This window comes from Sporosarcina koreensis, from assembly GCF_042655825.1.
Taxonomy (GTDB): Bacteria; Bacillota; Bacilli; order Bacillales_A; family Planococcaceae; genus Sporosarcina; species Sporosarcina koreensis.
Map to the genome: position 1 here is coordinate 114,469 of NZ_JBHSNP010000009.1, position 115,343 is coordinate 229,811.

General features: G+C 40.9%; 105 protein-coding genes, 2 pseudogenes and 2 riboswitches (2 of these 109 only partly in view). Of the genes and pseudogenes, 77 read left to right on the top strand and 30 right to left on the bottom strand.

The genetic code is table 11. The features are described 5' to 3' along the window. Both ACFPTP_RS04465 and ACFPTP_RS04470 read left to right on the top strand, forming a co-directional pair. On the top strand, positions 1-414 hold the 3' end of the coding sequence (locus ACFPTP_RS04465) for an aromatic ring-hydroxylating oxygenase subunit alpha (RefSeq protein ID WP_381442562.1). It extends 669 nt beyond the left edge of the window; only the last 414 of its 1,083 coding nucleotides appear in the window; the start codon falls outside the window, past its left edge; the stop codon is at positions 412-414. A 61-nt stretch (positions 415-475) separates the two neighbouring features. Next, a complete protein-coding gene (locus ACFPTP_RS04470) occupies positions 476-1,870 on the top strand; it encodes an amino acid permease (protein ID WP_381442726.1) in 1,395 nt (464 codons plus the stop codon). A 132-nt stretch (positions 1,871-2,002) separates the two neighbouring features. Here ACFPTP_RS04470 and ACFPTP_RS04475 read toward each other — a convergent pair whose 3' ends face one another. Continuing rightward, positions 2,003-3,757, bottom strand: a complete 1,755-nt coding sequence (locus tag ACFPTP_RS04475) for a PhoX family protein (RefSeq protein WP_381442563.1) — start codon at positions 3,755-3,757, stop codon at positions 2,003-2,005. Positions 3,758-4,273: 516 nt separating this feature from the next. On the opposite strand from ACFPTP_RS04475, the gene ltaS reads away from it, so the two are divergent. Further along, positions 4,274-6,229, top strand: coding sequence for a lipoteichoic acid synthase (ltaS, locus tag ACFPTP_RS04480; RefSeq protein ID WP_381442565.1), 1,956 nt, complete (start codon positions 4,274-4,276; stop codon positions 6,227-6,229). An 86-nt stretch (positions 6,230-6,315) separates the two neighbouring features. Here the strand turns inward: ltaS and ACFPTP_RS04485 are convergent, their stop codons facing one another. Further along, on the bottom strand, positions 6,316-6,879 hold the full coding sequence (locus ACFPTP_RS04485; RefSeq protein ID WP_381442566.1) for a GNAT family N-acetyltransferase: 564 nt from the start codon (positions 6,877-6,879) through the stop codon (positions 6,316-6,318). Positions 6,880-7,038: 159 nt separating this feature from the next. Next, complete coding sequence (locus tag ACFPTP_RS04490) at positions 7,039-8,496, bottom strand: amino acid permease (RefSeq protein ID WP_381442568.1); 1,458 nt, start codon at positions 8,494-8,496, stop codon at positions 7,039-7,041. A gap of 77 nt (positions 8,497-8,573) precedes the next feature. Further along, a riboswitch (Lysine riboswitch) is annotated at positions 8,574-8,751 on the bottom strand. A 149-nt stretch (positions 8,752-8,900) separates the two neighbouring features. On the opposite strand from ACFPTP_RS04490, the gene ACFPTP_RS04495 reads away from it, so the two are divergent. Further along, positions 8,901-9,149 carry a VOC family protein gene (locus tag ACFPTP_RS04495; RefSeq protein ID WP_381442569.1) on the top strand — a complete coding sequence of 83 codons (249 nt, stop codon included), beginning with the start codon at positions 8,901-8,903 and terminating at the stop codon, positions 9,147-9,149. 222 nt (positions 9,150-9,371) lie between these two features. Here ACFPTP_RS04495 and ACFPTP_RS04500 read toward each other — a convergent pair whose 3' ends face one another. Together ACFPTP_RS04500 and ACFPTP_RS04505 are read right to left on the bottom strand one after the other, a co-directional pair. After that, on the bottom strand, positions 9,372-10,388 hold the full coding sequence (locus ACFPTP_RS04500) for a uroporphyrinogen decarboxylase family protein (RefSeq protein WP_381442570.1): 1,017 nt from the start codon (positions 10,386-10,388) through the stop codon (positions 9,372-9,374). Between the two features lie 76 nt (positions 10,389-10,464). Next, complete coding sequence (locus tag ACFPTP_RS04505) at positions 10,465-11,685, bottom strand: trans-sulfuration enzyme family protein (protein WP_381442571.1); 1,221 nt, start codon at positions 11,683-11,685, stop codon at positions 10,465-10,467. 343 nt (positions 11,686-12,028) lie between these two features. Here ACFPTP_RS04505 and ACFPTP_RS04510 point away from each other — a divergent pair, with 343 nt between their 5' ends. The 11 genes from ACFPTP_RS04510 to ACFPTP_RS04560 all read left to right on the top strand — a co-directional run bounded on the left by ACFPTP_RS04510 (position 12,029) and on the right by ACFPTP_RS04560 (position 24,992). Beyond that, a complete protein-coding gene (locus ACFPTP_RS04510; RefSeq protein WP_381442727.1) occupies positions 12,029-13,234 on the top strand; it encodes an amidohydrolase in 1,206 nt (401 codons plus the stop codon). Beyond that, positions 13,227-14,300 (top strand): M24 family metallopeptidase, encoded by a 1,074-nt coding sequence (locus ACFPTP_RS04515; RefSeq protein ID WP_381442572.1) that lies wholly within the window; start codon positions 13,227-13,229, stop codon positions 14,298-14,300. Before ACFPTP_RS04510 ends, ACFPTP_RS04515 begins: the two co-directional genes overlap by 8 nt. A gap of 85 nt (positions 14,301-14,385) precedes the next feature. Further along, positions 14,386-15,933, top strand: a complete 1,548-nt coding sequence (locus ACFPTP_RS04520) for an ABC transporter substrate-binding protein (protein WP_381442573.1) — start codon at positions 14,386-14,388, stop codon at positions 15,931-15,933. A 203-nt stretch (positions 15,934-16,136) separates the two neighbouring features. Next, positions 16,137-17,054: an ABC transporter permease gene (locus tag ACFPTP_RS04525; RefSeq protein WP_381442574.1), complete on the top strand. Its 918-nt coding sequence runs from the start codon at positions 16,137-16,139 to the stop codon at positions 17,052-17,054. Between the two features lie 13 nt (positions 17,055-17,067). Then, positions 17,068-17,979, top strand: a complete 912-nt coding sequence (locus tag ACFPTP_RS04530; protein WP_381442575.1) for an ABC transporter permease — start codon at positions 17,068-17,070, stop codon at positions 17,977-17,979. 14 nt (positions 17,980-17,993) lie between these two features. Then, the gene (locus ACFPTP_RS04535; RefSeq protein WP_381442576.1) at positions 17,994-19,010 is read left to right on the top strand and encodes an ABC transporter ATP-binding protein; all 1,017 of its coding nucleotides are present in this window, start codon (positions 17,994-17,996) and stop codon (positions 19,008-19,010) included. After that, positions 19,003-19,968, top strand: a complete 966-nt coding sequence (locus ACFPTP_RS04540) for an ABC transporter ATP-binding protein (protein WP_381442577.1) — start codon at positions 19,003-19,005, stop codon at positions 19,966-19,968. The genes ACFPTP_RS04535 and ACFPTP_RS04540 overlap by 8 nt, the downstream gene beginning before the upstream one ends. Before the next feature lie 112 nt (positions 19,969-20,080). Next, positions 20,081-20,785 (top strand): GntR family transcriptional regulator, encoded by a 705-nt coding sequence (locus ACFPTP_RS04545; RefSeq protein ID WP_381442578.1) that lies wholly within the window; start codon positions 20,081-20,083, stop codon positions 20,783-20,785. Positions 20,786-20,808: 23 nt separating this feature from the next. Beyond that, the gene (locus tag ACFPTP_RS04550) at positions 20,809-22,194 is read left to right on the top strand and encodes a hypothetical protein (RefSeq protein ID WP_381442579.1); all 1,386 of its coding nucleotides are present in this window, start codon (positions 20,809-20,811) and stop codon (positions 22,192-22,194) included. 521 nt (positions 22,195-22,715) lie between these two features. Continuing rightward, complete coding sequence (locus tag ACFPTP_RS04555; protein WP_381442580.1) at positions 22,716-23,756, top strand: threonine aldolase family protein; 1,041 nt, start codon at positions 22,716-22,718, stop codon at positions 23,754-23,756. 147 nt (positions 23,757-23,903) lie between these two features. Beyond that, positions 23,904-24,992 carry a serine hydrolase domain-containing protein gene (locus ACFPTP_RS04560; RefSeq protein ID WP_381442582.1) on the top strand — a complete coding sequence of 363 codons (1,089 nt, stop codon included), beginning with the start codon at positions 23,904-23,906 and terminating at the stop codon, positions 24,990-24,992. Between the two features lie 136 nt (positions 24,993-25,128). On the opposite strand, the gene arr is transcribed toward ACFPTP_RS04560, so the two are convergent. Beyond that, positions 25,129-25,545 (bottom strand): NAD(+)--rifampin ADP-ribosyltransferase, encoded by a 417-nt coding sequence (gene arr / locus ACFPTP_RS04565; RefSeq protein ID WP_381442583.1) that lies wholly within the window; start codon positions 25,543-25,545, stop codon positions 25,129-25,131. A 325-nt stretch (positions 25,546-25,870) separates the two neighbouring features. Here arr and ACFPTP_RS04570 point away from each other — a divergent pair, with 325 nt between their 5' ends. From ACFPTP_RS04570 to arsC, 8 genes and pseudogenes are all read left to right on the top strand, one after another. After that, positions 25,871-26,095 (top strand): hypothetical protein, encoded by a 225-nt coding sequence (locus ACFPTP_RS04570; protein WP_381442584.1) that lies wholly within the window; start codon positions 25,871-25,873, stop codon positions 26,093-26,095. A gap of 184 nt (positions 26,096-26,279) precedes the next feature. After that, positions 26,280-26,720: an NUDIX domain-containing protein gene (locus ACFPTP_RS04575; protein WP_381442585.1), complete on the top strand. Its 441-nt coding sequence runs from the start codon at positions 26,280-26,282 to the stop codon at positions 26,718-26,720. Between the two features lie 575 nt (positions 26,721-27,295). Then, positions 27,296-28,543: an MFS transporter gene (locus tag ACFPTP_RS04580; protein ID WP_381442586.1), complete on the top strand. Its 1,248-nt coding sequence runs from the start codon at positions 27,296-27,298 to the stop codon at positions 28,541-28,543. A 68-nt stretch (positions 28,544-28,611) separates the two neighbouring features. Then, positions 28,612-29,058 (top strand): MarR family winged helix-turn-helix transcriptional regulator, encoded by a 447-nt coding sequence (locus tag ACFPTP_RS04585; RefSeq protein ID WP_381442587.1) that lies wholly within the window; start codon positions 28,612-28,614, stop codon positions 29,056-29,058. A 66-nt stretch (positions 29,059-29,124) separates the two neighbouring features. After that, positions 29,125-30,426 (top strand): annotated as a pseudogene (locus ACFPTP_RS04590) (NAD(P)-binding domain-containing protein). A gap of 365 nt (positions 30,427-30,791) precedes the next feature. Beyond that, positions 30,792-31,139 carry an ArsR/SmtB family transcription factor gene (locus ACFPTP_RS04595; protein WP_381442588.1) on the top strand — a complete coding sequence of 116 codons (348 nt, stop codon included), beginning with the start codon at positions 30,792-30,794 and terminating at the stop codon, positions 31,137-31,139. 15 nt (positions 31,140-31,154) lie between these two features. Further along, the gene (locus ACFPTP_RS04600; RefSeq protein WP_381442590.1) at positions 31,155-32,453 is read left to right on the top strand and encodes an arsenic transporter; all 1,299 of its coding nucleotides are present in this window, start codon (positions 31,155-31,157) and stop codon (positions 32,451-32,453) included. A 23-nt stretch (positions 32,454-32,476) separates the two neighbouring features. Continuing rightward, complete coding sequence (gene arsC, locus ACFPTP_RS04605) at positions 32,477-32,896, top strand: arsenate reductase (thioredoxin) (protein WP_381442591.1); 420 nt, start codon at positions 32,477-32,479, stop codon at positions 32,894-32,896. Between the two features lie 165 nt (positions 32,897-33,061). Here the strand turns inward: arsC and ACFPTP_RS04610 are convergent, their stop codons facing one another. Further along, positions 33,062-33,328: a YqhV family protein gene (locus ACFPTP_RS04610; RefSeq protein WP_381442593.1), complete on the bottom strand. Its 267-nt coding sequence runs from the start codon at positions 33,326-33,328 to the stop codon at positions 33,062-33,064. Positions 33,329-33,524: 196 nt separating this feature from the next. Here ACFPTP_RS04610 and ACFPTP_RS04615 point away from each other — a divergent pair, with 196 nt between their 5' ends. Continuing rightward, complete coding sequence (locus ACFPTP_RS04615) at positions 33,525-35,303, top strand: M14 family zinc carboxypeptidase (RefSeq protein ID WP_381442594.1); 1,779 nt, start codon at positions 33,525-33,527, stop codon at positions 35,301-35,303. A gap of 97 nt (positions 35,304-35,400) precedes the next feature. Here the strand turns inward: ACFPTP_RS04615 and ACFPTP_RS04620 are convergent, their stop codons facing one another. From ACFPTP_RS04620 to ACFPTP_RS04635, 4 genes are all read right to left on the bottom strand, one after another. Next, positions 35,401-35,715 (bottom strand): DUF2628 domain-containing protein, encoded by a 315-nt coding sequence (locus ACFPTP_RS04620; protein WP_381442595.1) that lies wholly within the window; start codon positions 35,713-35,715, stop codon positions 35,401-35,403. A 306-nt stretch (positions 35,716-36,021) separates the two neighbouring features. Further along, positions 36,022-37,332 carry a transglutaminase domain-containing protein gene (locus ACFPTP_RS04625; protein ID WP_381442596.1) on the bottom strand — a complete coding sequence of 437 codons (1,311 nt, stop codon included), beginning with the start codon at positions 37,330-37,332 and terminating at the stop codon, positions 36,022-36,024. Between the two features lie 133 nt (positions 37,333-37,465). Further along, positions 37,466-37,801 carry a hypothetical protein gene (locus ACFPTP_RS04630; protein ID WP_381442598.1) on the bottom strand — a complete coding sequence of 112 codons (336 nt, stop codon included), beginning with the start codon at positions 37,799-37,801 and terminating at the stop codon, positions 37,466-37,468. A 188-nt stretch (positions 37,802-37,989) separates the two neighbouring features. Beyond that, positions 37,990-38,628, bottom strand: coding sequence for a 2OG-Fe(II) oxygenase (locus ACFPTP_RS04635; protein ID WP_381442599.1), 639 nt, complete (start codon positions 38,626-38,628; stop codon positions 37,990-37,992). A 310-nt stretch (positions 38,629-38,938) separates the two neighbouring features. Here ACFPTP_RS04635 and sstT point away from each other — a divergent pair, with 310 nt between their 5' ends. The 3 genes from sstT to ACFPTP_RS04650 all read left to right on the top strand — a co-directional run bounded on the left by sstT (position 38,939) and on the right by ACFPTP_RS04650 (position 44,497). Further along, positions 38,939-40,192, top strand: a complete 1,254-nt coding sequence (sstT, locus tag ACFPTP_RS04640; protein ID WP_381442600.1) for a serine/threonine transporter SstT — start codon at positions 38,939-38,941, stop codon at positions 40,190-40,192. A gap of 199 nt (positions 40,193-40,391) precedes the next feature. After that, entirely contained in the window at positions 40,392-42,614 is a 2,223-nt protein-coding gene (locus ACFPTP_RS04645; protein ID WP_381442602.1) for an ABC transporter ATP-binding protein, read from the top strand. Next, positions 42,611-44,497 (top strand): ABC transporter ATP-binding protein, encoded by a 1,887-nt coding sequence (locus tag ACFPTP_RS04650; protein ID WP_381442603.1) that lies wholly within the window; start codon positions 42,611-42,613, stop codon positions 44,495-44,497. The genes ACFPTP_RS04645 and ACFPTP_RS04650 overlap by 4 nt, the downstream gene beginning before the upstream one ends. A gap of 79 nt (positions 44,498-44,576) precedes the next feature. On the opposite strand, the gene ACFPTP_RS04655 is transcribed toward ACFPTP_RS04650, so the two are convergent. After that, complete coding sequence (locus ACFPTP_RS04655; protein WP_381442605.1) at positions 44,577-45,554, bottom strand: tRNA dihydrouridine synthase; 978 nt, start codon at positions 45,552-45,554, stop codon at positions 44,577-44,579. Between the two features lie 256 nt (positions 45,555-45,810). After that, positions 45,811-46,575 (bottom strand): NRDE family protein, encoded by a 765-nt coding sequence (locus tag ACFPTP_RS04660; protein ID WP_381442606.1) that lies wholly within the window; start codon positions 46,573-46,575, stop codon positions 45,811-45,813. 233 nt (positions 46,576-46,808) lie between these two features. On the opposite strand from ACFPTP_RS04660, the gene ACFPTP_RS04665 reads away from it, so the two are divergent. Further along, positions 46,809-47,819: a hypothetical protein gene (locus tag ACFPTP_RS04665; protein WP_381442607.1), complete on the top strand. Its 1,011-nt coding sequence runs from the start codon at positions 46,809-46,811 to the stop codon at positions 47,817-47,819. Between the two features lie 73 nt (positions 47,820-47,892). Further along, positions 47,893-48,756 carry an aminoglycoside phosphotransferase family protein gene (locus ACFPTP_RS04670; protein ID WP_381442608.1) on the top strand — a complete coding sequence of 288 codons (864 nt, stop codon included), beginning with the start codon at positions 47,893-47,895 and terminating at the stop codon, positions 48,754-48,756. Positions 48,757-48,838: 82 nt separating this feature from the next. On the opposite strand, the gene ACFPTP_RS04675 is transcribed toward ACFPTP_RS04670, so the two are convergent. Next, a complete protein-coding gene (locus ACFPTP_RS04675; RefSeq protein WP_381442609.1) occupies positions 48,839-49,174 on the bottom strand; it encodes a DMT family transporter in 336 nt (111 codons plus the stop codon). 205 nt (positions 49,175-49,379) lie between these two features. On the opposite strand from ACFPTP_RS04675, the gene ACFPTP_RS04680 reads away from it, so the two are divergent. The 6 genes from ACFPTP_RS04680 (at position 49,380) to ACFPTP_RS04705 (ending at position 52,630) form a co-directional block, all read left to right on the top strand. Then, positions 49,380-50,279 carry a DMT family transporter gene (locus ACFPTP_RS04680; RefSeq protein ID WP_381442611.1) on the top strand — a complete coding sequence of 300 codons (900 nt, stop codon included), beginning with the start codon at positions 49,380-49,382 and terminating at the stop codon, positions 50,277-50,279. Then, the gene (locus ACFPTP_RS04685) at positions 50,276-50,578 is read left to right on the top strand and encodes a hypothetical protein (protein WP_381442612.1); all 303 of its coding nucleotides are present in this window, start codon (positions 50,276-50,278) and stop codon (positions 50,576-50,578) included. The genes ACFPTP_RS04680 and ACFPTP_RS04685 overlap by 4 nt, the downstream gene beginning before the upstream one ends. A 5-nt stretch (positions 50,579-50,583) precedes the next feature. Then, positions 50,584-51,030: a hypothetical protein gene (locus ACFPTP_RS04690; protein WP_381442613.1), complete on the top strand. Its 447-nt coding sequence runs from the start codon at positions 50,584-50,586 to the stop codon at positions 51,028-51,030. Between the two features lie 45 nt (positions 51,031-51,075). Next, complete coding sequence (locus ACFPTP_RS04695) at positions 51,076-51,684, top strand: hypothetical protein (protein ID WP_381442615.1); 609 nt, start codon at positions 51,076-51,078, stop codon at positions 51,682-51,684. Positions 51,685-51,756: 72 nt separating this feature from the next. Continuing rightward, complete coding sequence (locus ACFPTP_RS04700) at positions 51,757-52,176, top strand: NUDIX hydrolase (RefSeq protein ID WP_381442616.1); 420 nt, start codon at positions 51,757-51,759, stop codon at positions 52,174-52,176. 19 nt (positions 52,177-52,195) lie between these two features. Continuing rightward, positions 52,196-52,630 (top strand): GNAT family N-acetyltransferase, encoded by a 435-nt coding sequence (locus ACFPTP_RS04705; RefSeq protein ID WP_381442618.1) that lies wholly within the window; start codon positions 52,196-52,198, stop codon positions 52,628-52,630. Positions 52,631-52,718: 88 nt separating this feature from the next. Here the strand turns inward: ACFPTP_RS04705 and ACFPTP_RS04710 are convergent, their stop codons facing one another. From ACFPTP_RS04710 to ACFPTP_RS04720, 3 genes are all read right to left on the bottom strand, one after another. Next, positions 52,719-52,907, bottom strand: a complete 189-nt coding sequence (locus ACFPTP_RS04710; protein ID WP_381442619.1) for a hypothetical protein — start codon at positions 52,905-52,907, stop codon at positions 52,719-52,721. A 146-nt stretch (positions 52,908-53,053) separates the two neighbouring features. After that, complete coding sequence (locus ACFPTP_RS04715) at positions 53,054-53,476, bottom strand: ferritin-like domain-containing protein (protein ID WP_381442621.1); 423 nt, start codon at positions 53,474-53,476, stop codon at positions 53,054-53,056. Between the two features lie 166 nt (positions 53,477-53,642). Next, on the bottom strand, positions 53,643-54,068 hold the full coding sequence (locus ACFPTP_RS04720; RefSeq protein WP_381442622.1) for an exosporium protein C: 426 nt from the start codon (positions 54,066-54,068) through the stop codon (positions 53,643-53,645). Between the two features lie 259 nt (positions 54,069-54,327). On the opposite strand from ACFPTP_RS04720, the gene ACFPTP_RS04725 reads away from it, so the two are divergent. Next, positions 54,328-55,626, top strand: coding sequence for an NCS2 family permease (locus tag ACFPTP_RS04725; protein WP_381442624.1), 1,299 nt, complete (start codon positions 54,328-54,330; stop codon positions 55,624-55,626). 60 nt (positions 55,627-55,686) lie between these two features. Here the strand turns inward: ACFPTP_RS04725 and ACFPTP_RS04730 are convergent, their stop codons facing one another. Further along, positions 55,687-56,586, bottom strand: a complete 900-nt coding sequence (locus ACFPTP_RS04730; protein ID WP_381442625.1) for a TIGR01777 family oxidoreductase — start codon at positions 56,584-56,586, stop codon at positions 55,687-55,689. 163 nt (positions 56,587-56,749) lie between these two features. Here ACFPTP_RS04730 and hpaB point away from each other — a divergent pair, with 163 nt between their 5' ends. From hpaB to ACFPTP_RS04745, 3 genes are all read left to right on the top strand, one after another. Further along, complete coding sequence (hpaB, locus tag ACFPTP_RS04735) at positions 56,750-58,201, top strand: 4-hydroxyphenylacetate 3-monooxygenase, oxygenase component (RefSeq protein ID WP_381442627.1); 1,452 nt, start codon at positions 56,750-56,752, stop codon at positions 58,199-58,201. Between the two features lie 81 nt (positions 58,202-58,282). Beyond that, complete coding sequence (locus tag ACFPTP_RS04740; protein ID WP_381442628.1) at positions 58,283-59,539, top strand: GNAT family N-acetyltransferase; 1,257 nt, start codon at positions 58,283-58,285, stop codon at positions 59,537-59,539. A gap of 26 nt (positions 59,540-59,565) precedes the next feature. Further along, positions 59,566-60,432 (top strand): GNAT family N-acetyltransferase, encoded by an 867-nt coding sequence (locus tag ACFPTP_RS04745; protein WP_381442630.1) that lies wholly within the window; start codon positions 59,566-59,568, stop codon positions 60,430-60,432. Positions 60,433-60,512: 80 nt separating this feature from the next. Here ACFPTP_RS04745 and ACFPTP_RS04750 read toward each other — a convergent pair whose 3' ends face one another. The 8 genes from ACFPTP_RS04750 to ACFPTP_RS04785 form a co-directional block, all read right to left on the bottom strand. Continuing rightward, positions 60,513-61,217 (bottom strand): DUF421 domain-containing protein, encoded by a 705-nt coding sequence (locus ACFPTP_RS04750; RefSeq protein ID WP_381442631.1) that lies wholly within the window; start codon positions 61,215-61,217, stop codon positions 60,513-60,515. A gap of 141 nt (positions 61,218-61,358) precedes the next feature. Beyond that, positions 61,359-61,808, bottom strand: coding sequence for a DUF5661 family protein (locus tag ACFPTP_RS04755; protein WP_381442632.1), 450 nt, complete (start codon positions 61,806-61,808; stop codon positions 61,359-61,361). A 111-nt stretch (positions 61,809-61,919) separates the two neighbouring features. Further along, positions 61,920-63,770, bottom strand: a complete 1,851-nt coding sequence (shc, locus tag ACFPTP_RS04760) for a squalene--hopene cyclase (protein WP_381442728.1) — start codon at positions 63,768-63,770, stop codon at positions 61,920-61,922. A gap of 269 nt (positions 63,771-64,039) precedes the next feature. Continuing rightward, complete coding sequence (locus ACFPTP_RS04765; RefSeq protein ID WP_381442633.1) at positions 64,040-65,299, bottom strand: Nramp family divalent metal transporter; 1,260 nt, start codon at positions 65,297-65,299, stop codon at positions 64,040-64,042. 102 nt (positions 65,300-65,401) lie between these two features. Beyond that, positions 65,402-66,046, bottom strand: coding sequence for a helix-turn-helix transcriptional regulator (locus ACFPTP_RS04770; RefSeq protein ID WP_381442635.1), 645 nt, complete (start codon positions 66,044-66,046; stop codon positions 65,402-65,404). Between the two features lie 95 nt (positions 66,047-66,141). After that, the gene (locus ACFPTP_RS04775) at positions 66,142-67,116 is read right to left on the bottom strand and encodes an agmatinase family protein (protein ID WP_381442636.1); all 975 of its coding nucleotides are present in this window, start codon (positions 67,114-67,116) and stop codon (positions 66,142-66,144) included. 431 nt (positions 67,117-67,547) lie between these two features. After that, the gene (locus ACFPTP_RS04780; RefSeq protein ID WP_381442729.1) at positions 67,548-68,237 is read right to left on the bottom strand and encodes a YjjG family noncanonical pyrimidine nucleotidase; all 690 of its coding nucleotides are present in this window, start codon (positions 68,235-68,237) and stop codon (positions 67,548-67,550) included. Between the two features lie 27 nt (positions 68,238-68,264). Beyond that, the gene (locus tag ACFPTP_RS04785) at positions 68,265-68,906 is read right to left on the bottom strand and encodes a hypothetical protein (RefSeq protein WP_381442638.1); all 642 of its coding nucleotides are present in this window, start codon (positions 68,904-68,906) and stop codon (positions 68,265-68,267) included. 165 nt (positions 68,907-69,071) lie between these two features. On the opposite strand from ACFPTP_RS04785, the gene ACFPTP_RS04790 reads away from it, so the two are divergent. The 20 genes and pseudogenes from ACFPTP_RS04790 to hutH all read left to right on the top strand — a co-directional run bounded on the left by ACFPTP_RS04790 (position 69,072) and on the right by hutH (position 92,486). Beyond that, complete coding sequence (locus ACFPTP_RS04790; protein ID WP_381442639.1) at positions 69,072-69,890, top strand: ZIP family metal transporter; 819 nt, start codon at positions 69,072-69,074, stop codon at positions 69,888-69,890. Between the two features lie 154 nt (positions 69,891-70,044). After that, complete coding sequence (locus ACFPTP_RS04795; protein ID WP_381442641.1) at positions 70,045-70,638, top strand: hypothetical protein; 594 nt, start codon at positions 70,045-70,047, stop codon at positions 70,636-70,638. A 39-nt stretch (positions 70,639-70,677) separates the two neighbouring features. Continuing rightward, positions 70,678-71,004 (top strand): four-helix bundle copper-binding protein, encoded by a 327-nt coding sequence (locus ACFPTP_RS04800; RefSeq protein WP_381442642.1) that lies wholly within the window; start codon positions 70,678-70,680, stop codon positions 71,002-71,004. A 223-nt stretch (positions 71,005-71,227) separates the two neighbouring features. Then, positions 71,228-71,968 carry a YveK family protein gene (locus tag ACFPTP_RS04805; RefSeq protein ID WP_381442643.1) on the top strand — a complete coding sequence of 247 codons (741 nt, stop codon included), beginning with the start codon at positions 71,228-71,230 and terminating at the stop codon, positions 71,966-71,968. Beyond that, positions 71,961-72,665, top strand: a complete 705-nt coding sequence (locus ACFPTP_RS04810; protein WP_381442644.1) for a CpsD/CapB family tyrosine-protein kinase — start codon at positions 71,961-71,963, stop codon at positions 72,663-72,665. Before ACFPTP_RS04805 ends, ACFPTP_RS04810 begins: the two co-directional genes overlap by 8 nt. 47 nt (positions 72,666-72,712) lie before the next feature. Next, complete coding sequence (locus ACFPTP_RS04815; RefSeq protein WP_381442645.1) at positions 72,713-73,465, top strand: tyrosine-protein phosphatase; 753 nt, start codon at positions 72,713-72,715, stop codon at positions 73,463-73,465. A gap of 143 nt (positions 73,466-73,608) precedes the next feature. Continuing rightward, positions 73,609-75,417 (top strand): polysaccharide biosynthesis protein, encoded by a 1,809-nt coding sequence (locus ACFPTP_RS04820; protein WP_381442646.1) that lies wholly within the window; start codon positions 73,609-73,611, stop codon positions 75,415-75,417. 41 nt (positions 75,418-75,458) lie between these two features. Then, positions 75,459-76,655: an O-antigen ligase family protein gene (locus tag ACFPTP_RS04825; protein WP_381442647.1), complete on the top strand. Its 1,197-nt coding sequence runs from the start codon at positions 75,459-75,461 to the stop codon at positions 76,653-76,655. 40 nt (positions 76,656-76,695) lie between these two features. Beyond that, on the top strand, positions 76,696-78,513 hold the full coding sequence (gene asnB, locus ACFPTP_RS04830) for an asparagine synthase (glutamine-hydrolyzing) (protein WP_381442648.1): 1,818 nt from the start codon (positions 76,696-76,698) through the stop codon (positions 78,511-78,513). Next, a complete protein-coding gene (locus ACFPTP_RS04835; protein WP_381442649.1) occupies positions 78,510-79,523 on the top strand; it encodes an NAD-dependent epimerase in 1,014 nt (337 codons plus the stop codon). The genes asnB and ACFPTP_RS04835 overlap by 4 nt, the downstream gene beginning before the upstream one ends. Before the next feature lie 11 nt (positions 79,524-79,534). Next, positions 79,535-80,815: a nucleotide sugar dehydrogenase gene (locus tag ACFPTP_RS04840; RefSeq protein WP_381442650.1), complete on the top strand. Its 1,281-nt coding sequence runs from the start codon at positions 79,535-79,537 to the stop codon at positions 80,813-80,815. Then, positions 80,815-81,984, top strand: coding sequence for a glycosyltransferase family 4 protein (locus tag ACFPTP_RS04845; RefSeq protein ID WP_381442651.1), 1,170 nt, complete (start codon positions 80,815-80,817; stop codon positions 81,982-81,984). The genes ACFPTP_RS04840 and ACFPTP_RS04845 overlap by 1 nt, the downstream gene beginning before the upstream one ends. 3 nt (positions 81,985-81,987) lie before the next feature. After that, positions 81,988-82,575 (top strand): annotated as a pseudogene (locus tag ACFPTP_RS04850) (sugar transferase); the annotation flags it as partial. Between the two features lie 72 nt (positions 82,576-82,647). Further along, a complete protein-coding gene (locus tag ACFPTP_RS04855) occupies positions 82,648-83,754 on the top strand; it encodes an aminotransferase class I/II-fold pyridoxal phosphate-dependent enzyme (protein ID WP_381442730.1) in 1,107 nt (368 codons plus the stop codon). A gap of 75 nt (positions 83,755-83,829) precedes the next feature. Further along, positions 83,830-85,293, top strand: coding sequence for a lipopolysaccharide biosynthesis protein (locus ACFPTP_RS04860; protein ID WP_381442732.1), 1,464 nt, complete (start codon positions 83,830-83,832; stop codon positions 85,291-85,293). 68 nt (positions 85,294-85,361) lie between these two features. Further along, complete coding sequence (locus ACFPTP_RS04865) at positions 85,362-87,035, top strand: GNAT family N-acetyltransferase (RefSeq protein WP_381442652.1); 1,674 nt, start codon at positions 85,362-85,364, stop codon at positions 87,033-87,035. A 41-nt stretch (positions 87,036-87,076) separates the two neighbouring features. Continuing rightward, positions 87,077-88,765 carry a GNAT family N-acetyltransferase gene (locus tag ACFPTP_RS04870; protein WP_381442654.1) on the top strand — a complete coding sequence of 563 codons (1,689 nt, stop codon included), beginning with the start codon at positions 87,077-87,079 and terminating at the stop codon, positions 88,763-88,765. Between the two features lie 171 nt (positions 88,766-88,936). Continuing rightward, complete coding sequence (locus ACFPTP_RS04875) at positions 88,937-89,800, top strand: polysaccharide deacetylase family protein (protein WP_408020208.1); 864 nt, start codon at positions 88,937-88,939, stop codon at positions 89,798-89,800. 358 nt (positions 89,801-90,158) lie between these two features. Continuing rightward, positions 90,159-90,833: a histone H1-like repetitive region-containing protein gene (locus ACFPTP_RS04880; RefSeq protein ID WP_381442735.1), complete on the top strand. Its 675-nt coding sequence runs from the start codon at positions 90,159-90,161 to the stop codon at positions 90,831-90,833. A 174-nt stretch (positions 90,834-91,007) separates the two neighbouring features. Continuing rightward, positions 91,008-92,486 (top strand): histidine ammonia-lyase, encoded by a 1,479-nt coding sequence (gene hutH / locus ACFPTP_RS04885; RefSeq protein ID WP_381442655.1) that lies wholly within the window; start codon positions 91,008-91,010, stop codon positions 92,484-92,486. Positions 92,487-92,697: 211 nt separating this feature from the next. On the opposite strand, the gene ACFPTP_RS04890 is transcribed toward hutH, so the two are convergent. Next, positions 92,698-93,930, bottom strand: coding sequence for an NAD(P)/FAD-dependent oxidoreductase (locus tag ACFPTP_RS04890; protein WP_381442656.1), 1,233 nt, complete (start codon positions 93,928-93,930; stop codon positions 92,698-92,700). Positions 93,931-94,010: 80 nt separating this feature from the next. Here ACFPTP_RS04890 and ACFPTP_RS04895 point away from each other — a divergent pair, with 80 nt between their 5' ends. Then, complete coding sequence (locus ACFPTP_RS04895; RefSeq protein WP_381442657.1) at positions 94,011-94,907, top strand: 5'-3' exonuclease; 897 nt, start codon at positions 94,011-94,013, stop codon at positions 94,905-94,907. Between the two features lie 14 nt (positions 94,908-94,921). Here ACFPTP_RS04895 and ACFPTP_RS04900 read toward each other — a convergent pair whose 3' ends face one another. From ACFPTP_RS04900 to ACFPTP_RS04910, 3 genes are all read right to left on the bottom strand, one after another. After that, on the bottom strand, positions 94,922-95,440 hold the full coding sequence (locus ACFPTP_RS04900; RefSeq protein ID WP_381442659.1) for a C39 family peptidase: 519 nt from the start codon (positions 95,438-95,440) through the stop codon (positions 94,922-94,924). 24 nt (positions 95,441-95,464) lie between these two features. After that, positions 95,465-95,920: an STAS domain-containing protein gene (locus ACFPTP_RS04905; protein ID WP_381442660.1), complete on the bottom strand. Its 456-nt coding sequence runs from the start codon at positions 95,918-95,920 to the stop codon at positions 95,465-95,467. 118 nt (positions 95,921-96,038) lie between these two features. Continuing rightward, entirely contained in the window at positions 96,039-96,356 is a 318-nt protein-coding gene (locus tag ACFPTP_RS04910) for a thioredoxin family protein (protein ID WP_381442661.1), read from the bottom strand. Positions 96,357-96,566: 210 nt separating this feature from the next. Between ACFPTP_RS04910 and ACFPTP_RS04915 the strand changes: the two genes are divergently transcribed. From ACFPTP_RS04915 to ACFPTP_RS04995, 17 genes are all read left to right on the top strand, one after another. Next, a complete protein-coding gene (locus tag ACFPTP_RS04915; protein ID WP_381442663.1) occupies positions 96,567-98,951 on the top strand; it encodes a 3-hydroxyacyl-CoA dehydrogenase/enoyl-CoA hydratase family protein in 2,385 nt (794 codons plus the stop codon). A gap of 31 nt (positions 98,952-98,982) precedes the next feature. Beyond that, positions 98,983-100,158 (top strand): acetyl-CoA C-acetyltransferase, encoded by a 1,176-nt coding sequence (locus ACFPTP_RS04920; RefSeq protein WP_381442664.1) that lies wholly within the window; start codon positions 98,983-98,985, stop codon positions 100,156-100,158. Positions 100,159-100,403: 245 nt separating this feature from the next. Further along, positions 100,404-102,191 (top strand): acyl-CoA dehydrogenase family protein, encoded by a 1,788-nt coding sequence (locus ACFPTP_RS04925; RefSeq protein ID WP_381442666.1) that lies wholly within the window; start codon positions 100,404-100,406, stop codon positions 102,189-102,191. Positions 102,192-102,265: 74 nt separating this feature from the next. Next, entirely contained in the window at positions 102,266-102,625 is a 360-nt protein-coding gene (locus ACFPTP_RS04930) for an arsenate reductase family protein (RefSeq protein ID WP_381442667.1), read from the top strand. 80 nt (positions 102,626-102,705) lie between these two features. Beyond that, positions 102,706-103,089, top strand: a complete 384-nt coding sequence (gene gcvH, locus ACFPTP_RS04935) for a glycine cleavage system protein GcvH (protein ID WP_381442669.1) — start codon at positions 102,706-102,708, stop codon at positions 103,087-103,089. Positions 103,090-103,328: 239 nt separating this feature from the next. Next, a complete protein-coding gene (locus ACFPTP_RS04940) occupies positions 103,329-103,670 on the top strand; it encodes a toprim domain-containing protein (protein ID WP_381442670.1) in 342 nt (113 codons plus the stop codon). A gap of 12 nt (positions 103,671-103,682) precedes the next feature. Beyond that, positions 103,683-103,991: a thioredoxin family protein gene (locus tag ACFPTP_RS04945; RefSeq protein ID WP_381442672.1), complete on the top strand. Its 309-nt coding sequence runs from the start codon at positions 103,683-103,685 to the stop codon at positions 103,989-103,991. A 56-nt stretch (positions 103,992-104,047) separates the two neighbouring features. Beyond that, positions 104,048-104,152: riboswitch (SAM riboswitch) on the top strand. Positions 104,153-104,248: 96 nt separating this feature from the next. Next, positions 104,249-105,262, top strand: a complete 1,014-nt coding sequence (locus ACFPTP_RS04950) for a methionine ABC transporter ATP-binding protein (protein WP_381442673.1) — start codon at positions 104,249-104,251, stop codon at positions 105,260-105,262. Further along, positions 105,255-105,923 carry a methionine ABC transporter permease gene (locus ACFPTP_RS04955; protein ID WP_381442675.1) on the top strand — a complete coding sequence of 223 codons (669 nt, stop codon included), beginning with the start codon at positions 105,255-105,257 and terminating at the stop codon, positions 105,921-105,923. Before ACFPTP_RS04950 ends, ACFPTP_RS04955 begins: the two co-directional genes overlap by 8 nt. A gap of 54 nt (positions 105,924-105,977) precedes the next feature. Next, positions 105,978-106,823, top strand: coding sequence for a MetQ/NlpA family ABC transporter substrate-binding protein (locus ACFPTP_RS04960; RefSeq protein WP_381442676.1), 846 nt, complete (start codon positions 105,978-105,980; stop codon positions 106,821-106,823). Between the two features lie 152 nt (positions 106,824-106,975). Continuing rightward, positions 106,976-108,175 carry a dicarboxylate/amino acid:cation symporter gene (locus ACFPTP_RS04965; RefSeq protein WP_381442678.1) on the top strand — a complete coding sequence of 400 codons (1,200 nt, stop codon included), beginning with the start codon at positions 106,976-106,978 and terminating at the stop codon, positions 108,173-108,175. Between the two features lie 275 nt (positions 108,176-108,450). Then, complete coding sequence (sufC, locus tag ACFPTP_RS04970; protein WP_381442679.1) at positions 108,451-109,230, top strand: Fe-S cluster assembly ATPase SufC; 780 nt, start codon at positions 108,451-108,453, stop codon at positions 109,228-109,230. A gap of 18 nt (positions 109,231-109,248) precedes the next feature. Next, positions 109,249-110,553, top strand: coding sequence for a Fe-S cluster assembly protein SufD (gene sufD / locus ACFPTP_RS04975; RefSeq protein ID WP_381442680.1), 1,305 nt, complete (start codon positions 109,249-109,251; stop codon positions 110,551-110,553). Further along, a complete protein-coding gene (locus ACFPTP_RS04980; RefSeq protein ID WP_381442681.1) occupies positions 110,553-111,773 on the top strand; it encodes a cysteine desulfurase in 1,221 nt (406 codons plus the stop codon). The genes sufD and ACFPTP_RS04980 overlap by 1 nt, the downstream gene beginning before the upstream one ends. Next, positions 111,773-112,219, top strand: coding sequence for a Fe-S cluster assembly sulfur transfer protein SufU (sufU, locus tag ACFPTP_RS04985; protein ID WP_381442683.1), 447 nt, complete (start codon positions 111,773-111,775; stop codon positions 112,217-112,219). Before ACFPTP_RS04980 ends, sufU begins: the two co-directional genes overlap by 1 nt. A gap of 74 nt (positions 112,220-112,293) precedes the next feature. Further along, positions 112,294-113,691 (top strand): Fe-S cluster assembly protein SufB, encoded by a 1,398-nt coding sequence (gene sufB / locus ACFPTP_RS04990; RefSeq protein WP_381442685.1) that lies wholly within the window; start codon positions 112,294-112,296, stop codon positions 113,689-113,691. A gap of 214 nt (positions 113,692-113,905) precedes the next feature. After that, positions 113,906-115,343, top strand: partial view of a retron Eco8 family effector endonuclease gene (locus ACFPTP_RS04995; RefSeq protein ID WP_381442687.1) — the 5' portion only. 452 nt of this gene lie beyond the right edge of the window; 1,438 of the gene's 1,890 nt are visible here — the first part of the coding sequence; it begins with the start codon at positions 113,906-113,908; its stop codon lies beyond the right edge, outside the window.

Sequence of the window (115,343 nt, forward strand, 5' to 3'; positions counted from 1 at the left end):
GAAAATTACGTTTATCAAGCGACTCCTCTAAAAGGACAAACCGCTGATTTCGAAATGGGACAAGGCGGGAGATACTACTGGCTTTATCCGAATATGTGGTTTTCGTTCGACCCCGGTCCACCTAACGTATCCATTCACCAGTCGATTCCGATTGATCATAAAACGACGAAGTACGTCTATACGACGTTTTTCATGAACGATACGATCACGGAAGAGGAAGAAGAGCTGATGGCCGTCGATCAAGACGTGCGCCGGGAAGACAAGGAGATCTGTGAGGTTGTTCAAAAGGGGATCGAAACGGGTGTGTACAACCAAGGCAGGTTTTCGCTGACCGAGAACTGTGTCCACCATTTTCATCTGCTCATGCAAAAAAGATTAGAACCGCTTTTGCCATTAACGAAAGTTGAAATCTGAATTTTTGTAAACGCTTTCAATTGTGGATGATCAAAGTCAATGAGGAGGATGGTGAGTGGAGATGAAGACGACGCAAGAGAACCCGCAAAAGCTTAGGCGGGAGATGAAGAGCAGACACCTATTCATGATTTCGCTCGGGGGCGTCATTGGAACCGGCCTGTTTATCGGTTCAGGGTATGCCATCGGGGAGGCCGGGCCGATCGGTACAATTTTAGCCTATTTAGTAGGTGGGCTCCTCATGTATCTTGCCATGGTATGTCTAGGGGAGTTATCCGTCATCATGCCGGTTTCAGGTTCTTTTCAGGCGCATGCGACGAAGTTTATCGGACCTGCATCAGGATTCGTCATCGGTTGGGTGTATTGGCTGAGTTGGGCACTTTACGTCGGTCTTGAATTTATCGCGGCGGGCTTGTTGATGGGCAGGTGGTTTCCGGATGTCCCCATATGGATCTGGTGTGCAGTATTCGTCGTTCTCCTATTCGGCATCAATTCACTTAGTACGAAAAGCTTTGCCGAAACGGAATATTGGTTCGCTGGCATAAAAGTATTGGCGGTCATTCTGTTCATCGGAATCGGCTTATGTGCGATGTTCGGTTTGATTGCGATGGACGGGACGCCGGCTCCCTATCTATCGAATATTGTTGGAGATGGTGTTTTCCCTACAGGGCTGACCGGGGTCTTCATCGTCATGATGACTGTCATTTATGCATTCCAAGGCTCTGAAATCATGGGTGTGGCAGCGGGGGAAACGGAGGAACCGGAGAAGAACATTCCGAAGGCTATCCGCAACATCGTTGTGCGTATCCTGGTGTTCTACGTATTAGCGATTTTTGTCCTGTCGGCAATCGTCCCATGGAAGCAAGCGAGCGTTCTCGAAAGTCCTTTCGTCACGGTCTTTGATATCGTCGGGATTCCTTACGCCGCGGATATCATGAACTTCGTCATCTTGACGGCCATCCTTTCCGTCGGGAACACGGGACTATTCGCTTGTACGCGGATTCTTTATTCATTGTCCAATGACGGGATGGCGCATCCGGTGTTCGGGAAGTTGAACAAACGGGGCGTTCCGATGAATGCGCTACTTGTGACTCTCGGATTTGCGCTGCTTTCCTTGCTGACCAGTGTTATTGCGGAGACTACACTCTTTGTCCTCCTTCTATCGGTCAGTGGAATCGGGGGGACGTTCACGTGGATGGCCATCGGGTTCTCCCAATATCGTTTCCGGATGCAGTATGTGAGAGATGGAGGAAAGCCGGAAGATCTGAAATTCCGGGTCCGTCTGTTTCCATTCGTCCCGATCCTTTGTATCGTGATTTGTGCATCGTTATTCGTTTTCGCCGGATTCGATCCGACGCAGCGGGTGTCACTTGCTTTAGGGTTCGGTTTTATCGGGTTGTGTTATTTGTATTATTATTTGAGGTATACGCGAAAGAGGAAAACAGTTCTTTCTCAGTAAGAAATACAAAAAACAGCCGAATGGAGAGGGGGGGAACCTCTCTCATCCGGCTGTTTTACATATCATCAATTATTTCCAAAACACAATCCTCAATGGTAATCTATGATGTACCTGTCTTTTCACTTATTCAGCTTATTTTTTATCAACTAAAGGTAACTGGATATAACCGATGTTCCCTGGATTTTGAGAACTAACCATTAAGTAAGAGAACCCATTTAAATCATCAATGGCTTGTATTCCAGTGACTTCACCGCCATCTGGTGCAGAAACGATACGAGAAAGTTCTTTTGAATCAACATTATAAGCCCAGCCAACATTATTTATATGATTTCCGGAGTCTTCAGCAATAAACAAAGTTCTCATGTTTTCAGAGTAGACAATATTGTCCGGATTAGCGATTTTATCAAGATGGGCTTTGTTGCCTTCAGCATCTTTTGGAATGTCTTCACCTACTAAAATAGCTTCCATTTTAGTTGCTACATAATCACTTTTAATAGGGTTACCTTCACGATCGGTTTGTCTTTTAGTTAGACTCAGTTCATAAATCCCACCGGCATTGATTTTTGGTAATCGAATATCATCTACAGGATCATTTGGATTTTCTTCCATACCATTCGCAATCGTGGACATCGTCATGTAGACTTTGTTATCGGCTTTGTTGAATGTGAGTGTTTCCATTTTATTGAATTCAGAAGTTGCTCCAAGCATAGCACCATAGCGGCGGGATTCAAGGAAAGCAGCTGCTTTTTCCATACCTGGTTTGACTTTCAAATATTCTTCACCAGCTGAAGTCTTAATATGGCTGAATCCATTGGCTTTTGCATAAGAAGCATCATTAGTTGTTTCAAAAATATCGCTAAATGTAAGGTTTTCAGCTAATTCCTTTATTTCTTGGTCAGTTGCATGTCCTAGTCTAATCCATTTTAAATTCCCGGCACCACCGTTTTCGGCACTCGTTTGCTCAAATTTTGCTGCATAAAGTGTCCCAGCGGATAAATCTTTTTCTTTGTCTGCAATGTACATGAAGGACATCACATAGCCGCCGTCATCTCCGTAATAAACAGTACGGTTATCGGGTGCTACTGTAACATTTTCAAAAGACAACCGGCCCATGCTGTGGTGTTTCACCGCTTTTGCTTCACCATTCGGATGAACGGATACTTCTGTTGTATATCCATATAAGTAAGGATTTCCAATTGCTGTGGAATCTTGATAATAATTTCTTGCAAATTGTGTAACAGAAGATTTTTCAGGGTTTGCTTCATGGGCACGTGCATTTGGTTCATATTCTTCACTACCTAAATGAGTGTTCCAAGGAGATAAGATGCCAGCGCATGGAGTCCAAACACCGCCATACTCTGAAAAATCGATAGGTTCAATATCAGTAATTTTGAGTTCGCCTGATTTCTTATCTTGTTGGACAGTATTTAAATATAACGCTCTTGGCACTGTCCCAATTTCATTATTTGGCATACTTTCAAAATGATTGATCATATATAACTTGCCGCTTTTTCCATTTACACTAAGGAGTGTGTTTGCATCCGGTGAAGGGGAAACTAAAGGCTCACCCTTTTTATTTGTTATGAGATTGCCGTTGATGTCGACTGCAGCTCCGACAATTTTGCCGTTAATGACATCACCAGGCTCTGCTAACGAAGTATAATCTAACTCTACTGTTTTTTTAGTACCGTCTTTTAATGTCACCTTTACTTTGGCATTACTATACATTGTTGATTTTTCCTCAGCAGTTGCAGGTACAGGCATACCTACAAATTCAACAGATTTTACGCCTTCTATTTGTTTATGCGGTTGAGCAAATACATTGACCGCAGTTGGAAATAGAAGTGCTGCACTTAGTAGTGGGATAATTACCTTTTTTTTGTTCATACGATTAGACCTCCAATGGTTTATTAAAATATACTTCATAACCATCATAATCGTAGAATGTTAAGGAAGTGTTGTATAAATATTATGAAATTGTAAACTCTAGTATTAATACAAAAATAATGCTATTTAGCTATAAGTGAAACATGGCTAAATAATTAGGCATATGTTTAAAAGAGGATGATAATTATGAAGAAAGCTATACTTGTTCATCTTCCAGAGCAGGATGAATGGGGCGAAAAGTATCTTGGTGAAGAATGGCAAGTTTTCATTGCGGGAATTGAGTGAAATGCATACCTGTAAAAACAGCTGGGTGGAGAGGTGAATCTCTCTCATTCAGCTGTTTTTTATTTCGTATTGGAGTCTTCGACGTGTGTTCGATTCTATTTGGAAATTTTATTAACTTGACGAAAAAGCCAAAGAGGAGTATTATGTTTTACCTGTAGAAAAAAGTAACTTTAAAATAACATTTTCCATAGATCAGAAGTAAAATAAAAAAATTAAAAGGTTGGTGTTTGCATGAGAAATCAATGGAATGTGAAAGATTTTCTTCTACACAACTTTTTAGGAATATATGCAATAGCTGTATTGATGTTATGGATGAAAACATATATCGCTCAATCCACACAATTTGAATTAGGGGTAGAAGGACCTCTTCAGCAATTCCTTTTACTGCTTAATCCGCTTGGTTCAGCTTTGCTATTTCTAGGAATTTCTTTTTTGTTTAAAGGAAAGAAAAAATATACAGTGCTCGTCGTCATCTACACGCTCATGTCGATTCTATTATATGCGAATGTCGTCTATTACCGGTTTTTCAGTGATTTCATTACACTGCCTACCCTTTTCCAAACGCAGAATTTCGGGGATTTGGGCGGAAGTGTTCTGTCCTTGCTAAAACCTTATGATATTTTGTTCTTTGTGGACGTATTTGTCATGATGTACCTTCGATTTTCACGTAAGGTACAAAAAGAGACAAATCGGATGGGATCTAAAAAAGCGGCAGCCATTATTGCTGGCGCATTAGTAATTTCCATTATCAATCTTGGACTCGCTGAAGCTAGTCGGCCGCAACTGTTGACTCGCGGTTTTGATCGAAACTATATTGTGAAATATCTAGGCATGTATAATTACACGATTTATGACTCGGTGGAAACGGCGGCAGCGTCATCGCAAAGAGCGTTGGCGGATAGCAGTGATCTTACAGATGTTGTCAACTATACACAATCTGCTTACGCCGAACCGAATCCAGCCTATTTTGGGGCAGCCAAAGGAATGAACGTCATCTATTTGCATTTAGAATCATTCCAAAACTTTCTGATTAACTACAAATTGAACGGGGAAGAAGTTACACCGTTTTTAAATTCATTAACGAAAGATAAGAATACAGCGTATTTCGATAACTTCTTCCACCAAACGGGCCAAGGCAAAACGTCCGATGCGGAATTCATGTTGGAGAACTCCCTATTTGGATTGCCGCAAGGATCTGCTTTTATAACGAAAGCACAAAATACGTACCAAGCCGCTCCAAGTATTTTAAAGGATTATGGGTATACATCCGCTGTCTTCCACGGTAATAACGGCAGCTTCTGGAATCGGAACACCATCTATAAAGCATTTGGATTCGACCATTTCTTCGATGCGGGTTATTATGATACGAGTGACCCAATCGACATGGCGGAATACGGATTGTTGGATAAACCGTTCTATGAGCAATCTGAAAGTCTGTTGAGTTCACTGCCACAGCCTTTCTATGCGAAATTCATTACGGTTGGGAACCACTATCCCTATGCGATGAATCAAGACTTGGTGACAATCGATAAAGCCAATACTGGGGACGTCAGTGTGGACGATTATTTCCAAACTGCGCGGTATACAGATGAAGCGATTGAAAAAGTCTTCACTCGATTAAAGGAAATGGGCTTATATGATAACTCGGTCATTGTTCTATATGGTGACCATTATGGTATTTCCGAGAATCATAAAAGAGCGATGGCACAAATCATGGGGAAAGAAATTACCCCTTATGAAAGTGCGAACTTGCAGCGCGTACCTTTATTCATACATGTTCCAGGAATGAAAGGCGGCGTCAACCACACGTATGGCGGCCAAACAGACCTTCTTCCGACGTTGTTGCATTTGCTTGGAATTGATACGAAAAACTTTGTTCAACTCGGTTCCGATTTATTCTCGAAAGAGCATAATGAAGTTGTCCCGTTTAGAAATGGCGATTTTGTCAGCCCAACGATCGATTCAATTAATGAAAAGTTTTATGATAATCAAACAGGCTTACCGCTCGACGAACGTCAAATGGAGCGTGCCAATACTTTGAAAAAAGAAGTGGATTATAGATTGGAACTTTCGGATAAAGTCGTGAATGGCGACTTATTGCGATTCTATACGCCAAACGGGTATACGCCTGTCGATCCATCTCAGTATAACTACACTAAAGATGCAGATGTACAATCAAACGAATGACATGTCGCAGCAGAAGAAGCATGTTCTCTCCGAATGGAGAGGGCATGCTTCTTTTTTGCATCGACTATCGATTAGACTACGATTCTCTATTCATCAGAGTCAAAGTCAGACTTTAACAAGGAAAACATATATAAATCATCAAATTTCCCGTCAAAATATTCATAGCTTCTTAGTACCCCTTCCTTTGAAAAACCAAGTCTTTCAACTAATTTTTGTGATGGAACATTAGATGGTTCAATTACTGCTTCGATCCTGTTAATGTTCAAATACTCGAATCCATATTTGATTACAGCTTTTAATGCTTCTTGAGCAATTCCTCGCCCCCAGAAATCTTTACTTAACACAAAACTAATATCAGTTCTGAAATGTTCAGAAACCATATTATGAAAAGCACAGCTGCCAATAACCTTATTATCTTCCTTGATTGTAATTCCCCATCTGACCCCTCTATTTTCATTGAACAATGATTCATACTTTGAAATTGCTTTTATCGCTTCATCGACTGTTTGAAATGGTTTCGTACCATAATGCTTCATTACTTCAATATCGGATAGGTACGTAAAAATATCATGGGCATCGTCTTTCTCAATCCGTCTTAATAGTAACCGATTCGTTTCTAATACTGGAAATATATCTGATTGATAGTTCATGCAACATTGTCTCCTTCTCTAATAATGTGTAAGGCCTTTATTGCTTTCGCTTATTTTAAAATATACAGATAGATTTTGAAATAGAAACAATGATTAGGAAACAAACTCACCATAAAAAAAACACTGATTTCTATAATAAGAAACCAGTATTTTATATCATCACTTATTTTCCAAGTCACATTCCTTCAAAGGTATCAACTTTGTTTTGTACTTCACTTTATAAATCAGCCAAACAATCAAGAAGAGGGGGAGACCGATATAGGAAACGAGTGCGCCGTTCCAATCGATTTCACCGCCCGTAAAGGCTTGGAAGTTTTGGCCGGCAATGATGAAGATACATAGGACAAGGGCCAGCAAAGGACCGAATGGGAACCATTTTGCGCGATAAGGAAGATCTGACACATTACCGCCCTGCGCAATATAGGCCCTTCTGAAGCGGTAGTGACTGATTGCAATCCCTAGCCAAGTAACAAATCCAGCCATCCCCGATGCGTTCAACAACCAGACGTAAACCGTACCGTCCCCGAAGAAAGTCGATAGGAAGGCAAGGGAGCCGACTAATGTCGTGGCGATCAACGCATTGACCGGTACGCCTCTCTTATCCAATTTCCCTAAGAACTTCGGTGCATTCCCACTACGTGCCAAATCCCAAAGCATCCTCGTTGAAGCGTACATCCCCGAATTACCTGCAGATAATACAGCAGTCAAGATGATGGCGTTCATAACGGAAGCAGCAAAAGCAAATCCAGCCCGTTCAAAAACGAGTGTGAATGGGCTGACAGAAACCGACTCACTCAATAATCGTGCATCGGTATACGGAATAATCATCCCGATGACGAAAATCGCAAAGACGTAGAAAAGAAGGATGCGCCAAAATACGGAGTTCACCGCTTTTGGTATCGTCTTTTCGGGGTTTTCACTTTCACCGGCAGCGACTCCAAGCAATTCCGTACCTTGGAATGAAAACCCAGCTGCCATGAAAATGCCTAGGATGGCAAAGAATCCACCGTTGAACGGTGCATCGCCAATCGTGAAGTTTGAAAAGCCGATCGCTTCGCCGCCCATGATGCCAAAAATCATCAGAAACCCGGTAATGATGAAGATAATGACCGTCACAACTTTAATAAGTGAAAACCAAAATTCCGCTTCGCCAAAACCTTTAACGGACATATAGTTGAAGCCGAACATGATCAGAAGGGCAAGCCCGCTCCATATGAACGAAGGGCTTTCAGGAAACCAGAATTTCATGATCAAGACAACCGCTGCCAGTTCCGCGGCGATTGTGATCGCCCAGTTATACCAATAGTTCCAGCCGATCGCAAACCCGAATGCCGGATCGACGAATCGGGTGGCATATTCTTTAAATGATCCCGCCACAGGCATATAAGCCGCCATCTCCGCAAGGCTCGTCATCAGGAAGTAAACCATGATCCCGACAGCTGCATACGCCACCAATGCCCCTCCCGGCCCTGCAGTATGGATTGCCCCTCCACTTGCCAAGAAAATCCCAGTTCCAATCGAACCTCCAAGGGAAATCATCATCAGATGGCGGGCTTTTAATGTTCTTTTTAATTGGGGTGTATTCGTTGATGTTAAATTATTCTCCAAGTTGTCCACTCCTTTTTGTCAGGGAAGGTACATAAAAAACAGCCATCGAAGAAAATCGACGGCTGTTGGATATGTGCGTTAATCCTTCCGAAGATAGTTCTCCACGTTGAAAACGTGACAATGATGTTCCTATTCGAAAACATCACCAGCATGGATATCCAATGATCTACCCACACTTCGGCAACTTATCCTTTCACACGGAGTCAACAATCTCAGAGAATCTCGTCCGTCCTACTCTTATAAGCAGCAGCCTCTATCCCATCGGTGAATGGGAGTATTAAATTAATGTTTAAATTATAGGCGGATATTATTCATATTGCAATGGTAAGTATTACACATTCCTCTTCTTCAGGAGTGCGGGAATGTGTTAGAATATTTATAATTCACCATGCGATGAAAGGAGTAAGAGCTCTATGAAATATATAATATCGGAAAACATCGGATTTCAAGTGCAAAATGTTGAGGAAGCAAAATTATTCTACGAAAATGTTTTTGGATTTAAACAGCCTGAAAAGAGCTTTGTCAATGAGGTAGGATTCCGAACGGACAACAATAACATTTTCTTATTCGAAGGCGATACCAACCTCGGACCCGTAATGGAAGTTTTCGTAGAGGAACTTGAAAAAGCGAAGCAGCATTTGGTTGAAAATGGATGCGCCTGAATCGCAAGCTACATGCGTAGTCGCTGAAGTATAAGAGCCTTGGAAGAGGTTCATATTAAATAATCATTTAATGTGTAGGTTAAAAATAAACGAGAACACAGCTAGTTTAAGATTAGCTGTGTTCTCGTTTTATTATTTCTTTTTGTAAAAGAAGCTCCCCTTAATTTTATGTGAATTATTTCTAAAGTGGGGGATTTGTTGATGTTATATTGTTTAAGCTAGTTAATTTACTTCTAATTTCTCTACAATTTTTCTTGCAAGAATCAATTTTTCTTCTGGAATACTTAAAGGGACAACACAGCCTGGACCGAAGATGATTTTATTATCGCCTACTTGGTCTAAAGCATCTTTAAAGTGGGCAGATAAATCTGCATCCGTACCATTTGCAAGTACACCATTCTCATCAATGCCACCAATTAGAATCTTATCTGTTAATGCTCTTGCATCTTTTAAAGAAATATTTGAAGTTCGATCATGCCAGTTAATTGCGTGGACTGGATAGTCTTTTAGTTCATTAAACATAGGACTTAATCCATGAATGTGCAAGATGTTAAACCATGTTTTATTGTTTATTTCATTCAAGATTATTAAGTCGTACCTTTTCCCGAAGCTTTCGTAGCGTTCCCAACTTGTTTTGTCAAAGTCTGCAAGTTGTGATGCGAAGAAGAAGCCATCTACTCCGATTTTTATTAGTTCTTTTGCGAAATTAGTTGTCGTGTTTGTAATAATGGCTAACACTCTATGCAAATCATCGCTATTTGCTTTTAAGTGTTCTAATAGTTCAACACCACAAAGCTTCCAAGCGATCGTTAATGGGCTAAAGATTGTTGCAATTACAGGAACTTTCCCTTGGTACTTAGCTACAATTTCTTTAGTATAATCAAGTTCTCTTTTTAAAGCTCCAATATCTAAAGGTAAAGTGTTTAGAGTGTTCCAATCCTTTACGGATTTAATGGGATAATCGACAACCTTGGCAACATTAAATGCATCTGTTGGCCATTCAATAGCGGTTCCCCAGTCCTCAACACCATATAAACCGTTATAACTGAGTTTAATGAAGTCAAGGTTTAGTTGCTCTTGAAACTCAATTGTTCGCTCGACAAATGCGCTATGTGATCGATCCTGTAAAGGAAAGTGCTTCCATAGACTAATGAGCGAGTTATCAATCTTTTCTCCTCTTAGAACTGCTTGCAATCTCTCTGTTGCTGTTAAAGAAGTAAAAGTAGTTGATTCAGACATAATAAAACTTCCTTCCCAATTTATATTTTTTTTTAGAAAATGAATTTAGGAATCACATGCCGACCTCCATTTATAATTAGACTAGCTGTGATTCTATTTCTTCGGCTTCTGAAAGAGTTATTTGGTCTAAAGATTGTTTCAAATCTGCAATAATATCATCTGAATCTTCTAGTCCAGCAGATAATCTAATTAGACCATCAGTAATACCATAAGCCATACGATCTTCGGCAGGTATTGAAGAGTGGGTCATCGATGCTGGATGCTGTACCAGAGTTTCTGGATCCCCAAGACTAAACGAAATTAGGCAAAGTTTAAGATTATCTATAAACTGTTGACCGTTTGTGAGATCACCTTTTAATTCAAACGAGACAATTCCCCCCATATCTTTCATTTGTGTTTGTGCTAATTCGTATTGCGGGTGGGATGGGAGACCTGGGTAAGATACCTTATTAACCGCTGGGTGTTGTTCTAGAAACTTTGCAATAGCCAATGCATTTTCACAATGTCTTTTAATCCGAACAGGCAATGTTTTTAGGCCTCTCATTATTAAAAAAGATTCCCAAGAGTTAAGGTTTTGACCTAAATCACCCATAATTTTTTTCCTCATCATACTTACTTCTGTTTTCTTTCCAATGATAAATCCTGCAATAACATCTCCATGTCCATTTAAATACTTTGTGCCACTATGTATGACAACATCGGCACCTATATCTAATGGTTTTTGAAGATAAGGCGTCATAAAAGTATTATCAATGATTAGTTTTAGATTGTTATTTTTAGCTATCTTGGATAGTCCTTTAATATCCAGTATTGTTAGTCCCGGATTTGAAGGAGTTTCTATATACAATACTTTTGTATTTTCTTTAATTGAATCTTGAACAAGCTCATGATTGGTGCAATCAACATAGTCATAGTCAATCCCGAAACGTGGTGCAAGGTTTTTAAGAAAACTAAATGTTCCACCGTAAACATCCTTAGTAACAAGCACGTGGTCTCCATTTTGAAGATAAGCAAGTAAAGAAATAGAAATAGCAGCCATTCCACTACTTACTCCTAATGCAGCTTCCCCATTTTCTAGCTTTGCAATTTGACGTTCAAGTTCAGTTGTAGTTGGATTCCCATACCTACCATAATAAGTTCCTTCTATTTCACCTAAAACAACCGCTGCAGCATTTTCCGCATTAGGGAATGAATATGCAACAGCAGGCGTGATAGATTGAGAGACTACACCTGTGTGACGTTGAGTTTGATCTAAATTGTGAATGATACTAGTATCCGTGCTCCATAACTTTTTCATAATTTCCTCCTGTCAATATAGTTGAATTTGGATGTAAATAATGTTGTTACTAAATAAAGTTATAATATTATTTACTGCTACCATCATTCACCAAATTTAATATTCTGTCAATACCTTATGTTGAAAATATTTGAAAGCTTTAGTATTAATAACGAATTTAAATACCGAAAAACAGCAATAAGGATTGAATTGACGCGGTTCGTGACAGTTGAAATTTTTATCCCAATTCCAAAGATTCTAAGATTTATAAAAATACATTGACATGAAGGCTGAATTGAACGATAATTGTCGTTATAAGAAAACTTATAATATTATTTATGTTGTTTGGGAAGGGAGTGGAAAGATGTTAGTGGATAGTAGACATCTTGTAGAGGATGTTAATGAGAAATTAATTTATTGGAGAAGGCATCTTCATGAAAATCCAGAACTTTCTTTTGAAGAAGTGGAAACTTCAAACTTTATCCATTCCGAATTAGAATCTTTTGGTGATTTGTTAATAACTCGTCCAACTAGGACAAGCGTAGTAGCAAGATTAATAGGATCAGAACCAGGTAAGGTTATTGCAATACGGGCCGACATGGATGCCCTTCCTATTAATGAAGATAACGACTTGGAATTTAAATCAAAAAAACCTGGAATTATGCATGCTTGTGGACATGATGCTCATACAGCTATGTTGCTTGGAACAGTTAAAGTATTAGTAGGCTTAAAGGACAGTATAAAAGGCGAAGTTCGTTTTATATTTCAACATGCTGAAGAGCTATTTCCGGGCGGTGCTCAACAACTAGTCGACGCAGGAGTTATGGATGGTGTAAATGAAATAATATGTGGGCATGTACGCTCTAATATGGTTACAGGAAAATTCGGAGTTTTATCTGGTCCTGTCTTGTCCTCTCCGGATAGTTTTTCTATAAAGGTAATTGGAAGTGGCGGTCACGCTGCAAAACCTCATCAAAATATAGACAGTGTAATCATTGCAGCTCAAGTTATTACTAATTTGCAGCAAATTGTTTCAAGGTATATTGATCCCATTGATGATGTTGTTTTATCCGTTACACAAGTTCATGGGGGAACTGCAGATAATGTAACACCAGAATTTGTAGAAATAGGTGGAACGGTTCGAAGTTTTGATAAGGAGATAAGAAAAAAAATCCCTGTTGAGATGGAAAGAATCATTAAAGGAATAACGGAAGCTCATCGTGGCACATATGAGTTTGAATATAAGAATGGATATAGACCGGTGATTAACGATGTTGAGGTTACAGAAGTCGTAAAAAACACAGTGATAGACCTGTATGGTGTAGGGGCATTGGATGATATACGTAGAGGAATGGGCGGAGAAGATTTTTCAGCTTATTTACAGAAAGCGCCGGGTTGTTTTTTCTATATTGGAGCAGGAGAAGCAGACATGGAAAGAAACTATCCACATCATCATCCGAAATTTCAAATCAATGAAGAAGCAATGTCGTATGGTGTAAGCGTTTACTCAAATGTAATTCAAAAATTACTTGCCAAATCAGGTGTTGGCCATGAAGTCAAGTATGAGTAGAATAGAAAAGTTTATTGAATATATGGAAGTAAATGAGATTGATATTGCTTTCATAACATTACCAAATAGCATTTATTATTTTACTGGATTTAACTCAAATCCTCATGAACGATTTTTTAGTTTACTAATTTCATTGGATAAAAATCCAGTACTTATTCTACCGGAACTTGATTTAGACGGGGCGACTAGTAAGTCTAGTATTCAAAATTTTCTTTCATACAAAGATGATGAAGATCCTATGGAAATTGTAAAAGGTTTTGTAAAGCGCAAGAAGAAGTGTGGTCTTGAGAAGTCGCATCTCACCATGTCTAGATTTGAAGGAATTTCTAGTGCTATTAATGCTATGACATATGTCGATATAGATGAAGCGATTCAAAAAATGAAAGTAATTAAATCTCAAGATGAAGTGGAAAAAATAAAAAAAGCAATTCATATTTCAGATGCAGCATTATTGGAAGCATTAAAAAAGGTTAAACCTGGAGTTTCAGAATATGAAATTGCAGCGGAAATTCAATACCAAAGATTAAAACTTGGAGCTGATGGTGGCGGATTAATGGTTGTATCTGGTGAAAAGTCTGCATTACCGCACGGTCGTACAGGTGATAGAAAACTGAAAGAAGGTGATTTCCTATTAATTGACGGTGGGGTTCTGAAAGATGGGTATGTTTCTGATATTACACGAACGTTTGGAGTGGGTGAAGTTACTAATCAACAAAAAGAGATGTATGAAACAGTTTTGGCTGCGAACTTGGCAGCGATAGGAGCAGTGGAGCCAGGGGTATCTTTTAGTACTTTAGATATGATCGCACGAGACATTATTACAAGGGATGGATATGGTGAGTACTTTACACATCGTTTAGGTCACGGTATGGGAATGAATAATCATGAATATCCTTCGATTCACGGCTTGAATACTGATGCCGCTCAAGTTGGTATGGTGTTTACAATCGAACCTGGTATTTATGTGCCCGATGTTGGTGGGGTTAGAATCGAAGATGATGTCTTAGTAAAAGTCGATGGTGTTGAAGTACTGTCTCAATTCAGCAAAGAGCTAATGATATTGTGATTTGCCGGAGATATGACTTTGTTTCTTGCAATATGAATAGAGGAGTAAGAGTAATTCACGGACAATACTTAGGGGGAATATAATAATGAAAAAGTTCAACAAACTGACGGTACTATTATCACTAGTTCTAGTTTTAATCCTATCTGCTTGTACACAAGGTACTTCAGGAGAAGCTAGTGATGAAATAGGAAAAGAAAGCACTAGAACAGATTTAAACATCGGAATTGAATCTAGCCCAACTACGCTAATTCCAAATACAGATCCAAACTTTGTTAAAGATTTGCATCTAAAAAGCATTTTCGAGCCGCTTATTGGAAGAAATCCAGACGGTACAATGACACCACTTTTAGCGACAGAATGGGAAAACACTGATGACTTAACATGGAAGTTTAAGTTAAGGGAAGGTGTTAAGTTTCATAATGGAGAAATTCTAACACCAGAGGCCGTGAAGTATTCAGTAGATTATATTATGGATGAAAAAAATAAATCCGGTTATAGAGGTCATTTTGCACCAATTAAAGAAGTACGCATTATTGATGAATTGAACTTTGAGATTATTACAAGTGAACCAATGCCGACTTTGCTTGTGAAATTGGCTGACAACATGCTGATAATGGAACCTAAGCATATGGAAGAAGTAGGAGACGGAGCAGCAGAAGATCCAATTGGAACAGGGCCATATAAATTTGTTGAAATGGTTCGTGATCAGAGTTTTAAAATGGAAGCTTTCGATGATTATTGGGGCGGAGAGCTTGCTATAAAAGAAGTTAACTTTAGAGTCATTCCGGAATTCAGTTCAAGGCTTTCGGCATTCTTAGCTGGTGAAATAGATTTGCTTAACAACCTACCAGTGGACTCTATTGCTAAAGTAAAAGAAAGTAATCTAGGAACAATAGAATCAGTGAGTTCTGCTAGAGTTATTTACCTTGGGTTAAATGACAAAGAGGGGAGCCCATTTACTGATAAAAGGGTTCGACAAGCAGCGAACTATGCAATTAATACAGACGAATTATTAGAGTTCGTACTTAATGGACAAGGTACGAAAATGACAGGTCCTCTTTCTAAAGTTAACGATGGATATACCGAGACAAAAGAATATAAATATGATCCTGAAAAAGCGAAAGAGTTATTGAAAGAAGCTGGATATGCACCTGGTGAACTGAAAATCACATTAGAAACTACTAATGGTAGGTATCCAATGGATGCACAAGTCGCTCAGGCCATCTCTACACAATTAAACGAGGTAGGTTTTAATTCTACTGTCCAAGTAAATGACTATTCAACTCATGTTAGTAGAATTGCGGAAAATGAAGTTGGGGAAATGTATGTAAGTAGTATGGGAACACAGTTTGATGCTATTGGTTCATTTAATAATCTATTTATTCCTGGTAGTACATTCTTGCTTCATACTCCATCTAAAGAAATTCAACAAAGTATTATAGATGGATCTTCGATTATGGATGTTGAGAAACGTAAAGCTCATTTTGATAAATTGCAAAATTGGGCCGCTGATGAAGCAGTAATGGTTCCACTTTGGCAACAAGGGGATGTCTATGCTATAAACCAAAACCTGGAATTTCATCCGCGGGTTGACCAGAGATATATCTTAACAGATGTGAAATGGAAAAAGTAAAAGCATTAGTTGTATTTGGATATTTACTCTAATTTCCTTGCGCTACTGGATAGTCAATGGTGAGCTACTATTAAGTTTAAATACTTATAGTGGCTTTCCATCCAATCCATATAAATTATGAATTTGAATGTCACATCACATTTGAGCGGATTGAGCTACCATTAATTCAGTCCAACACTAAGCTCAAAGAAAAGGAGTTTCCTATGTTAGGTTATATATTAAAACGTGGAGTGCAAACGTTAGTAGTTCTGTTCCTAACAATTACTTTGGTCTTTTTTCTTATACGTTTATCCGGAGATCCAACATATTTATATATGCCAGATGATGCAGATGAAGAAATGGTTGAACAGTTCCGGGAACAATTAGGTTTCAATAGACCTCTAATTGTACAGTATGGTAGTTTTTTGAATGATGTCGTTCAAGGTAATTTTGGGGAATCTTTAATGTATCGAAAAGATGCATTGGGCATGGTTCTTGCAAAAGTGCCAGCAACATTTCAATTAGCCTTTGCAGCCCTGTTTGTAGCTATAGCAGTGGCTATCCCGTTAGGTGTAATTTCTGCTTACAAACAAAATACTATCTACGACAGAATTGGGACTGGGATTACAGTATTTGGACAAGCTATTCCCGGATTCTGGTTAGGTCTGTTATTAATACTTGTATTTTCCGTAGTATTTAAAGTCCTGCCTTCTGGCGGGGGAGGATCTGGACTCCATTTGATTTTGCCTGCAGTTACACTTGCGGCACACAGTGCCGCTAGATTTGCCCGTTTTACTCGATCTACCATGCTAGATGTGTTGAGAAAAGATTATATAAGAACAGTAAAATCAACAGGAGCATCAACATTTTCGATTTTATACAAATATGCTTTGAAGAATACATTAATTCCTATTATTACGATTGCAGCTCTAGATTTAGGTGTGTTATTAGGTGGAGCTGTAATTATTGAGTCTGTGTTTTCATGGCCAGGTTTAGGTCAATTGCTTATAAAAGCATTAATGGGAAGGGACTTTCCAGTGGTCATAGCAGGAGTATTCTTCATTGCATTAAGCATATCTATAATTAACTTTTTTGCTGATATATTATACGGTCTTGTAAATCCACAAGTTCGAGTGAAGTAAGGAGTGAACAAAAATGGTCGAAAAAGCAACAAATGTAGGGTTGGAAAAAATCGATAAACCAGTAGCAGTTAAAGCGAAGAAAAAATCTAGGTTAAGTTACTTATGGAAAGAATTAATAAAAAGTCCGACGGGTTTTCTTGGGTTTTCAATTCTGGTTATTGTGATTTTTTTAGGGGTTTTTGGTGATTTTATAACACCCCATGACCCAATGGCTTCCGTTTTATCTCAAAAGCTTTTACCGCCATTGTCGGAAGGACATCTTCTTGGAACTGATCAATTAGGTCGTGACCTGCTATCTAGAATAATATCTGGAACAAAAGTATCTTTAATTATTGGTGCTGTTACTGTTGTATGTGCAGGTTTAATTGGTACCATTATTGGTATTTTGTCAGGCTATTTCCGAGGATGGATAGACGCAGTTATAATGCGAATTGTAGACGTTTCACTTAGCGTGCCATTTATATTATTGGTGCTCGTAATTAGTACAGTACTTGGCGCAGGTATGAAAAACATTATTATTTCGTTAGTTATTGCTGGATGGGTCGCTTACGCGCGGATTGTGAGAAGTGAAGTACTTGCTTTAAGAGAAAAAGAATTTGTTATTGCAAGTATAGCTACAGGTGTTCCCAGGTGGGAAATTATATTTAAACATATCATCCCAAACTTATATACTCCAATTATTGTTTTGTCCTCGCTTCAAGCCGCTAACTATATTATTGCGGAAGCTGGAGTTAGTTTTTTAGGATTTGGAATACAGCCGCCATATCCGGCCTGGGGAAATATGTTAAGTGAAGGAAGGGATTTTATCTTCAGTTCATGGTGGTTAATAACATTCCCGGGTATTGCAATTTTGTTGACAGCACTTGGAATTAACTTATTAGGTGATTGGCTACGAGATGTCTTAGATCCAGAATACAACAAGTAAGGAGGGGTTATGTTTTGAAAGAAAATAACGTTGTGTTAAATGTAAGAAATTTAAAAACTCATTTCCATACAAGCCATGGAATAGTTAAAGCAGTTGATGGAATTGATTTTAAAGTTGAAAGAGGTAAGACGATTGGACTCGTCGGAGAATCAGGTTGTGGAAAAAGTGTAACCTCTCTTTCTATTATGGGACTCTTACCTAAGTCACTTGCACGTATAGCAGATGGTGAAATTAATTTTGATGGTGTAGATATAACGAAAATGAACGAGAAGTCTTTAAGAAAAATACGTGGAAATGATATATCTATGATTTTTCAGGAGCCAATGACTTCCTTAAATCCTGTGTTTACAATAGGACAACAGTTATCTGAACCACTTAAGCAACATACAAAATTGAAAAAGGCTGAAATGAAAAAAAGAATTATTGAAATGTTGACTTTGGTGGGAATACCTAGACCAGAAAGTATCTATGATGAATACCCACATCAGCTGTCTGGTGGAATGAGACAAAGGGTCATGATCAGTCTTGCCATGCTTTGTAACCCGAAACTACTAATTGCGGATGAACCAACAACCGCACTGGATGTAACTATACAAGCTCAAATTTTAGAGTTAATTAAAGAAATTAGAGATAAACAAAATATGTCAATTATTTTAATTACACATGACTTGGGTGTAGTGGCAGAAATGTGCGATGAAGTTGTTATTATGTATGCTGGCTTAATAGTAGAACAAGCAGATATAAGAACTATATTTGACAACCCGAAACACCCCTATACACAAGGATTATTAAATTCCCGCCCTGGAACAAGTACAAGTGAAAGAAAACAAAATCTAGCATCTATCCCTGGAAGTGTACCTAGACCAGATGAGTTACCAAAAGGTTGTACATTTGCGCCACGTTGTCCATTTGCAATGGAAAAATGTCTAACTGCAAAGCCTCCTTTATATAATTTTGATAATCAGCAATCTCGTTGTTGGCTGCATGAAGAAGAGTTTAAGGGAAAGGAGAGGGAATTATCCTATGGCTGAAAGTATATTAACGGTTAGGAACTTAAAACAACATTATAAAATTGACCAAGGTTGGTTAAAAGTAGACTCCGTTGTTAAGGCAGTGGATGGTATCAATTTTGAAGTTTTTAGAGGAGAAACATTTAGCATTGTTGGTGAAAGTGGATGCGGTAAATCTACAACAGGAAGAACAATACTCAGACTTAATGAGCCAACAGATGGAGAAGTGATTTTTGAAGGACAAGATATCTCTAGGCTATCTTATGAACAAATGAGGAAGCTTCGTAGAAAAATGCAAATGATTTTCCAAGACCCATTTGCCTCATTAAATCCTAAAAAGACAGTTCGACAAATCTTACTTGAACCTTTACGTGTCCATAAACTATATACACCTAAAGAAAGACTGAAGAAGGTTATTAAGATTTTGGAAATTGTTGGTTTGTCGGAATACCATATCGATCGCTACCCTCATGAATTTTCAGGTGGTCAAAGACAAAGGATTGGGATAGCAAAAGCAGCAGTATTGAATCCTGAACTAATTATTGCAGATGAACCAGTTTCAGCATTAGACGTATCGATCCAATCACAGGTTATTAATCTACTTTTGAATCTACAAAAAGAATTAGGTCTTACCTACATTTTTATATCCCATGATCTCGGCGTAGTTCGTCATATCTCTGACCGCGTTGCTGTTATGTATCTCGGGAAGATTGTTGAAATTTCAAAAACCGAGGACTTATATAATAATCCTTTACATCCATATACACAGGCACTTTTATCTGCAGTTCCAATTGACCATCCAAATGAAGTCAAAGAGAGGATTATTCTTACTGGGGATGTACCTAATGCTGTAAATCCACCATCTGGGTGTTCATTCCATCCAAGGTGCCCATTTGCAATGGATATTTGCTCAAAAGTACAACCTAATCCTTCTGTTCATGATGGTGGTCATACTGTTTCATGTCATCTTTATGAATAAAAAGGAATTGTAATTTTCCGCGACATAATATTATAACATTTCATAAAAATAATATTGTTATGTTATACTTAATATACTTTGTGGGAATTGCCAAAAATAAGGGGGATGCATTATGAGTTCATTGCAACCAAGAAGGATGTCAAAGGACTATGCTTATTATGAATTGAAAAACAAGATTTTGAATGGCATGATTCAACCTGATTCAGATTTAGTGGAAGGTAAGCTTGCAGAGGAGTTAGATATAAGTAAAACTCCTCTACGTGAAGCGTTGCAAAAATTGGAAGTTGAAGAACTGGTGTTAAGACAACCTAATGGAAGACTGAAGACTGCTTCTATTACGGTAAAAGAAGCAGAAGAATTATTTCTAGTTAGAAGTTACTTGGAAGGAATTATAGCAAACAAGGCAACAAAGAATGCCACCGCTGAGGATATTGAAATACTATCCTCTTATTGTCATAGGATTAGGCAGGCAACAAGATATAAAGATGGAGAAGAGATTTTATATTACGGGAAAAAGTTCCATAATCAATTATATGAAATGAGTGATAATCTAACGGTTGTGAAAATCCTAAACCAGTTAAATGATCATACGACAAGATATCGTCGACTAATTACGATGAATACGGGTGATTTACTAATTGGGAACAATGGACTGAATGGTGAAGTGGAAGATCATACCATTATTTTACAACATATTATTAATAAAGAACGACTGGAAGCAGAAAATGCGATGAGAATTCACATTATTAGTAGTATGAGTACTGCTATTGAAGCGATTAAAAGGTATGAAAAAGAAATAACAACTGCGGATAAATAATAGGCTATGGGAAAGGAAAATAAGTGTCTAAATCAAATTCACTAGCTAAAATACAGGGTTTTTTTATTTTCATTATCGCTATTGCAATCTTATTACATCAATTATTTAATAGGAATAATTCAATTCCCGATATTATCCTTTATGGTTGTATTGTAATGGTACTATTTCTTTTTCCTACAATTAAACGATCCACCTTCCTTATATCATTAATAATGCTAGTAGCAGGTCATATTCTACTTTTTTATTATGATATGAACATGGATATTTGGAAGTCTGCTCTTTCAATAAATTTGGGCTTAGTTAGTTTATTCGCTTTTGTACCGATGTTAATTATCCCCATTAGTGTCGGAGGGTATCTATATAGTATTGAAATGGAATTGAAGCGACTACATTCAAAACCAAATTCAGTTTATATTCTTTTGTCTTTCTTAACATTTCTACTTGGTTCAGTTGTGAATCTGGCAGTTATCCGTGTTCTGTATCCTTTATTTAAGCAATCAAGACTTTCAGTAAAACGTTTGGGCAAAGCAATGTATATTGGCTTCATATCTACTAATATATGGTCGCCTTATTTTGCATCTGTGGCTATCATACTTCATTTTTTGGATTTACCATATACAAAGCTTGGCCCTTTTTTACTTACTTTAGCAATTACGCATTTTGTTTTTGGAAATATAGTTATTCTCTTCATAGCAAAGAAGAATAATATTGAAGAGTTGTTTTCTGTGGAATTAGTTGACGATGTAATTGGACTAAAAGGTAACAACGGTAATAGGAAAAAAATGATCCAATTGATTGTAATAATGAGTATAATATTTGCTTTGCTTTTTATTATTGAAAAAATAACAGGTCAGAAAATGACAGTTCTTGTTTCTGTTATAGGGATTGTAGGATCGGTTGTTTGGCTGTACTCATTAGGTGAGAAGAAAGTAATAGAGAATCATATGTTAAAATACATTATTTACTCCCTTCCGAAAATATCAAACGAGTTAAGCTTGTTTATATGTGCAGGTTTCTTTGGAATAGTAGTAATGAATACACCATTTAATTTAATTATAAATAATTTTGTTAACGAAGTTGCTTACAAAGGATCACTTATATTATTAATTGGTATCATTATACTTTTACCGGTAAGTTTAGCATTCATAGGGGTGCATCAAATAGTAACTGTTACACTATTAGCTACATCGATATCGCCAGAAACAATTGGTTTATCAAGTATTGCATATGGTGTTTTATTAGCGGCCGCTTGGTGTCATGCTTCAGGCGCATCACCCTTCTCACCTCTTAATATGACGCTTGGAAGTGTCTTAAATAAAAATTCCTTCAAAGTTGGAATAGGAAGTAATTATCTGTTTTTAATAGGCTCAATTTTAATTACGATAAGTTTTGTTAATATGATTAAATAATTCACTTCACTTCACTTCACTTCGAATATATACGGATGAGTATGGAAGTCAATTTATACTGTGAAAACAATAAAACCTGCTCTAATCATAAAAGCAAGATGATTGGAGCCGTTTTTTTCCTTTAACCCGGGGTAGAAGTATTGCATCAATAGACAATATTACGTTATTAAAATGCCATGATATCCCTATAAATAAGTTTACTATGTATAGATTCCCCCGAGGCACTGGCCAAACTTGAAACGCAATCCCTCTCCACTCCATATCTTTTCTAACAACGATCGATTATCATGGACAGTCTTTCCTGAATGATTTTTTAAATAATCTATTGAGAATTCAATAAATTTTATGATATATTAAAGCTAACAATATAACACGGTGCTGTTTTTATCCCCGGTTAAAGAAGCATTGAATCTCATTCCTATTAGGGCCTATTTTTAGGAGGGGTGAGAATCAATGCTTTTTCTTTATTAAAACAATTTTTTATTGATTCTGAATAAATTATAAGTCTGAGGAGGATATGAATGATACGTTTTGAAAGTGATTATGCAGAAGGTGCTCATAAACAAATTCTTGAACGACTACTGGAAACCAATGAAGAACAGACGCCGGGATATGGTATGGATGAATATTGTGAACGGGCCAGGGGTTATATTAGAAAAGCGTGTGATGCAGAGAATGCAGATGTACACTTCTTAGTTGGAGGCACACAGGCAAATACTACGATCATCTCTTCCATATTGCGCCCGCATCAAGGAGCGGTTTCTGCAATTACGGGTCATATCGCAGGACATGAAACGGGAGCAATTGAAGCCACTGGGCATAAAGTGCTTACGTTGCCGAGTGATGACGGGAAAATAAATGCAAAACAAGTAAAAGAATTGTACGACGCCCATTGGAATGATGCCACCCATGAACATATGGTTCAGCCAGGTTTGGTTTACATTTCCCATCCTTCTGAGAATGGAACGACTTACAGTAAATCCGAATTGGAGGAATTAAGCAAGGTTTGCCGTGAATGTGGTTTGCCATTATTTATGGATGGGGCGAGATTAGGATATGGTCTTGCTTCAAAGGACAACGATTTATCCTTAGCAGATATCGCCTCACTTTGTGATGTTTTCTATATTGGGGGAACGAAACTAGGAGCATTATTTGGTGAAGCAGTAGTCATCTTAAATGATAATATAAAAAAAGATTTCCGGTATATGATCAAGCAAAAGGGAGGGTTACTAGCTAAAGGAAGATTATTGGGCATCCAGTTTGAAACCTTGTTTGAAGATGGCTTGTATTATGAGATTTCCAAGCATGCTGTGGACTTGGCGATGATGATTCGAGAAGCGTTTGTTGAAAAAGGCTTTTCATTAAGATATGATTCCAAAACAAATCAACAGTTTCCCATTTTACCGAATAATGTGTTGAATAAATTGAGCAGGAATTATTCTTTTTCCTATTGGGAAAAAGTCGATGACACTCACAATGTTGTTCGATTTTGTACAAGTTGGGCTACAAAAAAGGAAAACGTTGAATTGCTAATTGAAGATATTATGAAATTAGAATCGTGATACGATGGGACAGGCATCTGCGAATTGGATGCCTGTCTTTTTTAATTTATTGACTGCTTGGTTGTCTGCCGAGTAATTAATAGGATCATGCGTCAATATAATAATGCGATGGCCTGCAAGATACTAAGAAGAGACGAGGTTTATCTTATGAGAAGGCTCTTTAAAATTGCCTTGATTGCCGTTCTAACGCTTGTGGTTTTAGGTGGTGCTTCATTGTTATTGTTCGGTCGAGACAGCCACGGAAATTTATCCGGAAGTATTTCCGAACAAATAGATCAGTACCTATTAAATCAAGAATTTCAGGGAACAGTATTGATTTCAAAGGACGGAGAAGTCTTATTTGAAAAAGGATATGGGAAGGCTGCCCCTAACTTGCAAAATAGCACGGATACTTTATATCAGATCGCTTCGTTATCAAAGTCGTTTACAGCTGTTGCAATTATGCAACTTGCGGAGAAGCAATTGCTTACTGTAGATGACTCCCTTGCGAAGTATTTTCCCGACTTTCCAAATGCCGATACGATCACAATCGGACATCTGCTTAGTCATAGCTCAGGAATTCCGGATTACCTAAAACCGGACTATCAATTTGATTACAGTAAAGAATGGGAACCTACTGAAATTATCGAGGTTGTTCGCAATGAACCGTTGGAATTTACCCCAGGAGAGAGTTTCAGCTATAGTAATTCTGGTTACGTTCTCCTCGGACTCATTATTGAACAAGTAAGCGGACAGGCATATTCAGACTATATAGAAGAACATATATTCAAACCAAGTGGTATGCATAATTCCATGTTCGAAACGAAAGAAGGATTACCGATAGCAGAGGGGCATGTGGAAGGGAAATCGGGTCCGCGCATGGATGACTCCGCAGCATATGCTGCTGGGGATATTATTTCCACCGCCGAAGACTTGGCGCTCTTTGATGAGGCATTACGCCAAAACTTGTTAGTATCCGAGGAAACTTCAAAACTGATGGGAACAACTCATGCTTCAAAGTTTCCATATAAATATGGGTACGGGTGGTATACACAAGATGTTTTGGGGCATAAAGCAGTAGGCCATTCTGGTGGATACCCAAGCGGCTTCCGACACTATGTTGCACGTCTCCAGGATGAGGAACTTACGGTTATTGTGCTAAGTAATGAAATGACCGTGAACTCAAAGAGTATTAACCGCAACCTTACTTCTATTGTTTTACAAAAACCTATATGGATTTGGGAAGAGTTTTTTTGAGTGAAATTAATATAGACCAACCGTCTCCAATCATTAAAGCAAAATGATTGAAGACGGCTTTTTTAGAATCGGGTGTAGAAACGAGTAGTTGCTAAATCTTTTCTTCGAATAGAGCTGTTATTGAATGATAGGAGAATTAATCGTATATCACATTTTTCCCTTGTTCACTTAACTTTTTTAAAGATGTAATCATATGATTAATTTCATCATCAGAATGTCTTTCCCACGAACCTAATTCAGCTATTATTTTCAAGGGAGATTTGGACCTATAGGAACGTGTAGGGTTTCCGGGAAATCTCTTGTCAGTTAAGTTCGGATCATTTTCAAAATCACCTAATGGTTCTACGATATAAATCCTCTCTTTTGAATTGGATTTTGCTAATTCAGCACCCCATTTAGCAGCGTCTAATGTTGCAGTAAAATAGATATGGTTAGATTTTTTATCCTGATAATTGGAGGCATGCAAAGGTTCAAGCAAATCTCCTATTTCCAGTTTTGCTTTTGTACCATGAAAGAACGGACCAGGATCTAAAATATTTTTGTTGTCATCCATGTAAATGCACCCCTTATACTTTTTGACTTGTGTATTACAGTATAAGGTATGGGATGGGTGGAAAAGTAGTCTATAAATAATTAGTGGATGATGTTATAATATAAGTAGAGAGTAAGATATGATTTGTTTTAAACTATTAGCATAAGAATGAGAAGAGTAGCAATACTATGTTGCTCCGGACAGACTCTATTTAAACAATGGGACAGGTATCTATGAATTGGATGCCTGTCTTTTTTTTCATTCATTTAATTGGTTGTCGAAATAAATGAATTATTTTAACAATGGTAGGGATTTTATGTTAAATTAGAATGAAGGGGGTATAAAAATGAAAACACGTCCAAATTCCGAGTGGAGATTAAGTATCATTACCCTAACGGGACTTCTCGGGGCTTTTATTGCAATCAGTGTCATGAATCGTGAACTTAACCTAATATTTGCGCTCGGGTATCTGTCCGTTTTTGCATTAGTGGTCGCCGGTAATGCGATTTACGTGTTCTATAAAAGAAAGAAAAACAAATGGACGGGAAGCAACCATCAAAAATACGACTAAATCATTACAGCCATTGGAATGCACCACTGCTGCCATCTTTATTACCGCCAAGTGACAAAGATTGTACCAGTGCGTGACAAAACCTTTACCACTTCATATGATTTTGATATACAAACTTGGCTAAATTTCAACATAATCAAGTCTTCCGTAATCTGGCCATTTTCTAAAAGAAAGGAGTTTTGATTTGAAAAAAATTGATGAATTAAAAGCTGGAGTTGCTGTAATTATTTTGAACCAAGAGAATGAAGTTCTATTGCAAAAAAGAGCCGATGTGGGCTTGTGGGGAATCCCTTCAGGACATGTGGAAATTGGTGAAACAGTGTCTGAGGCAGTCATGAGAGAAGTAAAAGAAGAGACTAATTTAGATATAAGAATTGAAAAGCTGATTGGTGTTTATTCCGATCCTGATTCACAAGTGTTCAATTATCCAAATGGCAAGGTAGTGCATTTCATAACGACTTGTTTTCTTGCTGAAATTACAGGTGGGGAACTTACATGTAATTCAGATGAATCCCTTGAAGTTAAATTTTTTAGTCAGGACAACTTACCGGAAGATTTGTTAACAATGCACCCTCAATGGTTAGAGGATGCACTTTCAGAAAGGGAAGCGGCATTTATTCGCTGACCAATATTCTAGAATCGGGTGCGTTTGTGGATAATCATAAGCCTAATTCCTCGTTTAAGATCCGTTGGAGTTAGGCTTTTTTATGTTTCAAAACTCTTGGCGTTACCCCCATTGGTAAACTCATTGACAACGAGTGGTAAGACTTGCGGCAATCGCTGGAAAAAAGATGGCGTAAGTGGTACATTCCTGTGGCTGTAATCACTAAACCATAACGGATTATCCCCCCATCAACCGAACCCGTTGCCCTTTGTTTATTGCCGCATTATTTCTTGATCCCTTCTTCTAACTACGTTGTACGTTATAAGAACTATCACTATAAATAGGATTACTATGCACAATTCCCCCTTTGTCCTATATATAGAGGGGAGGGGTCAAAAAGGATACTGTGCATAGCGGAAAAATGAATATATTTGTAAACACCTGTATCTTATTAAGCCAATAAAACGGTCTGTGGCAGGGCATCTAGGGAGTTCTAAAAAAATTCACCGATTTTAGTTGCATTATGCAAGTAAAGAGCATATCTTTACTAAGTAAGATCTAAAGATAATCCGATGCATAGGTAGGAGTGATAGGCATTGTCCAAGTCAAGTAAAGCGGAAAGTAAATCCCCTGTAACTATCATTGTTGCCTTGGTTACCGCTATAAGTCTATTAGGGGATTCGATGTTATATATTGCTTTGCCTTTATATTGGAAAGAAGCAGGTCTTGACTCCATTTGGCAAGTTGGTGTGCTTTTATCCATAAACCGTTTTATCCGTTTACCTTTTAACCCACTTGTTGGATGGCTTTATAATAAAATTTCACTGAAAACCGGATTAGTGATCGCAATCATATTAGGCAGCATTACGACGTTAGGCTATGGATTGTTGAGAGGGTTTATTGCCTGGATTATTTTACGGAGTCTATGGGGGATTGCTTGGTCGTTTTTCAGAATCGGAGGTTTATCCATTTTGGCCTTTGATACGGATAAAGACAATCGGGGTAAATCAATTGGTCTTTACAATGGATTATATCGATTAGGCAGCTTATTTGGTATGTTAGTAGGTGGATTGCTCGTGCCGATTATAGGGTTAAGCAACGTTTCGATAATTTTTGGTTGTCTTACTCTGTTCGGGCTGCCTTTGATATTATTGTATGTGAATACAACTCCCTCGATGGCTAATGAGCAGGATAACAAGGCTGTCATTGTTAAAGAACGATTTATTATCAGACTTAAACAGGGTAGAGGAATGATTATTTTTACTGGCTTCTGGATCACTCTGCTCATTCAAGGGGTATTCATCTCAACTCTAAGCTCATTAATTGAACATAACCATGGGGAGAATGTCGTCTTATTTGGATCTGTAATGAGTGTTACTTTCCTGACGGGAATTATTTTATCGGCACGATGGATATGGGAACCGTTTTTAGGTGCACGTTTCGGGATTTGGTCAGATGGAGTCAAAGGAAGAGTACCTTTGCTTGTCCTATCATTAATTTTTGCAGGTTTGACGTTTGGAAGCGTTTCTTATGAACTTCCACTCGGTGTTATGATTTTCATTACGTTCTTAGTGATGATAGCAGCTACCTCGCTTACAACCATTGTTGATGCAATTGCCTTGGACATTTCAACAAACACAAATGTAGTTTCATTCCTTACCACGTATACAATAGCCCAAGATCTTGGTGCATCTCTAGGTCCATTTATTAGTTTCATGATTTTTGGTTTAGCAAACGGATTCACCTATGTATACTGGGGCGGAGCAAGTGTATTTTTGTTATTAGCAATCCTCTGGTCATCCAGCTACAGAAGAGAAAGGAGAATGAACTCATCAATGTCATAATAAATAGTTGAATAAATTAGTTGCATTTTGCAAGTAAATGGAATATAACTAATACTAGAGGTGAAAACATGGAGAACAAACGAGAACTATTTCATGTATTAACTCGCAGATTTGGGTTATTGGATCGGAATTGCTGTTCTGTAGGAGGCATTGATATATCGCTTGTGCAAAGCCATATTCTCTATGAAATCGACAATCAGCATTCTCCATCGATGCAACAAATAGCAGAGACACTCGCGATGGATATTACAACCTTTAGTAGGCAGATCCAGACGCTGGTAAAGATGGGTTTAGTCAAAAAAACTCCATGGTCTGAGGACAAAAGGGTTTCAATATTGTCGCTAACCGTTGAAGGGAAATTTGCAGCAACTACAATTGATAAATCAGTGAATGTTTACCTTGAGGAGGTTTTCTCCCATATGAACGACTTTGAACGGGAAACGGTATTACGCTCTTTGGAGATCCTGAATGATGCCATGTCTAAATCAAGTGTTTGCTGTACACCTGTTTATTAAGCAAGTTAAAACTTGCTTTGATATATACTTGCAAATTGCAAGTAATTATTAGTAGGAGGAATGATGATGAATAGTAATAATTCATTGCCAGTTGTAATAATAGGTGCAGGCCCAATCGGATTAGCAGCTGCTGCTCACTTGGCGGAGAAAGACGTAAACTTTGTCTTATTGGAGGCAGGTAAAAGTGTTGGGAACAGTATTTTAAGGTGGGGGCATGTGCGCCTTTTTTCACCATGGGAGTTCAATATTGATAAAGCGGCAGAAAGACTATTGAAGAAACAGAATTGGATTGCGCCATCCCTAACTGAATTGCCGACTGGGAAGGAGCTAGTTGAAAGATATCTAAAACCACTATCACTTTTGCCTGATATTGCTTCAAATATCAAGTTAGATACAAAGGTAATAGCAGTCAGTAAAAAGAATGTGGATAAAATGAAGTCTGCAAAACGTGAAGAGGCAAACTTCATTGTGTATGTTGAAAAGGATGGGGAGACCGAAAGAATTCCAGCCAAGGCGATTATCGATGCATCAGGTACTTGGTTAACGCCAAATCCAATTAATGCAGATGGCATATGGAGTAACAGAGAACGGAATTTACAGGGAAATATCTTCTATGGAATCCCTGATACTAAAGGAATTCATCGAGAACGTTACGCGAATAAAAAAGTGGCAGTGGTAGGGGGAGGACATTCGGCAATTAACACACTTCTGGAACTGTCTGATCTGAACGAGGATACCGAAATCTACTGGATCATGAGAAAAAAATCGGTTCAAGATGCATATGGCGGAGAAGAAAAAGATGCTCTACAAGCTCGTGGAGAACTTGGCAGCAGAATCCACAGGCTAGTGGATGAAGGCAGAGTTAAGGTAATTACTGCGTTTCAAATCTATGAACTTCGGAAATCAGAGAATGGGATTACCCTTTTCGGTGAGTTGAACGGTTGAGGATCAATGATAGAGGGAATTGATGAAATCATTGCGAACACAGGCAATAGACCTGATTTTACATTCCTACGAGAAATTCGTTTGAGCATTGACCATGCAACTGAAAGTATTGGTGCTCTCGCTCCGCTGATTGATCCGAACGTTCACAGTTGCGGTACAGTTAGGCCCCATGGTGAAGAAGTTCTACGACAGCCGGAAAAGAACTTCTATATTGTAGGAATGAAAAGCTATGGTCGCGCTCCTACCTTTCTAATGGCGACAGGGTATGAACAAGTGCGCTCAGTTGTGGCCTATTTGACGGGTGATCTCGAATCCGCAAAGAAAGTCGAACTAGACTTACCAGAGACAGGGGTGTGCAGTATAAACCTAGCGCCAACTAAGAAGTTTGAGTCTTGCTGTAACATGAAAGTCAGCAGCTGTTAAAGGGGTGAACCATTGATGGTCGTAAACAGTGGGGGTAACTTGTCGGAAGATTACTTTCGCGCTTATTTATCCTTGGTCATGAATGCAAGAAGCTGTTCCTTGGAGGATGCAAAAGAGATTATGTTAAAAACATTTTTCCGAGGAAACTTGGCTTCATTTGGACCCATAAGTTATTCAAGTTATATAAATGCAGTGACTTCTTTGAGCAGAGAATTATGCTGCTATAACAATCCGGAGTGAAATAAAAAAGACTGCACATTTGCAGTCTTTTTAAATTTTAATTGGTAGTTCTCTTGCTCGCAAAAAAATGCACTTGCTTATATAAGTATATGATTATATGATGTTGAAGAACTGGAGGGATGGTCATGAAAAAAGATGAAAAGACAGAAATACAAAGGGCGTCACCATTATTAAAATTGCTTGGTGATCCGACACGATTAACGATGATGAAGCTACTCAAGTCACATGAATGCTGTGTATGTGAGTTTGTAGAAATTTTTAAGATGAGTCAGCCGGCGATTAGCCAGCACTTGCGAAAACTTAGAGATATTGGGTTAGTTAAAGAAGAACGCAGGGGGCAATGGGTCTTCTTCTCGATTAATGAAAGTCATGAAGATTTTCCGTTTATTAAGAGCATCCTTGAACATCTTCCAGAGCAGAATGAATCAATTGCTGAGCTTGAGGCACAAGGACTTCGTGTTTGTTGTCAATAGGGAGGAGAAGGTACGTTGGGTTCGGTTATGATCGCATCAATGATTTTTATCATCACACTTATTTTTGTTATTTGGCAGCCTAGGAATTTATCGATTGGTTGGTCTGCTTGTATTGGAGCAATTATTGCTCTATTAGTAGGAGTAGTTGATTTTCAAGATGTTATGGATGTAACGGGAATTGTTTGGAATGCTACGCTTGCTTTTGTCGCCATCATTATTATCTCTTTAATCCTGGACGAAATCGGTTTCTTCGAGTGGGCTGCGCTGCATATGGCACGATTGGCAAAAGGCAGTGGACTTCGCATGTTTGTTTATGTCAGTATCCTTGGGGCGATTGTTGCAGCCTTGTTTGCAAACGATGGAGCAGCACTTATTTTAACTCCAATTGTGCTTGCGATGGTTCGAAATTTGAATTTCAATGAAAAGATGGTTTTTCCATTCATCATTGCAAGTGGTTTTATTGCAGATACGACGTCATTGCCATTAGTTGTCAGCAACTTGGTGAATATTGTTTCAGCAGACTTTTTCGGCATCGGATTTGTGGAATATGCAACCCGGATGATTGTTCCGAATTTATTTTCGTTAGTGGCGAGTATTTTAGTGCTGTTTTTATTCTTCCGTAAAAGTATCCCGAAAGACTATAAAGTAGCAGAGTTAAAAGAACCGAAGGCTGCCATTAAAGATGGAAAGATGTTTCGGCTTTCCTGGGTAGTATTAGGCATTTTGCTTATCGGGTATTTCTCGAGTGGAGTTACGGGGCTTCCTGTTTCAATCGTTGTGGGAATCATGGCGATCTTCTTTATGATGATGGCACAAAGAAGTCCTGCCGTTGCAACGAGGCAAGTTCTAAAAGGTGCACCTTGGGCGATTGTGTTCTTTTCGATCGGGATGTATGTGGTCGTCTATGGATTACGGAATGCTGGTCTGACAAGTGTGCTCGGTGACCTTATTCAAATGGCAGCAGATCAAGGCTTGTTCATAGGTACGATTTCAATGGGCTTCATAGCTGCGATTTTGTCGTCTATCATGAATAATATGCCAACTGTAATGATCAACGCCTTAGCCATTTCGGATACAAGTACTGCCGGGTCGATTCGTGAAGCTTTGATCTATGCAAATGTCATCGGTTCAGATTTAGGTCCAAAAATTACACCGATCGGTTCATTGGCAACATTATTGTGGCTGCATGTGTTATCACAAAAAGGTGTGAAAATATCATGGGGTACATATTTTAAAACCGGTATTATCTTAACAGTGCCTACCCTCCTCATTACCCTTATAGGGCTGTATTTATGGCTTTCGATTTTACATTAAAATTCAAAAAGGGGAATTTCAAAATGACGAAAAAAACACTTTATTTTTTATGCACTGGTAATTCATGCCGTAGCCAAATGGCTGAGGGATGGGGGAAAAAGCATCTTGGTGAAGAATGGGAGGTTTTCAGTGCAGGGATTGAAGCTCACGGAGTCAATCCCAATGCCGTCAAAGCTATGAATGAGGCTGGCGTTGATATCTCGAATCAAACTTCGGATATTATCAATCCGCAAATCCTGAATAATGCAGATTTCGTCGTAACACTTTGTGGAGATGCTGCTGATAAGTGTCCGATGACACCTCCGCATGTCAAACGTGCTCATTGGGGTTTTGATGACCCTGCAAAGGCAGTTGGAACGGATGAGGAAAAATGGGCGTTTTTCCAGCGGGTGCGTGATGAAATCGGTGACAGGGTAGTACAATTCGCGAAAACGGGTGAATAATCGGTGCAAGTGGGAAGGAATACAAAAAAGCCAATCATTTGATTGGCTTCTTTCTTTTTGCTGATTATACGTTCACCTCACTACTACTTGACCAATACCTGCCAATTCCACCACTCAACCCACAAGCCTATTGCAGCTCCATTTTTGAATGCATTTCTTTGGTGCCTAGTCAGCTTTCAAACTAATAAGAATCAGCGAAATTCCAGCAAATAGACAAATCATTCGTGTGAGGGAAATCTTTTCAGCGAGACCGATCAGCGCGAACGCAGTAGTGATGATCAACACACATGGTCCTACAAGGGCCAGTAGCGTGTTGATGTAAAAAGCTTTTTCCAAGTCATTGAACTTGTACATTAACAAGGCGGCAGTGATGTCCACACTGCCGGAAAAAATCCGTAATACGATCATCATTAACAATGCTCTTTCAATCACTTACGTTGCCTCTTTTCGTTCAATGTCTATCCATTCGTTTATTGTGTTTTCCAACAGGACTTTTTCTACTATATGTACGTCAGCTCCTAATATTCTAGCAACATTGCAAATAGTGGCCATTTCTATTACTTTCTTTCTCTGATACTATTATACTAGTGATAAGGTGGCTAACTGACTATTCAGGGGGAGATGCATCATGTTGAAAAAGATAATGGCAAGTATCATGGTTCTTTCTATATTTCTAATTCATTTCAGTAGTACCACAATGGCACAATCAACGTATTACATCACTACGCCGAAACAGGAATATACATATGAGAAAATGACAAAGGATATCCAGCAGTTAGCAAAGGATTACCCGGAGTTGGTGGAATATAAATCGCTTGGCAAGACCGCATATGGCAGAGATATTTGGGCGATGAAAGTTGGAAAAGGTGATGCTACACTTTTAGTGACGAGTTCTCACCATGCCAGAGAATGGATGTCCACCATTTTAACGATGCATATGGCTTACAAATACGCTGCGTCCTATCAAAGCAACCAATCCATACAAGGATACAATGTCAAGGAAGTACTTGATCATACGACAATCTGGTTTATTCCGATGGTGAATCCTGACGGTGTGACATTGCAGCAAAAAGGATTGGGCGCTTTTCCGAAAGAAGTCCATAATCAATTAATTAAAATGAATAATGGCAGCAAGGATTTCAAGCGCTGGAAGGCAAATGCCCAAGGGATCGATCCCAACAGGAACTATGATGTCGATTGGAGTAAGATACAAAACAATTCTGCAAATCCATCTTGGCGAAATCATAAAGGCTCAAAACCTGGCCAAATCGCAGAAGTGAAGGCTGTCATGAAATTGGTTAATGAGGTAAATCCGGAGATGCTGTTGGACTACCATTCTGCAGGCGAAGTTTTATATTGGGATTATAAGATTGAATACAAAACGAAGCAACGTGATCGCATCATTGCTAATAAAATAGCAGGCATGACAGGATACAAATTGATGTTTGCTCAAAATAAAGAAACGGGCGCATCAACAGATTGGTTTATCGCTAAATTTGGAAAGCCTGCATTAACACCGGAAATCGGTAAGTTTGCAGGAGAGACGAGCGTTCCTTTAAGTGCATTTGATCGAATTTGGAAGCAAAATGAGGCTGTACCTTTGTACGCCGCAACAGAAAGTTATCAACTTTGGTTAGATAGGCAAAAGCTTGTTTATTTGACGGATGTACGAGTTGATTTATTGAATAAAACAACGTTATACTCCAAACCGTTCAAATCAGCTAATCAGTCATTGAATCCGCAAAGAGTTTCCGTAGTTGGGGAAAAGGCTGACTGGTACCTCATTAAAACCGATAAGGGCAATATGTGGATTAAGAAAGATAATACGAAGGAATATACTGTACGAGGCTTTGTTGATTACAAAGAGGGGGAATACTGGTCAGAACCTATTTTATGGTCTGTAGATAAAGGATTAATTTCCGGCAGCGTTGTCAACAATCGAAGATATTTGAAACCGATGGACAATTTAACGGAAGCGCATTTCTTGGCAATATTATTCCGTTATGCAAAACCTGATGAACTAGCAACGACTGCTCCACAATCAAATTATTGGGCTTCTGTTCCGTATCAATTGGCGACTAAATATGAACTGCCTGTAGAAGGAAGCCTTGGAAATATGGAAAAGGCGAATCAACCGATCACCAGAGGCAAAATGGCACGGATTCTATCATCTTTGCATTTTGGCAATTCGAATATTAGCCTGGAAGAGTCCGTGCAATTCATGTACGACGCAAATATTTCCAATGGATATGATGCTTCTAATAAGACGTTCGAAAACTTTGGCGTGGATGAAATTTTGAAGCGTGGTCATATTTCAACATTCTTCATGAAGTATGATGATTTTTTACAAAATGAAGCTATGAACGATATATCTAATACTAATGCAGAAGATTCGGGTGATGAATAAAAAGTAACTTAAAGCGCGAGGATACGGAAGAGGTAGTTGCATTCACATATAATAAAAACCTTATTCTGTAAATAGAATAAGGTTTTTATAGTTGTTTTTACGCTACCACAGACAGTATTTGATTTTGTTCCAATACTCTTCTTGCATTTTCGTCTGCAGGTTTGTACCCTTTTTCTATTAACTCTTTAATATAAATTTTGTTATAGATAAAGGAAAATACAATGCCTGTTACCCCAGAACCGATACCGAATGTAAATGAGCCTGCAGCTAGTGAAATAATGAACATGATGGCAGCCCATTTCAAATCGCCGCGGAATAAAGCAGGGAAAAAGCCGAAGAAGAAAGTAGTCCAACTAAAGCCAACTTTTACATGCTTCGTCAATCCTGCATCATTCATAAGTGTGATATTCATAGATGAATCTCCTTGCTATGTATTTGTTGAAGTAACGGGAATAGTGAATGTAAGAATATAAATGCAGAAAAAGTATCTCTATTCGTTTCACTTCTTACCTATGATACTACAAACTAAAGCGAATTGTAACATTTTATTACAAAAAAATAGGTACTTATGCGAAAAAAACTTTTCGACCGATTTACTACCATTGTTCCAAACAACAACAGGGGGAGCCAAACAAAGGACTTTGATCGGCTCCCAACGATATGAAGGTTGATTAATTTTCCAATTCGTCTATATTGTCTTCGTTTTCTTTGATGAAGCTTAATAGACGACTCCTTCTCTGACATGACTGCTGAATACTTCTTCCGTAGGATCAAAATAATCCTCTGTATACTCAGGCTCAAAACGGCCGTAGTCGACATAACCAGAACCCCATGTCGGGTCCATCGTGAGCCATTCGCCATCCACTTTCACTTCCACCCAAGCGTGGCCCGCGCGATCATCTTCAAATCCAGCAGTTCCTACGATATACCTTGCTTCCATGCCGGCTGCGCGAAGCAGGGCAATGGCTAGATAGGAATAATCAACGCAAATTCCGGTTTTGAATTTTAATGTTTTTAACGCGCTGTCATCCCATTGATTGCCGATAAAGTATAGTTTCCCTGTATTATAAGAAATGGTTTTCGCTGTATATTCATAAACCGCTTTTGCTTTTTCACGATCCGACATTGTATCGTTCATCAGCTCATTTGCCAGGGCGACAATTTCAGGTGCATCGGATTGGATTCCTTTAGATGGCAATAAATCACGTTGATCTTCAGCACCAACGTTGTCCACTAGGAATTGTGCAACTTGCGAATATATGAAAGGCTCGCGATTCGTTTTCTCTATATGGGGCACACTCACTGTCACGAAATACTTTCCCGGACCGAAGCGCAAATAGAATTGATCATCGAATGTATTATCCTTAACGGGAATAACATACTCTGCATAATCTTCTTCCTTACTAGTCGTTATTAATAAATGATTCGTCTCTTTTGCAAAAGGAGCGTCCTTGTCAATGGAACCTATGATCCTAGACGTCAGGTTGGCTACCTCAACGTCAGCGGGCAATTCAAGATGGATACCGCGCTCCTCATAAGCCGGGCTGTATCGGATGCCGCCCCAGTAATCGGAGTCATTATAGATCGTAAGGGTTGTTCCGAGTTGAAAATAGTTGTCATACTCTTTGTCAGGGACATAGACGAGCAATTCATGGATTCCTTTCCCGAAAAATAAAGGGATCTCATGCGTAAATTTGCCGTTTTCAACTTGTAGAAGATCCGACCAAAAGTAGCCATCCTTTTTGAGCTCTATTAAAATATCTTGTTGCTTAATGTTAGCAGAATCGACTTTCCCTTTAAGTGTGAATGTGTGACTTCCTTTTACCGAATCACTGCTCGGGGCAAGAATTGTTAACCCGGCCTCCTGACCTTCGGGGCTATAAGTGAAATCACCTTCCTCTACAGCCTCATCTGATGCAATTGGTTGTTTTACTGCTTCTATCTGTTGATGTACGCTGGTTGGCTGTTCATCCGAGCAAGCTGCCAGCAAGAGTAAAACGATGAATAGATAGGCTTTTTTTAGAGACATGACTTTCCCCCTTGGTAAGGACATAGGACCTTGAATGAAGCATCGGAATTTTTGATTAGTTTAATTCTTTACGTGGCATAGGTTAAATTAGTTCCAGAATCTCCATTACTGCTTTTCTGCAAATAACTATTCCTTATTTAGCGATCAAAGTTAATTGGTCCGTTTGAGAGATCAAATCAATTCTATGTCCCTCTTTTTCATAATAAGTTGAAGCACCTTCTCTGCCTGCTTTGCTCCATCCTTTTGACTTGATGATTATCTCATACATAAAAGGAATCCCATCTTCTTCAGAGGCTTTTGACCAATTATAAATGGCAACGTCAGCTTTATTATTGAGTAATTCCGCGTTTTTGGGTATCGGAAAGTTAAAGAACTTATTGTTTTCTTCATACGCAAAATATGTGGTGAAAAAGAGGATGCCACCAATTAATAGTGTGAAAATCATCGCTATGCTTATTTTATTCTTCATGCTATCTCTCCATCCCTTTACATTTTCTCGATACGATAATATGCAGTAATAGCATTCCAGAAGTATTTGCCTTACAACCTAACTTTAGCAAACGATGCTATGTTGTGAAATTGCGAAAATTATATATGACTTTGGGTAAATATAGAGAGAGGACCATCCCCATATACATTTAGGGAGGTCCTCTTTTTTTACCTAACTTTTTGCTTTCTCATCCATTGCGTCGCGACCCACTTTTCACCAGTGATAACCGGCGCTCCGCCATGCAAAGTCAAATCGTTTAAAGCTTGATCATTATAGAAGTACTCGAAGTAGACTGCCATCCCTTTTTTGGGCGATACTGAAAAATTCAGTTGTGGGAAATAGGTTTCTCCTCCTTCTTCTACATCATTTAAATACATAACGAGCGTACTAATTCTATTATTGTTTACTACTTTCGTTGATGATGAAAAGAAATCATAATGGGCTTTATACTGTTGGCCGGGAGTATACCGAAGGATTTGAAGCCCTTCTCCGTGCTCAATGGATATACTCATAATCGTTGAGATCCTATTTTCAACTCGAGCAACAATTTCGTTTTCACTTTCTTCGAAAAACATACCGCTGCTTGTTCTTAACTCATTTTCTTCGCGTGTCGTTCCGATTTTTGAACGTTTCATTTTGTCTTTTGACAATCTGATCAGTTCATCACACTCTTCGTTGCTTAATACATTCCCTAAAACAACGATTAAAGGCTCTTCTAATCGAGCGACGATGTCAATCTCTCTATCTGTAAGTATTTTACTTCCAACATGATTAAATATGGTTTGCTCTTTATTTGCCGTTATCAATTTCAAGCACCTCTTAAACTGTTTAATTTTCAAAACAAAATGCGTTTGTGATGGGTAAACGTGCTTTAACGGTCTTCTTGTAAGGTTCACACTTCCTTTTGGAATTAAATTCAATTTATTTTATCACGAAGTTTTATATTTCGTAAAATTTTAACGTTGATATTTCTCGAAAAATCCAAAATCCGTTAATTAGAAAAATGCGCTTCACAATTCTAAAAAGATTGTGATAAAATAAAGCGGCAGTCTACTCTAACGGGGAGAATTGATTGTGTATGTTTAATAATTTGGGAGATATTTGGGGGGTAGACGAATGAAAAAATTGGTTAATAAATGGAATCAAATAAGCCTAGTGAAAAGGATCGTTGTCGGTATTATTGCCGGTCTTATCTTAGCTTTGACGGTTCCTAAAGCCGCAAGTGGGGTTTCCATTTTTGGTTCATTATTTGTCGGTGCATTAAAAGCGGTTGCACCTATATTGGTCCTATTCTTGGTAATGCATGCGATTGCTGTGCATAAGAGCGGTACGAAAACGAATATGAAATCGATTCTTGGATTGTATGCCATTGGTACATTCCTAGCTGGAGCTGTTGCCGTGGCAGCAAGCTTTATATTCCCAGTGACACTGACATTGACGACAGGTGCTGAAGATGTTTCACCTCCAGAAGGTATCGTGGAAGTGTTGAAAACATTATTATTTAACTTAGTTTCTAATCCGATTGATGCATTAGTGAATGCGAATTATCTAGGTATCTTAATGTGGGCAGTCGTTTTAGGGATTGCACTAAAACAGGCAAATCAACATACAAAAGATATGTTAGGCAGTTTTTCGGATGCGATCACGAAAGTCGTTCAATGGGTGATTAACCTGGCACCACTTGGTATTATGGGACTTGTTTTCGATGCAATTGTTACAACGGGACTTTCCGCTTTGCTTGTATATGGACGATTGATTTTAATTTTAGTGGGATGTATGTTATTCATCGCCCTAGTTGTTAATCCGTTAATTGTCTATGTCTATACACGGAAAAATCCTTATCCACTTGTGTTGATGGTGTTAAGAGAAAGCGGTATCACTGCATTCTTTACACGCAGTTCCGCTGCAAATATACCTGTAAACATGAAACTGGCTGAAAAGCTCGATTTGGATGAAGATACGTATGCAGTGTCAATCCCACTCGGTGCAACGATCAATATGGCGGGGGCGGCTGTTACGATTGCTGTGCTTACGCTTGCAACTGTACACACGCTTGGAATTGAAGTTGACTTTCTGACTTCGATCATGCTTTCCGTTGTTGCGGCTATCTCTGCGGCAGGTGCATCCGGTGTGGCAGGCGGCTCACTTTTATTGATTCCGCTGGCATGTAGTTTATTTGGAGTTCCGAATGATATTGCGATGCAAGTCGTTGGTGTCGGCTTTATCATCGGAGTTATCCAGGATTCTTGTGAAACGGCATTGAATTCATCTTCAGACGTCCTGTTCACAGCTACAGCTGAATATGCGAAAGAACGTAAAGAAGGTAAAGAGAGTTCGATGCAATCTTCTTGGAAGTTCCAGAAGATGTAATGAGCGAAGACAGATCAAAGAGGCTGAAAAATGATATCATTTTTCAGCCTCTTTTTTGTCTTGGAGGAAGTTTTTACTAATACATTGAAAAGAGATAAGATTTCTGTTAAAAAGAGGATTAGTTAAGGAAGAGAAGGAATAGAAGAGTACTGATGAGTTCTCTTATAACAGTATAAGAGTTTGGGAGGAGAGGATTGACTTGAGAAAATTGGCGAAACATCTAAAGCCGTTTGCGACGGGCATTTTATTAGCGGTCCTGCTCTTGTTTGTGCAAGCGATCAGTGATTTGAATTTACCGAACTACATGTCGAATATCGTCAACGTGGGGATACAGCAAGGTGGCATTGAGCATGCATCACCGGATGCGATCAGCCAAGATGGTATGAAGCTGATCACTTCTTTCATGACAGAACAGGAAAGACAGATCATTGAATCAGCCTATCTGTTGGTCTCACCTTCAGAAGAGAATTCGAAAGGTAAGCCTTACAGCAAATTATATCCCGAAGCAAAGCAGCAGTTGTATGTTAAAAGGGAGTTAAGTAAAACCGAGACGGAAAATGTAGATACTGCATTCGGCACAGCCTCTTCGACTTTCATTAATGTGTTACGTGAACTATCGCCGCCATCTGATGAAAATGCTAAAGAAGATGCCTCTACCTCTATTCATATGAAAGAGATTTATGGAATGCAAGCTGTCCTGGAATCGTTGCCGGAAGCAGCGATTCAATCAGCGCATGCCGAAGCTGTAAAAAATGACGTCATGCAAAAACAAAGCGGCATCATGCTTTCAAAAGGTTTCTATGATGAACTTGGCGTCGATTTGGGTGCGAAACAAACGGGTTATATAATGAAAATTGGGTTCTATATGTTAGTCATTGCACTCGTCGGAGGAGTCGCTACCGTTTTGGTCGGTTTGCTTTCTTCCCGAATTGCGACGGGTGTTGCCCGGAATCTACGGAAGCAAGTGTTTACGAAGGTGGAGAGCTTTTCGAAGAAAGAGTTGGATACATTTTCGACTGCATCTTTAATCACACGCTGTACGAATGATATTCAACAAGTCCAGCAGCTAATCATGATGGGTGTCCGCATGATTTGCTATGCTCCGATTCTAGGGATCGGCGGCATCATTATGGCGGTCAATAAGTCGGCTCATATGAGCTGGATTATTGCACTTGCTGTCGTCGTTCTTATTGGATTGATTCTAATCGTCATGGCGATTGCGGTGCCGAAGTTCAAGATGATTCAGAAGCTGATCGATAAATTGAATTTGATTTCAAGGGAAAACTTAAGCGGTTTAATGGTTGTGCGTTCATTCGGTACGCAGGAATATGAAAAAGAGAGGTTTGACGTTGCGAATAGTGATTTGACGAAAACGAATCTTTTTGTGAATCGCGTGATGGTGTTCATGATGCCGATGATGATGCTCATTATGAATGGCGTCACTATACTCATCGTTTGGGTCGGTGCCCATCAAATTGCTGTTTCGTCGATGCAAGTCGGGGATATGATGGCTTTTATGCAGTACGTCATGCAAATATTGATGTCCTTTATGATGCTATCGATGATGTTCATCATGATTCCTCGTGCAGCAGTGTCCGCCGGTCGTATTGCTGAAGTGCTGGAAACCGAAGTGTCGATTGCCGATCCGGAAGAGCCGAATTCATTTAATGAAAAGAGCAAAGGCCTTCTTGAATTTAAAAATGTAAGCTTCCGATATGAAGGGGCTAATGAAGATGCATTGCATGATGTTTCATTCACGGCGAAACCTGGTCAGACGACTGCCATCATTGGCCCGACAGGCTCCGGCAAAACGACAATTGCCAGCTTGACTTTACGTTTTTATGATGTAAGTGAGGGCGAGATTTTAGTAGACGGTGTTGATATAAGAGATGTGAAACAAGCGGAATTGCGGTCGAAAATTGGATATGTCCCACAGAAGGGCATTTTGTTATCAGGTACAATTGAGTCCAATCTGAAATACGGCAGAAAAGAAGCTTCTGATGAAGAGATGAAGGAAGTGGCAAAAGTTGCCCAGGCGCTTGACTTCATTGAAGAAAGGCCAGAGCAATTTGAGTCAACGATTTCGCAAGGCGGTGCGAATGTATCTGGTGGTCAAAAACAGCGCCTAACGATTGCACGTGCACTGATGAAAAAACCGGAAATTCTCATTTTTGACGATAGCTTCTCAGCATTGGATTTTAAAACAGACTCCGTTTTACGCAAAGCGTTAAAGGAACACACGTCAAATGCAACTGTCATCCTAGTCGCCCAAAGAGTCAGCACGATCATGAATGCGGAACAAATTCTCGTGTTAGATAAGGGCCGCATTGTCGGGCGGGGCACACATCGCGAGCTATTGGAAACATGCCCTGAATACTATGAAATTGCCTCATCACAGCTGTCGAAGGAGGAATTAGCATGAGCGAAAAAAGAGATAGAAAAAATGCTCAGCCAGGCTTCGGTATGAGAGGTGGGCCACATATGATGATGATGAAAGGGAGTAAAGCGAAAGATTTTAAAGGAACAATGAAACAACTTGTCGGCTATTTAGGCGCGTACAAATGGACCATAATCATCGTATGGATCCTAGCTATTTTGTCGACGGTGTTCACGATTTTATCGCCGAAGATTTTAGGAAAAGCGACTGATGAACTTTTTTCTGGTGTGATGAGCCAAATTGCTGGAACCGGTTCTATTAACTTCGGCACAATTGGTGAAATTCTTTTATTGCTCGTCGGCTTGTACTTGATTAGTGCGTTGTTTTCCTACTTACAAGGTTTTGTCATGGCAGGTGTTAGTATGAAGGTGACAAAGCGGCTTCGCACGGATATTAATGAAAAGATTCATAAACTACCGTTCAATTATTTCGATAAAACAACCCACGGAGAAGTTCTTTCGAGAATTACCAACGATGTTGATACAATTAGCCAAACGTTGAATCAAAGTTTAACGCAGATTATCACATCCATTACCTCACTGATTGGAATTACAATCATGATGCTTACAATCAGCTGGCAAATGACATTGGCTGCGATCTGTATTCTCCCACTTACGATGATTTCGATTGTCGGGATTATTAAAAAATCGCAAGTCCATTTTAAAAATCAGCAGAAATATTTGGGGCATGTGAACGGTCATGTGGAGGAAATGTTTAGCAGCCATGAAATCGTGAAAGCTTTTAACGGGGAAAAGGATTCTGAAAAGACATTTGACGAGTACAATGAAACATTGTATAAATCGGCATGGAAAGCGAACTTTCTTTCAGGGCTCATGATGCCGATTGCGATGTTCATCGGGAATATCATCTATGTTGTCATCTGTATTCTTGGAGGATATCTTACCGTTACTGGTAAAATGACGGTCGGTGGCATTCAGGCCTTCATTCAATACGTGCGGAGCTTTACACAGCCGGTCTCGCAAATCGCGAATATCTCGAATGTACTTCAACAGACTGCCGCCGCAGCGGAACGAGTATTTGAATTTCTGGCGGAAGATGAAGAAAAACCGGAGCAGGAAAATGCTCTAACGGTTAGTAAAAACGGGGTAGTAAACGAAAGGGCTGTAACGATTGAAGGCAATGTAGAGTTTGACCATGTTTCCTTTGGTTACGAGCCTGAAAAACCTGTTATTCGTAACTTTACTGCGACAATCAAGCCTGGTCAGAAAGTGGCCATTGTCGGACCGACGGGTGCAGGTAAATCGACGATTATGAAACTGCTCATGCGCTTTTACGATATCGAAACCGGTTCAATTAAGATTGATGGCCATAACATTCAATCATTCAATCGAAATGAGCTTCGATCCCTGTTTGGTATCGTGTTACAAGATACTTGGCTGTTTAACGGTACGATAGCGGACAATATCCGGTACGGCAAGCTCGATGCAACTGATGATGAGGTGAGGGAAGCGGCCATCGCTGCACAGGTTGACCACTTTGTCAGAACACTACCGGATGGATACGAGATGGTGCTAAACGAAGAAGCGGATAATATATCACAAGGTCAAAAGCAACTTCTGACGATTGCAAGGGCAATCTTAGCAGATCCGAAAATCCTTATTCTTGATGAGGCGACGAGCAAAATTGATACACGGACAGAAGTCCTTATTCAAAAAGCGATGGATAATCTCATGAAAGACCGAACAAGTTTCGTCATCGCCCATAGACTGTCAACGATCCGAAATGCCGATTTGATCGTAGTGATGGATGAAGGGGATATTGTCGAACAAGGCACACATGGCGAGTTGCTTGCTCAGGACGGATTTTATGCTAATTTGTACAAAAGTCAGTTCGATACAGCTAGTTAACGGTTTACGTAAAAAGACCGCCTCATGTTATCCACATGAGGCGGTCTTTTTTTCGTGTATATCAATTGCCATAGGTGATTTAGTCCAATTCCTTCTCCATAACTTCCTTCACCAAACGCCGTACTTCATCCGTCGATTTCGTATCCATCAATTCGTTTCTCAATTCAGCAGCGCCTCTAAATCCACGGATATAGATTTTGAAAAAGCGGAGAAGCGGTTTGAATGGACGCGGTTCTTCTTCAGTAGAATATTTATCATGAAGATCCAGTTGCAAAAGCAGTAAATCGAGATATTCTTTTACGCTATGTTCTCTCGGTTCTTTTTCGAAAGCGAATGGATTCGTGAAAACGCCTCGGCCGATCATGACGCCATCGATGCCGTATTGTTCCACCAATTTTAGTCCTGTTGCACGGTCAGGGATATCGCCGTTGATCGTTAGCAATGTATTCGGAGCCACTTCATCCCGCAATTTTTTTATTTCAGGAATCAGTTCCCAGTGTGCATCCACCTTGCTCATTTCTTTTCTAGTGCGAAGGTGAATGGAGAGGTTTGCAATATCCTGTTCCAAGACATGTCGTAACCAATCATGCCACTCGTCGATTTCGACGTAGCCTAGTCTTGTTTTAACACTGACTGGCAATCCACCTGCTTTTGCGGCTTGAATGATTTCCGCCGCAACTTCCGGACGTCGTATTAATCCCGCGCCTTTTCCGTTCGCTGCCACGTTTTGCACCGGACAGCCCATGTTGAGATCAATGCCTTTAAATCCGAGTTTTTTCATGTCGATGCTCATCTGTTTAAAATACTCAGGCTTATCACCCCAAATATGGGCGACAATCGGTTGTTCATCCTCCGTGAACATCAAACGTCCACGGACACTTTCTCTTCCGTTCGGATGGCAATAGCTTTCCGTATTTGTGAATTCTGTGAAATAGACGTCAGGTGGCGCTGCTTCGGCGATGACATGACGGAACACGACATCTGTCACATCTTCCATCGGCGCTAATATGAAAAACGGCTTCGGGAGATCAAGCCAAAAATTATCTTCGTTGCTCATTTTGTATCCTCCTGTTGCATGCAAAATCCTTTGCTCATCAAATAGTACCACTTTTTATAGCCTAATGCACTGATACATTCCTGAAATAGTTACTTCGTATAGAAACAGGTCCATTCTTTCTTACAAGGGCTCAATTAATCGCAAGGGCTCCATTATTTAGTCAAGGGCTCAATTAATCACACAAGGGCTCCATTCTTATAAAGGTCCATTCTTTCCAACAAGGGTCCATTCTTTCACCGCCGGGGTCCATTCTTTTCTACGAGGACAAAAAATTGAACGTACGGTCTCCCACAAACTCTCCATCGCGATAAGTCCGTTCCACGAAAGTAATATTATTCTCGTGATTAATAAGCAAGACTGTCGATGAGCGGGTGCCATACCCTTCCGATTTAATGAATAGGGAAGAGAGTACCCGTTCCAACTGTTGACCGACTCCCGTAACGGGAAGTTGCTCATCTGGAAACGGTTCAGCATCCAGCATGATATCGAACAGTTCGCCGGGCTGGATAACACGGTTTTGTTCAACAAGCTTTCGGAGATCCGTTTTCCCTTTGACAACTTTCGGCCATGGCGTGTCCAGGAAATGGTTGCAAAGCCCATGTGTCCCGGGGGAAATCTTTTTCACTTCATTTTCGATATTCGAGTAATAGAACAATTCATCCGCAGTGCCGACGATCACATTGAATCCCGCATACTCCGCCCGCTTTTGCTGCAATGATTTCAAAAACTCATCTGCAGGCATGTCGGAATCAAGGAAATCCGTCACAATCTCACCACGCGACTTGACGTTCTTTTTCTGTTCAGAAGGGTCCCTGTAATTCGTCAGTGCGGCAAATCGACCACTCTTCGTAATCCCAAGCCATGTCCCGCCTTGGGATAAATCCCTGCCTGCCAACAGATAGGGCTTATCCTTCCAAAAATGCGCCGGGGCAGTCGGGCGCTCATAAAACTCGTCCCGGTTCGCCGCCACGATCAATCTGTATATTGGATGGTCCAGAAAATGAAAATTGATTAAACACATGAGAAAATCACTTCTCCTTTCCCAAAGTATACATTGTTATTTATGCAATGTGGATGAGTAATGATAGGCTTAGCATATTATAATTCTCCTAATCACTTAAATAAATTAAATAAACCGCAGCCCATGTCATTTTGGGCTGCGGTTTATTGCCTTTTCACTGAAGTAACTAGATGTGAAATAGTTGTAACATTTCCCAACTAATTACGTCTATTCAAATGAGGTGAATTAATGTTATGAAAAGAATTACTATTCTTTTTACAATAGCTGGACTTTTATTAGCTGGGTGTAGTTTGGATGCAAAAAGTGGAAGCATTAATAATGATTCGACGAAGCAACGGGTTTATAGCAATTCGTGGGATGGTAACACCGTAATTGTTGAACAAAGAAACCATGACGAAGAGTATGAAACAGTAAATGAAATCATTGATACTGCTGAAGTTGAGGAACTTATTAAGGCACTTGGAAATGCCGACTGGCAAGAAAATATAAAAGTGGATATAATGCCGCCAGACTATCGTTTCATTTGGAATTCATTCAAACATAATGTTTGGGTAAACCAAAATGGTAACAGGTTAGAACTTATAATTGAAGGACAATCGAATTATGGATCATTGACTGAAAATTCTTCTGAAGTTGTATTTGAAATTTTAACAGGTAAAAAACGTATTACAGAAACTATGCCCCGTACGGAAGAAAATGTATTAAAAAATCCCCCGAAATATATAGCAAAGAATAAAGGGGAACTATCCGTTCAGGATTCTGATACGGCTTATGAAATGTGTGTGAGCGCGCTGAATGACTATTATAGAGCAATCTGGAACGGATCGGATATTGACTTGGGTTCATATATCGACAACGAAAATCTTAAACAATACACACAAGGGAAAGTTCGATCTCAATATGATTTGTATGGCAATCTTGATAGTCAGGTGAAAAACATTACGATTGACGACGCTTGGGAAGCGGAATTCACGGATGACGCGGATGGGGGATTTCTCTACTTAATTATTCCTGTGCACATTCATAAGTTTACGGGTGGTTATGGTGAAGGCGTTGAATTTCTTGTACGTAATACAAATGGCAAGTTAGTTATTGTTGATTGGTATGCGGGTGGAAAAGATAGTTATGATTTCATGGTGCGTGGAGAAAATCAAACAATTGACGACCCAAATATTTGGAATAATAGCGAGTGGGTAGAGAAGTTACATAGTAAGCAGAATGAGTTTTCAGGCTCAACTCGGTAGTTATTAGAAAATCATTTTATATAGGGGGATAGGGAATGGCAGCATAACACTTTAATAAAAAAGGAGGGGTTGGATGTTAAAACAAGTCATACAACAATTCAATATGAATGTGCTATCAATTAATGAAGTTGAAGATTCACATAGTTCAACAGTGTATAAATGCAATTTGTTAAATGGGGAAAATGTCTTTTTGAAAATACCTTATACAAAATTGAAGTGTCAGCGGGAAATGGTAGCCTATGAAATCTTAAGAGATAGAGTTTCCATTCCTAAAATGTTGGATTATTGGCCAGGTGATAAGGAGTGCCCCGGTGCGTTCTTATTATCTGAATTAAAAGGACAACCGCTATCAAAAAAGGATTCATCCACGGTAGCGTTTCAGGTTGGGATTCTTCATGCCTCTATGCATCAAATACAGCCGCCTACTACGATACAGCTAACTGGCATACAAGATGAATTTCCGGACTGGTCTAATTTTGTGGAACGCCAATTTTATAGTTTTGCCGAGGATGTAAAGCAGGTTTTGGATGAAGGTTTATACAGACAGGCGATTGAAAAGTTCGAAAATATGAAACGACAGCTTCCTCCTTCAGATGGCCCGAGCTTTATACATATGGATTTTCGTCCAGCAAATATCATTGTTGACGGAGATAAGGTGTCAGGCGTGATCGATTTTGAAAGTGTACGATTCGGCTCAACAGAAATCGATTTCACAAAACTATATCGTGATTTTTTAAGCTCGAATTTTTCTTTGTATCAGTCCTATAAAGAAGGTTATAACAGCATAAGACCATTAATTGATTTAGAGGTTGTGTTGCCTTTTTATCAATTTACAGATGCCTTTAATAGTATTGGATGGTGTAAACGCCGTGGAATTGAAAAGAATGCTTCATTTCTGAAGGAAAATCTTTTAATCCTTAAAAAAGCTTTACTATAAGCCATAATCGGGCGTGGTAGCTGAAATTTGAATAAACCGCAGTTCATTTTGAAGTGCTGCGGTTTATTTTTCTTTACATTACTCATTCAAAGTTCTTTTGCCCCGGTCCAAATAAATTCAAGATTAGTACCCCAACAAGTATAAGTGTTATTCCCACAATGCTAGCCAAATTGATTTTTTCCTTCCAAATGCTAACTGAAATAATCACAGTCGCAACAATCCCGATGCCTGACCAAATGGCATATGCGGTATTCAAAGGAATCGTTTTCAGGGACAACGATAAAAAGAAAAAGCAGCTAATGAAAGCGATGATGACTCCGATTGTAGGGAACAGTTTTGAAAATCCCTCTGATGCTTTTAATAGTGAAGTGCCAATAAGCTCCAAAGATATAGAAAGTGCTAAATATAGATAGGACATCGTTATTTTTCCTCCTGAAACTTATCAAGTCATTGATAGTAACCCCATTGTACAGTCCAGATGGTTTTTCAACAATTTCTTAAGTTCTAAGCCTTGCAGTAAGTGTCAGATTATACCGCTATATCCTCCTTTTACGTGTTATACTCGTTTTAAGAAACTTGTTAATTTTCAATAACGAGAAGTGTTTTCAAAGGAGACTACCATTATGAACAAGTGGCTATTTGCATGTTTAGTCGTATTGACAACATCATTAATGGGGTCTGCATTTACGATCGGAAAGATCGGATTGGCCTTCGCTACGCCGATCATGTTGGTTGCATTACGCTTCCTCATAGCAGGGGTCATCATGGCGGTGATTGTAAAATGTTTAAAAATCGCTCATCCGAAACAGGCGTCTATTTGGATAAGAATCGCACTCATCGGTTTCTTTCAAACGGCAGCCGTTATGGGATGCATCTTCGTCAGTTTGCGAACAATCACGGCGGGGCAGTCGTCTATCTTAACATTTACGAATCCACTTTTGGTTGTACTATTTGGAACGCTTTTTATGAAAATGACGTATAGCTGGCGGCAATGGCTTGGTGTTATTTTGGGTTTTGTCGGCGTGATGATTACGTTAGGAGCACAGGTGGACTTACGAATTGGAACACTTTACGGTTTTCTTTCAGCCATCTCCTGGGCTGTCGGAACATTGCTGATTAAAAAGTGGGGCGCTCAAATCAATACATGGGTTCTAACGGCTTATCAGATGTTGTTCGGTGGGATGATTCTTTTCGTTGGTAGTTTTCTATTGGAAAAGCCGTCGTTTCAAATTACTCCTCTATCAATTTCTATTTTATTATGGCTAGCATTAATGGCTTCCATTGTACAATTTGCAGTCTGGTTTTACCTTTTACAGAAAGGCGACCCCGGCAAGACCAGCGCGTTCTTGTTTCTAGCCCCATTTTTCGGCGTTCTTACGGGCTGGTTTTTACTGGATGAAACGATTGCGTGGAACGTAATACTTGGTGGAGGTTGTATATTTATTGGTATCTTCATGGTGAATTGGACAGCTAGGGCTAAGATAGTGAAAGAAAATCTATTAAAAGGGGATTATAGATTATGAAAATAACTATATCTAATGCTATCGTAGCCGTCGGCGTAATCATCGGGCTCATACTTGCAACGGTTTTCGGCATCTATGCTCAAGGAATCTCTTATTATTTGAACGAACGTTACCCAATAATTTCGTTATCGACCGCAATAACAATCATCACTTTCCTTAGTATTGGATTGTACGTTATGATTCCACTGCTATTATTGATTTTCAAAAAACTCATTCCGATATATCTAGCAGCGTTTGTACTAATAGGTTTGACGACTTCATTGTGGTCATTTTTTGTCTGGGCGATGTGGATGGGGTGAAAAGAGTGAGAGGCTTAGAGGGAAGGAAAGAGAGGCAATTCGATATGACATTTAACTATAAGGAGACATTTGATCGTTTTTCATTCTATTTTTTAACGATTTTCATTTCTCCCATACTCTTTGGGGTTTTCATGGCGCTTTATTCAATGATCGCTTTTCAAGACTCTTGGAGTTTTGGTCCAACCGTCTTGGTAGTTGGGATTTATTCGTGGCCGTTCTTTGCGTTTGGTGCATTTCCTGTTTCAATATACATTGATTTTTCTGCTCGAACTAGAGATTATCCACATTGGAAAAAGGCAGTTTTGTATGCAGGTTTCGGCGGCTTAGCTGGGCTTCTTGGAAGTGTGATTTTATATAATCTTTATTCTATGATCTTCATGCTCACATTCGGCTTGTTTGGGGGACTCATTCATTTTTTCGTGTTGGCATTAATAAAAAGATTTTTCAAGTAATGGCCGTAGGTATTCGCAAATTGCAATTTGATTGGGGGAAGAAAAATGCAAAGCTTTAAACGGTATTGCTTGTTTGTAATTCTTGCCTTGTTGTTACCAGGGTGTGCAAACGAGAAAAAAGAATCAAGTACGAAAATCACCTTTGAACCATATACCATGAGTGAACAAGAAAGCCTGCTGATCAGTAAAACAGGAGTGGGGTATATTGAATTTTTTAAGCTGAATGGCACCTTAGGTAAAGATGATGATCTGGAATTCTCAGTGGAAGTGTATGAAAACGGTAAGTTTAAAGAAGAGTTGCTGAAGACTTGGGGCGCGGTCGATGAAAAATATAAAGACAGCATCATTTCTTTTGGGATGAGTGACTATCAGGGAGAAGATGATTCTTCAAAATCCTTCAAACTGATATCTGGGATACCTTCCGGGCTAGCGACAACGTCCTATCCAAATGACGTGACAGCTTATTCATTTAGTAAATTAGTTGGTGAAAAGATTACTTTGAAGAAAAACGAACCTGTTTATTTAGCAGCGTGGGTAGGCACGACTAAAAACTCACTGCGTTCTATTGGAAGTGAGAATGGAGAATTGCCTGCCGGAATTGATGAGTATGAGAATGCATTATTATATAAGGTTTTATGGACTGATAAAAAATAAGAATAAGAAATAGTATTAGCGGGGCAATCGGAATTGTATGATAGTGCTACTTACATAGGGGGGATTAGGGGAATGAAAAGCTGGTCGGGTTCAGCAGGTATTTGTATTAATGAACGACAGGAAATATTAATGGTTAAAAGTTTCGGTTCAGAGGGATGGGCGGTACCTTCTGGTGGTATCGAAGAAGGGGAAAGCCCGGAGGAATGTTGCGTTAGAGAGGTTAAAGAAGAAACGGGATATGACGTGAAAGTCATCGAACAATTAAGAGTCAAAGAAATAACCATAAAAGGTATTCAGGTAAAAACATATTATTTTAGGGTGGAAAAGATTGGTGATAGCAGCGGAATAAATGATCCGGATGAAATTATTGCTGAAGCTGATTGGAAGTCCTTATCTGAAATAAAAACGATTAGCCACGTCTATCCCGAAGATCTGGATTTTTTACTTGAGCAGCTAGAACAGGCAAGTTGCAATTTGGTGCATAAACTGTGAAGTTAAAAAGGAGATCAAAATGGACACATTAACAATTAAAGAACTCCACTCCGAAAAGGAAATTCTTGAAGCCTTCCCGGTAATGAATCAACTAAGAACTCATCTTGATGAAAAAGCGTATCTTGACCTGGTGTTGGAGGCGAAGGAAAAGGATATGTACCGATTATTTGCCTTGTATAATCAAGAAGAAATAGTTGCTGTGACAGGATTTAAACCGATGATCACCCTTTACTATGGACGTTTTGTTTGGGTGTGCGACTTGGTCACTGATAATAGCAAACGGTCAAACGGATATGGTGAAAAGCTGCTTTCTTATGTACATGAATGGGCCAAAGATTATGGATATAACAGTGTAGCGTTATCATCTGGATTACAGCGAACGGAAGCTCATCGATTTTATGAAGAGAAGATGGACTATGATAAAGTGAGCTATGTATTTAAAAAACAATTGTAAAACAAAACAGAGTCGACTTCCCAAATGCAAATGGAGTTAACTCTGTTTTATTTTGGCGTTTTGTTTCAGGTTGATAAACACTAGCTATTTAGTATTTTCCTAGCAGTCCTTTCAACCCTTTATAGATGAGGAACAGGGAGAAAATTAATATAGCTACGATACCTATTATGTCAGTGATTGGCTCCAAACCTGCTAAAAAGGTACCTGATAAGGGAACCTTAACTAATGCAAATCCAGCTAAAATACTAGCCAATATCAATAGAATTAATCGATCCATTCAGCGAACCCTCCCTTCATTACAGTATATGAACACGATTCAAACGGAGCAGGGTTCACTGGGAGTGTATGAAGTGAGAGCTAGTCATTATAAAAAAATATTTAAGCAGCAATAGCCGACATCATCGTCGGCTAGCTACTTCAAGGTTATTGATGCATGAAATATAAAAACCAAACGGCATGATTTTGTTCATCAGCCGAGGCACGTGTAAAAGCGTCTCTAATGACGGGGTTATCGGTACTTCTGGCTATATCGTGATAGAAGTCAACTGTTTCCTGTTCATCAATGAACGAAGCGCGTATTCCATCTTTATAATTAGTAGGACATTGTTTTGTCATCTTAGGAGTTGGCTGCTTTCCTGTTAAAGAAATATAAAGGTACCAAAAGGTTTCGTAGTGTCTAATTTCATCATTTCTGATTTCAAGAATGCGTTTTTTTATCTCGTCATTTGGAGCTTGGTTCGCCAGTAGCTCATAGCATGAGATTGCAGTGTACTCACCATCAATTGCTTTCAACATATCATTTAATACTTCTGTACTTGTCGAAGTCTGCATGGGATTTTGAACCACTCATTTTTCACCTCCAGTCTTAATGTATGAGTAAACCTGAAGTTATGGACCTTGTCTTATAACGATTTTTTTTGCGTTGTGCTATGTATTTTTATTAAAATAAGTGCGTAAAAGTAAGGAGTGCTTGGCCTACTTTTTAGATCAAGCACTCCTTAGCAATTACTTATTATGATTGAGAAATTGCTAAGCCACTAAAGGAAACAGGGCCTACAACAGCAGCTTCTGTCCCACGAGTCAAATTTTGAGCAGTTACTTGATAAACATGGGTACCTTGTCCAACATTAAAATCTATTGCTTGGAATGTTTCTACATAGTTTACTTCTGATGTAGGATCAGATTCTACTCCTACTTGGGTATTGAAGATTTCTCTTCCGTCACGGAAGATTCTAAATAATATTTGGGATGTGCCTGTCACCCCATGCACGCCTACTGTCGCAACTAATTCTACACGATTTCTAGTTGCACCACTAGGAATCGTGAGTCGAATATTTGCTAATGCAACCCTTAATGGCGAACGTGGAATCGTAATGGGTCTACTTGGAGTAAACCTACGAATGGGTTGTTCTGCTTGGTAATCAATGACCTGAACCACTATTATCACCTCCTTAACTTAATACCTTTAAAGTATGCAGTTTGGAAGGAGGAGCTTGGACAATTGAATTATTTTTAATAGATTCTATTGAAAAAAGGCTAAATCGGCTATGGTGGATTTTCGGTATGATTGGCCCTATTTAACAGCTTTTCCGCAGACATATTTCTGACGTCTGAAAAAATAACACTTGTAAATCCCTATAAAAACGAATAATATATGTAAGGGATAAAATATTGTTCGTGTTTTGGAGGGTTTCTTTGTGTTTAAATTAAGAGAAAATAATACAACTGTAAGAACGGAAGTCCTTGCAGGGTTCACGACCTTTTTTACGATGGTCTATATAGTGATTGTCAATCCGATCATCTTGAAGGATGCAGGCGTGCCTTTCGATCAAGTGTTTACGGCTACGATTATTGCGACGGTCATCGGAACGTTATGGATGGCGCTAGCAGCTAATTATCCGATAGCGATTGCACCGGGGATGGGGATGAATGCGTATTTTGCCTATTCGGTCGTTGGAACAAACGGCATTACGTATGAAACAGCGTTCTCGGCTGTTTTCGTTGCTGGACTCATTTTTGTTATTCTGTCTTTGACTTCTTTCCGGAAAGTGTTGATTGAGGCAATTCCAGATAACTTGAAGCATGGAATTACAGCGGGGATCGGCTTGTTTATCGCCTTTATCGGAATGAGACAAGCTGGGATGATCGTTTCTCATCCTTCAAATCTTGTGGCACTCGGGGATCTTCATTCACCAACTGTGCTTTTTGCATTGCTTGGTTTGACTGTCACGCTAATTCTCATGGCATTGAGAGTGCATGGGGCATTGTTCCTTGGCATGATTGTGACAGCAGTCGTTGCCTTTTTCACGGGGCATCTATCTTTTGAACAAGGCTTCGTTCAAATGCCGTCGCTACCTGAAGGGTTCATCATTTCCAATCCGTTCACTGCCTTTACGGACGTATGGCAGCACATGCTATTCCCGGTCGTCTTCTCATTCCTTATGGTGACGATTTTTGACACGACGGGTACAATGATCGGCGTGGCGCAGCAAGCCGGGTTAATGAAAGACAATAAAATGCCCCGCGCGCGCCAAGCCCTGCTTGCAGATTCTGTTGCAGCTACGGCTGGTTCCATGTTTGGAACAACCCCAACGAGCGCTTATATCGAGTCATCAGCAGGTGTAGCGGCAGGTGGCCGGACCGGTTTGACTACAGTAACTGTTGCCATCCTATTTATTGTTGCAGCGTTTTTCGGACCGCTTGTCAGTGCGGTTTCGGGTTTAACTTCGATTACAGCACCTGCATTGATCATCGTCGGCAGTTTAATGATGGGGGCTATTGCGAAGATCAAATGGGATGAAATTGACGAAGCGTTTCCCGCTTTCCTCATCATCTTAAGCATGCCGCTCACGTCGAGCATCGCGACAGGGATTGCATTAGGCTTCATTTCGTATCCGATCTTGAAGGTCGTTTCGGGGAAATGGCGTGCAGTCCATCCACTTGTGTATGTGTTCGCGGTTCTGTTCTTCTATCAATTGGCATTTCTACCGCATTAATCAGTGAAAAGAGCAACTCCCTATTTTATGGGTGGTTGCTCTTTTTTTGATTAAGACACTTCATCTCAACAAATCCCTCAAAGCTGACTCCAGCTCCGGAAATTCAAACGTAAACCCGTTTTCCAGTAACACTTCCGGCAATACTTTTTGGCCTTCCAGAACCAATTTGCTCTTTTGCCCCAATGCCAATTTCATAGCTAGTGCTGGGGTGGGAAACCAATGCGGTCGTTTTAAGACAGTGCCGATCGTTTTGCCGAATTCCTTCATTCTCAGAGGGGAGGGGGCTGTTACATTTACAGGTCCTTCCACAGATCTGTGTTCAATTGCGAATAAAATGGCTCGGATGACGTCGGTGACATGGATCCACGACACCCACTGTTTACCCGATCCGACCGTTCCGCCTGCAAATAATTTATACGGAAGTGTCATGAGTGGAAGTGCGCCCCCGTCGTTGCCTAGCACGACGCCGAATCTCATGAAGACTGTGCGTGCTCCGTATCTGCTTGCCTGCTTCGCTTTCTCCTCCCAGTCATGAACCGTCTTGCCTAAAAAGTCATCCGGTGTGGAAATGGAATCTTCCGTATACACTTCAGTCAGGGAGACAGGATAAATGCCGATTGCGCTTGCATTGATAAAGACAGAAGGCTTTTGAGGCATTTCTGAAATGATCCTCAGCAGCTCGTCCGTCGCAATCATCCTACTGTCATAGATTTGCTTTTGATGTTTCGCTGTCCATCTTCCGTCGTTTATCGAAACGCCAGCCAAGTTAATGACTGCGTCAGCGGTTTCGATTTCCTTTTCTGGAATCGCATCCTCTTTCAGCCACTCTACATATGACAAATTGTTCGATGAAGATCTATTCCTCCTCGTTAGCACAACTACCTCATGGCCGTTCTGTAATAAAAGATCAATCAATTTCTTTCCGATAAAACCGGTGCCACCCGCGACAATGATTTTCATTATGTCACCTCCCAAAATAGCAAGCTCATTTCGTATTTTCAGTTTACCATGAAGCCGATCGTATAATGGTGGAAGGAATATTAGCATACTCTATTCACATAGATTAATGAACGACTATAATCGAATACTTTTACTGAATAGCGAAAAAATTGGGGAGTGGAACATGGGCGCTATTAATGGAAGAGATTATATTAACCGGATAGACCAGCTACATAATGAAATTTGGTATGACGGCGAAAAGATTGTAGGGCCGCTCTCTGAACATCCAGCCTTCAGGGGACTTATTCAGTCGAAAGCGGCTCTTTATGATTTGCAGCATGATCCAAACATAAAAGATGAGATGACGTTTGTTTCACCTGTATCAGGAGAAGCGATTGGGCTTTCTTTTTTGCAGCCTAAAACGAAAGAGGACTTACGGAGAAGAAGGAAGATGACTGAACATTGGGCGAGGTATTCAGGGGGCATCATGGGAAGAAGCCCAGATTATTTGAATACGGTTTTGATGAGCTTTGCTTCTTCAGCAAACTTTTTAACGACTAAAGAGAATTGCTTTCCAAAGAATCTACAGGCGTTTTTCGAATTGGCCAGGGAAAATGACTTGTCGTTTACACATACCTTTATTTCTCCGCAAGTGAATCGTTCTCCTATTTACATTGAAAACAGCGATGAACCAATCGCCGCCAAAGTTGTCGATAAAAATGAAGATGGAATTATTGTCAAAGGTGCCCGTCTTCTTGCTACGCAAGGTGGCCTAACTGATGAAGTTTTAGTATTTAGCGTTGGGAAGTTCCTATTTAATGAAGATCAAGCTTTCGCTTTTTCGATACCGTCTAACACGAAAGGAATCAAGTTCATTTGCAGGGATACTTTCATCGGGGGGCAATCTTCTTTTGATCATCCATTAAGCTCGCGGTTCGATGAAATGGATTCGATTATTGTCTTTGACAACGTATTAGTTCCTTGGGATCGAGTGTTTTATTACAACAACACGGAAGTGGCCGAAGAATTCCCATTCCATAGCCCATTCCATCACTATGCTAAGCACCAAGTATTGACGAGACAAATTGTGAAAACAGAGTTCGTCTTAGGGATTGCTGAACTTCTGATCGAAACGATTAAGATCGGCGGCTATCAACATGTCCAAGATAAGATGTCAGAAATCATCATTGGTCTAGAAACGATGAAAGCCTTATTGGAGAAATCGGAGAATAACGCGGAAGTAGATGAATGGGGATATATGCGGCCAGAAATCTTCCCGCTTCAAGTTGCCGGTAACATCTTTCCTAAAATCTACCCTCGTTTCACTGAGATCATCCAGCTGATCGGGGCAAGTGGAATGATTATCTTGCCAACCGAAAAAGCTTTCCATTCTTCTATACAAAAGGACTTGGATTCTTATCTTAGAGGAGCAACGAAGACCGCAGAGGAACGAGTAAAGATATTTCGTCTAGCGTGGGATCTAACAATGAGTTCATTTGGAACCAGACAAACCCAATATGAACGATACTTTTTTGGCGATCCAATTCGAATGGCAAGCGATTTATATGGTAAGTACCCAAAAATTGAATATGTACAGGTGGTCAGTAATTTCTTGAATCTGAATAGAGAAGAGTAACGCCCAAGATCATGGGCTGTTACTCTTTTTAGGTTTACTTGGATAATTCGCACAACTATAATTTGGTAAGGGGGGATTTCCATGATTCGTTTATTAACTAAAGGTGATTTAGAACAAGCTGCTACCTTAGCGGCGATGGCTTATCCAGGGATGCAAATATCAGGAAAGGAAGCCCAAAAAACATTTATCGAGCGACTTACGGCCGAAATTGAATCTGAGAATAACTTGAGCTATTACGGGCTATTTACGGAACAAGATGCGTTAGTAGGTATGTACAAACTTCATGATCTTAAAGGGAATATAAATGGAAAGATGATTCGGATTTGGGGAATAGGCACGGTAGCCGTTCACTTTTTCTACAAGAAAGAAGGTGTTGCGAAGCGGTTGCTCCAACATTTTCACGAGCTTGCTAGAGAAGAAAATGTCGGGATCGTCTCGTTATATCCTTTTAATACGTCTTTCTATCAAAAGATGGGATATGGTTATGGGCCAACTCGCTACCAATATAAGCTGAAGCCTGCAAGCTTTCCAAGCAGTGGGGATCGAAAGAAAGTGGTCCCTTTGTCTCCTGCCAATGAGGAAGAAATTGTTGCCGTCTATAATAAATTTGCTTCCATGCATCATGGCATGGTGGAACGGACTTGGCATGAACGAAACTTAATTAAGAAAAAGGTTTCGTATTATGCCGGAGTGTATTGGGAAGATGAGTTAGTTGGTGCACTTGCTTATACGTTACAACCTGTAAAGGATAGTCATTTTCTTCATCATGAGATGAATATTCTTGAATGGGTATGGACGAAGCCAAGCGCATTTATGGATATGTGTACGTGGATTCATTCCCAACAGGATCAAGTCGATCGTGTATACGTTCGAACGCATGATGAATCGATCATCTATCAATTTGAAGACCCTCGAAACGATAGCAATCGTTTGATCCCGAGTGTTTACCATGAAATTGGAATGGTCGGTACAGGGGTCATGTATAGAATTAGCTCCATCGAGTCATTTGTGGAACAAACGAATTTCAACTCATTAGATCGGCCGGATAGCCCTGTAACGATCAAGTTATTTGTTGAGGACTCGTTTATTCAGGAGCAGAACGGAAGTTACCGTTTAACCTTTAGCGAAGGTTGTTGGAGCATAGCAAAATCGTCCCTTTCTAGGGAGGAAGTTGATGTATGCATTGCGGTTTCAGATTTGAGTTCTTGGTGGATGGGCTGTGTCAGCATGGAGCAGCTGGTCCAATACGGAAAAGTGGAAGTGAACAATTGGCCAGCAAAACAGTTAGATCGATGGCTTATGCCTAATGCGAAACCGATATGCTTAACTCCGTTTTAATAATAAATGTCGAGTGAGGGGAACGTATGAACATTTCGTATAAATTGATGTCTTCAGTAAGCTTTGAAGACGCCCATGTCCTGTTTAATCGTGGGTTTGAAGGTTATCTACTACCGATGAATTTACCTTTTGATACATTCATCGGGCGTTTTGGCAATGATGGATTATCTCCGGCGTTATCTGTCGTTGCCTATGATGGTGTGACCCCAATCGGCTTTGTGCTTCAAGGAATAAGAGAAGTGGATGGCAAAAAGATTTCCTGGAATGGTGGAACGGGTATTATACCGGAATACAGGGGAAGGAAGTTGGGGGTTGCCTTGATGGAGGAGGCGGAAAAACTGTTAAAGGAAAATCATGTTTCTATAGCCACATTAGAGGCGCTTTCTGAAAACAGGGCGGCGATTTCATTATATGAAAAGTGCGGTTACAAGATTGAGGACGATTTGCTCTTTTTGCGTGCAAGCGGAGTTTTAGAAAAGCAGTTACCAGATCTCACAGGTTATGAAATCATCAGAATGCCAGCTACCCAGACGGTTGGCTCAGATTTATTCCCAAGTATCATTCCTTGGCAAACGGATGCCAGTAACACGCCAAAATTAGGCGGGGAAGCTGTGCTGATGACAAAGAATGGGGAAGTGCTGGGAGCTTGTCTGATTCGGAAAAAATGTGTGTTTGGCGATGAGACAGAAAACATTACGTTATTTCAAGTGAGGGAAAATGGGAACGAAGACGCCCTAGACAAACTCCTTGCTCACGTTTTGGAATATCACCAACCGATCAATCGCACAACTTATAACTTCCTAAAGGGAGATGGTCGTGTAGTTTCATCTTTACTGGCAAGTGGTTTTGAACATACACCAGTATCACAAGTTTTTATGACGAAATATTTCTAATAGTACCAGTCAAGAACCATACGAAAAAGGAATGAAGTATCCACCGCTTGAGTGAATGCTTCATTCCTTCTTATGCTTACTCATCTTTCATATAGATAAATCGTTACCTTATCGCTATCGTCAACTGTAGCCAATAAAATGTCTGAAGTTTGCACATTATTAATTGTGAATTTAGTTTGCAGCCACTCCACATCTTTGCCCATACTCGTTAATGACCCGAAATCGACTTTCCCTTCTTTGACGATTACCATTGGAAATGAAAATGGGTTTGTAGGGAGTTGCAAATCTTGAGGCGTTAACGCCTGGTGTTGAGGGGAGAGGAAAAAGGAAATGGTCCCGTCCGGTTCCCATAATGCCAATGCTACTTTCTGAATATCTTCAATTTTTTCCTTGCGCAGCTCTGATAATAAATGATCGATTGTAATTCTCGCTTTTTTTAGGTTCGGATAAATTAATTCCCCATTCTTAATGAGTGGGTAGGGGGACGGTTCCATCATTTTGCGTAAATTTCCCCATTTTAACGTTGCATATACGGAAGAGATATAAAGAAAGATTAATACAGCTGTCGAAATCAACGACCCTTTCATTCCTAGTTTTTCATCGGATAAGGGATGAGCTAAAATGTTTCCGATAATCAGGGCAATGGTAAAGTCGATCAACCGTAACTGGGAAATAGAACGTTCGCCCATCAACTTCATAGCAAATAATAAAAAGAAAAAGCCTATAATCGCACGCAACGCCCATTGGATTGCTGTCAATGTTTCTTGTCCATAGAAAAAAGCCATTATTGCTCACGCCCTATGTGTATCGTTGGTATTTCTCCGTAGTATGTGATTGGAAATGGTTATGATACTACATAGATGCGGATGTTTTTCCCAAGGAAAGAGCCTAAGCGGCATAGAACAAACTATGCTGCGTAGGCACGTTTATTTGTTCCAATAGGCTTTTGCTTGTTCTTCAAGTACTTTTAATCTTTTGTAGTAATCAGGAAATTCATTTAGGTGGGCCAGTGCGATTTTCCCAGTAATAAGAGGGTTATCATCAGTGACATTTGTTTGGATGGACCGTTTTCCGTGTTCAAGCTCAGTGTTTACTCCCATCCAAAACTCATTTAAGTCAAACTTACTCTTACTGAAATCAATGCCTAAAAGTAAAGCGATTGCAGCTGCTTCTTCTTTTGAAAAAGCGGATTTTACAACGTTTGGATTATTTGCTGGATTTGCATGTATTTGATTGCTTTGTGCAATGCTGTTTTCATGATGACAGGGGCGGAAAAAACCTAATGTGTTTGTATGGTTGACTCCGGTAGGGTGGTAGGTATACATTGGTAAGCTGGGCGAATTGGGATTATGTTGCATTAGTGGAGCATAATACATTCATTTCAATCCTTTCTCAACTTGTAAATTATCATATGTGTTAGGTAAAGGGAATGTTCGATACAAACGAGATGAAGCTCAATGAGAGGTTTTTACGTTTTTATTTGTCTTTCATATGATAAATTTCCTTTTATAATGCGCAATAGCAAGTAAAGGAAAGATATACTGATAGCTATGGTAGTGGATATAAAATCCACCTCCCATTCCTTGGCCGACGGGATACGAATTCGTCCAATCATTTTGGTTGGAAGCTTTGAGTAAATAGGCGATTCCGTTATTAATTTCTGGTGTTGGTTGATCCGAGGCTGCAATGAGTGCATCAAGTGCCCAAGCTGATTGGGTACGATTGCTTGAACCGAGTGGGACATACGTATTCGCAAGGTCGCTTTTGCATGATTCTCCCCATCCACCGTCTGCATTTTGTATCGAATGTAGCCAGTTCACCGCTTTCTGAATGGATGGATGTTGGGCGCTTACACCTGAAGCAGCAAGTCCGGTAATCGCAGCCCACGTTCCATAAATGTAGCAAATTCCCCAACGACCATACCATGATCCATCCTTTTCTTGATGATGCAAAAGCCAGTCGACCCCTCGTTTGATTGTCTGATGATGTTTCGGTAAGTTCGTGTAATTCCCTAAAAACTCTAGCGTCCTGCCTGTTAAATCGGCACTGCTCGAATCCGTTATAAAAAATCTTCCTCCTTCAATCGGAAGTATGTGCACGAGTGCATCGTTTACGTTTTTTTCGAAAGAAGCCCACCCGCCATCGCTATTTTGCATGGACAATATCCATTGAACGCCTTTGTTCCAAGCTTGATGGAAATGTGGGTCTGTGCCGACAAGCTGCGAAATGGCCCGCAGTGAGGCAGTTGTGTCATCGATGTCCGGGATGAATGTATCGATATCCGAAAATCCCCATCCACCTGGAATCACACCAGGGTTATGAAGCGCCCAATCCCCGTACGTAGTTTGTTGACGCTTCGCTAAGTAGTGATTTGCTTTTTGAACTATGGCATCTGTCGATGGGACACCGGCTTGTTGAAGAGCAAAACTGATTAAGTTCGTATTCCAAACTGTTGCGGTTGTATATTGCATATGGATATGGCCTTGAATCGTGCATTTCATCGATTGTAATCCACGGATTGCCTTTATAATTAGCGGGTCCCTGTTGGAATGGCCAAGAGCGAGCAATGCGAAAATCATAAGGAATGTGGAACTAAAATAACTGCAGAGGGTTCCATCTGGCTCGAGGCGAGTGAGCATATATTGTTTTGCCCGATTCATTGCTAACTCATGGATGTAATGGGGGAGGCCTGGTACACTTTTAAAACCGTGCTCAATTAAAGAAATCAATTGTTGAATGTCATGTACGTTAAAGAATTCATCTGTTTCTGTGGCTGCGTAAAGATCAGACAAGGTTGGACTTCGTCTCGTCTTCTTAACGAATTTTTTATCTGCCACAATCATGATGGGGGCGAGATTTGATCTTCCGAAAACAGATATATCATAAAAGCTGATCGGGAGCTCGGGAGGTAGGAGAATCATTTCTACAGGCAGCGGGAAATAGGGAGGCCATTCAACCTGTCCAGTAAGCGCAAGCATAATCTTCGTGAACAGAAGTGACTTCTCGATGCCGCCATTCGCTAGAATGAACTTTTTTGCAGCCTGCATTGTAGAGTCCTCTTTGCTGACATAGCCAGAATATAGAAGGGAATAATAGGCCGCCACTGTAGAGCTTAAGTTCCCGTTCTCTTCATCATGAAAAAGTTTCCACGCTCCATTCGCTTCCTGCCTGCTCAAAATTCTTGAAGTTAATTCCCGAATTAATTCTTCTTCATCCATTTCCAAAGTCCGTAATAATATAATCATGTACGCATCGGTAGAAATACCAGTTTCAAACGGGTACTCCCATGAACCATTATGCGTCTGATCCTTTTTTAACTGAAGTATTAGCCGATTCATTTCCTGTTCTACTCGTAATTTCAACGATTTGTCATCTCCTTGTTTCAGGTCATTCATATATGTATACAGCTTTTCATAATCCTATATGAAGAAATTTGTCCTGATTTCCCGCTATAGAGAGAGGAATATACAAGAACACCTTGGAGACGACGTTTACAAATCATGCCAGCGAGCAATGAAAAGAAATAATAGAATCATAAAACTAGCACAGACCAAGTACATGGTTTGTGCTAGTTTTATTTACATTATTTGCCTGTATTGCGCAACATTTATGCACCAATAAAAGCTTTAATTGCATCGATTAAACTATATAACCCAAGGAACGAACAAACTACAGCTACGATTCCACCGATAACATTTGCCTTAACAGAGTTCCCAAATTTTCCAAGACGCTTTTTGTTATTCATAATAATAAGAAGTGTAATCACGATCACAGGTAGTAAAATACCATTCAACGCTTGTGCGAACAATAAGACGTCGAGTGGATTAAAACCTAGACCTGAACAAACGATACCGATCATCATAACGGTTGCGAAGACAGTTTTAAAACGCTTATCCTTCATCCCTTTTTCCCATTTCAAAACACTGCTGACAGTCATAGCCGCGCCGAGTGGGGAAGCGAGTGCGGAAGAAAATCCAGCCGCAAACAGTCCTAGACTCATAAATGTTTTTGCCCAGTGGCCTAAGATGGGTTCCAGTTGAAGCGATAGGTCTGCAGCGCTTGAAACTTCGAGGCCTTGAATCATCGCGCCAGCGGTAATTAAAACCGCCGCCGTAATCAGTCCACCGATACTGATGGAGACAATCGTATCAATGCGAGCTTCTTTCAAGTCAGTCGATGTCTTCCAACGTTCCTGTACCATTGAGGAATGTAGAAATAAATTATATGGAACAACAGTCGTCCCGATCAACGCAATGATCATAATGATGGAGCCACTTGGGATTGTTGGAATGAGTGCCCCTTGGAACAGTTCGCTCACGTTCGGCTTTGCGACAAACATCGTCGTGATGAAAGTCAAACTCATGATGGCAATTAATGCGACCATGACCCGTTCTATCAATTTATAACTTCCGCTTAGTCCGATGAACAAAATAACAATGCCAACAATTGGACCAAGCACATTTGGCGAAATACCCGTCAGCGTTGAAATGCCAAGCGATGTCCCGAGCAAATCACCGGCCATATAAGCCGCACACCCGATGCTGATTGCGATCATTACAAGCCACATGGAACCGTACTTCAATATGGGATTGGAAAATTGTTCTCTAATGGCTTCACCCAAACCTTGCCGCGTAATAATGCCGAGACGTGCTGTCATTTCTTGCAATACGATTGTCGCAATGATCGAAAAGACGACCGCCCAAAGTATCGCAAAGCCATACGAAGCACCTGCGCGAGTGGCAGTTGTGACGGTCCCAGGACCAATAAAAGAAGCAGTAATGATGGCGCCAGGACCGATCACTTTTAGTCTTTCTATTAATGATTTTTTCTCCGCAACTTGGATGTTCTCTAGATTTATATTCGTCATTGTGAGCACCTCTCGTTTCCTTGTTTAGAATATTACGACTATTTTAGGTGGATGAAACCGATTATGATTTCATCATGTGGATAGCTTTATTTTCTAGCTGAATTATTCTAGATAGTTATAAATTGTTTGTTTAGAAACGCCTAGCACTTTGGCGATACGGTCAGCGGAGCCTTGAATCAGGAAAGCACCTTTCTCTTCTAATTTCTGAACAAAACGTACACGCTCATTTCGAGACATCTCAGCAATAGGAACGCCGATCTCAAGCACTACCGTAGTGATTAAATGATGAAAGACTTCATCAATATTCTTCGCATAAGATTCTTCCACGTGACTTCCATTTTCCTCTTCATCATAGACAGTAGTGAATTCTTTGATCACTTGGTTAACCATCGAAAAAGCAGTAATGTCGAAGTTGATGCCCAAATAACCAATGACTTCGCCTTCATCGTTTCGGATGAAAGAGAGGGAGGTTTTCACCATTTTCCCGTCTGTCGTTTTTGTTGTAAAACCAAGCTTGTCTTTTACTTCATTGCCCTGTTGGCGTAATTGTTTTAAAATCACTTCGGTTGTAGGGGCACCTAATGCTCTCCCTGTCACGTTTCCTTGAATATACACAAGGGAAGATTGAACGTTGCTTAAATCATGAATGACAACTTCACAATTACTGCCAAAAGTGGCATGGATCATATCAGCAATCGGTTCATAACGCTTCAAAATAATGTTGTTTTCTTCGTTTATACCATTCATAACTATCACCAATTTCTTTAGTTTCTTATGAAAGCGCTTTTATAGCACTTTGTATAGAAGTCTTCAACCCAAGTAAAGGGTTGAAGACTCATTAATTAAACACGGGAAAGATGAGCTCCTGTTACAAGTTTTTGTTGTTTGTGGGCAATTTCACCAGCAAGCGCATATAACACAATTGTTGAAGCGAAGTGCGCTGAGTTTTGGTTCGGATCTTGTTGTGGGTAAATTTCCACGAAATCCATCCCGATTACACCTTGTTTACAAATTTCGTAGACAAGCGTTAGTAGTTCATATGAAGTGAGACCGTTGCCGTCAACTGGACCACCAGGGTTAAACGCAAAGTCCAGCACGTCACTGCAAATGCTCAAGTATACACAGTCTACATCTTTACTTGCCATTGCATAGAGTTCTACTGCAAGTTGCTTTAAGTCTTTCGCATTTCGAATATCATTAATCGTTACTGTAACCGCACCGGCTTCCTTCGCATTCCGTCCAGCTTCCGGCATATTCCTAGGTCCGTGAATCCCTGTATGAATAATGCTTTCATTGCGCACGCCTTCTTGCTCATATAGACGGGCAAACGGGCTGCACCGTGCATACTGATCACCGTTATGAGAAGGGAGATTATCGTAATGCGCATCGAGGTGAATGATTCCAACTTTTTTCCCCGTTTCAGCAAGCGCTTTCACAATCGGGAAAGTGACACCATGATCGCCGCCTAAGCCAATAAGGAATTTTCCGCTTTTCCACAGTTCGCTCGAAAATTTTGTAATGCGGCGCATTGTTTCATCTACATCAGCCGGAACGACATCGATGTCACCGATGTCTCCGAGCTTCATATGTTCGAACACATCAATATGATCAAGTTCCGGTAAATAACCGCTATAACGGGCGGATGTTAAGCGCATCACTTTCGGACCAAGCTCACACCCTGTGTAATCACCCCATGTAACGGCCCCTTCCCAAGGAATTCCGTATACGACGGCATCTATATCTTCAAAAGATTTAGTAGCAGAGATGTTTTTTGCTCCTAAAAAGCATGGTGTATTTCCGTAAAGAGTTTCAGTCATTGAAATCAATTCCTTTCGATGTGATTTTGAAAATTTATAAACTTCTTGATTGAATAGTACTGGTTATTTTAAATAAAGTCAAATACTTTTTAAAAAAATTAAAAGTCTACGCTGACATGTATGTATCGGTGCCAATGTTTAGGTGCCTGTGTAAGGTGCAATTATGACAATACAATGAAGCTTATAAAAATACACTAAGAAGCCCACCAAATATTGATATGGTGGGCTTCTTGATTTTTTGTATGCAATTGTAGTGTATTGACTGAATAGTATCGGTGACTGTGCATGACACATTTATGACAATTCATAATAAGTTATAAAAATACAGTAGGAAGCCAACCGATTATTGGTATGGAGGGCTTCCTAAAATTAATATATGCAATTGTAGTGTATTAACTGAATAGTGTCGTGCACAGGCACCTATTAAGCAATTAAACGCCCACGCTGCCGAAGCTGAATTCTTTCCAATTATGGATTTCGTAGGTTGGCTTTGCTGCACTTTTATTTTCTTTGCGTTGCGGGTTGTACCAACACGTGTCAATGCCAAAGTTGTTGCCGCCGAGAATATCTGATGATAGCGAATCGCCGATCATCAGAACCCGGGATTTGTCCGTTACGCCAAGCTTCTTAAATACATACTCGAAAATGTCGGGATGGGGCTTTTGCGAGCCGGCTTCTTCTGAAGTGATGATTGCTTCAAATGAATTTTTCAGAGGTGATCCATTAATTCTCGCATCCTGCACTTCCTTAAAGCCATTCGTTAAGATGGCGAGCCTGGAATCGCCTAGGCTCTCAAGCATTTCCTCCACACCGTCGATGACATGAATTTCCTTGCCTAAATAATCAAGGTATGTCTGCCCAAATACCTCTGCGTCGATGTCAAGACTATGCAGCTCGAACAATCGCTTGAATCGCTCTGTTTTCAACTCGCCCAATGTGATGCGTCCATGTTCCAAGTCATCCCAAAGTACATTGCTGACCGCGCGATAACTTTCCCTGAAATCACTCAATCCATTCGGGTACCCATTTGATTCGAAAGAAAGTGAGAAGGCGTTTTTTTCACAAGCGCTGAAATCCATCAACGTATCGTCTAAATCGAATAAAAACAAATCATATTTCAACATGCGTCCACTTCCTTTGCTTTTTCATTACAATGCAGGAAAAGTAATGACCATTTCTCCATTACTATTAATAACTTCGATAATCGCATTATCAAATAAATAAGGGGTGTCATTTTCATCTTGTGGTTTGATTTTCTCATACATATTTCTTACGGATAAAACCGGGAATGTCACAGGTATAAAGCGTCCCTTATGCAACGCTTTCATATTGCCCATTAAAAACAATTCTTTGCTGGAGGCTGCGAAACTCAAATGGCCCACTTCTTTTTTGCCGTTCGCTGATACTAATTTTACGTCCTGCAATAGCGAAATAATACACAAGATGAAATCATTGATCACTTCGGGAGGAAGCTTTTCCAAGCCTTGGTCAATGAATAAGGCATTAAAGCCGTTCCGGATTTCTTTAAAAGAGAACATATTCTCGATCTTTTGCTTCTTTCCTTTTCCGAGATTATCAATAATTTGCTTGCACTCCTCGAAAAACGCTTTCACATGCCCCGTGCAATTTTCCCTCTGCACAAGGAAGTCTCCGAGCTCTTTCATCACTTTATTGTCATGTGCTTCTTTTCTAATAAATAAAAGAAAGCTTAACACATCTTTCTCATCAAAATTCCTATTTGCAAACTTATTGTAATAGGTATCAAAAAGCTGTCGTTCTTTTTTATCCATCGTTCTTCACTCCTTACATTCATTTTTTTATCATACCACGGAACGTTTTAGGAAAATAACATTTCAATTAATAAATTCAACTAGAAATTTAAATGTTGCACGAAGGAAACTAGGCGCATATAATAGCGATAATCTATTGAATCACTAGGTAAGAGGAGAATATATATGATGGATACTTTTATAGGGCTGAGCCCGGTCCAACAGGCATTGATCGCCACGTTGTTCACATGGGGGATGACCGCTGTCGGGGCCGCCTTGGTCTTTACGACGAAGAAGGTCAACCAGAAATTGATGGATGGCATGCTTGGGTTTGCGGGGGGCGTCATGATTGCGGCAAGTTTCTGGTCGCTGCTTGCACCCTCCATTGAAATGGCCGAGCAAAACAGTTCGTTTCCATCCTGGTTTCCTGCAGCAGTCGGCTTTTTATTAGGAGGTTTTTTTCTGTGGGTGGCGGATAAAATCATCCCACACTTGCATCCTAGCTCTTCGATGAAAGACGCGGAGGGCATCAATCCCGCCAGCAAGCGACGCAGTACGTTGCTTGTCTTTGCGATTACGTTGCACAATATTCCGGAAGGGCTTGCGATTGGGGTCGCTTTCGGTGCAGTGGCCGCGGGGATGCCATCCGCAACAATGGCAGCCGCCATTGCTTTAGCCATCGGAATTGGAATCCAGAACTTCCCTGAAGGAACCGCAGTTTCCATGCCGCTCAGACGAGAGGGAATGTCCCGCCGAAAAAGCTTCTTTTACGGGCAGTTATCCGCAGCGGTTGAACCGATTTCTGCTGTCATCGGGGTTATTGCGGTTACAACAATGCAGCCCATGCTTCCATTTGCATTAAGCTTTGCCGCGGGTGCGATGATTTTCGTAGTTGTAGAAGAGGTCATCCCCGGCTCACAGGAAAATGGCAATAAAGACCTGGCATCGATGTGCTTAATGATCGGATTTGCAGTCATGATGATATTGGATGTCGCCTTTGGATAAGGGAATGAAGCAAAAAAATACTAAAGCATGGACGGATTACGACCACCGTCCATGCTTTTTTCATTGTGGGGAAATCAATCATTTAGAACATAGATGGGACATACCCTTATAACGGATAGTTACTGGATTTCATTAGCCGGAGAGGTGGGGGATGATGGGGGGATTTCATGTATTTATAGTAGGCTCAATCGTTTTGTTAACTTTTATCGTCGTAGCGATGATGGCACTCAATAGAAAGACATTCGCACCGATGCAAGGAATGATTATTTCGATGTTTTTTGGAATGAATGTCGGATTGACTGCTGGTGTTTTATTTGGTGCAACCTTTCAAGGCAATCTATTTCTTTCGACACTCTTCGCAATGACGACTGGTGTATTTGCGGGTTCATTATGCGGTCTATGCTTTGGAATCCTCCCAATAATAGAAGGATTGATGGCAGGATTGATGGGCGGCATGATGGGGGCTATGGTGGGCGAGATGCTGCGGGTTGAACAGTCCATCACTTTCGTGCAGATTTTCTTCTTTTTGTCCATTTGTACAACCTTTCTGATCGTGATGTTAAGCACTCCTAAAAAAGCAAAAGTGCATAATAAAAAGTGGCTATTAAAACCTTTGGCACTGTTGATTTTTGCGGTTGTCCTTATGGTAGGGGGCAATTCCATCGCAGAGAAACAGGAAATTCAAAAAGAATCTGATGACATGGAAAAACACCACACGGGGAGTTCAGTTTTAACTGTTAACGTATAGGGAAAAAAACACTGAATGCACTTATCAGGAGGTGAGTCCATGAATACAAAATACGAAGAGTGTCTCAAAATGCTACAAGAGTGTTTAGAGGCGTGCAATACCTGTTTTGATGCATGCTTGAAAGAAGAAAACGTGAAAATGATGGCGGAATGCATTCGATTGGACCGTGAATGTGCGGATGTTTGTGCATTTGCAGTTCAAGTGATAACGCGCAATAGCCCTTTCACAAATCAGATTATAGACCTTTGTGCTGATATTTGCGAACGTTGCGCGCAAGAGTGCACTAAACACGAACACGAACATTGCAAGCGATGTGCGGAAGCTTGCCGAAAATGTGCAGAGGCATGTCGTGAAGTGGCGGCTTAACAGATAATCATTCACTAGCAATAACCTACTAAAGCATGGACGGATTGTCACCACCGTCCGTGCTTTTTTCGTTATTGGGAAAATAACGACCTCTTTAGTGCCTCGTTAATTTCGAATGAAATTAAGTCCGATTGCATAGGATTGAGTAGCACAAAAGAGCGAATGGTAGGGTGTGAATTCCTAAGAGCTGTGACAATCCGCTATAAAGGGGACTATTATGCCTATGGAACAAACAGTCAGTTTACATGATTTGTTCAGTGTACTAAGAAAGCGTTTTATATTCATCATTAGTACGGCCCTATTTGTAGTGGCAATAACTGGAGTTATCAGCTATCTTTTCTTGACGCCTATTTACAAAGCATCCACTCAAATACTTATTAATCAAAAGCAGACAGAACAATTCCAAGTTAGCTCACAGGACATTCAGACAAATATTCAACTCATTAATACATATATTGTCATTATCAAAAGCCCGGCTATTCTTACGAAGGTCATTGAAATTCTGGACTTGGATACAACACCTGATTTACTTGAAAAAAAGATAAAAGTAGAGACTACACAAGACTCGCAAGTTATTAAAATCAGTGTAAAGGATCCGGAACATTACAAATCCGTAGATATTGCAAACACAATTGTAGAAGTTCTCCAAGAAGAAATCCAAATGTTAATGAACGTTAATAACGTTTATATCCTTTCGCCAGCTGTCTATCTCGAAAATCCATTGCCTGCTACACCAAATCCAGTGCTTAATATGTCAATCGCGGCTGTCTGTGGATTGATGATAGGAGTCGGACTGGCATTCCTCATCAATTATTTAGATATGACCATAAAAACAGAGCAGGACATTGAAGAACTGTTAGGATTTCCGGTTATTGGGATTGTGAGTCCGATTTCAGAAGGGGATGGCAATAATATCAAAGGGTTATTAGGTCGTTTTTGGAGAAGGGGACAGCAGGATGTTTAAGAAAAAGAAAAAGGACAGCCGAACAGCGGCACGTAAACTTGTTACGAAAGATGCGCCTAAGTCGATCGCTTTGGAACAATTCAGAATGATCCGGGAGAATATTAATTTTTTGAGACCGGACAAGAAGTTAAAGACCCTCCTTTTCACTTCTTCTTCTTCTGGGGAAGGGAAGTCGACATTGGCAGCAAACGTAGCCATTGTCTTCGCACAAGCTGGGAAGAGAGTCCTTCTAGTTGATGCGGATATGAGAAAACCTACGACACAGTATACGTTTAGAACGACCACTTCGCCTGGTCTATCCCATTTATTAAATAGACAAAGGGGATTGGATGAGGTGATTAAACGAACACAAACCAAAGGGCTAGATTTGATTACTTGTGGGAGGATACCTGTCAACCCTGCCGAACTCCTTGGTTTAAAAGCAATGGATGATCTCCTCAATGAAATGAAATCGAGGTATGACATTATCATTATCGATGCTCCTCCAGTTCTATTAGTTGCAGATGCTCAAATTCTTTCAAATAAATGTGATGGGACAATTTTAATCGTCAGTTCTGGAAAAACCGAGAAAAACAATGCTAAAAGGGCGAAGGGGTTGCTGGAAACTTCCAAGGCGAATGTATTAGGAGTAATTTTGAACAATTATAAGCTTGAAAAAGGCCATTACTATTATAATTACAATGCTGCTAAAGACTAATAGGACGCACCATTCTTTACTCTACTACTGCTTGGAAGGGGAGACAGATGATTGACATCCATTGCCACATCTTATTTAGTGTAGACGATGGACCGAAAACAATAGAGGACACTATACGTATTGTAGAAAAGGCAGCGAAGGAAGGAATCACGGACATGATTGCTACACCCCATGCTTTCAGTCCTCATTACCATGTACCGAAAGAAGAAATAGAAGGTCAAATTCGACTTCTGACAGATACCTTGCGGATAGGAGGCTATCCAATCAATCTTCACACCGGACAGGAGGTGCGGCTTCAAGAAAATATTATAGATAAAATTAAATCTCGAGAAGCTATTACGCTTGCAGGATCACGCTATCTACTTCTTGAGCTGCCTTCACAATCGATTCCTCTTTATACAGTAAACGTCATTCAAACCATGCTTGAAAATGATGTTATCCCAATTATTGCACACCCAGAACGCAACAGAGCCATTGCTGAGAAACCCGCGAGGCTCGAACGGTTAATTCGACATGGTGCATTTGCGCAGGTAAATGCAGGAAGCCTGTCTGGCCAATTCGGGAAAAAAGTTCAACGACTATCAGTTCAACTTGTCACCGCAAATCTAATTCATACATATGGATCGGACGTTCATGATACAAAAGCGAGACCATTATTGTTCAATGAAGGACTCCGCTATCTGCAAAAAAAGAAAAAAAACGATAGTATTAACATCCTGCTAGAGAACAACAAACGAATTTTAAACGATGAGCCGTTCATTATTCTAGACCCTGAAATTCCAGTGACAAAAAAATGGTAAACATAAATGAGCTAAGACCCGGTTACTTTCAAGTCCATTGAGTATTCTGAAATAGAGCCGATATTCAAGGATGCCATTTGAGGGCATCGATAACTATTTACTTAGTTAAGGCAAAAGGTGGGTTTGGAAGGAGTGGGGCCTTTGTGTTAATCAGAATGCGAACAAGTATACTAGCAATTGTCGATTCGCTTATTGTCCTATTTTCAATCTATGTCGGGTATTTCATCTTATATCCGTACATCAATGTATTCACAAGCAAAATGCTCTTCATAAGTGTCATTACAATTCAAATTGCACATCATTATTTTGCATGGAAGTATGGGCTATATAGGAAAGCATGGTCCTATGCGTCGACTGGAGAACTGAATTCGATCTTTAGGGCAGTAACAATGACCATTACAGTTGTCATGGTCGTCCAATTTGTCCTTATGCATAAAGTATCCTTTAGAGCACTCATTCTCACATGGATGCTCCATCTTCTTTTAATTGGGGGATCGAGATTATCTTCTCGACTCATGCGTGACAGGGGCATTCGGCAAAAGAGCACCGCGACAACTCGCATAATGATTGTCGGAGCTGGTGAGGCAGGGACAATGATAGCCCGGCACGTCATTCAGAATCCACAATCAGGTATGAAACCCGTCCTCTTCGTTGACGATAATCGTTCCAAAAACGGATTAGAGATATATGGATTGAAAGTCGTAAGTGGAACAAAGGATATCCCGAAATTAGTAAAAGAGTATGAGGTTGAGAAGATTGTCATAGCTATTCCATCTCTATCGAAACAGGATATGGTAAATCTAACGAAAATCTGTATTGAAACTGGCGTGAAGACTCAAATAATCCCACGAATCGAAGACCTGATGATGGGGAAGGTTTCCGTCAACGACATGCGCGACGTTAAAATAGAAGATCTCCTCGGTCGAGAAGAAGTTGAGCTCGACTTGAAAGCAATCGAAGAAAAACTCACAAATAAAACAATTCTAGTCACAGGCGCAGGCGGTTCAATAGGATCGGAAATTTGCCGGCAAGTGAGTAGATACAAGCCTACAAGCATCATACTTTTAGGCCATGGTGAAAACTCAATCTACAACATAGATATGGAATTACGAAAGAGTATAGGAGATTATACGAAAATTTTCCCGGTTATTGCTGATATCAAAGACCGTCCAAGGATCTTCGAAGTAGTAAGTAAATTCAAGCCCGATGTCATCTATCATGCGGCAGCATATAAACATGTCCCATTAATGGAATCGAATCCAGTAGAAGCCGTGAAAAACAATATATTCGGTACGAAAAACATCGCCGAAGCGGCAGACGCATTTGACGTATCGTATTTTGTCATGGTCTCGACCGATAAAGCGGTTAACCCTCCGAATATCATGGGGGCCACGAAACGATTTGCTGAGATGTTTGTACAGAACCTTGCGAAGGAAAGTAAAACAAAATTTGCGGCAGTGCGCTTTGGTAATGTGTTAGGATCTCGCGGTAGTGTCGTTCCATTGTTTAAAGAGCAAATTAAGCAAGGCGGCCCAATTACTGTCACAGACCCTCAAATGACAAGATATTTTATGACAATACCCGAAGCTTCTCGGCTTGTCATTCAGGCTGGCACGCTTGCTGCGGAGGGGGAGGTTTTTGTACTCGATATGGGCGAACCTGTGAAAATAGTTGAACTGGCGAAAAACTTAATTAAACTGTCGGGATATACGGAAGATGAAATCGGAATCGTGTTCACTGGAATCCGTCCTGGCGAAAAACTCTTTGAGGAGCTATTGAATGATGACGAAATTCAAAGTGATCAAATTTCGCCTAAAATTTATGTAGGAAAGTCAATGCCGATTAGCAAGAAGGAAATGAATGGCGTGCTTGAAAGACTCTTGGATATGCCGGTAGATGAAATGAAAATGACGTTAATTGATTTGGCTAACCGTAAAACGTTTAAACCATAAAGTTTAGATTATTATCATTCGACTATACGAGGGAGATAATAATGGATTCAAACAAAATGATTCCCATCCTTCTCGGTATCGCTTTAAGCTCTACATCTTTTACGAAAATAAGGTTTATTGGACCCATTGGAATAGGAGAACTGTTATTAACACTAACGGCAATATTCCTGATCATTCAACTGGCGAACAACCAAAAAATATATGTAAGTGAAAAAAGTATAAAACTTGTTTCTCTATTAACTACATTTATACTATTGGCTTTCATATCCAATTTGTTCGGTGCATTCAAAGGAACAATTGAAATAATAGACTTTAGGGATACAATTGCATTTTTACTTCCTATAGTTTTAATTATTCTAGTCGTACATTTACCTGATTATCAAGAGATATTAACAAAAGCCGCTCTGTTTTTTTATATATTTTCGCAAATATATATTTATTGTTGCTTATTGTATATATTGATCATTCGTAACTTCCTCTATATAGATTTCCTTTATTATTACTCGACAAGATTTAGTGGACTTTCACTTAACCCCAATCAATTAGCAATGTTGACTCTTACCCTTCCAATTATCTCAATATATTTAATGAGCAGAGGAAAAATACCGAAGTATCTAGGCACTCTAAATATAGTTGCAGTTGTCTGGGTCGGTTTGAAAATAGAAAGTGATGCACTGATTTTAACTTGGATCTTATCACTTCTTATATATAGTTACGTACTATTCTTCAAAACGATAAAAATTAAAAAAAATTTAAAAGTAATCGTAAATATTTTCGTCCTTTCATTTCTTATAAGTCTGCTGAAAATTGCATTAGATATTTTTAAAAGTGTTTCAAATTTGTTTGATGAAGCCAGCAGTCAATCGTCCATTAGATATGTATTATGGGAAAACGGAATAAAAGCATTCTTTACTTCACCTTTAATCGGAAATGGAACTAAATCACAATCTGGACTCTTTGCTCCATTTGAAGGAGATGAAGCGCATAATACGTTAATTGATTTGGTTTCAATGTTAGGTCTCTTTGGATTAGTAGTTATTCTATTACTATTCTTATGGGCAATTCTTAGTTCCAGAAAGAATTTATATTACCTCATTTTATTACTACAAGTATTCATTTTTTCTAATTTTCATAATGTGTTGAGGCAACCGATTATTTGGTTTGTACTGTTTTTTCTATTGTTGAATAATCCTAAGCAGGAAACGAATTCATCCAGAATCGTAACCAAAATCGGCTAGAGCTTATTCTATTTGTTTGAGAGAGGGATGGGGGTAATAAATGTGTGGTTTTACTGGTGTTTTTAATAAATCAAGCGCACAATTACAGTTTCATGACAATGAGCTACTATTTTCTAAAGCTGAACAATCCACTTATTATACAACCAATTCTAAAACAATTGCTTTTCATGGGAAACTATACAATGCTCAAGAGCTGAAAAAGAAACTAGAAAACAACAATCACCAATTTGAAACCAATTCGGATTCTGAATTAATCCTTAACGTGTATGAAGAATACGGTGAAGAATTTATGAATTATTTGCACGGAACGTTTGCGATAGCAATCTGGGACGACGTTAAAAAGGAACTCTTAATGGTGCGAGATCGAGTAGGTGAAAAACCGTACTATTATTATAATGGGCGTGATAAGTTACTATTTGGAACAGAATTGAAAAAAATACTGGCTGAAAGCAAGCAAGAAATCAATTACGAAGCGGTAGAAAGTTTCTTGCGTTTTTACTATATCCCGCAGCCGATGACAATTTTTGAGAATGTTTTTCATTTAATGCCGGGGTATTCTGTTAAATACTCTGTGGTGGACGATACGCTGCAACTAAAGAAATATTGGGATATAAACCCGAATAGTACCGAAAAAGATGACGTTTCTTATCATTCCATTCAAATGAGATTAAGAGAGACGTTAAGAAGCTCTGTCCGAGAACGTATGGGTGGCGAAGAATCAGCTGGTGCTTTTTTAAGCGGAGGCATTGATTCGAGTATTGTTGTAGGTTTGATGGCTGAACAGTCAAGTGAGCCTTTAAATACTTTTACGATTGGCTATAAGGATTATAAACAATATGACGAGTCGGCTTTAGCAAAGCAAGTTTCAAAACTGCATAAGACCATTCATCATGAACTATTTATCGAATTCGACGATTTACATGAAGTCATCGAAACAATCATTGGAAAAATGGAAGAGCCCTTTGCAGATTCTTCCGCTATTCCAACCTACTACGTTTCCCGATTAACTAAACATCATACTTCTGTCGCGTTAAGCGGTGACGGGGGGGATGAATTATTTGCTGGATATAATAAATATACGAGTGTTTATTATCAACGATTGTATTCGAAAATTCCAAGAATGCTGAGGGAGAAGGTTATTGAGGCTCCTTTGCATCTGATACCGGATGATAAAAGAAATTCATTTACTTCATTTGCGACGAAAGCAAAAAAGTTTATGAGAAGTGCTGCTACTGATACTTTTCAAATGCATATTAAATTAATGGAATCTTACGACCGCGACCAGATCTCTCGATTAGTTAAAAATAGAGCATTAACTAGATTTAATGTAGATGAACAGTTGTCGAATTACTTCCAGTATTTAAATACGAATGAGCCTGTAAATCGGATGATGTATACAGACTTCAAATTTGCTTTACCGAATGACATGTTAGTAAAGACTGACCGAATGAGTAAAATAAATGGGTTGGAAATAAGATCACCTTTTCTCGACCATAAAGTAGTGGAATTGGCATATGAAATTCCTTTGAAATATAAAATGCGTCGTGCAAATGGGAAAATCATATTGAAAGAGACATTTTCAGATTTACTCCCGAATGACATAATAACGGCCAAAAAGAGGGGATTTGAGATTCCTTTAGCTGAATGGTTCAAGGGTGAACTAAAAGAATTGGTATATTCCACTTTATCGAAAGAAAAAGTGGAAAAAGCAAATCTCGTTCATTTCGATTTCGTTGAAATAATCATAGAAGAGCATATGAAGAGTAAAAAAAATCACAAGAATCTTATATGGAGTTTAATTGTTTTACACAAATGGCATGAAAACTTCCTTAGAAATGTTGAGGGAGGGAAGAAATGAAAATCTTAATTACGGGTTCTTCCGGTTTTATTGGTTTTCATCTATCAGAAAAATTGTTATCAATGGGTCATGAAGTTATAGGTTTCGACAACATGAACGATTATTATGAACGATCGTTAAAGGAAGCACGTCTAGAAAAACTAATTCATCATAAGTGTTTCAAGTTTTACAATGCTGATTTAGTAGACCGAGAGAAAATTCAAACGGTATTCAGTGAAAATCAAGTCGATGTAGTTGTAAATTTAGCAGCACAGGCGGGCGTGAGATATAGCATTGACAATCCTTATGTATATATCGATTCGAATATTGTCGGCTTTATCAATGTGTTGGAAATGTGCCGTCAACATCATGTAAAGCAATTACTATATGCATCGTCCAGCTCAGTTTACGGTGCAAATACAACATTGCCATTTTCCGTGCATGATACGGTCGATCATCCTCTTAGTTTATATGCGGCGACAAAGAAAGCGAATGAACTGATGGCACATACGTATAGCAGTCTTTACAATTTACCGACTACGGGACTTCGATTCTTTACAGTGTACGGACCATGGGGGCGTCCGGATATGGCTCTCTTCAAGTTTACGAAAAATATAATTGAAGGCCAGCCGATCGATATCTATAACAACGGAAAGATGATGCGCGACTTCACGTATGTGGATGACATTGTAGAATCCATTTCTCGTCTTATTCATAAACCTGCCGAGCCGAATCAGAACTGGTCCGGGAAAACTCCGGACCCTGGAACGAGTTATGCACCGTACAAAGTATACAACATCGGAAATAATAGCCCAGTGTACTTGATGGACTTCATTTCCGCGATTGAAGAAAAACTAGGAAAAGTGGCGATTAAGAACTTCATGCCATTGCAGGAGGGGGATGTCCCGGCCACTTATGCGAATGTCGATGACTTATTTCGGGAAATCGATTTCAAACCGAAAACATCCATTCAAGATGGTGTCGATAAATTTATCGACTGGTATTTGGAATATTATCAAATAAAGTTGTGAAAGGGTCTGTGATGAATAGAAAAATAGCTGTTATCGGCTTAGGATATGTAGGATTGCCTGTGGCGGTTGCATTTGGGAAAAGACATCCGGTAATCGGCTTTGATATTAACGAACATCGAATATCCACATTACAGACTGGCGTCGATACGACGAATGAGGTAGGGCTAAATGAACTAAATGAAGCGCAAATTGAATTTACGTTTGACAGTGAAAGATTGAAGGAGTCAGACTTTATGATTGTGTGTGTCCCTACACCGATTGATGCACATAACCGTCCTGATTTATCGCCATTGCTGCATGCTTCCGAAACAGTGGGTAATTGTCTTCAAAAGGGAGCAATCGTCGTTTTTGAGTCAACCGTTTACCCAGGCGTTACAGAGGAAGAGTGCATCCCTGTATTAGAGAAGCATTCAGGCTTGAAGGCGGGCATCGATTTTTTCGTCGGTTACTCTCCAGAACGTATTAATCCTGGTGATAAAGAACGTACATTTACGAAAATCACAAAAGTCGTATCCGGCCAAACACCCGAAGCTTTGGAAATTATAGCACAAGTATATAGAGATGTTGTCGAAGCCGGTATATATAAAGCCAGCTCGATACGTGTGGCTGAAGCTGCAAAAGTGATTGAAAACACGCAAAGGGACGTCAATATTGCACTGATGAATGAATTAGCCTTGATTTTTGATAGCCTCGGGATTGACACAGCAGAAGTATTGGAAGCAGCAGGTACGAAATGGAATTTCCTTAAATTCTCACCAGGGTTAGTAGGTGGTCACTGTATCGGTGTAGATCCATACTATTTAACCCATAAAGCACAGACCGTCGGCCACTATCCTGAAGTGATCCTTGCCGGTCGACGAATCAATGATAGTATTGGACGTTATATTGCAAGGGCATTAGTAAAGAAATTGATAAAGCTCAATTTGCCTGTGCAAGGTGCAAAGGTAACTGTTCTTGGATTGACATTCAAAGAAAATGTCCCGGATCTTCGGAACTCTAAAGTAATCGATGTCATTCGGGAGCTGCAGGAGTTTGGTGTGGAAGTGCAAGTAGCCGATCCCCATGCAAATTGTAATGAGGCATTTAGTGCATATCACCTCTCATTGACAGCTTACGACAAACTAACGCCCGCGGATGCCGTTGTCTTCGCGGTACCCCATATAGAGTATGTCAATGAAGGATGGTCCCTGTTCGACCGGTTGTTAAAACATGGTAAAGGGATCGTTATGGATATTAAGAGTGTGCTAGACAAGTCGAGCAAGCCAGAACAGATTCATTTATGGAGATTATAATGAAAGTTTTACAAATCACCAACGTAAGCTTTACTGTTAAGAAGTTTTTGCTGCCGCTCGTAAATGAGATGATTGATCAGCAATACGACGTTCATATCGCTTGTTATAAAGATCAGGCAGGACATGAAATTGAAAAGGAAGGGTATGTGGTTCACCATATACCGTTTCAACGAAATCTAAATGTCATTAGCCATTTTAAAAGCATGGTGGCATTGGTGAAATTAATAAGAAAAGAAAAATTTGACATTGTCCACTCACATACCCCAGTCGCCAGTCTCGTTGCTAGAGTATCAGCACGATTGGCCAACGTACCCTTAAGCGTTTATACCGCCCACGGATTTTATTTCCACGAAAATATGAAACGAATACCCTATACGATCATTTATATGCTTGAGAAGATTTGGGCAAGATATTTCACCGATAAACTTTTCTTTCAAAGCAAAGAAGACTATGAATTGGCCTTAACAAAAGGTTTTCAAAAACCGGAAAACCTCGTTCATATTAATAATGGTGTGTCGGGCAATCGATTTAACCCAGCGTTATACAGCAGAGTGAAAAGTCGAGAGTCATTAGGCTTTACGAATGAAAAAGCAATTATATTTGTCGGGAGATTAGTAAAAGAAAAAGGCATTGTTGAGCTAATAGAAGCATTTCATTTGGTTCTGAACGAAATACAGGAAGCAACATTATTAATTGTCGGGGATGCAGTTACAGGGGATCGCGATGGAATGAATGTTGAACAGCTTATTCAATCAATGCCAATGAAGACAAAAGAAAAAATTAAACTGTTAGGCATGAGAGAGGATATCCCCGATCTGTTAAGTGCAGCGGATTTGTTTGTATTGCCTTCTTACCGTGAAGGACTGCCCCGTTCAATCATTGAAGCGATGGCGATGGGGAAACCGATCGTTGCGACTGATGTCCGTGGATGCAGGGAAGAAGTCTTTCCTGATGTGAACGGGTATTTGTGCAAGGACAAAGATAGTCTCTCATTGGCGGATTCGATTATCAAAATCTTGAAAGACGAGTCCAAAATGAAGCGATTTGGGGAAAATTCACGAAGATTATTTATGGAAGAGTTCAATGAGCAAGTGGTTTTAGAAAGACAGATGAAGATATTTAACGAATTTAGAGAGGGAAGGTCAATAAACAAACGGCCAAGGAAGTGAGGAATGAAAAACAATCTTACTTCTGTTGAGGGAATTGTGAAACGATCTTTTGATCTCCTATTTTCTCTGATAGGAATCGTTTTGACAGGGTGGATCATACTAATTGCTTTCATAATTGCTTCTATAGATACAAGAAGTAACGGTTTTTTTATCCAAGAGCGTGTAGGCAAGAATGGGAAGACTTTCAAAGTGATCAAAATAAAAACAATGAAAGATAAGAAGTATAAAAGTACAACGATAACGACAAGCCGTGATTCAAGAATCACGCCAAGTGGCAGGTTTTTCAGGAAAACAAAAATTGATGAGCTGCCTCAGCTATTGAATGTATTAAAAGGTGATATGAGTTTTGTGGGCCCCCGACCGGATGTCCCCGGTTATGCCGATAAGTTAACCGGGGATGATCGAATCATCCTAACGATCAGACCTGGAATTACTGGACCTGCTTCCATTAAATATAAAAATGAAGAACAGATACTAGCAAACGTAGATGATCCTGAATGGCATAATGATCAAGTCCTATTTCCTGATAAAGTGAAGCTGAACAAGGAGTATATTCGGGATTATAGTTTTTTGAAGGATATAAACTATATCCTGAAAACGATTTTGGGCGAAAAGAGGAGGTATGGTTTGGAGCCGAAAAGGATCTTTCTTTCAACACCCCATATGAGTGGGAATGAGCAAAAATATATAGATGAAGCTTTTGAAACAAATTGGATCGCACCGCTTGGAAAGAATGTAGATGAATTTGAGAAAGAAGTTGCCAAGTATAATGGAACAGCCGGAGCTGCTGCTATGTCGTCCGGGACCGCCGCAATCCACATTGCATTGGAGTTGTTGGATGTTAGACAAGGAGATATTGTCTTCTGTTCAAGTTTGACATTCGTTGCAAGTGCGAACCCGATTTACTATTTGGGCGGTGAGCCCGTTTTCATAGATTCCGAATATGAGACATGGAATATGTCACCTGTGGCATTAGCACGAGCAATGGAGGAGGCACAAGAAAAAGAGAAGCTTCCAAAAGCCGTTGTGATCGTTAACTTGTATGGACAGAGTGCAAAGATGGATGAACTGATGGCAATTTGTGATTTGTATGGCGTTCCCGTAATTGAAGATGCTGCGGAATCACTTGGTTCCTATTATAAGGGAAAGCATAGCGGTACGTTTGGCAAGTTCGGCATCTTTTCATTTAATGGCAACAAAATCATTACTACTTCAGGTGGCGGGATGCTCGTATCCAATGACGTTGGAAAAGTGGAGCGTGCCCGCTTTTTAGCAACCCAAGCGAGAGAGAAAGCAAGGCATTACCAACATCAAACTGTCGGCTATAACTATCGAATGAGCAATATTCTCGCAGGAATTGGCCGTGCGCAGTTAGAGGTGCTGGATGATCGTGTAAAGGCAAGAAGAGCAGTGTTTGCCCGTTATGAAAAGGCACTTGGTGGGATTGAAGGTATTTCGTTCATGCCGGAGCTTACAGGGACCTATTCGAATCGTTGGTTGACGGCGATGGAAGTGGATCCAGAGAAATTAAGCGTTACGGCAAATGAACTGATGGATGCCCTTGAAAAGGAGAACATCGAAGCGAGACCTGTTTGGAAGCCGCTTCATATGCAACCATTGTTTGAAGGGTGTAAGTTTTACGCGCATGCAGATGATGACGTCGTTAGTGAACGCTTATTTGCGAGAGGAATTTGTCTTCCTTCTGGTTCAAATATGACTGTGAAGGAGCAGGAAAGAGTTATTCAAGTAATTAGAGAGAGATTAGGTTAACGAGAGAGATGTGACTTTGTCGCATCTCTTATGGTATTACCAATATAAAAAATAGGTGAAAAAATGCCGACTCCGATGTCGTTAAAAAGTAAAACAATCACAGGGGTTTTTTGGAGTTTCACGGATTTAATGGCGAACCATGGTATACAATTTCTCGTACAGATTATTCTTGCCAGGTTACTACTTCCCGAGCATTTTGGGATTATTGGGATGATCTTAATATTTATATCCGTTTCCAACGCAATTGTAGATAGTGGTTTTTCCCAAGCGTTAATACGAGATCAGCATACGACCCAAGAAGACTATTCAACTGTTTTTTATTTCAACTTATTTGTTTCGCTAGCCATATATGGAATATTATTTAGTACTGCGAATATGATCAGTGTTTTTTTCGAAGAACCGCAACTGACAACTATCATTCGAGTGATCTCGTTAGTACTCATCATCAATTCATTAGCAATTATACAAAAAGCAATGCTTGTGAAAAAAGTCGATTTTAAAACATTAACAAAGATAAGTGTCATCGCTGTAATTCTTTCTGGAGGTCTCACAATATTTATAGCAATGTCAGGATTTGGTGTTTGGAGTCTCGTTATTAATATGATTGCATTGCAATCCATTCAGACGGGATTACTTTGGTACTTTAATAAATGGATACCTTCGTTGACATTTAAAGTTCAGTCATTTAAAAAATATTATAGTTTTGGTTACAAATTATTACTATCAGGACTAATTGACACACTTTTTTATTATAGTTACTTCGTTATTATTGGAAAAATGCATCTTACAAATCAACTTGGTTATTATACAAACGCAGTTAAAATTAAAGACCTCGCTTCATTTGCTATCGTTTCAACCGTACAACGTGTCACATATCCAGTTCTAAGCAGCATTCAGCAAGAGGAAGAACGACTGACATTTGGATTTAAGTCAGTTATTAAGACCTCGGCATTTATTAACTTCCCCTTAATGGTTGGTTTAGCAGCAATTGCAAAGCCGCTGTTTATTGTATTATTCGGCGATAAATGGATACCTTCAGTTATCTATTTTCAGTTATTATGCTTTGCGGGTATGTTCTATCCACTTCTCTCTATCAATCAAAATATTCTTCAGGTAAAAGGAAAATCAAACGTAATTTTAAAAATGGAAATCATTAAAAAGAGTTTATTGGCGATTTTGATTGTCCTCTCCATATTGCTTGGGTTCGGCATTATCGGTTTAATATGGACATCAGTTATTAGTTCGTTTGTTTCTTTTTTAATAAATTCGTACTATACGGCGATAGAGATCAAGTATTCATCAATAGAACAGATAAGAGATTTACTACCTAGTTTTATAATCTCTTTTATTATGGGGATTATTGTATTTGAGGTTGGCAAATTCATGGATAGCAATGATCTACTGCAACTTATTTGTCAAATAGCCATTGGTATTGCAATTTATATAATTGTTAGCAAGATATTGAGGGTACAAGAGTTGGATACGCTGTATCAAATGGTACTACCAATATTGAAAAAGATTAAGGGGGGAGTGGAATAAGGTGATAGTTGGTAATGAGAAGTACGAAAAATTAGCAGGGCGATGCATGCTAATAAAAGGAGGAGATTATGGAGCTCACACGGATTACAACACTGGCTCAACTTGAACAATACCGGGATGATTGGTCGCTTATATTGGAAGAGAATCAGAATACAAATCCGTTTATTGAATTTGTCTGGGTTTATGAATGGTGGAAGCATTTTAGCGATGAATATACTATGGAAATTATGCTCGTCAAACAAGATGATCAGCCTATTGGATTTGTTCCCTTAATTCACAAAAGTCGATGGTTTAGTCATACGTATTCTTTTATGGCTTTGGGTCACGCGAATTATATGGATTTTGTTGTATTCAATCATCTGTTGCCCGAAGTTATCGAATTTGTGTTTGATGAAATGATTAAAATGAGAAGAAATATCGTGTTCTATTTACATGGGTTACTTGAAAGTAGTAAGACACCAAGAATTATTGAGGATTATTTACAGCGACGAAAATACATTTTTTCGCTTCACCGAGTCATCACCCCATACATTAATTTGAAAGATATAAAGCTTGAAGAATACATGGATAAAAGAAAGAAGCTTCATCGCCTTGATAAAAGAGAAAAGCGGTTACGAGAGAATGGGGAAGTTCAGTTTTCGCGGAGCGGACAAGAGGAAATGGAAACGGTCTTTCAACTTCATGATAGACGATGGAAAAAAAAGCGGGACACGAGCGGATTTACGAACGACAAAGATAAAGAATTTTACCGTAGTCTTGTCGGCGTTCAGGAAGGCCCGATGCAAACAGAACTCGATGCACTTTATATTAATGACAAGATGATCGCTTTCCATTACGGATTCAACTGTCGGGGAAGAGTGCTTTCATATGTGCTAGGCTTTGATGATAACTTTGAACCATTCGGCCCAGGAAGAATACTCGAAAGGGAAAAGATTTTACAATGCAAAAAAGATGCGATTACGGTTTTTGACTTAAGTATTGGTTATGAACCATACAAATTTGCATTAAATACAAATGTAGATTACACAAGAAAGATGATTTTTTCCTCTACAGCAATGACAGCAAAAATAACGCGATATTTATTATCAATGAAGGAATCATTGATCGGACGAATGAAAAAGAACTATGAATTTGTCCTATTTATTCGAATTACTATCGGCAAGGTTCTTTTTGTTTTCCGTAATTTGTTCAACAAAACAGAGTCAAAAGGTGCAAGGGGAGAATTGCTTGCTTTTTTAAGTCGTCTAAAAAGATTCTTCTATGAAAACGAGCGATATTTTATTTACCAAATCGAGAACAAAGACATCTCTGTATTCTCCGATGTCGAAGATTTTATCGAGTTGACAATCAACGATGCGATGAGCAGTTCTGCTATCTCCCAAAAACATATAAAGGAAATTTGCGAGAAAATGTATCGGGGATACAAGGGGTATTATCCGGCAGGAAATCTAGCGTTCGAAAATATATTTTGGATGAATGATAAGGTGCTCCGAATCGGCCCTATTTCCTATAGTGAACAACTTGGGAGAAAAGCCATTCATTTCAAGAATTGGCATGAGGGGAATTTGGCGGCCGCATGCTCCTTTGTCAAGAAGAACAGAAAAGCTAAAACGGTGTTTGTAAACGCGAAAGACAATTCTGGGAAAGAAGCGAGTATCCTCGAAACATTAGGTTTTTCCATTTGTAAACAAATCTATAAACGGACTTTTTTTGGTCATGAAAAGTATGAAATCATTGAATGAAAAATTGGAAGGACGCTTCATGCTATTGAAAGGGGGAAATTATGGAGCTTATACGGATTACATCGCTAAATCAACTTGACCAGTACCGGGATGATTGGTCGCTCATCTTGGAGGAAAATCAGAATACAAACCCGTTTATCGAATTTGTCTGGATTTATGAGTGGTGGAAGCATTTTGGCGATGAATACGATGTGGAAATAATGCTCGTAAAACTAGATGATAAGCCTATTGGTTTTTTCCCTTTTATTCATAAAAGACAATGGTTTGGTCATATGTATACCTTTGTAGCTTTCGGGATAGCAAATTATATGGATTTTGTTGTATACAATCATTTGTTAGACGATGTTATCGAGTTTGTATTTGATGAGATCATAAAAGTGAAAAAGAATGTTGTGTTTTACTTACATGGATTACTTGAAAGTGAGAAGACACATGAAAGTTTAGAAACTTATTTGCAGAGACGGAAATATAATTTTTCAAAACATCGAGTGGTTACCCCATTCATTCATTTGAAAGAAATAGAGCTTGAACAATTTAGAGATAAAAGAAAGAGACTTCATCGGATTGACAAAAGGGAGAAGCGTTTACGAAAAAGTGGAGCTGTTAATTTTTTGCGAAGCAGCCAAGAAGAAATGGATTCAGTCTTTCAACTGTTTGAAAAAAGATGGAAGAAAAGAAGGACCACAAGTGGATTTACGAATGACAAAGGCAAAGCGTTTTTTCGAAGTCTTGCCGGTATTCAGGTTGGGCCGATGCAAACCGAAATTGATGGACTTTATATCAATGGCAAGATGATTGCTTTTCAGTATGGTTTCCTTTGTAGGGGACGATTTGTCGGTTATGTAAAGGGATATGATGATGATTTTGACGTTTTCGGGCCAGGAATAATTCTTGAAAAGCAAAAGACATTACAATGTTTAAGAAATGCATATACAATCTTTGATTTAAGCATTGGATATGAGCCATCCAAATTCGAATTGAATACAGGTGAAGATTATACAAGCAAAATGATTTTCTCCTCTAATTCGATTATTGGAAAGGTTGTTCGTCACTTTTTTACATTGAAGGAATCATTGCTCGAGCGAATGAAGAAAAATTACAGTTTCGTTCTGTTTATCCGAAATACAATTGGGAAGCTGCTTTTTGTGAGTAGGAATCTATTCAGCAATACGGAATCTAAAGCGATCAAGGAAGAATTAGTGGAGTATTTGAAGCGTGTAAAAAAGTTTTTTTATGAAAGAAAGAAGTACATTATTTATAAAATAGAAAAAAAAGATATCCCGGATTTGCCTGATTCCGGAGGCTATACTGAATTGACGATCGGTGATGCTGTTAATTGCCCTAGTATTGCCAATAGCCATATGAAGGAAGTTTGTAGAAGGATATTCACTGGTTACAAAGGATATTACCCTGTAGATTGTTTGTCTATGAATTCGATATTTTGGATGCATGAAAGAGTATTACGTATCGAAAATTTATCCTATGCTGAAGAGCTTCATAAAAGTTCCGCTTACATTCAGGATTGGACGATTAGAAATGTAGATAAAATATGCTCATTCATGAAAAGAAACAGTGCGGTCAATACGTTATATGTGAGCGTAGAGGATGGTTCGAAACATAAAATAGCCAAATTGGAAGGTTTGGGATTTACGATAAGTAAATATGTGTTCTACAGGACCTATTATGGTTTTGTAAAAACCATTGTTAAAACACTAGAAGATTCAGGATGAGATTTATTATTACAAGGGTTAGGAGAATTTGTATTCAAAAAGAATAGGATAAGCAAACAAGGAGCACTCATCATTTCGCTGGATTTTGAACTGAATTGGGGCGTACATGATGTTGTTTCACTGGAACAATATCGAGAAAATCTTTTAGGTGTCCGAGAAGCAATCCCGCAAATGCTTGAATTATTTCACCGCTTCGATATACATGCTACATGGGCCATTGTTGGAATGCTCTATTGTGAAAATAAAAGAGAGTTATTGGATAGTCTACCTTCACTCCGACCAAACTATGAAAACAGTAATTTTTCACCCTATAAAAAATTGAACGATGTTGGAAAAAATGAAGGGGAAGATCCATTTCATTATGCAAAATCTTTAATCAGGAAAATTGAAAAATATCCGAATCAGGAAATTGCGACCCACACATTTTCCCACTACTATTGTTTAGAAAAAGGACAGAACGAAAAAAGTTTCGAAGCGGACTTACAAGCTGCCTTAAAAATTGCCAATGCAAACGGTCATGTCGTTAAATCACTTGTGTTTCCACGAAATCAGTCAAATCAAAGTTATTTACAAGTTTGTAAAAAGTACGGAATTCAATGTTTTAGGGGAAATGAACTGAGTTGGCCTTATCGGGCAAGTCGTTTCCATAAGGAAGGGGTCATGAAAAGAGCGCTTAGATTATTGGATAGTTATTTGAATGTCTGTGGACACGATACGTATCCGATTTTTGAGGTTGAGACAGAACCGATCGTAAACTTGCCTTCCAGCAGATTTTTAAGGCCCTATATTGCTAAGTTGAAAATACTGGAACCATTGCGGTTAAGAAGAATTAAAAAAAGCATAACGCATGCCGCTCAAAAAGGCGAAGTGTTTCATCTATGGTGGCATCCTCATAATTTCGGTAAAGACATCGAAGAAAACATTCAGTTTTTGACTGAGATTCTCCAGTTAGTGTCAAAGTTGAGAAGTGAATACGACTTTGAGAGCCTCAGTATGGGGGAAGCTTCAGCCTTAGTATTGAAGATGAATGGATGAATGACCAATTACTTCTGTTAACGTTAGCTAAATATACTAAAGACCAACTCAAAGGAGTTGGTCTTTTCTTTCTAGCTTAAAAACAAGTGAATTGGTCAATCCGATTCAAATCAATTCCGAAAAACTCCCATCTACGACGGCTTGAGCTCCAGCGGAATCCCGAAACGGATGTGCGGCCGACGAATGTTGGGTAGAACCAGAAACCACGCCGCCTCGATGTCCAAATAAACGTATACCTGAACAGGCAGCTTCTAATGGCACCCGGATCGACCGCGAACGCCTGAGCGGTTGGATATTCCGGTGTAAAGCTCGGTGGCGGTGCGGTCGGCGCTTGTTGGCTGCCCTGAGCTAGGGAACCTTGCCCCGGAGGGAATCCGCCTCCCGGGAATCCACCTCCAGGGAACCCACCTCCAGGGAACCCGCCGCCCGGGATCCCGCCGCCAGGGAACCCGCCTCCAGGGAATCCACCGCCCGGGAACCCGCCGCCAGGGAACCCACCTCCAGGGAATCCGCCGCCCGGCATTCCACCTCCAGGGAACCCGCCGCCAGGGAATCCGCCGCCCGGCATTCCACCTCCAGGGAACCCGCCGCCTGGGAATCCACCGCCTGGCATTCCACCTCCAGGGAACCCGCCGCCTGGGAATCCACCGCCCGGGATCCCGCCTCCGGGGAATCCGCCTCCAGGAAATCCACCGCCAGGGAACATGCCTCCCGGGAATCCAGGTCCGCCTTGCATCGGTGCGGGGCCGACTTCTGGTATAGCTGTTTGATCTCCACCCCAGCTTGGCATAACCATGCCTGTCATCGAGTCATCCATCCCGAAATTCGGCATAGCCATGCCTGTCATCCACTCATTCATTCCGTAGTTTGGCGTGACAGAGCCCGGCATCCATCCGCTCATCCCGTATCCTTCCATTTCATCTTCCCCGCTTGTATATCCTTCCGGCAACTTCGGATACCATTGTTCTTCCTCGTACTGATTCATGTTCGTCATCTTTTCTCTCCCTTCAAGCATTCCCCATATCTTATGTAGCAAGGAGAGAATTGGGTTGGACTCTTGGGTCAAGAATTTTTTCATCACGTCATCACACTAAAACAACATCACATTACTATAGAACAAATTTTCGTAAAAATCGCCAAAATCCTTTCGGCATCGTGTACGATGGAAAGTAGAAAGCAACTTATTCTAGCCGAAAGGATGGTTTGAATGATTGAATTGACAGGGTCTTCTCTAACACTTGAACAGATGAAAAGCATTTTATATAAAGGTCAACAAGTCGCGTTGAATGCCGTTTCTTTGGAACGCGTCCAGAGGAGTAGGGAAGCGGTTGACCGGATTGTTGAAAATGACAAGACGGTGTATGGCATCAATACCGGTTTCGGTAAATTCAGCGATGTGAAAATTGATGAAAAGGATACGAAAGCATTGCAATTGCATTTGATCCGCTCGCATGCTTGCGGTGTCGGTGAGCCTTTTTCTGAGAAGGTTTCACGTGCAATGGTCGTCCTGCGATTAAATGCACTTATGAAAGGGTTCTCAGGAATCCGCGTCGAAGTGTTGGAGCGATTTGCATTCATGGTGAATAACGATATCCACCCGGTCATCCCGCAGCAAGGATCGCTTGGAGCTTCAGGAGACCTTGCGCCGCTTTCCCATTTGGCATTGGTTCTATTAGGGGAAGGATTCGTTTGGCGAGACGGCGGGCATGTGCCTGCTGCGCAAGTTTGGAATGAATTCGGAATGGAGCCGATCATCCTTGAAGCGAAGGAAGGACTTGCTTTGATTAACGGCACACAGGCAATGACCGCGCAAGGTGTCGTCAACTATTTGGAGGCGGAGAAGCTTGCGTACAGCAGTGAGTGGATCGCCGCTATGACAATGGAGGCATTGCATGGAATTACGGATGCCTTCCATCCTGCCATCCACGAGGCTCGCGGATACAAAGAGCAAGTCGATGTCGCTTCGAGAATGTTGACTTGGCTGGAGGACAGCGTATTGACGACTGTGCAGGGGGAGAAGCGCGTTCAGGACGCCTATTCAATCCGTTGCATCCCGCAAGTACACGGAGCGAGCTGGCAAGTGCTTTCTTACGTAAAAGAAAAGCTGGAGATCGAAATGAATGCGGCGACAGATAACCCGCTGATTTTTGAAGACGGTGAAGTCGTCGTTTCCGGCGGGAACTTCCACGGACAGCCGATCGCTTTTGCAATGGACTTCTTGAAGATCGGTGTAGCTGAACTCGCAAACATTTCCGAACGACGTATTGAGCGACTCGTCAACCCGCAATTGAATGAAGGGCTCCCCCCGTTCCTCAGCCCGCAACCTGGATTGCAATCAGGCGCGATGATCTTGCAATACTCCGCAGCAAGCCTTGTGTCTGAAAATAAAACATTGGCGCATCCAGCATCCGTCGATTCGATTCCATCATCAGGTAACCAGGAAGACCATGTGTCGATGGGGACAATCGGTTCAAGGCATGCACAGCAAATTATTAAGAATGCAAGAAACGTTTTGGCCATTGAAGCGCTATGCGCGATGACTGGCTGCATGTTCCGAGGCGAGGATAAAATGGCGCCGAAAACACGCGGGCAGCTGGAAGGACTTCTTCAAGTTGCCGAACCGATAAAGGAAGACCGGATTTTCGGACCGGATATTGAAAAGATTAGTGATTATTTGAATGCGTAAGAAATGGAGGCTGGGCAGAATCTGACTTTCTGCCGCAGCCTCTTTTTTATTGTTCAATTAAATAAAGGTTGCGCTCAAAACGGAGCGTTTGGCGCTCAATGTGAAGCATCCTGCGCCCAAAGCGAGTCATTCCGCGCTCAGAGCAAGCCTCCCCGCGCTCAAATCGAGTAATTCCGCGCTCAAAGCGTTCCATCCCACCAACAATATACCATTATAAAATCATCTTGCTTTTTCCCTTTCCATTCTTTCTCGCCAATTGAACGATATGTGATGCCGGATGCTCAATTCCGAATAGCCGATCGGCAAGTATTTCTGCGCCAAGCATGCTGTAGACCGTACCGTTTCCTCCGTAACCTAAAAGGTAAAAATGATTCTTTCTCGTTGGATGCTCACCGATGAATGGCAAGTTGTCGATAGACTCCCCGAAAGTTGCACAATAGGCGTAATCAATTCCTATATCCAAGTGAGGGAAAACCTCATTAAATTTCCTTCGCAATTCATTGCCGCGTTTAGAAATCAACTCATCCGTGATTTCCATCTCACCGCTGTTTTCATCCAATCCACCTACAATAATCCGATTGTCGGCAGTCGTTCTCAAATAAAGATAAGGGCGCTTCGTTTCCCAAATAAGCGCATCCTTATACCAAGCATGCGACTCCTTCAATGGCTCCGTAACGATCACGTAGGATCGGTTAATATCGGCGCCGATCCTTTTGCCGATCGGCAGTGTTTCATAGCCTGTCGTGAAAATGATGTTTTTTGTGCGCAATTCACCCTCTGTTGAAGAGATTGCCAATTGGCCACCACGCTCGGTTACATCCAGCATTTCCGTAAATTCAAATAGATGAGCACCTTTCGTTTCGGCAAGATCGAATATGCCGTTAGTGAATACATAAGGATTCACTTCCGCATCCCCGAAAGTCACGATGGCACATGGACGGTCGATGCCGGCGTTGTTCAGCAGGTCATTCCTATCCCAGTAAGCGCATGGGAATCCGTATGTTGATAATGTCTGGAATTCCTTTTTAATCCGCTCGGCGTCGTCCTCACCGCTTGCGTAATAAATACTTTCCCTGCAAATGAAATAAGGATTTACCGCCAGGCGATCAGCGATGTTCTTCAATTGTCCCATTGCTTGCAGACAGCTTCTGTAAAAATCAACAGCATCATTTCGCCCGATCTGTTCAATCAATTCATGAAGCATGATATCATTAGAGTATTGGAGAAGCCCCGTGTTGGCAGACGTGCTCCCAGCTGCAAACCGCCTTTTTTCCAAAACTGCGATTTGAAGGCCGCGATCTAGCAGGGATAATGCCGTTAGGGCACCAGACATGCCGCCTCCGACAATGACAGCATCATAGCAATCCTCTTTTTGTGCTGGCTTTTTTCTATGAGGTGCTTGATACGTAGTTGGCCAATACAATGAACCTTTATGTAGTTCCATAAAAAATACCCCCTTGCTTTTCCATACCCATTTCATGAGGTTTGGAAAAGTGAAGTACATGATTTAAGGAGATGATAGCAATGACAGGTGAACAAAAACCACATATTTTGCTTATAGACGGCATGGCTTTATTATTCAGATCGTTTTTTGCCACATCAGCAATGGGACATTTCTTCCCGAATGACGATGGAGTCCCTACGAATGGCGTTCAAGGATTTGCGCGCCATGCAATGACGGCGGCATCTATTTTCAACCCTACCCATATGGCAGTCTGCTGGGATATGGGTGCGCATACGTTCAGGAATGATCTGTTCGACGGCTATAAGGCGAACCGTCCGGAACCTGCGCCTGAACTCGTGCCGCAATTCGACATGACGCGGGAAGTGTCCGAGCTGATCGGCTGGAAGAACTACGGAATCCCTGGAATGGAAGCCGACGATTTGATCGGCTCGCTCGTCTGCGAATGGGAAGGCAAGGCGGATATCACCATCGTTACTGGGGATAAAGACCTTTTGCAGCTTTTGCGACCTGGAGTCAAAATCGCATTCATGAAAAAAGGCTACAATGTATACGATATTTATTCCGAAGAACGTTTTGTTGAAGAGTACGAGATTGCACCGGAACGATTCGTCGAAGTGAAAGCATTTACGGGTGATACGAGCGACGGCTATCCGGGTGTGAAAGGGATCGGTCCGAAAACTGCGTTGAAACTCGTGAAGGAATATGGAACCGTCGAAGATGTCATCGAGTCATTGCATGAACTTACGCCAGGCATGCGGAAGAAGATCGAAGAGGATATGGAAATGCTGCATCTGTCAAAAAAACTTGCGCAAATCCATTGCGAGCTGGAATTCAATGATCCTATCGAGCAATTAAGCCTTCCGGATTTCTCCGGGGCGAGGGAACCATTGGGGGAAAAAGGCTATACGATGATTCTCAGACAGATGAACTCTTTATTTCCAGAGCTGATTGCTTAATACAAAAACCACTGCTACTCGTCAGCAGTGGTTTTTCTAATCTTTATGAACGATAGGATAGGGCGGTTAGGTTCATAGGCGATTTCACGAACACGGCTCTCACGGTTCCGGCCTCCATTGTCATGGACAAGCAGAATTAGTCCGTTTTCATCTTCCTTATACCCAACGACAGGAACCCAGTGATAATCAAAAGCAAAATCGCCGAACCAATGAAACGTGAACCATTTGTCGAACTTCGCCGCCACAGGACGCCCTGCATCGATTTCCTGTTTCAATTCCTCGACGCCACATTCTTCAATACGCCATCCGGAACCGAGCAGCTTGCGGAGATTGTGAATGAAGCGCCATTTGAACAGGCCGATACGGGTTCCGCCGAGCAAACGGTAAAGAGCATTCACTTGAATGCGGGAATCTTGCAGATGATGTCGGAGAATTGTGAAGGCGGTGACCGGACCGCAAGCGGAAGGCTGGAAGCGCTTATCGATTTCGTCATCGTATTGAGATTTGCCTTGGAAGCCTTCCAATCGTTTCATTTACCAATCCCTCCACTGATAGGTTTACAGCGTAGAATTTTGTTCTTTCTGAAGAGTTTTCATTGCCATCCTGAAATTGACGTACGACTCGAATTCCATATGGACGCCAGCTGCAATAATCTTTCTGACGATCAGCGGATTGAAGCCGACTGAAATTGGACGGACATCCATGAGCTTTAACGTATTGTTCAGCACTTGCAGTTCAAGCGCGAGCGAGTCGTAGTCATGGGGTTCTTTTTCATTTAGGTCAGCTGCAGTAAAGTCGAAAATAACACAGTTTATCCCCCGGTGCTTGTCCAGATGCTCCAAGACAAGTGTGCGGATCAGCTCAAACCGCTCCGGTCCCGTATAGCCGACAATGGGCACAAGAATTGTATCATCGAGAAGCGACGAAATGATCGGAACAGATGATCTTTTGATCGTTTCCTCCAATTCGGCAATTCTCTTTTTATATTGTTCTATTTCTTTTATGTAATCCATCTGGCACACCTCGGCATATGCGTTTTCTTCCATTATACGATAAACCGATAGAAAAGAGGCAAACTAAAAGGAGGAGGCCCTATTGGTTGCCCCCTCCACTCGTAGTTTACTTACTGATTCATTTTACCGTTTCAAGAAAATCGGTCACTTGATCCGGTGTTTTTGCGTTCGCGCTATGTAAGTGCGCTTTCTTTTCTCCATTTTGGAAGATGAGCAAGCTCGGGATTCCCATCACTTCATATTTCTCCGCGATTTCAGGCAACACGTCACGGTCGACGTCATACCATGTATACATATCGTAGTCTTTGACAATCGGATCAATGAACATATCCATACGTGTGCAGTCCGGGCACCAGCCAGCTTGGAATTTGATAAGCGATTTGTCGTCGCTGTTAATAACCTTGTTGAATTCTTCAACTGTAGTAATTGATTTCATATTGAACACACTCCTTTACTAAGTAGTGTACCTTCTTTTTACGAATCAACATAGAAAAATGCCCATAAGAAAAAATAGGGAATAAATGCATTTCAATATTGCGAAAAAGAAGAGAATGATATAGACTGATAGATATAGATAACGTTTCTATTTTTTTTACTCGTAAAATGAATGAATGTTCATTCAAAAGAAAAAGGGAGGCTTCGCAACGTGGCATATCAAATCAAGAAAGCGGCAGTATTAGGTTCAGGCGTAATGGGATCTGGCATTGCAGCCCATCTCGCCAATATCGGCATTCCTGTCCTTCTGCTGGACATCGTTCCAAAAAATAGCACTGAACAGGAAGAAGCAAAAGGCCTTACATTGGAAGACCAGCAAGTCCGCAATAAATTTGCGGCGACAGCTTTGGAGAAACTTTTGAAGCAGAAGCCGGCGCCATTGGCCGCTAAACAGAATCTTTCACTTATTGAAGTCGGCAATTTCGAGGACGACTTGGAAAAGTTGAAAGACGTGGACTGGATCATTGAGGTCATCGTTGAGAATTTGGACATTAAAAAAAGTTTGTATGAAAAAATAGATGCAGTTCGGACACCTGGTACGATCATCAGCTCCAACACATCAGGAATTAGTATCGAAGCGATGGCTGAAGGGCGTTCGGAGGATTTCCAAAAGCATTTCCTTGGAACCCACTTCTTCAATCCGCCTCGTTATTTGAAGCTGCTTGAAGTGATTCCGACTGCGAAGACAGATGAAAGCGTACTCAATTTCATGCTTCAATTCGGAGAAGATCGTTTAGGAAAAGGCGTTGTCGTCGCAAAAGACACACCGAATTTCATTGCGAACCGTATCGGAACTTACGGTCTTCTCATCACTCTTCGCGAAATGGAGAAGCGTGGCTATTCGATCGGAGAAGTCGACTCGGTGACCGGCACGCTGATCGGCCGGCCGAAATCGGCAACTTTCCGTACATTGGATGTCGTCGGTCTCGATACGTTCATGCATGTTGCAAAAAATGCGTACTACAAAACGGAAGGTGAAGAGAAGGAAGTGTTCGAGCTTCCACCGTTCATGAAGAAAATGATCGACAATGGATGGCTCGGCGCGAAATCGAAACAAGGATTCTACTTGAAGGAAGGAAAGGAGATCCTTGAGCTTGACCCGGAAACATTCGAATATGGCCCGACGAAAAAATTGAAAACGCCTTCAATTGAAATGGCGAAACAGCAAAAGGGACTTGCGAATAAAGTGAAGGCACTCGTCTACGCAAAAGACCGGACGGGAGAAATCCTGTGGAGCATCCTCTCGCCGACATTGCGCTATTCCGCTGATTTGATCGGTGAAATTGCTGACGACATCGTCGCGATCGACAATGCGATGAAGTGGGGCTTCGGCTGGCAGCAAGGTCCGTTCGAAGTTTGGGATGCAATCGGAATTGCGAAATCGGTTGAAAGAATGAAAGAGGAAGACGCAGCAATTCCAGCTTTCATCCAAAATATGCTCGACAACGGTGTTGAATCTTTCTATAAGGAAGAAGACGGCGACCTCTATTTCTATGATGGGGAAGGCTACAAGCTTGTTTCAATCAATGAGAAAGCGATTGACCTTAAACGCTACAAGAAGAAGCACGGCGTCATCAAGAAGAATTCCGGCGCCAGCCTTGTCGATCTAGGAGACGGCATCGCTCTGCTTGAATTCCATTCCCAATCGAATGCAATCGGTTTGGATATCATTCAAATGATCAATTTCGCGATCGATGAAGTGGAGAAGAACTTCAAAGGCCTCGTCATCGGGAACCAAGGAAAGAACTTCTGCGTCGGTGCGAATCTAGCGATGATTTTAATGGAAGCACAGGACGATAATATTTTTGAACTTGATTACACAATCAAAGCGTTCCAAAACGCAATGATGAAAATCAAATATAGCCGGAAGCCGGTCGTTGCGGCTCCATTCCAAATGACACTCGGCGGCGGGGCGGAAGTATGTTTGCCGGCTGCGCATATCCAAGCGTCGATGGAAACGTATATGGGCTTGGTGGAAGTCGGTGTTGGCTTGATTCCTGGAGGCGGCGGCAACGTCAATCTGTATACGAAGCATTTGAAAGGCTTGCCGAACGGCGTGCAGGTCGATTACCAATATGTTGCGAATAAAGTGTTCGAAACGATTGCGATGGCGAAAGTGTCGACTTCCGCTGAAGAGGCGAAGGAAAATAACTTCCTCGATTTCGCGGACGGCATAAGCGTCAATCCAGATCACTTAATCTATGACGCGAAGCAGGCTGCACTCGCATTATACGAAGCGGGCTATACACCGCCGAAGAAAGAGAAAATCCCGGTCACGGGAGATTCCGGGTATGCAACGATGCTCCTCGGAGCGGAAGGCATGCATTTGTCGGGCTATATTAGCGACCATGACTTGAAAATAGCGAAGAAGCTCGCATTTGTTTTATCAGGCGGAAAAGTGCCTTATGGAACACTTGTCGATGAACAATACATGTTGGATCTTGAGCGGGAGGCGTTCCTGAGCCTAATTCAAGAGCCGAAATCCCAACAGCGGATGCAGCATATGCTTCTGAAAGGGAAGCCGCTGCGCAACTGATCTGCACATATTGCAAAAGGAGGAAATTCAAATGCGTGAAGCAGTAATTGTAGCAGGTGCAAGGACGCCGGTCGGAAAAGCGGGCCGCGGTTCCCTGGCGACTGTTCGCCCGGATGACCTGGGAGCTTTGACAATTAAAGAAACATTGAAACGTGCAAATGGATACGATGGACCGATAGATGATTTGATCATTGGATGCGCGATGCCGGAAGCGGAGCAAGGAATGAACGTCGCACGAAATATCGGGGCGCTCGCAGGGCTGCCCGATACAACGCCTGCAATTACGGTTAACCGGTTCTGTTCATCGGGCCTCCAATCGATCGCATATGCAGCGGAGCGGATCATGCTAGGTCATTCAGAAGCGATCATCGCTGGAGGCGTCGAATCGATGAGCATGGTGCCGATGATGGGGAATACAATCAGACCGAACTTCAAATTGGCCGAAACAGCTCCCCAGTACTATATGGGAATGGGCCACACAGCCGAACAGGTGGCAATGAAATACGGCGTCAGCCGGGAAGACCAAGATGCATTTGCAGTCCGTTCGCATGAAAAGGCGGCAGCGGCAATTGCAGCCGGCAAATTCGTAGATGAAATCGTACCTGTAGAAGTCGTGAAACGTTTTGTTGATGAAAACGGAAAGTACCAGGAAAAGACGGTCCTTTTTGAAATGGACGAAGGGGTGCGTACGGGCACATCGATGGAAGTGTTGGCGAAATTGCGTCCGGCTTTCTCGGTGAAAGGTTCCGTCACTGCCGGAAATGCATCCCAAACATCCGATGGCGCGGCATCCGTCCTCGTCATGGACCGTGAAATCGCGGAAGGCCAAGGCCTGAAACCGATTGCGAAATTCCGTTCATTCGCCGTAGGAGGCGTTCCGCCGGAAGTGATGGGAATCGGGCCGATCGAAGCCGTTCCAAAAGCATTGAAACTGGCTGGACTTTCCATCGAGGATATCGACCTTTGGGAGCTGAATGAAGCATTCGCATCCCAATCCTTGCAAGTCGTCCGCCATCTAGGCATAGATATGGATAAAGTCAACGTCAATGGCGGAGCGATTGCATTAGGCCACCCGCTAGGCGCAACAGGCTCAGTCCTAACATTGAAGCTAATGAATGAGTTGAAGCGCCAAGGCAAGCAATTCGGCGTCGTCACCATGTGCATCGGCGGCGGAATGGGCGCAGCCGGCGTGTTTGAAATGTTATAAGGAGCGCTTTATGAGCTTTTAGGGTCATGTATGTGTGATTAGAGTGAAATATGCGTTTTGAAGAAGACAAGAAGGATTGAAGCGAAAGGCGGCGACTCCTGGGGGATAAGCGGGACAGGTGAGACCCCGCAGTGGAGCAAAGCGACCGAGGAGGCTCACCGCCCGCCCCCCGGAAAGCGTCCGCCTGAAGCGAAAATCCGTTACAAAAAAAGATATTTTATTAATATTTCAAGGGAGGAATTATAATGACTGAATCAACAACAAAAGATTTCATCCGCGGAGGTGCTTTCCTTATCGAGGACATCGACGCATCACGCGTCTTTACACCAGAAGACTTTTCCGACGAACAAAAAATGATCGCGAAAACGACAGAGGACTACGTGAAAAATGAAGTCCTTCCAGTCGTTGAAAACTTGGAGAATCACGAATTCGAACACTCTGTCAGACTACTGAAATCTGCAGGGGACCTTGGCCTTCTCGGTGCCGACGTTCCCGAAGAATACGACGGTCTCGGCCTTGATAAAATCTCTTCTGCATTGATCGCTGAAAAAATGTCCGTCGCTGGCGGCTTCTCCATCACACACGGAGCGCACGTCGGAATTGGAACATTGCCGATCGTCCTATTCGGAAATGAAGAACAGAAGAAAAAGTATTTGCCGAACTCCGTATCCGGCGATAAAATTTCCGCTTATGCATTGACTGAACCCGGCTCCGGATCTGACGCGCTTGGTGCAAAGACAACAGCGAAGCTGAACGAAGCCGGTACACACTATGTGTTGAATGGTGAAAAACAATGGATCACAAACGCGGGATTCGCAGATGTATTCGTCGTTTATGCGAAAGTGGATGGCGATAAATTCACGGCATTCATCGTTGAAAGGGAATTCCCAGGTGTATCCGTAGGTGCGGAAGAGAAGAAGATGGGCATCAAGTCGTCTTCTACTCGTACATTGATCCTTGAAGATGCGCAAGTTCCTGTTGAAAACCTGTTAGGTGAAATCGGCAGAGGGCATATCATCGCATTCAACATTTTGAACATCGGCCGTTATAAACTGGGCGTAGGTACAGTCGGCGGTTCCAAACGTGCTTTTGAATTGGCGGTTACGTACGCGAATCAGCGCCAACAGTTCAAAACTCCGATTTCTTCATTCAACCTGACAAAAGAAAAGCTTGCAACGATGGCATCAAAGATCTATGCGACGGAAAGCTTAATCTACCGTACAGTAGGGTATTTCGAAGAGCGCAACAGCCAAATGACTCCGGAACAGCAAAAAGACGGAAAAGCGGTTGCAGCTTCCATTGCAGAATATGCAATCGAATGCTCCATCAACAAAGTTGTCGGTTCCGAAGTGCTTGACTACGTCGTTGACGAGGCTGTCCAATTGCATGGCGGATACGGGTTCATGCAAGAGTATGAAGTTGAGCGCGCTTACCGCGATTCCCGCATTAACCGTATCTTTGAAGGAACGAATGAAATCAACCGTATGATCGTTCCGGGAACGTTCTTGAAGAAGGCGATGAAAGGCGAATTGCCTTTACTTGAACAGGCGCAAAAATTGCAGGAAGAGCTGCTTATGATGATGCCGGAAGAAATCGGCGACGAAGCGCTTGCCCAAGAGAAAGTGCTCGTGAAAAACGCGAAGAAAATCGGTTTGCTTGCAGCTGGAATGGCGGCACAACGATTCGGCACTCAACTTGATAAAGAACAGGAAGTTCTCGTGAATATTGCTGACATCGCAAATAACATCTTCGCAATGGAATCCGCATTGCTCCGTACGGAGAAAGCAATCGCTAAAAATGGTGAAGAGAAAGAGCAACAGAAGATCCTTTACACTGAAATCTTCTGCCAAGAAGCGTTCGAAGCAATTGAGAAAGATGCGAAAGAAACTCTCCTTGCATCCGTCGAAGGCGATAACCAACGCATGATGCTATCTGCATTGCGTAAATTGACACGTTCGAATCCATACAACATCATCGCGAAAAAGCGCGAAGCATCCGTCAAATTGATTGACGCTGAAAAATACGTCGTTTGATAGGACACCGCCCGGGTTATTTTTATCCCGGGCGGCTTCTCTGTTATACTTGGGGAAAATGGAGGTGTTGCGAATTGTCTTTAATATATTACGGTTACCCGAAATGTGGGACATGCAGGAAAGCGAAAAAGTGGTTGGAAACCGCGGGGTTGGAATTCGTAGATGTCAACATCGTTGAAAATCCACCGTCAAAAGAGGAGCTTCAACAAATGATCGGGAACTCCGGCTTGGATATTAAGAAGTTCTTCAATGTGAGCGGCATGAAATACCGGGAATTGAATTTGAAGGATAAACTGCCCGAGATGACGGATGACGAGAAGGTCGAGCTGCTGGCGACGGATGGCATGCTGATGAAAAGACCGCTTGTGACAGATGGCGCGAAAGTGACTGTCGGCTTCAAGGAAGACCAGTTTGAAGAAGTTTGGGGAGCCTAATATACTTTCTTGTCTTTAGCTTCGGAATATGTCAAAATTGAATGGAAATCAATAATTGTATACTTATGGAGGGGTACGGGATGAGCACACCTAAAGAATTTCGTTATTCAGAAGAACATGAGTGGGTAAAAGATGAAGGCGGAAAGTATCGTATCGGTATTACACATTTCGCACAATCCGAACTTGGCGATATCGTTTTCGTTGAATTGCCGCAAGTTGGAGACGAAGTGAAAGCAGACGAGCCATTCGGCAGTGTCGAGTCAGTGAAAACTGTTTCTGAACTGTATGCTCCGATCAGCGGTAAAGTTGTTGAAGTGAACGAGGAATTGGAAGACAGCCCTGAATTGGTGAACGAATCTCCATTTGAAGGTGCTTGGATGATCGTTGTAGAAGCATCAGACGAATCCGAACTCGATAAACTCATGTCAGCTGAAGACTACGACAAAATGACTGTCGGCGAGTAATCGTTTAAGTGGCGCCTGGATCTTTAACTCCGGCGCTTTTTTCAATGGATGGGAAACGATAAATTCCAGGTATGATGGGTAAACTTCTAATGCGGTAGTTTCATCTAGCTTCGGGTGGCAGCCTCTCGGGTCGCTTCGGGCTTAAAAGAAAAGGCAAAAACCGCCTTTTTTTCAAGCCCTCCAGCGCCTGTCGAGGCTAATCGCCGCCCTACGCTTTTGTTTAAGGGGGTGTCGTGCAAGTGGAACATCAAAAAGTCCTGATCGTCGAAGGCGGATCGGATCGGAAGCGATTGCAAAAGGTGCTGGCGGAACCGGTTGAAATCATATGCACGAACGGGACTGTGAGCCCTTATCGCATCGAGGAGATCCTTTTGCCTTATGAGGATTGCGAACTGTTCGTGTTTCTGGATGCCGATGAATCCGGCGATAAAATCAGGTCTTTATTCAAAAGATATTATCCGGAAGCGACCCATCTTTATACGGAACGGACGTATCGCCAAGTCGAAACGACGCCGTACCGTGTGCTTGCCGCCGTCCTCCTCTCTGAGAATTTTGAGGTGCATCCCGAATTTTTACTTTGAAGGTGATCAATTGTGACCAATATCGAAAACTGGACACGTGAGCAATGGGAAATGAGCAAATTAGATTTTCCGGAATCGATATATTATTTATATACGCCGATGTGCGGAACTTGTGCAGTTGCTTCGAAAATGATGGAAGTCATTGCTGCTATGAAACCAAATTTGCCGATTGGGAAGGCGGATCTGAATTATGTAGAGGACCTCGCTGTCGACTATGAAATCGAAAGTGTCCCTTGTCTTTTAATCCAGAAGAGTGGGGAAGTCGTCCATAAAATCTATGCTTTTCAATCTATTCCGCATCTTCTTGAGAAAATAGGTTGACAGTAGTCAGCAAGCCATGATATAAGTATATCTATTAACTTTAACTGAATATGTCGCTCTTATAAAGAGAGGTGGAGGGAAGTGCCCTATGAAGCCCGGCAACCGTCACGGAAGTGAAATGGTGCCAAGTCACACAAAGCGTTTGCTTTGAGAGATGAGAGATCGGATTGACGTTTATTTGATATAACGTTTTAGCCTTTCTGCTTATCCGCGGAAAGGTTTTTATTTTGGACAAGATAGTGGTAGAGGTGATAATGATGATCCAACTGAAAGACGTGAAAAAAAGGTTCGGCCGGACGAATGATGAAATTCTGGCGGTGGACGGTGTGTCCCTAACGATTGATGAGGGTGAAATCTTTGGCATCATCGGTTACAGCGGTGCCGGGAAAAGTACATTGATTCGCCTATTGAATGGGCTAGAGACTCCGACAACGGGGACAATCAAAATCGGAAACCGTGAAATATCGGCCTTTACAGGTAAAGAGCTGCGGGAAGCAAGACAAAAGATAAGCATGATATTCCAACATTTCAATTTGCTTTGGTCCCGTACAGTGAAGCAAAACATAGCATTCCCGCTTGAAATCGCCGGAGTGAAAAAGGCAGACCGCGAACGGAAAGTGGCGGAACTGATTGAGCTCGTCGGATTGAGTGGCAGGGAAGATGCTTATCCTTCCGAACTTTCCGGCGGTCAAAAGCAGCGTGTCGGAATTGCTCGCGCATTGGCAAATGATCCTGAAGTGCTGCTTTGTGATGAAGCGACTTCCGCGCTTGACCCGGAAACGACAGATGCGATTCTGGATCTGTTGACAAATATTAATGAACGGCTTGGTTTGACGATTGTACTGATTACGCATGAAATGCATGTCATCCGGAAAATCTGCCATCGCGTGGCGGTCATGGAAGCCGGGAAAGTCGTAGAAATCGGTCCGGTGCTGGATGTGTTCCAGTCCCCGCAAGCTCCGATTACAAAACGGTTCGTTTCCCAAGTGACGGAACCGGCTGGAACCGATCAAGCGATAGCTCATTTGCCGGGAGGGACGCTCATCAAACTCGTATTTGTCGGGGAGAAGACAGAGCATCCTGTGTTGGCAAGCTTGATCCGGAAATTCGATGTCGACGTGAATATCGTCCAAGGGAATATCTCCCATACAAAAGGCGGCGCTTATGGCTCACTCATTTTACAGCTTCTCGGCAATGAAAATGATATTGATACAGCGATTGCCTATCTCCATGAACTAGGCGTACAGACAGAGGTGATCGGCAATGAATGAAGAACTATTTCAACATGTTAACTGGGATAAAATGTGGGAAGCAACAGTTGAAACATTATATATGACAGGAATCTCCACTTTATATACATTCATTTTCGGGATTGTTCTCGGCGTGCTCCTATTCTTATCAAGCCCAGGCCAGCTTTGGAAAAATAAATTGGTATACGGCATTACGGGAGCTTTCGTCAATATATTCCGCTCAATCCCTTTTATTATTTTGATCATACTCATTATCCCTTTCACAACCTTGCTCGTTGGATCGATGCGTGGTCCGGAAGCGGCCATCCCGGCTCTCGTCATCGGGGCTGCCCCGTTTTATGCGCGGATGGTCATGATCGGCTTGCGTGAAATCGATAGAGGCGTTATCGAAGCTGCGAGATCGATGGGTGCGAAAACAAGTACAATCATCTTCAAAGTGCTGCTGCCCGAATCGATGCCCGCGCTCATTTCTGGAATTACGGTAACGGCGATTGCGCTCGTCGGCTATACGGCGATGGCAGGCGTCATCGGAGCAGGCGGGCTCGGGAACCTTGCCTATTATGAAGGATTCCAGAGAAGCCGGACGGACGTGATGATTGTTGCAACGATCATCATTTTGATTATCGTCTTTGTGATTCAAGCCATCGGCGATTTTGCAGTTAAAAAATTGGACAAACGTTAATTGCAGGTAATCCTGTTATTATAAAAATCATCAAAGAATGGGGAGAGGATTAACATGAAAAAAGTATTATCAGCATTACTATTGACTGTTCTCGTGCTTGCATTAGCGGCATGCGGAGCGAAGGATAAAGATGGAGCAAGCAAAAATGCCGCGGGCGGCAAGGAAGAGACTACTAAACTCGTTGTTGGTGCTTCCAATACACCGCATGCCGTCATTCTGGAAAAAGTGAAGCCGTTGTTGAAGGAAAAAGGCATCGACTTGGAAATCGAAACATACCAGGATTATATTTTGCCGAACAAAGACTTGGAATCGGGTCTATTGGATGCGAACTATTTCCAGACCATTCCTTATTTGGAAAGTCAAATCGCTGATTTCGGCTACGACTTTGTCAACGCGGGAGGAATCCATATCGAACCGATGGGTGTTTATTCGAAGAAATATAAATCACTGGATGAACTTCCGGACGGTGCGACGGTCCTTATGAGCAACTCGGTTTCAGATCATGGGCGTGTGCTTGAAATGCTTGAAAAAGAAGGATTAATCACACTTGCTGAAGGTGTTGAAAAAGTTGATGCTGAACTTAAGGACATCGTGGACAACCCGAAGAATCTGAAGTTTGAACCGGACTATGAAGCAGCTCTGATGCCGACACTTTATAAAAATGATGAAGGCGACGCGCTTCTCATCAATTCCAACTATGCGATCGATGCTGGTTTGAACCCACTTGAAGATTCGATTGCAATTGAAGAAAGTGATTCTCCTTATGTAAACGTCATTACGGTTCGTTCTGGCGATGAAAACAACGAAGCGATTAAAGCGCTCGTTGAAGTGTTGCAATCCGATGAAATCCAGGAATTTATTTTAAAAGAGTGGGGCGGCTCTGTCGTTCCAGTAAAATAATCGAACAACCGTCTGCTCCCAAATGGAAGCAGGCGGTTTTTTCTGCTTCAAAAATAAGCAAATCTCTCCTAAAAGTGTTCCCATTTTTCCTTTACTATGTTAAAGTTGGATAGTTGTTTTATAAACAATTGTACATTTGAGGAGGACATTTTATGAAGTGGAAGATAGGCCTTATATGGCGAATCGTTATCGCAATAGGGCTTGCGGTGGGGCTTGGGATGTTGCTCCCAGAAATACATGCAGGTTTTGCACACTGGTTCACCCGGTTGTTCGCAACATTTAATATGATTTTCGGCGGTTTTCTTAACTTTGTCGTACCATTCATTATCATTGCATTCATTGCGCCTGGTATTGCAAAACTGGGCAGCGGCTCCGGTAAGCTACTAGGATTGGCAACCGTGCTTGCGTATGCATCCACGATTGCGGCAGGGATTTTAGCATTTTTCGCTGCGATGACAATACTGCCGAATTTCATTGGCGGCATCGGCAACGAATCTGTTGAAAATGCAGGAAAAGCCGCTGCTACAGCATTTTTCGAACTTGAAATGACACCAATCATGGGCGTCATGTCGGCATTGCTGCTCGCGTTCATTTTTGGAATCGGGATGGCGTCCATCGGAAGTAAAACGATGCTTTCATTCTTTGAAGAGATGAATGTGTTAATTGAAAAAGTCATTTCATTCATCATCATTCCCTTATTGCCGATCCATATTTTCGGCATTTTCCTGAATATGACATTCAGTGGGCAAGTGGCAAAGGTATTATCAGTATTCTCACTCGTCTTCGTTATGGTCATCGCGCTGCATCTGCTTATGCTGGTCATTCAGTATACGGTTGCCGGAACCCTTTCAAAGAAGAATCCATTTTATCTGATGAAAACAATGGCACCTGCCTATATGACAGCAATCGGGACACAATCCTCAGCTGCAACAATTCCAGTCACATTAAGACAAGCTAAAAAGACCGGTGCATCGGATAAAGTTACGGACTTCACCGTTCCGTTATTTGCGACGATCCACTTATCAGGAAGTACGATCACACTAGTATCCTGTTCCATCGGCGTCCTGCTAATGAATGGCATGCCAATCAGCTTCTCAAGCTACCTGCCATTCATCCTCATGCTCGGCGTAACAATGATCGCGGCACCTGGAGTCCCTGGAGGAGCTGTCATGGCCGCGGTTGGCCTTCTGAGCACAATGCTCGGTTTTGACGAATCAATGGTCGCCTTGATGATCGCCCTCTACATGGCTCAAGACAGCTTTGGCACCGCCACAAACGTAACAGGCGACGGAGCCCTAGCCATGATCGTCGACCGCCTAACCCCAAAAGTAAAAGGCGTAGAAACGAAGTAATTATAAAAGTAGAAGAAGGAAAAACAACAATTCCCTTCTTCTACTTTTTCTTTATAAATAAAACTATTTTCATTGATTCTCAGTAAGAGCGGGATAATTGAAAATGGGCTACCTTACAAATAATAAGATAAAACATTCGAATACTCGTATATTCCCCATAAAATGATAATAATCCTCAATGATTTGCAACAACGTGCAGAATGAGCTAAAATTAGAATGATACTAAATAGAGAATGGTTTACCCCGTTCATCTTTATCATATTGGAGGTATTGGAATGGCAACTTTGGAAATCAAAGACCTTCACGTCGAAATTGAAGGTAAAGAAATATTGAAAGGCGTCAACCTAACAATCAATACAGGTGAGATCCATGCGATCATGGGACCTAACGGAACCGGTAAATCGACACTTGCATCCGCAATCATGGGCCACCCGAAATATGAGGTAACTTCCGGCTCTGTCTTGCTTGACGGCGAAGATGTCCTAGAAATGGAAGTGGATGAGCGCGCTAAAGCGGGACTTTTCCTTGCAATGCAATACCCAAGTGAAATCACTGGCGTAACAAACGCAGACTTCATGCGCTCAGCAATCAACGCGCGCCGTGAAGAAGGCGATGAAATATCCCTTATGAAATTCATCCGTGAATTGGACAGCAAAATGGACGTCCTTGAAATGGATCAAGATATGGCAACTCGTTACTTGAACGAAGGATTCTCCGGCGGAGAGAAAAAACGCAATGAAATCCTCCAATTGATGATGTTGAAACCAAAATTCGCAGTTCTCGATGAAATCGACTCCGGGCTCGACATCGATGCATTGAAAGTCGTTTCCAACGGAATCAACGAAATGCGCGGAGAAGGATTCGGATGCCTGATCATCACTCACTACCAACGCCTTCTCAACTACATCACACCTGACTTTGTACACGTTATGATGCAAGGCAGAGTCGTTAAATCCGGCGGAGCGGAACTTGCGAAGCAACTTGAAGAGAGCGGTTATGATTGGATCAAAGAAGAACTAGGGATCGAAGACGAAACAGTTGGACAAGAAGCATAAGAAAGGGGACGATTCAAAATGACGGTTGAAACGAAAATGGCATTGACCGAACAGGACGTCCGCTCTTTTTCCGCAAACATGAATGAAGCCGATTGGATGGCAGAATTCCGCGCAGATGCGTTAGCGAAAGTGGAACAGCTTCCGATGCCAACACCAGATAAAACGAAAATCGACAAATGGAACTTTGTAGATTTCCCTGCCCACGCAGTGGAAAGTACAACATTCGCTTCCATCGCTGACTTGCCTGCAGAAGCGAAAGAATTGGTCGAAGAGAATCAAAACAATCTTTACGTACAGCATAACAATACACCTGCATTCCTTTCCCTTTCAGATGAATTGAAAGCAAAAGGTGTTATCCTTACAGACATTTTCACTGCTTCACGCGAACATGCCGACTTGATGAAGAAGTATTTCATGACGGATGGCGTGAAAGTGGATGAGCATAAATTGACTGCTTTACACGCAGCGCTTATCAACGGCGGCGTATTCGTCTATGTTCCGAAAGATGTTGTCGTTGAAGAACCGCTTCAAGTGCTGTTTTTACACGATGACGCACAAGCTTCTCTTTTCAACCACGTGATCGTCGTAGCTGAAGCGAACAGCTCTGTGACATATGTTGAAAACTATTTGTCGACTGTGGAAGAGGCTGCAGGACAGGCGAATATCATCGCGGAAGTGTTCACGGGCGATAATGCGAAGGTCATCTATGGCGCAGTGGACGTCCTTGCAAAAGGATTCACGACATACGTCAACCGCCGTGGAGTAGCTGGTTTGAACAGCCGTATCGAATGGGCGTTAGGGTTGATGAACGACAGCGATACAATTTCAGAGAACATCACGCACCTCGTTGGAAACGGCTCTTCAAGTGATATGAAGACTGTCGTTGTCGGCCGTGGAAGCCAAAGGCAGAACTTCACTTCCGAAATCGTCCACTGGGGACTTGATACAGATGCATTCATCCTTAAGCACGGCGTTATGAAAGAATCCGCTTCTTCAATCTTCAACGGCATCGGCAGAATTGCCAAAGGCGCTACAAGATCGAATGCGGTTCAGGAGTCACGCATTTTGATGCTAAGTGAGAAAGCACGCGGAGACGCGAACCCGATCCTCTTGATCGACGAAGATGATGTAACTGCAGGCCACGCTGCATCAGTTGGCCGTGTGGATCCGCTTCAATTGTTCTACTTGATGAGCCGTGGAATTTCACAACAGGAAGCAGAACGCCTTGTCATTCATGGTTTCCTAGCACCTGTCGTAAGCAAATTGCCTATCGAAGGCGTCAAGAAGCAATTGACGGAGGTTATCGAAAGGAAAGTGCGCTAATGCTCAGCAAAGAGATCCGCAAACATTTCCCGATACTTGACCAGGAAATCAACGGGCACCCGCTCGTTTATTTAGATAGCGCCGCGACTTCCCAAAAGCCGCGGCAAGTCATTGAAGCAATCAGTGAATACTATATGTACGATAACGCAAACGTCCACCGCGGAGTCCATACATTGGGCAACCGGGCTACCGATCATTATGAAGGGGCGCGTGAAAAAGTCCGCAAGTTCATCAATGCGAAATCGACGCAAGAAGTGATCTTCACTCGCGGTACGACGACAGCCCTCAATATGGTAGCCCAAAGCTATGGGCGAACGAATGTCGGCGAAGGCGATGAAATCGTCATCACCCATATGGAACACCATTCCAATATTATTCCGTGGCAGCAATTGGCGAAGGAAAAAGGTGCAGTCCTGAAGTTTATCGAATTAGAAGAAGACGGCACACTCTCCCTTGATAAAGTGCGTGAAACAGTGACGGATCGTACGAAGATCGTATCGATCATGTATGTATCCAATGTGCTCGGCACGATGAATCCAATCAAGGAAATTACAGAGATTGCGCATGCTCATGGCGCCGTTATGGTCGTCGATGGAGCGCAGGCCGCCCCTCATTTGAAATTGGATGTCCAAAAATTGGACTGCGATTTTCTCGCTTTTTCAGGCCATAAAATGTGCGGCCCTACGGGGATTGGTGTCCTTTATGGAAAGAAAGAATTATTGAATGAGATGGAGCCGGTTGAATTCGGTGGTGAAATGATCGATTTTGTCGGTCTGTATGAATCCACTTGGAAAGAGCTTCCGTGGAAATTCGAAGGAGGAACGCCAATCATTGCCGGAGCAATCGGATTAGGCGCCGCCATCGACTTTTTGGAAGAAATCGGTTTGGATCAAATCGAACGGCATGAACACGAGCTTGCGGGTTATGCGATGGAGAAAATGTCATCGATGGACGGTCTGACGATTTATGGACCGCATGATCCGAAGAAGCGTGCAGGCATCGTGACGTTCAATTTGGATAATGTCCATCCACATGATCTTGCCACGGTTTTAGATATGAACGGAATCGCAGTGCGGGCAGGTCACCATTGTGCGCAGCCGCTTATGAAATGGCTTGAATGTTCAGCGACAGCCCGTGCAAGCTTCTATGTGTATAATACGGAAGAAGATGTTGACCGTCTCGTAGAAGGACTCCGTATTGCAAAGGAGTATTTCCAATAATGCCTACAAATAATTTAGACCAGCTATATCGTTCAGTCATCATGGATCATTATAAAAATCCAAGGAATAAAGGTGTGCTGGAAGAGAACAACGTCACAATCGACATGAATAACCCGACTTGCGGGGATGTCATCCATCTGACCCTTAAAGTCGAGGATGGCATCGTGCAAGACGCAAAGTTTGAAGGGGAAGGCTGTTCGATCTCCATGGCATCCGCATCGATGATGACGCAAATCATCAAAAATAAAGATGTCGACACGGCTGTGAAATATGCCCATCTATTTTCGGATATGATGCTCGGAAAAGAAATCGACGACTCCATCGACTTCGGCGATATCGAAGCCCTTTCCGGAGTTGCCAAATTCCCTGCGCGCATCAAATGTGCAACGCTTGCGTGGAAAGCGATGGAAAAAGGAATCGGGGAAGAATCCGAGTCCGCGCAATGAATCCGAAAACGGCTGCCGGGAAATTTCCGGACAACCGGGGCAAGCAATACAAATGAAAGAACGGAGGAATATTGATGGCTAAGAAAATGCCTGAAATTGGCGATTACAAATATGGTTTCGCAGATAAGGATGTATCTGTTTTCCGTTCGGAACGTGGGTTGACAAGTGAAATTGTTGAAGAAATCTCGAGGATGAAAGAAGAGCCACAATGGATGCTGGACTATCGTCTAAAATCCCTTGAAATCTTCTATAGCAAACCGATGCCACAATGGGGCGGCGATTTGAATTCCCTGAACTTCGACGAAATCACATATTACGTAAAACCTTCCGAAGCGACAGAGCGTTCTTGGGATGAAGTGCCGGAAGAAATCAAGCGTACATTCGATAAACTAGGGATTCCTGAAGCTGAGCAAAAATACCTTGCTGGTGTTTCTGCACAGTACGAATCTGAAGTTGTTTACCACAACATGAAATCAGAACTTGAAGACATGGGAATCGTCTTTAAAGATACAGACTCGGCTTTGCGTGAAAACGAAGAGCTATTTAAGAAGTATTGGGGAACTGTCATTCCGAACACAGACAACAAGTTCGCAGCGTTGAACTCTGCTGTTTGGTCCGGTGGTTCATTCATCTATGTACCACCTGGCATTAAAGTGGAAACGCCACTTCAAGCTTATTTCCGTATCAACTCGGAAAACATGGGTCAATTCGAGCGTACGTTGATCGTTGTCGACGAAGGCGCAAGCGTCCACTACGTAGAAGGATGTACAGCACCTGTTTACACGACGAATTCACTTCATAGTGCGGTCGTTGAGATTATCATTAAAAAAGACGCGTACTGCCGTTACACGACGATTCAAAACTGGGCGAACAACGTTTACAACCTAGTTACGAAGCGTGCGGTGTGTGAAGCGAACGCTACGATGGAATGGGTAGACGGCAACATCGGCTCGAAGCTTACAATGAAATACCCTGCATGTATCCTTAAAGGTGAAGGTGCACGCGGTATGACATTGTCCATCGCTTTGGCTGGTAAAGGTCAGCACCAAGATGCAGGAGCTAAAATGATGCACTTGGCGCCGAACACGTCATCCACAATCGTTTCGAAATCGATTTCCCAACACGGCGGTAAAGTTACGTACCGCGGAATCGTCCACTTCGGACGCCGTGCAGATGGCGCACGCGCGAACATCGAGTGTGACACGCTCATCATGGATAAACTATCGACGTCCGATACGATTCCATACAACGAAATCCTGAACGACAACATTTCACTCGAGCACGAAGCGAAAGTTTCGAAAGTATCGGAAGAGCAGCTCTTTTACTTGATGAGCCGCGGAATTCCTGAGCTCGAAGCGACAGAAATGATCGTCATGGGCTTCATCGAGCCATTCACAAAAGAATTGCCGATGGAATACGCAGTAGAAATGAACCGCCTGATCAAGTTCGAGATGGAAGGTTCTATCGGATAATATCCCAATACCCCCGTCACAATTAGGTGTGACGGGGATTTTTGTATAGGGTTTGACCGCTTAATTTTTAAAGCAGGAATTATTGTGCTTTTTAACAAAACTTGCCGTTATCAAATCAAAAAGAACCTACGTGAAATATAGTGATTTAATCTTAGTACATAATTATTAAGCCAATATCATTGAGTTATTCTGATTTAAAGGAGGGAATCCTAGAGTGATTCAATTCATTCACGTTCAAGGATTTAAATCACTTGAAGATGTTTTTGTAAATGGAGAAGACCATATTCAAAGCTTTATAGGGAAAAATGGTTCTGGAAAAACCACCTTATTTAAAGCTATTAAATATTTCTTTGATAATTTAATTGAGGATAATTATTCCGAGGAATATTATGACCAAAATAACCGTTATAATTATGAGTTGAAAATAAAAATACGTTTCAATCTAAGCAGGTTGATTGATTCAAATAAACGAGTAGCTAATAATAATTATACTGAAAAAATAAAACGGTCGCTTGCTCAACTAAAGGAGAAGGATTCCTTCACTTTAGTATTAACTCAAAATAAACGAAAAGGAATTCAATGGAACTTACCATATGAGTATAGATATTTAATTCATAACTCTCATCCAATCTATTTAATAAGTACACACGAAACTGATTTTCAAAAATGGGATTTTATTTGGGAGATTATCGGCAGTTTAGGCAACATTTTTGATTACGAGGAATCAACCAGTTTTAATAATGTTTTCACAGGAAAAACAGCAGAAAACTTCAAGGAAAATGTAAAATATATCGAAAATGTATTTGAAAGTTCAGGATACAATTTGCAGAAAGAATCAAACCAATCTCAGTTAGCTGCAATATATCAATTGGCATTACGAGGGTCTAAAATAAATCGAGACGGTTTCGAACTGAATTATTTCTCTACAGAAACAAATTCATTAAGTTATCTAAAGTTATTAGTAACACTGGTTCAGAAGCTAGAACAAGAAAAGGTTAAAAGCCCAATTATAATAATCGATGAACCTGAATTAGGTTTACATCCTCAATACATCGACGAAATAAAGGATCTACTATTCTTATCAAAGGGTATTCAATTTTTTATCAGTACACATTCATCTCGTTATTTAGCAGAAGTTATGAGACAAGGAGAATCTGTTTATAAGTTTTATCTTAAAGATAAATATTCAGTTTTAAACAAAATACCTAAACTAACAAATGCACGATCAAGAATAATTTTTTCTGAAAGGGAAGCCAGTTATTACTTTGGGAGTTTTATTTTAATTGTAGAAGGTCAATCTGAGTTAGAAGTCTTTAAGAACCCGAAAATTCAAGAGTTGTTTCCTAAAATGAAGAAAGTAGAAGTTTCTCCAACTTTAACGAATAGTGTATTGTTGCAAACATTGACTCCTTCAAAAATGAATTTACCAATTCCTTATCTAATAGTAGCAGATATCGATAAAGCATTAGAAGATAAGTACTCCACAACAAAGGACGAGGAAAAAAAGAGAACTTTTAAAGTGGGGATTAAGAAAAAAGAAGAATACAGCCCTTTTAGCGAAGCTTTCAAAAAGGAATTAAGGGCAAAATTTATAAAGAATAGATGGATGTTAGAAATAATAAATGCAAGAATCTTAGAATATGAAGACTTAG

Coding starts and splice junctions, on each gene's coding strand:
- ACFPTP_RS04470 (WP_381442726.1), top strand. CDS start 476: ATGAAGACGACGCAAGAGAACCCGCAAAAGCTTAGGCGGGAGATGAAG.
- ACFPTP_RS04475 (WP_381442563.1), bottom strand. CDS start 3,757: ATGAACAAAAAAAAGGTAATTATCCCACTACTAAGTGCAGCACTTCTA.
- ltaS (WP_381442565.1), top strand. CDS start 4,274: ATGAGAAATCAATGGAATGTGAAAGATTTTCTTCTACACAACTTTTTA.
- ACFPTP_RS04485 (WP_381442566.1), bottom strand. CDS start 6,879: ATGAACTATCAATCAGATATATTTCCAGTATTAGAAACGAATCGGTTA.
- ACFPTP_RS04495 (WP_381442569.1), top strand. CDS start 8,901: ATGAAATATATAATATCGGAAAACATCGGATTTCAAGTGCAAAATGTT.
- ACFPTP_RS04500 (WP_381442570.1), bottom strand. CDS start 10,388: ATGTCTGAATCAACTACTTTTACTTCTTTAACAGCAACAGAGAGATTG.
- ACFPTP_RS04505 (WP_381442571.1), bottom strand. CDS start 11,685: ATGAAAAAGTTATGGAGCACGGATACTAGTATCATTCACAATTTAGAT.
- ACFPTP_RS04510 (WP_381442727.1), top strand. CDS start 12,029: ATGTTAGTGGATAGTAGACATCTTGTAGAGGATGTTAATGAGAAATTA.
- ACFPTP_RS04515 (WP_381442572.1), top strand. CDS start 13,227: ATGAGTAGAATAGAAAAGTTTATTGAATATATGGAAGTAAATGAGATT.
- ACFPTP_RS04520 (WP_381442573.1), top strand. CDS start 14,386: ATGAAAAAGTTCAACAAACTGACGGTACTATTATCACTAGTTCTAGTT.
- ACFPTP_RS04525 (WP_381442574.1), top strand. CDS start 16,137: ATGTTAGGTTATATATTAAAACGTGGAGTGCAAACGTTAGTAGTTCTG.
- ACFPTP_RS04530 (WP_381442575.1), top strand. CDS start 17,068: ATGGTCGAAAAAGCAACAAATGTAGGGTTGGAAAAAATCGATAAACCA.
- ACFPTP_RS04540 (WP_381442577.1), top strand. CDS start 19,003: ATGGCTGAAAGTATATTAACGGTTAGGAACTTAAAACAACATTATAAA.
- ACFPTP_RS04545 (WP_381442578.1), top strand. CDS start 20,081: ATGAGTTCATTGCAACCAAGAAGGATGTCAAAGGACTATGCTTATTAT.
- ACFPTP_RS04555 (WP_381442580.1), top strand. CDS start 22,716: ATGATACGTTTTGAAAGTGATTATGCAGAAGGTGCTCATAAACAAATT.
- ACFPTP_RS04560 (WP_381442582.1), top strand. CDS start 23,904: ATGAGAAGGCTCTTTAAAATTGCCTTGATTGCCGTTCTAACGCTTGTG.
- arr (WP_381442583.1), bottom strand. CDS start 25,545: ATGGATGACAACAAAAATATTTTAGATCCTGGTCCGTTCTTTCATGGT.
- ACFPTP_RS04570 (WP_381442584.1), top strand. CDS start 25,871: ATGAAAACACGTCCAAATTCCGAGTGGAGATTAAGTATCATTACCCTA.
- ACFPTP_RS04585 (WP_381442587.1), top strand. CDS start 28,612: ATGGAGAACAAACGAGAACTATTTCATGTATTAACTCGCAGATTTGGG.
- ACFPTP_RS04595 (WP_381442588.1), top strand. CDS start 30,792: ATGAAAAAAGATGAAAAGACAGAAATACAAAGGGCGTCACCATTATTA.
- arsC (WP_381442591.1), top strand. CDS start 32,477: ATGACGAAAAAAACACTTTATTTTTTATGCACTGGTAATTCATGCCGT.
- ACFPTP_RS04615 (WP_381442594.1), top strand. CDS start 33,525: ATGTTGAAAAAGATAATGGCAAGTATCATGGTTCTTTCTATATTTCTA.
- ACFPTP_RS04620 (WP_381442595.1), bottom strand. CDS start 35,715: ATGAATATCACACTTATGAATGATGCAGGATTGACGAAGCATGTAAAA.
- ACFPTP_RS04625 (WP_381442596.1), bottom strand. CDS start 37,332: ATGTCTCTAAAAAAAGCCTATCTATTCATCGTTTTACTCTTGCTGGCA.
- ACFPTP_RS04630 (WP_381442598.1), bottom strand. CDS start 37,801: ATGAAGAATAAAATAAGCATAGCGATGATTTTCACACTATTAATTGGT.
- sstT (WP_381442600.1), top strand. CDS start 38,939: ATGAAAAAATTGGTTAATAAATGGAATCAAATAAGCCTAGTGAAAAGG.
- ACFPTP_RS04650 (WP_381442603.1), top strand. CDS start 42,611: ATGAGCGAAAAAAGAGATAGAAAAAATGCTCAGCCAGGCTTCGGTATG.
- ACFPTP_RS04655 (WP_381442605.1), bottom strand. CDS start 45,554: ATGAGCAACGAAGATAATTTTTGGCTTGATCTCCCGAAGCCGTTTTTC.
- ACFPTP_RS04660 (WP_381442606.1), bottom strand. CDS start 46,575: ATGTGTTTAATCAATTTTCATTTTCTGGACCATCCAATATACAGATTG.
- ACFPTP_RS04665 (WP_381442607.1), top strand. CDS start 46,809: ATGAAAAGAATTACTATTCTTTTTACAATAGCTGGACTTTTATTAGCT.
- ACFPTP_RS04670 (WP_381442608.1), top strand. CDS start 47,893: ATGTTAAAACAAGTCATACAACAATTCAATATGAATGTGCTATCAATT.
- ACFPTP_RS04675 (WP_381442609.1), bottom strand. CDS start 49,174: ATGTCCTATCTATATTTAGCACTTTCTATATCTTTGGAGCTTATTGGC.
- ACFPTP_RS04680 (WP_381442611.1), top strand. CDS start 49,380: ATGAACAAGTGGCTATTTGCATGTTTAGTCGTATTGACAACATCATTA.
- ACFPTP_RS04685 (WP_381442612.1), top strand. CDS start 50,276: ATGAAAATAACTATATCTAATGCTATCGTAGCCGTCGGCGTAATCATC.
- ACFPTP_RS04695 (WP_381442615.1), top strand. CDS start 51,076: ATGCAAAGCTTTAAACGGTATTGCTTGTTTGTAATTCTTGCCTTGTTG.
- ACFPTP_RS04700 (WP_381442616.1), top strand. CDS start 51,757: ATGAAAAGCTGGTCGGGTTCAGCAGGTATTTGTATTAATGAACGACAG.
- ACFPTP_RS04705 (WP_381442618.1), top strand. CDS start 52,196: ATGGACACATTAACAATTAAAGAACTCCACTCCGAAAAGGAAATTCTT.
- ACFPTP_RS04710 (WP_381442619.1), bottom strand. CDS start 52,907: ATGGATCGATTAATTCTATTGATATTGGCTAGTATTTTAGCTGGATTT.
- ACFPTP_RS04730 (WP_381442625.1), bottom strand. CDS start 56,586: ATGAAAATCATTGTCGCGGGTGGCACCGGTTTTATCGGAAAGAAATTG.
- hpaB (WP_381442627.1), top strand. CDS start 56,750: ATGGGCGCTATTAATGGAAGAGATTATATTAACCGGATAGACCAGCTA.
- ACFPTP_RS04740 (WP_381442628.1), top strand. CDS start 58,283: ATGATTCGTTTATTAACTAAAGGTGATTTAGAACAAGCTGCTACCTTA.
- ACFPTP_RS04745 (WP_381442630.1), top strand. CDS start 59,566: ATGAACATTTCGTATAAATTGATGTCTTCAGTAAGCTTTGAAGACGCC.
- ACFPTP_RS04750 (WP_381442631.1), bottom strand. CDS start 61,217: ATGGCTTTTTTCTATGGACAAGAAACATTGACAGCAATCCAATGGGCG.
- ACFPTP_RS04755 (WP_381442632.1), bottom strand. CDS start 61,808: ATGTATTATGCTCCACTAATGCAACATAATCCCAATTCGCCCAGCTTA.
- shc (WP_381442728.1), bottom strand. CDS start 63,770: ATGAATCGGCTAATACTTCAGTTAAAAAAGGATCAGACGCATAATGGT.
- ACFPTP_RS04765 (WP_381442633.1), bottom strand. CDS start 65,299: ATGACGAATATAAATCTAGAGAACATCCAAGTTGCGGAGAAAAAATCA.
- ACFPTP_RS04770 (WP_381442635.1), bottom strand. CDS start 66,046: ATGAATGGTATAAACGAAGAAAACAACATTATTTTGAAGCGTTATGAA.
- ACFPTP_RS04775 (WP_381442636.1), bottom strand. CDS start 67,116: ATGACTGAAACTCTTTACGGAAATACACCATGCTTTTTAGGAGCAAAA.
- ACFPTP_RS04785 (WP_381442638.1), bottom strand. CDS start 68,906: ATGGATAAAAAAGAACGACAGCTTTTTGATACCTATTACAATAAGTTT.
- ACFPTP_RS04790 (WP_381442639.1), top strand. CDS start 69,072: ATGATGGATACTTTTATAGGGCTGAGCCCGGTCCAACAGGCATTGATC.
- ACFPTP_RS04795 (WP_381442641.1), top strand. CDS start 70,045: ATGGGGGGATTTCATGTATTTATAGTAGGCTCAATCGTTTTGTTAACT.
- ACFPTP_RS04800 (WP_381442642.1), top strand. CDS start 70,678: ATGAATACAAAATACGAAGAGTGTCTCAAAATGCTACAAGAGTGTTTA.
- ACFPTP_RS04805 (WP_381442643.1), top strand. CDS start 71,228: ATGGAACAAACAGTCAGTTTACATGATTTGTTCAGTGTACTAAGAAAG.
- ACFPTP_RS04810 (WP_381442644.1), top strand. CDS start 71,961: ATGTTTAAGAAAAAGAAAAAGGACAGCCGAACAGCGGCACGTAAACTT.
- ACFPTP_RS04815 (WP_381442645.1), top strand. CDS start 72,713: ATGATTGACATCCATTGCCACATCTTATTTAGTGTAGACGATGGACCG.
- ACFPTP_RS04825 (WP_381442647.1), top strand. CDS start 75,459: ATGGATTCAAACAAAATGATTCCCATCCTTCTCGGTATCGCTTTAAGC.
- asnB (WP_381442648.1), top strand. CDS start 76,696: ATGTGTGGTTTTACTGGTGTTTTTAATAAATCAAGCGCACAATTACAG.
- ACFPTP_RS04835 (WP_381442649.1), top strand. CDS start 78,510: ATGAAAATCTTAATTACGGGTTCTTCCGGTTTTATTGGTTTTCATCTA.
- ACFPTP_RS04840 (WP_381442650.1), top strand. CDS start 79,535: ATGAATAGAAAAATAGCTGTTATCGGCTTAGGATATGTAGGATTGCCT.
- ACFPTP_RS04845 (WP_381442651.1), top strand. CDS start 80,815: ATGAAAGTTTTACAAATCACCAACGTAAGCTTTACTGTTAAGAAGTTT.
- ACFPTP_RS04855 (WP_381442730.1), top strand. CDS start 82,648: ATGAGTGGGAATGAGCAAAAATATATAGATGAAGCTTTTGAAACAAAT.
- ACFPTP_RS04860 (WP_381442732.1), top strand. CDS start 83,830: ATGTCGTTAAAAAGTAAAACAATCACAGGGGTTTTTTGGAGTTTCACG.
- ACFPTP_RS04865 (WP_381442652.1), top strand. CDS start 85,362: ATGGAGCTCACACGGATTACAACACTGGCTCAACTTGAACAATACCGG.
- ACFPTP_RS04870 (WP_381442654.1), top strand. CDS start 87,077: ATGGAGCTTATACGGATTACATCGCTAAATCAACTTGACCAGTACCGG.
- ACFPTP_RS04875 (WP_408020208.1), top strand. CDS start 88,937: ATGCTTGAATTATTTCACCGCTTCGATATACATGCTACATGGGCCATT.
- hutH (WP_381442655.1), top strand. CDS start 91,008: ATGATTGAATTGACAGGGTCTTCTCTAACACTTGAACAGATGAAAAGC.
- ACFPTP_RS04890 (WP_381442656.1), bottom strand. CDS start 93,930: ATGGAACTACATAAAGGTTCATTGTATTGGCCAACTACGTATCAAGCA.
- ACFPTP_RS04895 (WP_381442657.1), top strand. CDS start 94,011: ATGACAGGTGAACAAAAACCACATATTTTGCTTATAGACGGCATGGCT.
- ACFPTP_RS04900 (WP_381442659.1), bottom strand. CDS start 95,440: ATGAAACGATTGGAAGGCTTCCAAGGCAAATCTCAATACGATGACGAA.
- ACFPTP_RS04905 (WP_381442660.1), bottom strand. CDS start 95,920: ATGGATTACATAAAAGAAATAGAACAATATAAAAAGAGAATTGCCGAA.
- ACFPTP_RS04910 (WP_381442661.1), bottom strand. CDS start 96,356: ATGAAATCAATTACTACAGTTGAAGAATTCAACAAGGTTATTAACAGC.
- ACFPTP_RS04920 (WP_381442664.1), top strand. CDS start 98,983: ATGCGTGAAGCAGTAATTGTAGCAGGTGCAAGGACGCCGGTCGGAAAA.
- ACFPTP_RS04925 (WP_381442666.1), top strand. CDS start 100,404: ATGACTGAATCAACAACAAAAGATTTCATCCGCGGAGGTGCTTTCCTT.
- gcvH (WP_381442669.1), top strand. CDS start 102,706: ATGAGCACACCTAAAGAATTTCGTTATTCAGAAGAACATGAGTGGGTA.
- ACFPTP_RS04950 (WP_381442673.1), top strand. CDS start 104,249: ATGATCCAACTGAAAGACGTGAAAAAAAGGTTCGGCCGGACGAATGAT.
- ACFPTP_RS04955 (WP_381442675.1), top strand. CDS start 105,255: ATGAATGAAGAACTATTTCAACATGTTAACTGGGATAAAATGTGGGAA.
- ACFPTP_RS04960 (WP_381442676.1), top strand. CDS start 105,978: ATGAAAAAAGTATTATCAGCATTACTATTGACTGTTCTCGTGCTTGCA.
- ACFPTP_RS04965 (WP_381442678.1), top strand. CDS start 106,976: ATGAAGTGGAAGATAGGCCTTATATGGCGAATCGTTATCGCAATAGGG.
- sufC (WP_381442679.1), top strand. CDS start 108,451: ATGGCAACTTTGGAAATCAAAGACCTTCACGTCGAAATTGAAGGTAAA.
- sufD (WP_381442680.1), top strand. CDS start 109,249: ATGACGGTTGAAACGAAAATGGCATTGACCGAACAGGACGTCCGCTCT.
- ACFPTP_RS04980 (WP_381442681.1), top strand. CDS start 110,553: ATGCTCAGCAAAGAGATCCGCAAACATTTCCCGATACTTGACCAGGAA.
- sufU (WP_381442683.1), top strand. CDS start 111,773: ATGCCTACAAATAATTTAGACCAGCTATATCGTTCAGTCATCATGGAT.
- sufB (WP_381442685.1), top strand. CDS start 112,294: ATGGCTAAGAAAATGCCTGAAATTGGCGATTACAAATATGGTTTCGCA.